We start from the raw sequence: 112,688 nt of genomic DNA, 5'->3' as shown, positions 1-112,688 counted from the left end.
TCCCTTTTCGGGTACCATCTCTCTCGTTCACACAATGCGAGGAGAACGACATGACCGAGACACAGCTCGACTTCTACAAGCGACTCGCCCACGCGCTCGCGCTGCAGTTTGGCAGCGGGTGCGAGGTCGTCGTCCATGACCTCGAGACGACCGACCCCAGCCACTCGATCGTCGCGATTGAGAACGGCCACGTCACCGGCCGCAAGCTCGGCGACGGGCCGAGCCACGTGGTGCTGGAGGCGCTGCATGCCGGCACCGAGCGCCTGGAGGACCGCCTGGCCTACCTCACCAAGACCGCCGACGGCAAGATCCTCAAGTCCTCGACGGTCTTCATCCGCAACGACGCCGGCCGCACCGTGGGCATCTTCGCCGTCAACTACGACATCACGGTCCTGCGCGCCGCCGTCGACGTGATCGGCGGGCTCGTGGGCACCGAGCCGGACGCCCCGCGCGAGCCGGAGCCGATCGTGCGCAGCGTGGCGGACCTGCTGGACGACCTCATCGAGCAGAGCGTCCAGCTCGTGGGCACGCCCGTGGCGCTCATGACCAAGGAGGAGAAGGTCCGCGCGATCCGCTACCTCAACGACACCGGCGCGTTCCTCATCACCAAGAGCGGCCCCAAGGTCTGCAAGTACTTCGGGATCTCCAAGTACACGCTGTACAACTACCTCGGCGAGGCCCGCGCCACGGAGTAGCGACCCCTCCCCCCTCGCGGTTTGGGTTCGTCGTTTTTGTCCGCGCGCGAACACTCCAGGAGAAACCGCAGCTCACAAGCTTGGCGGATTTTCCTGTAGCTTGCGCGCTCAAGAAAGTGAACCCAAACCTCCAAAAGAGGGGTTTAGCGAGCGGCCGCGGGCGCGCTAGTTCACGCCACGGAAACCGCGACCGATGATCTCGGAGCTGCTCACGATCGTGATGAAGGCGCTCGGGTCCTGCGCGCGCACAAAGAGCCGCAGCCGCATGGCCTCACGGCGCGAGAGCACGCTGGTGAGAATCGTCTGGCGCTTGCCGGAGTACGCGCCCCAGCCAAAGGTCACCGTGGCGGTGCGGCCCAGCTTCTTGACGATGAACTCCTCCACGTCGCGCGGATGGTCGCAGATGACCTGGCAGACTTTGCGCTGGCGGATCGACTCGATGAAGCCGTCCACCACGAAGGTCTTGCCGATGAGCGCGAGCACGCAGTAGAGGCCCACGCGCGGCCCGTAGAGTCCGATCGCCGCCACGACCACGGCCACGTCCACGGCAAAGAGCGCCTTGCCGATCTCCAGGTCCGTGCGCTTGCGCAGAATCATGGCCAGGATGTCCGTGCCGCCGGTGGACGCGCCGATGTCAAAGACCAGCGCCGAGCCCACGGCCGGCAGCAGCACCGCAAAGCAGACATCAAGCCAGAGGTCGCCGGTGATGGAGGCCGTCACCGGGAACAGCCACTCAAAGAGCGACGTATAGCCCGAAAGCGCGAAGGACGCGAACGCGCTCCACAGCACCGCCTTGCGCTCCAGAAAGACCAGGCCGAGAAGAACGAGCACGGCGTTCAGGATCCACATGTACGCAGAGACGGGAAGCACTGGCAGTGCCGTGTTGAGCAGGATCGCAAAGCCCGTGGTGCCGCCGAAGGCCAGGTGGTTGGGCGTCTTGAAGAGCACGAGCGCGACCGCCGTAAGGATGAGGCCCACGTTGAGCAGGGCGAAGAACTGCGGGAAGCTGTAGGCCATGCGCCGGCGCGAGAGCTTCTCCGCCCGACGCGCCTCGTCGGGCGTCATCTCCTCCGCGACCGGCTCGACACCCTCCGCGACCTGCCCGTCCTTCTCGCCCACCGCTGGCTCCCCTCGCACGCGACAACGCCCTCGCCCCGGAAGTCTAGCAGCTTGGCAGGGACGCAGCAGCGAAAAGGGCAGGCTATTCGAGGCCGGCGCAATATGCCCGCGCGTCCATGCTGGGAACGGACGAGCCCGCGTAGGCGGACGCGTCGCGCGTGACGATGGCCTGGGCGCCTAAGAGCTCGGCCGTGGCTCGCACGATGCCGTCCTCAAGGTCCGGCTCGTCGGAGGCGAAGGCCGTATCGAGCACCGGAACTGTGAGCTCGGCAACCTCCATGAGCGAGCGGAAGTCATTGAGCCGAGCGCGAACGAGCCCCTCATCGTGATAGTGGCGGCAGAGGATGTAGTAAGCGTCCTTTATGCTCGCCGCAAGAATGACCGGCGTCTTATCCTCCGACGAGAGCAGGGTCTCGAGCAGGTCAACGGCGTCGCGGTGCCGCTCGCGCGTCGCGCTGAGGTAGTCGAGGATGATGTTGGTGTCGAGCACGACCCTAGCCAAAACGCCTCACCCGCTCCTCGTCGAGGAGCTCACGGTCGGAAACCGCAGCATCCCAGGCGGGCTCGCCTGCTGCGTCCCGCTCGATGGACGCCGTGAGCGCATGAAGACGCTCGAGGCGCGCGCGACGATCGGCGGCCTCGGAATCCGCCGGATGGATGACCACCCACGGCCGGTTGTTCTTGAGCACCACAAGGTTGGCCCCAAGCTCGTTGACCCGCGCGGTCAGCTCGCTGAACCGGTTCTTTGCCTCGCGCACCCCCACCGCCTCAAGCTGCGCCATAGCTTCTCCTCTCAACGTAGCCACAGTATACCCAATGTAGCCACAATCAAGAACCATTCAAGAAGGAACGGCCGAGAAGTACGGGCGGGCCGGAGCGAGAGGCCCCCTGAGGTCCGCCGCGAGTTCTTGCCGAGCGCCCTTCTCGGCAAGCTGTCTGAGCGCCGGACCTCAGGGGGCCGCGCCGCGTGCCCCGGGCCCCTACGACTCGAGCCGCTCCGCGAGCATCTTGTTGAAGGCCTTGGGGTTGCCGGAGCCCTTGGCCGCCTTCATGCACTGCCCAACGAGGAACCCGAGCACCTTCTTGTTGCCGTCGCGGTACTGCTGGACCTGGTCGGTGCAGCGCGCGAGCACCTCGTCCACGATGGCGCCGAGCGCGCCCTCGTCGGTGGACTGGCGCATGCCGTGCGCGTCCACGTAGGCGGCCGGGTCCTCGCTGGTGCCATTGACCGCGTCGAGCACCTCGCGCGCCTGGGCGAACGTGATCGCGTCCTCGGCGAGAAGCGCCGAGAGGCTCGCGACCTGCGCCGGCGTGAGGGCGTCGTAGCTGGGGACGAGGTTCACCATGACTTTGGCCACGGTCTCCACGTCCTTCTCGCCCGCCACGGAAAGCGTCTCCTCGAAGAAGGCCGCGACCGCCGGGTCGCCCGCGAGCTGGGCGGCGTCGGCGCGCTTGAGGCCAAAGTCGGACATGTAGCGGTCGCGCTTGGCGTCCGGCAGCTCCGGGATGCGCGCGCGGCAGCGGTCGACGAACTCGTCCGTGAGGTCGAAGGGCGCGAGGTCCGGGTCCGGGAAGAGGCGGTAGTCGTCCGCGGTCTCCTTGACACGCATGACCACGGTGCGGCGCCGCGAGGGCTCCCAGTGGCGCGTCTCCTGGTAGACGATACCGCCCTCCTCGAGCACCTCGGCCTGGCGGCAGATCTCGTACTCGAGCGCGTCGTGCAGGCTCTTGAACGAGTTGATGTTCTTCATCTCGGTCTTGGTGCCAAACTCCGTGGTGCCGCGGCGACGCAGCGAGATGTTGCCGTCGCAGCGCATCGAGCCGCTCTCGAGCGAGCAGTCGGAGATGCCGAGCGTGAGGAACGTCTGGCGCAGCTTCTCCATGAAGAGGCGGGCCTCCTCGGGCGTGCGCAGGTCGGGCTCGGTGACGAGCTCGATCAGCGGCGTGCCGCAGCGGTTGTAGTCGATGAGGGACTCGGTGGCCGCGGTGATGCGGCCCTCCTCGCCGCCCACGTGCACCATCTTGGCGGCGTCCTCCTCCATGTGGATGCGCAGGATGCGGATGGGCGCAACGTAGCCGCCGTCGGCGTCCTTCTCGACCGTGTCAGCCGGGCGCTCCTTGGCGCCGGCGCCGGAGACCTCCAGGTCCAGGTGGCCGTGCATGCAAAACGCCACGGGACCCTGCGTGGTCTGGAAGTTCTTGGCCATGTCCGGGTAGAAGTAGTGCTTCCGGTAGAACATGGAGTGGCGCATGATCTCACAGTTGGTGGCCAGACCCGCCATGACGATCGACTCGATGGCCTTCTCGTTGGGCACGGGCAGCGCACCCGGCATGCCCAGGCAGACGGGGCAGACGTTGGTGTTGGGCTCGTCGTCGTGGGAGAGGCGGCAGTTGCAGAACATCTTGGTCTCGAGCGTGGTGAGCTCGGTGTGAACCTCGAGGCCGATCACGGCCTCCCAGTCCCTCAGGACCTCGGCGAGCTTCTTCATGCGAGCTCACCCCCCTTCCCGGCAAACGAGGGCGCGACGGGGGCCCCGGAGCCACCGGCGGCCGAGTTGGACCGCTCGATCGCGCGCGCAAACGTGAGCAGCGTGGCGTCGGCGAAGGCCGGGCCCTGGAGCTGCGCGGACACGGGCAGGCCGGAGGTGGCGCCCAGGCCCAGCGGCACGGAGACGCCGCCGTTGCCGACGATGTTGTTGGAGATCGTGAACAGGTCCGACGCGTACATCTGCGTGGGGTCACTGAGCTCGCCGAACTTGAACGCCGTGCGCGGCGCGGCCGGCATGAGGATGACGTCGCACTTCTCGTAGGCGCGGGCGTAGTCGGCCGTGATGAGGGTGCGGACCTGCTGCGCCGGGTAGTAGTACCTGTCGTAGGTGCCGCTGGAGAGGAGGTAGGCGCCCAGCATCTGGCGGCGCTTGGCCTCCTCGCCAAAGCCGTGCGCGCGGCTCTTCGAGGTCTGCTCGGCGAGCGTGGCGCAGCCCTGCTCCTGGTAGCCGTAGCGCACGCCGTCGAAGCGCGCGAGGTTGGAGAAGGCCTCGCACGGCGCGATCACGTAGTAGGCCGCGATGGCGGAGGCGATGTTGGGGAGGTCGACCTCCACGAGCTCGGCGCCCTGGTCGGCGAGCGCGCGGCCGGCGGCGTTCACGGCGTCGCGGACCTCGTCGGTGAGGCCGGCGGCCTCCATGAGGGCGGGCACGACGCCCACGCGGCGCCCCTCGATGGGATCGTTCAGGTGGGCGAGAAAATCGACGTCGACCGGCTGGCTCGTGGAGTCCCACGGGTCGCGCCCGCCGCACGTGAGCGCGTTCATGGCCAGGGCCACGTCCTCGACGCTGCGGCCGAAGGGGCCGACCTGGTCGAGCGAGGAGCCAAAGGCCACCACGCCGTAGCGGCTGACCGCGCCGTAGGTGGGCTTCAGGCCCACGACGCCGCAGAGGGAGGCCGGCTGGCGGATGGAGCCGCCGGTGTCGGAGCCCAGGGAGACCGTGACCTCGCCGGAGGCGACGGCCGCCGCCGAGCCGCCCGAGGAGCCGCCCGGGACGCGCCCCGTGTCCCACGGGTTGGCCGTGGGGTGGAAGGCCGAGGACTCGGTGGAGCTGCCAAAGGCGAACTCGTCCATGTTGGTCTTGCCCACGGGGGTGGCGCCGGCGTCGAGCATGCGCTGGACGCAGGTGGCCGTGAACGTGGACTCGTAGTTCTCGAGCATGCGGGAGGCGCAGGTGGTGCGGGTGCCCACGAGGTGCATGTTGTCCTTGAAGGCCACGGGAACGCCGGCGAGCGGACCGAGCTTCTCGCCCGCCGCGCGGGCCCTGTCGGTCGCCTCGGCGGCCGCGAGCGCAAGGTCGGCGGAGACCTGCAGGAACGCCTTGACCTCGCCGTCGCGGGCCTCCACGGCGTCAAGCGCCGCCCGGGCCACCTCGGTCGCGGTGAAGTCGCCGTTTGCGACGCCCGCCGCGATCTCGCGCGCGGAGAGCTGGTCGAAGTTGGCCATCAGCGGTCACCCCCCTGGTCGCCGAGGATGGACGGCACGCGGAAGCTGCGGTCGCGGGACGCGCCGGCGTTCCTGAGCGCCACGTCCACGCTCAGGTGGCGCACCTCGGTGTCCGGCACGTCGTCGGCCATCACGTTGGAGAGGTCGCCGATGGGGTGGAACGTTGGCTCGACGCCCTCGAGGTCGTACTGGCGGATGGGCTCCAGCAGGTCGATCGCGCTGTTCATGTACGCGGTCATCTCGTCGAGCTCCTCGGGCGTGAGCGCGATGCGCGCGTAGTCCGCGATGCCCGCGACGTCTTCTCTGGTAAGGGGCATGGGTCCTCCTATCTTGGCTGCGCCCCATTCTACGACAGGGACAGCGCGGCCGGACGCCGCCGAGACGCGGCCGCAACAATGCGGGACGCGGGCCCGGCGCCCCTCCCGCGGCCCGCTCCCGGGTACGTACGCGCCTCACCCGGGTACGTACACGCCCCTCCCGGGTACGTACGAGGTTTCAGACCTGATGTTCTTCTCGCCACCGCGCCCACCTGCGAATTCTCCAGGGAGGAAGGTGTATCAGACCTCAAATTGCGTACGTACCCGGGAGGGGCGTGTACGTACCCGGAGCAGGCAGCCGCCTCCCGCCCGAACCTTACGAAAGCGCAAGGCAGCAGTAAGTCGCATCGATGGCCCCGAGAGGCGCCAGCCGGGAGAATGGGCCTATCAGAGAGAGGGAGGTCATCATGAAGAAGCTCGTCTTCATCGCCGTCGTGGCCATCGCCGCGCTCGCCGTCATCCTCGACGACGGCCGCCCGCGCCCGCGCATGTACCGTCACCACTAGCGCCCGAGGTGCCCGTGCCCCGTTGCGGAATTGGGAATTATGGCAGCCGAGGGGCGCAGGGCGTTGGCAATTTTGGGGTCATGGCAGAATCTGCCCTGCCATGACCCCAAAAAGCGCAGCGGGGCGAGAAGAACGCCCAGTTGGCATGGCAAGACGGCTGCCACAAGCCCCCATTCGGCAACGCCGCCGCGGCCGGCGGCGCTACTCGGAAGCCGCCCACCGGGCGCGCCGGCGCAGGACGGAGCCAAAGCTCGCGGCGATCACCTGCTGGAAGAGCGTCCCTATGACCACGGGAAACATCACCTCGCCGGGAAAGTACTCCGCCGCGATGACCGCCCCGGCCGAGATGTTGCGCATGCCCACGAGGTAGGTCATCGAGACCTCCTGCTCGTGGGGGCGGCGCAGGAGGTTCGCCGCGAGCAGCCCCAATGCGTAGCCGCACGTCGCGAACACGGCGATGAAGACCATCACGCCGACGAGCTGGGGCGTGAGGTTGCGCACGTAGGGGGCCACACCGGTGGCGTTGCTGAGGATCACCAGCACGAGCGCGATCTTGGCGGCCGGCGCGATCACCGGCGAGAGCTCGCGCGCCGCCCAGCCGCGCGAGGCGTCGTTGAGGAGGGTCCCCGCAAGCGCCGGCAGCGCGATGGAGACCACCATCTCCCCCATCATCCGCGCGGCGTCCACCTCGACCGTCTGCCCGAGGAGCAGGTGCAGCGTGAGCGGAATCGTGACCGGCGCGGCCACCGTGGACACGAGGATCGTGGCGAGCGAGAGCGCCGGGTCCCCGCCGAGCATGTTGGTCCACATGGCGGCGACCACGGCTACGGGCACGCTGTACTCGAGCACGATCCCGCAGACGAGGTTGGGGTCGGAGCCGAAGAGCGCCGTCGCCAGCGCGCAGGCCACGCACGGCATGAGGACGGTGGCCAGAAGGAGCGTCACCACGAGCGGGACCGGGCGGCGCACCGTGCGCGCGAGGTTGCCAAAGGTGTTGGAGAGCGAGCTCTGGAAGGTCATGAACGCAAAGAGCGCCGTCACGGCCGGCTTGAGCACGCACAGCTGATCGGGAAAGAGCACGCCGAGCACCACGCACGTCGGGGAGACAAATGCCATGTGGCTCCCGATGAAGCCACCGAGCCGCTTCCACGTCTCCATGTCGAGAAGGACCTCCCGCCGTCGACCGTCCCGAGCGCCATGGTACTTCTCGCCACGTTGGACGCACGCACGCGTAACGCGGCCGCAAACAGCGCAGGGGCGCATGATCGATACCCCGGGTCGCATACCCCGACAAATTACGTAAAAATCGGCCAATTTTGTCAGGGTATGCGACCTCCGACCCCCGGCATCACGCCATGGGCGGCTCGGCACCGCGGCCTTGCGAGCCTTAAATGCCTCCAAATAAGTAGGAATTGTTACGGCAACGCGTTTTTCTCGCCCCAACCCCTTGCCTTTAATACCCCACTCATTACTATGAATTAGGCGAAAAAGGCGCGGGCCCGCGCGACCCGCGAGGAGAAAGGCGGAACATGTCCACTCAGCTGTTCAACGTGAGCGCCCTCTCTGCGGGCACCGAGGACAAGCCCATCCTGCACGGCGTCGACCTGGCCGTGGGCGCGGGCGAGTGCCACGTCCTCATGGGCCCCAACGGCGCCGGCAAGTCCACGCTCGGCCACGTCATCATGGGCGACCCCGCCTACCGCGTGACCGGGGGCTCCATCACCTTTGACGGTGCGGACGTCACCGAGCTCTCCGCCGACAAGCGCTCGCTCGCCGGCATCTTCCTCTCCTACCAGGCGCCCGTGGAGGTGCCCGGCGTGCCGCTCTACAGCTTCCTGCGCTCCATCTGCCAGATGCGCCCGGAGCTCAAGACCACCGCGCGCAAGTTCCGCGAGCGCGTGGGCGCCATCGCCGACCAGCTGGAGCTCGACCAGGGCTTCCTCATGCGCGAGCTCAACGTAGGCTTCTCCGGTGGCGAGAAGAAGAAGATCGAGATGCTGCAGCTCCTTTTGCTCCAGCCCAAGCTCGCCATCCTCGACGAGACCGACTCCGGGCTTGACGTGGACGCGCTGGGCATCGTCTCCCGCGGCATCCAGGCCTATCGCGAGCAGGTGGGCGGCGCCCTCATCGTGATCACGCACAACACGCGCATCCTCGAGCGGCTTGACGTGGACCGCACGCACGTCATGGTCAAGGGCCGCATGGTGGCCGAGGGGCCGGCGGAGCTCATCGCCGACATCGACGCCCGCGGCTTCGAGCGCTTCGAGCGCGGGGCGGGCCAGGACGAGGCGGCCTGCGTGGACTGCCCGGGCTGTCCCAAGGCGGGTGACGCCCAGTGAGCGAGGAGCGCAAGCGCACCGAGGTCGCAGACGTCGATCGCTCCCTTTACGACTTCACCAAGTCCGAGGAGGGCTACGAGCGCTACGACGACGGTCTGACGCCCGAGATCGTCCGCGCGATCTCCGCCAAGAAGGACGAGCCCGAGTGGATGCTCGAGATGCGCCTGCGCGCGCTCGACCTCTACCACGCGCGCGAGATGGCGCCCAACTGGGGGCCGAGCATCGCGGGGCTGGATCTGGACCACATCTCCACGTACGTCTCGCCCAAGACCAAGCAGGCCAAGAGCTGGGATGACGTGCCCGAGGACATCAAGGACACCTTCGAGCGCCTGGGCATCCCCGAGGCCGAGCGCGAGAGCCTCGCCGGCGTGGGCGCCCAGTACGACTCTGAGATCGTCTACCACAACATGCGCGAGGAGGTGGCCGAGCAGGGCGTCATCTACACCACGATTGAGGACGCCCTCCACGACCCCAAGTGGGAGCCCGTGGTGCATGAGTACTTCGGCACGCTGATTCCGCCCACCGACCACAAGTTCGCGGCGCTGCACTACGCCGTGTGGAGCGGCGGCTCCTTCGTCTACGTCCCCGCCGGCGTGACGCTCCCCTATCCGCTGCAGAGCTACTTCCGCCTCAACGCGGCGGGGGCGGGGCAGTTCGAGCACACGCTCATCATCGTGGAGCCGGGCGCCGACCTGCACTTCATCGAGGGGTGCTCCGCGCCCAAGTACTACGAGGCCAACCTCCACGCGGGTGCTGTAGAACTCTTCGTGAAGGACGGCGCGCGCCTGCGCTACTCCACGATCGAGAACTGGTCCAAGAACATGTACAACCTCAACACCAAGCGCGCCACCATCGGCGCCGACGCCAAGATGGAGTGGGTCTCCGGCAGCTTTGGCAGCCACGTGAGCTACCTCTACCCCACCACCATCATGGCGGGCGACCGCGGCACCTGCGAGTTCACCGGCATCACCTTTGCCGGAGCCACGCAGGACCTCGACACCGGCTGCAAGGTGATCATGAACGGCGCGGACACGACGGCGTCCGTCTCCACGAAGTCCATCTCCAAGGACGGCGGCGTGAACACGTTCCGCAGCTCCGTGGTGATCGGCCGGCACGCCGACCGCGCGCGCTGCAGCGTGAGCTGCCAGAGCCTCATGCTCGACGACATCTCCCGCTCCGACACCATCCCCGCGATGGACGTGCGCAACGCCACCGCGCAGGTGGGCCACGAGGCCACGATTGGCCGCATCTCTGACGACACGGTCCTCTACCTCATGAGCCGCGGCTGCTCCGAGGCCGAGGCGCGCACGCTCGTGGTCAACGGCTTTGCCAACCCCGTCTCCAAGGAGCTTCCGATGGAGTACGCCGTGGAGATGAACAACCTCATCAAGCTCGAGATGGAAGGGGCCATAGGATGATGGCCGAGAAGAACCTGGCGCCCGAGGCCGGCGCCGAGGGCGAGCTCACCCTCGAGCGCGTCAACGTTGCCCCTGCGCAGACGTGGAACCGCCTGCGCACGAACGACATCACGCTCACGGTGCCCGCGCCCGGCCGCAAGGGCGACGTGTACTTCTCGCTGCCGCGCCTCTTCGAGGGCGTGGAGTGCGGGATGGGCCGGGCCGTGACCGACTGGGTGGAGTCCCAGGCGAAGGGCGCGCGCTACGTGGAGGTCGGCCGCGGCGAGAGGCGCGAGGAGCCGATCGTGGTTGCCGTGGGCGCGGGAGAGGTCGCCGACACCGGTGTCATGGTCCGCGCCGGCGCCGAGTGCACCATCGTCGTGGTTGCGGGGGACCTGACAAAGGTGACAGGGTCATCTGTCAGGTCCGGCACGTCCGCTTCGCTCCTGCGCGTGATCGTCGAGGCCGGCGCGCGCGTGCACCTGCACGAGTACGTGAGGGTGGGCTCAGACCAGCAGCACCTCGAGAGCGTGGGCATCTCCGCGGCGCGCGACGCCCGCGTGGACGTGCACCAGTACCTGCTCGGCGGCGGCACCGTCGCGCTGGGCCTCGCCTGCGACCTCGCCGGGGAGCGCGCACGGGTTGACCTTGGCTGCCGCTACCACGCCGGCGGCACGGAGGTCCTGGACATCAACGAGGTCGTGCGCCAGCGCGGCCGCAACACGCGCTCCGAGCTCAGCTATAACGGCGTGCTCGAGGATGCGGCAAAGAAGGGCCTGCGCACCACGATCGACCTCGTCCACGGCGCCAAGGGCGCGCAGGGCAACGAGGCCGAAACCGTGCTCGTGCTGGGCGACGACGTGGTCAACAAGACGCTGCCCACGATCCTTTGCGACGAGGACGACGTCGCGGGCAACCACGGCGCCACCATCGGGTCGGTGAGCCCCGAGCAGCTGGCGTTTCTCGCCAGCCGCGGCCTCTCCCGCGAGGACGCCGAGCGGCTCTTCGTGCAGGCCATCTACGAGGACGCCCTCATGCACGCCCCCTGCCCCGAGGCACGTCTGTTAATTGGGGACAGTCCCCAATTAACAGAAACTTTTGATGAGGTCGAGGAGGCGTGATGGTTGACATTCGTCAGAACCCATACCGCGCGGACTTCCCCCTGCTGGCCGGGCACCCCGAGATCGCGTTTCTCGACAGCGCGGCCACCGCGCAGCGGCCCGCCTGCGTGCTCGACGCCCAGCGCCACTTCTACGAGACCATGAACGCCAACCCGCTGCGCGGCCTGTACAGCCTCTCCGTCGCGGCCACCGCGGCCATCGCGGACGTCCGCGCGCAGGTGGCGGCTCTCATCGGCACGCCTGACGCGCGCGACGTGGTCTTTACCCGCAACACGAGCGAGAGCCTGAACCTCGTGGCCAAGTCCTGGGCGCCGTGCGTCCTGGGCCCTGGCGACGAGGTGGCCATCACCGTCATGGAGCACCACTCCAACCTGATCCCCTGGCAGGAGGCCTGCCGTGCGGCCGGCGCGCGCCTCGTCTACCTCTACCCCGAGAAGGACGGCACGCTCACGGATGCGGAGATTGCCGAGAAGATCGGACCGCGCGCGCGCATCGTGGCTGCCGCGCACGTCTCCAACGTTATGGGCTGCGAGCTGCCCGTCCGCAGGCTCGCAGACGCCGCGCATGCCGTGGGCGCCGTGATGGTCGTCGACGCCGCGCAGTCCGTCCCGCACCTGCGCGTAAACGTGGACGAGCTGGGCGCGGACTTCCTCGCGTTCTCCGGCCACAAGGCGCTGGGGCCGATGGGCGTGGGCGTGCTCTGGGGCCGCCACGAGCTCCTGGAGGCCATGCCGCCCATGCTCACCGGCGGCGAGATGATCGACTCCGTGCGCGAGCAGGACGCCACGTGGGCGCCCGTGCCCGAGAAGTTCGAGGCGGGCACGCAGGACGCCGCCGGCATCTATGCCACCGGCACCGCGCTCTCCTACCTCACCGAGACCGTGGGCCTTGGCACCGTGGCCAAGCGAGAGGCGGCGCTCGTGGCCTACGCCTTCGAGCGCCTGGCGGAGCTCGACTTCGTCGACCTCATCGGCAGCGCGGACCCCGCGCGCCACCACGGCGTCATCAGCTTCAACGTGCGCGGCGTCCACCCGCACGACGTGGCGAGCATCCTCGACGCCTCCGGCGTGTGCATCCGTGCCGGCCACCACTGCGCGCAGCCGCTGCTCGCGTGGCTCGGCGTGGAGAACCTCGCCTGCTGCCGCGCGAGCCTTGCCTTCTACAACGACGCCGCCGACGTGGACCGCCTCGTCGACGGCCTGAGCCAGGTCTGGGGGATCTTCCATGGCAGTGACTGACCTCTACAACGCGGCCTTCATGGACCACGTGTCGCACCCCGACTACAAGTACCAGATGGAGGACGCCGACTGCAGCCACGAGGGCGTGAACCCCTCCTGCGGCGACGAGCTCACGTTCTCCGTGCGCTTTGCTGACGACGGCACCATCGAGGAGGCGGCGTTCACCGGCCACGGCTGCGCCATCTCCCAGGCGAGCGCCGACATCATGAGCGACCTCATGGTGGGCAAGACGCCCGAGAAGGCGCGCGAGCTCTGTGCGCTCTTCATGCGTATGGTCCGCGGCGAGGAGACGGACGAGGCCGCGCTCGAGGCCCTCGAGGACGGCGTGCTCTTGCGCGACATCGCGCACATGCCGGCACGCGTGAAGTGCGCCGAGCTCGCCTGGCGCACGCTCGACGAGATGCTCGAGGCCCGCGCGCACTAGGCCTGTCCCTTTTCTTCAGAACGCTGGGGACGTGTTTTTCAGCGATAAAAAACACGTCCCGAAACTGCCGAAACAGCACGGGGAGGTGACGAGATGGCAGGAATGTTCTCGACCAAGGGGATGTACGCGCTGCGCGCGATGGCGGACCTCGCCTGCCACGAGGGCTGGGTCTCGCTCGGCGACGTCTCGCGTCGGCAGGGCATCTCGCGCAAGTACCTGGAGCAGGTCATCTCGCTCATGCACAAGGCTGGCTACGTCCGCAGCCAGCGCGGCAAGGGCGGCGGCTACCAGCTCACGCGCAAGCCGGAGGACTACACCTTGGGCGAGCTCCTGCGCGCCGCGGAGGGGTCCCTCGCGCCCGTGAGCTGCCTCGACTGCAGGAGCGACGAGCTCTGCCCCCAGCGCGACACCTGCACCACCGTGGGCGTCTGGCGCGACCTCGGCCGCGTGACGTCCTCCTACCTCGACTCAAAGACGCTCGCCGACCTCGTGCGCCCCGACGACGCGGGCCCCTGCACCGCCAAGCCGATCTAGCGGCGCCGCGACGCCCTGCGCCCCACTCCGGCGAGCGTTCCCGGAAAGGCCGACGAGCCCTCCCGCAAGGAGAAGGATAGCGCAGGTGAGAAGGACGAGCGCCTGGTCCGGGTAGAAGGCCGCGAAGTCGCGCCATCGCATGCCCGTGAGAAGCGGCGGCACGCCCAGCAGGTAGACCGGCGCCGCCATGTGCAGCAGCAGGGCCGGGAGCGCCCGGGGCGCCCGCCGGGACCCGCGGCGCCGCCGCAGCGCGCCCCACGCGAGCGGCAGCGCGCAGAGCAGCACGGCCAGCGCGTAGAGCACGTCGTAGCGCACGTGCTCTCCCAGCGGCGGCACCACGTCCGCGGGGTCCGCGCGCCCGCCCACGGCGATGGCCGTCGCTCCGTCCGCCAGCGAGAAGAACGCCTCGTTGCTGCCGAACTCGTCGTTGCCGTCCGCCAGCACCACGACCCCGAGGTCACGCCCGGGGATCGCGCACATGCGCGCCACGTAGTTCTCCACCTGCCCATCGTGCGACATCACGAGCTCCCCGTCATCCCAGGAGTAGGTGGTCCAGCCCATGCCGTAGTAGGTGTCGCCCGCAGGGTCGGGCACGCGCGAGAAGATCATCCGGTGGACGGAGCCCGCCGAGAGCACGCGCGCGCCACCGGGCGCCGCGCATCCGCTGTTGAGATACATCCGCAGGTACGCCGCCATGTCCGAGACGCTCGCGCGGACGTAGCCGGAGGCCGGGCCGCCCCAGGCGTCGTCCCCCTCCCCGTGCTCGAAGCCGTCCGCCACCCACGCGCCAAACCACGAGCGGTGCCCCTCGGCCCGGGGCGCGCGCTCAGGCTCGTCGCCCGCCGAGGCGTCGCCCATCCCCAGCGGCGAGAAGACGCGCTCGCGCAGGTACGTCCCGAGGCCCAGCCCGCTCACGTCCTCCACGATGCGGCCGAGGAGGTCGTAGTTGGCGTTGGCGTACGAGAAGGACCCGGCGCTCTCACCCACGGACGCCCCCGCGAGCGACTCGAAGTACCCAAAGCCGCTCGTCTGGTTGAGCAGGTCGCGAACCGTCACCGAGACGGGGACGCCCGTCTCCGGGGCGTAGGAGCACGCGGGCCCGTCAAGGTCGACGAGCCCCTCCTCGGCGAGCTGCATCACGGCCACGGCCGTCATGGACTTGGAGAGCGAGCCCACCACGAACGTCCGGTCCTCGCTCGTCACGTCCCCCAGGCAGCGCAGGTAGCGCACGCCGTCCGCGTCCACCACGGCAACGGCGACGCCCGGCATCCCGCAGGCGGGGAAGGCCTCGTCGAGAAACGCGTCGAGCCGCGACGCGAGCTCGGCGCCCACGGGCTCGTCGCCCGGCAGCGCAGCGCCCTCGTCGGTGGGATCGAGCTCAGGCTCGGCGATCTGGGCGACCTCCTCCTCGGAGAGGCCCGGGTCGCCAACGTCGTCGGGCCCGGGCAGCAGCGCCTCGTCGGCCCGCGCGACCGCCGGGGTGCCGAGCGCGCACGCCGCCAGGAGCGCGGCGGCCACGGCGCCCGCCGCGAGCAGCCGTCCCCGGCACCTCGCGCGACCATGCCTAGAAGCTGTCATAGATGAACTGCACCGGCCCCGAGAGACCCGAGAACACCACGAACCACGCGATCACCGCCACGAGCGCCACCACGGCGAGAAACGCGCCCGCCGTGAGCAGTCCCGGGCGCGCCTCCAGCCACGCACGGGCCCGCGCCGCGAGGTCCTTCTCCCCCGGCATCACGAGTCGCCTCCCTCCGCGGCGAGCCCCGGCGCGTCGCCAAGGTCCGCACCGCCCAGGAAGTCGTCGTCGCGGCCGCTCACGAAGTCGTAGAACGCGCGCTCGATGCGCACCCAGCCCACCCATCCGGGATGTACCGTGTCGCACAGGAAGTACTTCTCGTACTCGCAGCTCGAGAAGTCCGCATAGGCGGCGCCGGCCTCGTCGCAGATGCCGCGGATGCGCTGGTAGTAGGCCGCGCGCTCCTCGGCGGAGACGTCGGCGAGGTCATACCACGCCCCGTGCACGGGCAGGATGCACACGAGCGGCTCCAGGCCCGCCTCCCGGCAGACCTCGAGCAGGCAGGCAAGATCCGCGTACTCGTCGTCCGCCTCGTGGAAGTTCTCGAAGAGCTCGGGCATGTAGGTGTGGTTCTTCTCCCAGTACGCGTCATAGACGCCGTAGTCGTTGGTGGCGCAGGACGCCGCCCCCTCGGCGCGCGCCGCACCCAGCAGGGCGTCCCAGTCGGGCTCGCCGGTGGGCTCCCCCGCCGCGCGCGCCGGGCTCTTGGAGGGCGCGATGGCCACGATCCCGGGCACCTCCGAGCGCAGGCGCCAGCCGTCCGCGAGCGAGAAGAACCAGTCGTTCACCGCGTCGAGCGGCATGTCCTGCGCGGCGGCCGCGAGCTGGCCCGCGTCCACGCCCAGCTCCTCGCAGCGCCGCCGCACGTAGGCCTTGGTCTTATCGGAGATGCTTGGGTTCTGCACGAAGGCGCGGTAGAGCGAGTAGGAGAACTTGCTCTCGAACTTGTCCTGGTCGCCGTTGCCCTTGAAGAACCACTGCGGCGAGACCACGATCATGACCTTCTTGTTCTTGACGCGGCCCCCATAGGCGCCGGCGGCGATGGCCTGCCAGAGGCTCTGGTCGTAGCCCTGGCCCACGAAGGTCATGTCCACGCCGGTCACGTTCTCCCCGAAGACAGCCTGCGGGCACATGCTCACCTTGTCCTTGGAGATGTAGAACTCCGAGGAGCCCAGGCAGAGGTAGGAGTCGTCCGACATGTTGGCGAGCACGAAGTCCGCGTTCTCCGACTTGCCGTCGGCATAGACGTAGTCGTAGATTCGCGAGGGGTCGGCGGGGCCGTTGCCGGGGAGCAGCACGTCCAGCGCCACGAGCCCCGCCGCGGCCACCACGAGCCCGGCCGCCACCGCAAGGAGCAACCGCACGCCGGGACCCGTCCGGCGACGGGAGCGCCCCGCGGCGGATGCGACCGCGCCGTCCTTCGCGCCGTGGTCCTTCTCGCCACGGTCCTTCCTGCCGCGCATCACGCCACCCGCTTCTCCACCTGCTCGACGATCTTGTTGGGCGTGTTCATCTGCTCGCGCGGCACCGCCGTGGGCGCGATGGACACGCCCAGCTCGTCCTCTATGCCCACGAGCAGCTCGATGGCGCCCATCGAGTCAAGAAGCCCCAGCTCAAAGAGATCATCGTCCAGGTGGTCCCGCACCGCGTCGTCCCCGCAGACGTCCACGAGGAGGTCAAGCACCCTCTCCCGGACGGTCGCATCGCCATCTGCCATGTCAATCAGGCTCCCTTCACGAGATAGGAAATCTGGCCGGAGAAGATCGCAAAGCCCAGCATCACCAGCTGTAGCGTCACGAACCATATGAGGATGCGCATCCAGCGGTCGCGCCGGTGCGCGCGATAGAACTCGGAGCGCTTCTGGAGCCACTCGTTGGCGGCGAGAAGGACCCCGTGGTAGAGGCCGTAGCCCAGGTAGTCGGGCGTGAGTCCGTGCCAGCACCCCATGACGAGCATGTCCGCCACAAACCCCGCCTGCGCCACGCGCACGCGGTCGCGCGCCCAGCCCCAGCCACGCCGCCGCCCGCAGCGCATGAGAGCGCGCGTGAGCCGCATGAAGACGAAGTCCCTGAACCACGTGGAGAGCGTGATGTGCCAGCGATTCCAGAAGTCGATGACGTCGGACGCCAGGAACGGCGCGCGGAAGTTGCGCGGGCAGCGGATGCCCAGGCAGTAGCTCGCGCCCATGGCCATGAGGCTGTAGCCCGCGAAGTCAAAGAAGAGGTAGGCGGCGTAGGCGTAGGCGATGCGCACCTGGTTTGCCAGCTCGGCGAGCCAGGGGCCGTCCCCCCAGGGCTCGAGCACCCACCAGCGCTGCACGACCTGGGCGATCACCAGCTTGTAGACCATGCCGGCGAGCAGCAGCAGGATGCCGCGCGCGAGCATGCCGGCGTACTCGTCGCGCGCGGGGACGCGGTGGGCGTCCGCGAGGAAGCGCCGGCTGCGGTCGATGGGGCCGGAGGTGAACTGCGGGAAGAAGAGCAGGAAGCTCAGGTAGTCGAGAAGGCCCAGCTCGTCGCGCCCGATGAGCCCGTCATGCACCTCGAAGACCACCTGGAGCGCCTTGAACGTCACGTACGAGATGCCCGCGAAGCCCCAGAGCGAGACGCTGCCCGCGGTGAGCTTGTAGACCACGAGCGGCAGCATCGTGAGTCCGGCGGACGCATAGAAGACCCCCTGGTTGTCCGGGCGGCCCGCCAGAACCACCACGCACACGCGCGCGACGGCGAGAAACGAGACGAGCGCCACGGCCTGCGTCCCCGAGCCCAGCAGGCAGGCGAGAAACACGACCGAGGTCACGAGGCCCCAGCGCTGGAGCGAGTGCCCCGTCAGGCCGAGCGCGGCCGCCACCGCCACGGCGGCAGCGAGGAGCACGAAGAACGCAGGGTCGGCAAAGAACTCCACCTCGGGTCACCCGCGGCTCGCGAGCGCGCGGCGGTCGATCTTCTCGTTGGCCGTGAGGGGCATCTCGTCGATCACGCGGATGCGACGGGGGACCATGTAGGAGGGCAGGGTGCGCCCGAGCGCCGCCTTGAGCGCGCGGGAGAGCTCGAAGTCCCCCGGCACCCCGCCGGCCAGCCCGAGCCCGCGGGCAAGCTCGCCGCGGTCCACTACCACGAACGCCGAGAGGCTCGTGACGCGGCCCCGGGCCTCGCGCGGCACCACGGCCGCCTGCTCGATGCCCGCCATCCCCTCGAGGGTCCCCTCGACCTCGGCGAGCTCGATGCGAAAGCCGTTCACCTTCACGAGCGAGTCGAGCCGGCCCTCGCAGTGCAGAACGCCGCGCCCGTCGAGGTGCCCCAGGTCGCCCGTCCGGTAGCCGCGCGCTGGCGTGCCGTCGGCGAGGGTCGTCTCGAAGAAGCACGCGGCCGTCTTCTCGGGGTTGGCGTAGTAGCCCTTGGCCACGGTGTCCCCGCAGATGACGATCTCGCCCGTCTCCCCCGCGGGAAGGCGCGCGCCCGTCTCGTGATCCACGATCCAAAGCTCGGTCCCCGGGCGCGGGCTGCCCACCGGCAGCGGCTCGGGGTCCGCGAGCTCGGCGGCGCCGATCTCCCCGTAGGTCACGGCGACGGTGGACTCCGTGGGCCCGTAGGTGTTCGCGATCACGGCGTCCGGGAAGCGCTCGGCGAGCGCGGCCGCCGTGGTGTGGTGGAGCGTCTCCCCGCAGAACAGGAAAAGGCGCAGGCGTGGCAGCAGCCCCGCGCGGAAGGACGGGTCGGCAAGGCAGAGGTCCGCGAAGGAGGGCGTCGAGACCCACACCTCCAGGCCCGAGGCGGCAAGCCCCGCAAAGAGCCGCGAGAAGTCCATCTCGTCGGCGCCGCCCACCGCGCAGAGGCACCCGCCCGTGGCGAGCGCGCCCACGAGCTCGTACTCGGAGAGGTCGAAGGAGTAGTGCGCCTGGTCGAGAAAGGCGCGGCCCCCGTCGCGGATAACCGGGAAGCCCACGAGCCAGCGCATGAAGGCGGCCACGTTGTCCGCGCTGACCTCGATGCCCTTGGGGCGGCCCGTGGAGCCGGAGGTGAAGATCACGTACTGGGTCTCGTCCCCCGCGACCCAGACCCGCCGGTCGGGCGCCTCGCCCATCGGCTCCCGGAGCAGGCCATCTGCGTCAAGCAGCTCGCAGCCTGCGAGGGCCGAGCGCAGCTCGTCCGGCAGCGCGCAGGTGGAAAGAAGGACGGGCCGCTCTATCTGCCCCGCGATGTCGCGCACGCGCGCGGCGGGGAGGCTCGCGTCCACCGGGACGAAGGCGTGCCCGCTCATGAGGCAGGCGAGAAACGCCGCGACGGTGCGCGCGTCCTTCTCGCCGAGCACGAGCACGGGGCCGCGCCCGCGGGTGTGGCGCATGAGCGCGGAGGCGAGCGCCCCCGCAAGGCCCCAGAGCTCCGCGTAGCTCGTCACCGCGCCGTCCGCCGACCGGAAGGCCGGGGCGCCCGGCGCCGCAAGCGCGTTCTTCCTGACCGCCTCGAGCAGCCCGTTTTCTGCCTCGCCCATGCCTGCCCCCTTCGTCGGCGCGTGTCACGGGGCATGGTAGGCCTGCGGGACGCGCCGGGAGGGACCGCGCGGACATCGGCACAAAGGCGAGAAAAACAATAAAGCCGACTGAAGGGAGCCCGATGCCAAAAAGAGGGCGAAGTGCACCGACTTCTGCGCATTGCTGCCGGAGCTCATGAGCGTCGGCAACTGGGCAAGACTCCTAGCTGCGATAACGTAACAGGCTCACGTTCTTCTCGCATGCGACGTGAAGAAATTCGTGCACTTCCCGCGTTTTATGGCACAGAACGGCGCCCGGCCCCGCGCTGCGGGACCGGGCGCCGACGTTGCCTATGAGGCCAGGCGCGCCTCCTGCTTACGCCCAGCCCTTGCCGTCGGAGCCGAACTGCCGCATGAGCTCCTTGGTGCGGGCGACGATGGCCTCGCGGCCGGGCTTGAGGAGCTTGCGCGGGTCGTAGCCCTTGCCCTGCTGGTCCTTGCCCTCCTCGATGTACTTGCGGGTGGCCTCGGCAAAGACGACCTGGAGGTCGGTGTTGACGTTGATCTTGGAGATGCCGAGGGAGATGGCCTTCTGGATCTGGTCCACGGGGATGCCGGTGCCGCCGTGCAGGACGAGCGGCAGGTCGCCGGTCAGAGCCTTGATCTCACCGAGGCGGTCGAAGGACAGGCCGGCCCAGTTCTCGGGGTAGATGCCGTGGATGTTGCCGATGCCGCAGGCGAGGAAGTCGACGCCCAAGTCGGCGATGGCCTTGCACTGCTCGGGGTCAGCCAGCTCGCCGTTGGAGGCGACGCCGTCCTCGACGCCACCGATGCCGCCGACCTCGGCCTCGACGGAGATGCCCTTGGCGTGGGCGGCCTTGACGACCTCCTCGGTGCGCTTGAGGTTGAGCTCGAAGGTCTCCTCGTGCGAGCCGTCATACATGACGGAGGTGAAGCCGGCCTCGATGCACTTGAAGACGTCCTCATAGGAGCCGTGGTCGAGGTGCATGGCAACCGGGACGGTGATGTTCATGTCCTCGACGAGGTTCTTGACGAGGTCGGCGACGACCTTGTAGCTGGTCTGCCACTTGGCGGCGCCGGAGGTGCACTGGATGATGACGGGGGACTGGAGCTCCTCGGCGGCGGCGAGGATGCCCGAGGCCCACTCGAGGTTGTTGGTGTTGAACGCGCCGACGGCGTAGTGGCCCTTCTCCGCGGCCTGAAGCATGGCAGTAGCGTTGACGAGCATGTTGACCTCCATACGTTGGTGTAACCCGGAAGGACAGTACGGGTAAATCATACCCCGACACGCAGATGAAATCAGTCTCACAAGCACATTTTGGGAGAATGGTTTTTATCATGACAATGGTGACAGGGGCGTCTGTCATGAAAGGGAGGCGGCGCATGGCCGAGAAGGACGAGCGCAGGGCGGGCATCCTGGGGGACTTCTCCCTCTCGCAGATCGTGGCGACGGGCCTTGCCGCGGCCACGTCCTTTGCGCTCTCGGCGCAGATCGGCATCGCGGGCTCGATCATCGGCGCGGTGATCGGCGCCGTGGCCTCGAGCGTGGCGACGCAGGTCTACCGCAACATACTGAACGCCTCCGCGGAGAAGCTCCGCTCGCTCGGCCCCGACCAGACGGCGCGCGGTACGGCCCCGGTGCCGGGCGAGGTGCCGCCGACCGCGGGCGAGACGCGCCTCATGCCCACGCCCGTCCCGGCCGACAGGACGCGCGTCGCCGCGTCCGGCACCCCCATCGCCCCGCCCGAGGTCATCGACGCCGCCCACGAGCGCCAGCGCACGCGCCTGCGCCGACGCGTCGCCGTCATCGCCACGGTCGCGGCCGTCGCCGTCGTGCTGGCATACGCCCTCGTGGTGAGCCTCGCCACCCAGGGGGCGGGCATCGGGCCGTCCCTCTCGCCGGCAGAGCCCGTCGTGGTGGACGAGCGGACGGAGGGCGAGCGGGCGCCGCAGGCGGACGAGGCGCCCTCCGCGGGTGCCGAGGACGAGGGCGCGTCCGAGCAGCCCACCGGGCCCGCGGACTCCCCCGCCGAGGGAGGCTCCGCCACGGGCGCGGACGACCAGGACGCCGACGCGCAGGGCACGGGCGCCGCGCAGCCCGGAACGGGCGCGGACGCGGGCGCCGGGACCGGCTCCGATTCCGGTTCCGGCACGGGCACGGGAGCTGGCGCGCAGGGCGGCACCGGCGACAGCGCGGATGCGGGCGCGGACTCCTCCGGGACGGGCGGCGCGGCAGACGCCGGCGGCTCCACGGGGGCCGCGGACCCGGCTGGCCAGCCGTAGGCGCACGGCCGCGGCACGGCGCGCTGCGGAAACCGGCGTCGTGGCAGCCCCGCGCGAGCGCGCGTTGCCAAAAGAGGGGTTTTGGCAGGCGCGGACTCGAAAATCCTGCGGTTCTTCTCGCCCCCGTTCTTGAATCGGGGGTTGTGGCAGTCCCCAAGCTGCCACAACCCCGCTCCCCGCAACGCGCGCCCGCCCCGCGCTGCCACGGCCCCAGATTCCACAACGCCTCCCTGGCCCGCGCCGCCGGGCTGGTCTAGAATCTTGAGCCGATTGCGTATCTCCGAGGAAGGGAGTTCCATGGACCGTCCGAACGCATGGAAGGAGTACACCGAGGAGCAGCTCGACCAGCTGCACTACCTCTGCGAGGGCTACAAGGCCTTCATCTCCGAGAACAAGACCGAGCGCGAGTGCTGCGCCGCCGCGGTGGCCATGGCCGAGGAGGCCGGCTACGTGAGCCTGGAGAGCCGCATCGAGGAGGGCAGGCGCCTCGTGCCCGGCGACAAGGTCTACGCCGTCAACCGCGACAAGACCCTCATGCTGCTCCAGCTGGGCACCGAGCCCCTCGAGGCGGGCGTGAACATCCTGGGCGCGCACGTCGACTCGCCGCGCCTTGACGTCAAGCAGGACCCCGTGGACGAGAAGAACGAGCTCGCGACGCTCGACACGCACTACTACGGCGGCGTCAAGAAGTACCAGTGGGTGGCCATGCCGCTCGCCATCCACGGCGTGGTGGCCAAGAAGGACGGCACCGTCGTCTCCGTGGTCATTGGCGAGGATGACGACGACCCGGTCTTCTGCATCACCGACCTCCTCCCCCACCTCGCGAGCGAGCAGATGGGCAAGAAGGCCACCGAGGTCATCGAGGGCGAGATGCTCGACGTCCTGGTGGGCAACCGCCCGATCGTCGTCAAGGAGGGCGAGAAGGACGGCGACGCCGAGAAGAGCCCGGTCAAGGCCGGCGTGCTCGGCATCCTGCGCGACCTGCTCGACATCGAGGAGGAGGACCTGCTCTCCGCCGAGCTCGAGGTCGTGCCCGCGGGCGCGGCCCGCGACCTGGGCCTCGACCGCTCGATGATCCTCGGCTACGGCCAGGACGACCGCGTGTGCGCCTACACGAGCCTCGTAGCGCAGCTCGACGCCGAGGCGCCGGCGCGCACCGCCGTCACCCTGCTCGTTGACAAGGAGGAGATCGGCTCGGTGGGCGCCACCGGCATGACGAGCCGCTTCTTCGAGAACACGATGGCCGAGGTGCTCGAGCTCGCCGGCGAGACCGGCCCGCTCGCGCTGCGCCGCTGCCTCGCCGCCTCCAACATGCTCTCGAGCGACGTCTCGGCCGGCTTCGACCCCACGTTCGCGAGCGTCTTCGAGCCGAAGAACAGCTGCTACCTGGGCCACGGCCTCACATTCAACAAGTACACGGGCAGCCGCGGCAAAGCCGGCTCCAACGACGCCGACGCCGAGTACCTGGCCACCATCCGCCGCGTGATGGACGAGGGCGGCGTGCACTTCCAGACCGCCGAGCTCGGCAAGGTTGACGCGGGCGGCGGCGGCACGATCGCCTACATCCTGGCGACCTACGGCATGAGCGTCGTCGACTGCGGCGTGCCGGTGCTCTCGATGCACGCGCCCTGGGAGGCCACGAGCAAGGCCGACGTGTACGAGGCGTATCGCGGCTACCAGGAGTTCCTCAAGCTCGCGTAGCGGACTGACTCGCAGCCACGACGGCCGCCCCTCCGACCTGCACGCAGAACTGCGCTTCGCGGAAGATTCTGCTTAGCAGGTCGGAGGGGCGGCCTCTTGCGTGAGCGGTTGGATGCGACGACACGTGAGGAACTCCTGATGGCCGTCGCTCAGGGCCTCCACCTTCTGGAGGGCGCGGGGAGGGTCACTCGATGGCGAGCGTCACCTGGGTGTTGGGGAGGCCGGTCACGGTGGCGGTGGTGCGGTCGCGGTCCCAGCTGAGGAACGTATCGCTGTTGATCCGGAACTCCCACTCCTTGCCGGCCTCGTCGACGCCACGGAGGTAGTACGTCGCGCCGCTCTCGCCGCTCACGTCCCTCGTCTCGACATCGTGCAGCTCGACGCGCACGGGATCGAAGAGGTACGGAATGTCCAGCAGCGGCTGCCCCACGAAGACGTAGCAGGTACACACCATGAGCGCGATGATGACCGCCCCGAAGATGCGCTCGCCCACGCCCTTGAAGTCGTCGCGCAGCTGCCGCGCCACCGCCACGACGCCAAAGGAGAAGATGGCAAGCCAGCCTGGAACGCCCACGAGCCGATACACCACCGCAATCGGCCCCTCGTCCGTCTTGCCCAAGGTAAAAAGGCCGATGAGCCCCCACACGACGTAGCTGACCACGGCCAGGGGAACAATCACAATCAAGGCAATCGCCAGATAGCGGCGCCGGCGGTCACGGGCGGACTCCACGGGGGACTCGCTCGCCTCCGCCTCCTCCATCGCCGCCTTGAGCCTCGCGTACGTATCGTCCTCGTGCGCTTCCATATACCCCCTCTGCTCTCAGGACAACGTTAGCCTGACGCAAGGGGAAATGTTGGCTTGGCCGGCATCCCTTGCGCAACGCTTACGTCGCGGGCCAGGGCGGCCGGGCAGGACCCTTTGCAGAGATCTCGGATTGCGCATGGCGAGAAGAACGCGTAGCTTGGGATTTTGCGGCCAGGCGGCTGCGTTTCCCGAGCTACGCGTTCGGTAGTTCAACTTCTGTCACGCGCTAACGCGGATGTTGGAAATCCCCGGTTGCGCGTGGAGGCCCGGGGCCGAGGTTCTTCTCGCCCGCCCCTACAGGTCGGCCATCGTCTTGCCGGCGCCAACGAGACCCTCGAAGTCGGCGGTGAAGGCGTCCACCGCGGCGTCGATCGCGGCGTTCTTGACCAGGCCCTCGATCACGGAGGAAGCGGCCGTCACGGCGCCCACGCCGTAGCGGGCGAGCTCGAGAATCTGCTGGGAGTTCTTGAAGCTCGCGGCGAGCACCTCGCAGGGGAGGTCGTTGGCGCGGAAGATGTCGTGGATCTCCATGGCCACGCCCACGCCGTCATAGCCCATGTTGTCGATGCGATTGATGTAGGGCGCGGCGTAGGAGGCGCCGGCCTTGGCGGCGAGGAAGGCCTGCATCGGGGTGTAGATGGCCGTGGCGGTGGTGCGGATGCCCTCGGCGGCGAGCATGCGGATGGCCTTGAAGCCCTCGGGGACGCTCGGGACCTTGGGGAAGGTGTTGGCGCCGAGCTCGGCCACGATGCGCTTGCCGTCGGCGACCATGCCCTCGGCGTCGCGGGCCACGACCTGCGCGTGGAGCTCCATCTCGGGCCCGATGATGTCGCGGATCTCGTGCAGGACCTCGAAGGGCGCGCGCCCGGAGGCGGCGAGGATCGACGGGTTAGTGGTCACGCCGTCGACGGGATAGTACTCGACCAGGTGCTTGATGGCGTTGACGTCGGCGTCGTCGATGATGAGCTTCATGAGGCATTCCTTTCTGGCGAGGGCTTCGTGACAAACTGCCCTGTCACCTTTGTCATGTTACAGGGTCTGCTCGGTGCGGGCGATGATGTCGTCCTGGGTAGCGCGGGAGAGCACGTTGAAGAAGGCGGAGTAGCCGGCCACGCGGACGATGAGGTCCTTGTGGCGCTCGGGGTGCTCCTGCGCGTCGATGAGGGTGGCGCGGTCGACGACGTTGTACTGCACGTGGTAGCCGTGCAGGCGGTCGAAGAAGGCGGAGATGAGCATCTCGAGCTTCTGCTTGTTGCGCTCGGTGGCCAGCGTCGCGGGCGTGACCTTCTGGTTGAGCAGCACGCCGCCGGTGATCTTCTCCGTGGGGAGCTTGGAGACGGACTTGAAGACGGCGGTGGGGCCGTGGGTGTCCGCGTTGTGCGCGGGGCTGCAGCCCTCGGCGAGCGGCTCGTGGGCGTGGCGGCCGTCGGGCGTGGCCATGGTGCCCATGCCCTGGCCGACGTTGGCGCTGATCGAGGAGGTGCCGGCGTAGCGGATGCCGCCGATGGGGCCGCGCCCGTGGCGCGTGTTGGGGTACTTCTTGATCTCGTCGATGTAGGAGTCGTAGGCGTCCACGACGAGCTGGTCCACGGAGTCGTCGTCGTTGCCGTACTTGGGGGCGTCGTTCACGAGCATCTGGCGGATCTTCTCGCCCTGCTCGCCTGCGAAGTCGCTCTCCAGCGCGTCGGCGAGCTCGGCCGGCGTGATGCGGCCCTCGTCAAAGACGAGCTTCTTGATGGCCGCGAGGGAGTCGGCCATGTTGGCGATGCCCACCTGCAGGCCGGAGATGAAGTCGTAGACCGCACCGCCCTCCTTGATGGTCTTGCCGCGGCCGATGCAGTCGTCCGTGAGCGCGGAGCAGAGGATGTCGGGCACGTCGCGCTCGGACGCCTTGTCGATGGCGTTCTCCACGATGACGCTCGCGCGGGTGACCTCGCGCACGGTCTTGTCCCAGGCCTCCATGAGCTCGTCGTAGCTCTTCATGTCACGGAAGTAGCCGTAGCCGTGGGCAAAGCGCTTGCCGGAGGTGACGTCCACGCCGTTGTTCATGGCCACGAGCAGCATGCGCGGGAAGTTCACGTAGCTCATGCCCGTGCAGCGATAGCCCCACTTGCCCGGGACGGCCGTCTCCACGCAGCCGATGGCGGAGTAGTTGTAGGCGTCCTCCTCGGCCACGCCCCAGTTGATGAAGGACGGGATGATGACCTCGTCGTTGTTGAGGGCGGGCATGCCAAAGCCGAGCTTCATGACCTCGACGCACTCGTCGTAGAACTTCTTGTTGAGCCCCGCGTGGTAGCGCACCGTGAGGTTGGGCTGGGTGAGGCGGGTCTGCGCCACGGACTGCAGCACGAGGAAGGAGAGGTCGTTGACGGCGTCCTTCTTGTCCGTGGTCTGACCGCCGATGGTCACGTTCTGATACATGGGGCTGCCGGCGCTCGAGAAGGTGTGCGCCTGGCTGCGTACCTTGTTGACGGAGAGCGTCTTGATCCACAGGCACGTGAGGAGCTCGAGCGCCTCGTCGCGCGTGATGGCGCCGGAGGCGATGTCGGCCTCGTAGTACGGGAACATGTACTGGTCGAAGCGGCCGTAGGAGAGGCTGTGGCCGTTGGACTCGATCTGCAGGATGAGCTGGATGAACCAGACGGACTGCACGGCCTCGCGGAAGGAGCGGGCGGGCTCGTAGGGCACGCGCTCGCAGGTCTCGGCGATCTGGCGCAGCTCGGCGGCGCGCGCCTCGTCCTTCTCGGCGGCCGCCATCTCGCGGGCGAGGGCGGCGTAGCGCCCGGCGAAGCGGCGCACCGCGGCGATCACCACGAGGACGGCCTTGTAGAAGACGTACTTGTCGATGGACTCCGGGTCGGTGAGGTCGAGCGCGGCCTTGAGCGCGCGGACGCGCTCCTCGTAGCCCTTGAGGCCGTCCGAGAGCACGCGGGCGTAGTTCACGGCCAGGTGGGCGTCACCGGCGTTGAGCTTGCCCTCCATGCCGAAGACGCCGGTCTCCATGTAGACCTGGACCTCCTCGGGCAAAAGGGCCTCGCCGCGGGCGCGCAGGTTGTTGTTGTCCCAGAAGGGCGCGAGGTCGCGGAGCTGCTGCTTGGTCTCCTCCGTGATGTAGAAGACGTCGCCGTCGCGCTTCTCGAAGGTGTCGAGCTCGTCGATCACGAACTCCATCGTGTACTCGGGGAAGATCGGGGCGTTCCTGTTCTTGGTGGCCTGGTTGCCCGCGATGAGCGTCTTGTCCTCGATGTAGATCGTCATGTTGTCGAGGATCTTCTCGAGCATGAGGGCGCGCTTCATCACGTTGGGCTGGTTCTGGTGCTCGCGGTAGGCCTCCGTCGCCAGCACGGCGCGCTCGGCGTCGATATAGGGCTTCTCGTCGAGCATCTCCTCGCGGAACGCCTTCATGCGCGGCGTGAGCTCGCCGAAGTGACTCTCGTTTGCCTGGGACATCTGGGACTTCCCTTCTCCTGGGGCGCCTTCTGGCTACAGCATACTTATAGCAGTGGTTCTGAGCGGTGTCAACGTTCGCAATTGAATTTACTTTCGTTCGTAAGTATTCTAGAATGAACTGGACAGGAGGAGAGTCTTAGGGAGGGGCCATGCAGACAGCAACCGTCTTCAACATCCAGAAGTTCAGCCTCGACGACGGGCCGGGCATCCGAACCGTGGTCTTCCTCAAGGGCTGCCCGCTGCGCTGCTACTGGTGCTCCAACCCCGAGAGCCAGGCGCGCGCCCCGCAGCTCGAGTGGAACGAGAAGAACTGCGTGGGGTGCCGGGCGTGCCTCGCGGCGTGCCCGGGGGCGCCGGCCGCGGGCCCGGAGGAGAAGCGCCACGTGGACGTGCGGGCGGTGAGCGCGGACTCGCCCGAGGCGGAGGCCGCCGTCGCCGGCTGCCCGGGACGCGCGCTCACGGTGGCCGGCCGCACGCGCACGGTCGAGGACGTCTTCGAGGAGTGCATGCAGGACGAGCCCTTCTACCTCCAGAGCGGGGGCGGCGTCACGCTCTCGGGAGGCGAGCCCCTCACCTGGCCGGACTTCTGCGTGGAGCTCCTCACGCGCCTGCGCGAGGCGGGCGTGGACACCAACGTGGAGACCACGGCCCACGTTGCCCCCGAGGTCTTCGACCGCGTGACGGCGCTTCTCGACCACGCCTACATCGACATGAAGCACTGGGACGCCACGGCGCACCGCGAGGGCACGGGGGTGGAGAACGACCTCATCCTCACCAACACGAGGCGCGCGATCGAGCGCGGCCTGGACGTGCTCGTGCGCACGCCCGTCATCCCCGGCTTCAACGACTCCACCGAGGACGCCCGCCGCTTTGCCGAGCGCCTGCACGAGATGGGTGCCTCACGCGTGCAGCTCCTCCCCTTCCATAACTTCGGCGAGAGCAAGTACGACCTGCTCGGACGCGACTACCGCCTCCACGGGAAGGTCACGCTGCACCCCGAGGACCTCGAGGAGTTCCGCCAGGCCTACGTGGACGCCGGAATCGATGCGTTCTTCTAGGGGATTCACCCTCCTATCCCCTAGCTCCAAGGCACAGGCCGCATAACCCGACAAATTATCGAGTTTTTCCTCGTTTTTGTCGGGTTATGCGGCCCAGTCTCTTTTACCGTCTGGCCAGGGCTCGTGCGCGGAGCCGCTATAATCTTCGTTCGGAAGCAAATTGCGACATGAAACTTTCATTTCCACATTCGGGAGAACATCATGCCCTCACGAACCAACCGAATCCTCGAGATCCTCACCGAGCGCACGCGCGTGGAGGTCTCGGCGCTCGCCGAGGAGCTCGGCGTCTCGCAGGTCACCATGCGCAAGGACCTCACGGAGCTCGAGCGGCGCCACCTCATCCGCCGCGAGCACGGCTACGCGGTGCTGCGCAGCACGGACAACGTGGAGGGGCGCCTCGCCTATCACTACGAGGAGAAGCGCGCCATCGCCCGACGCGCCGCCAGGCTGGTGCACGACGGCGACACGATCATGGTGGAGAGCGGGAGCTGCTGCGCGCTGCTCGTGGCGCAGCTCGCGGCAGAGGGCCGCGAGGTCACCGTCATCACCAACAGCGCCTTCATCGCGGCGTCCGTGCGTGACGACCCCACGGTGAAGGTCGTGCTCATCGGCGGCATCTACCAGAAGGACTCGCAGGTCATGGTGGGCCCCATGGTGCGCGCATGCGTCGAGGGATTCTACGTGGACCAGCTTTTCGCCGGCACGGACGGCTTCTCGGCGCGAACCGGCTTCACCAACAGCGACCAGATGCGCGCCCAGGCCGTGCGCGACATGGCCGAGCACGCCGAGCGCGTGGTGGTGCTCACGGAGAGCGAGAAGTTCAGCCGCCGCGGGACCGTCCCGCTTGCGCTGGGCGAGAAGGACGTCTGCGTGATTACGGACTCCCGCGTGAGCAACGAGGCGCGCTCCGATCTGGAGCGCGCCGGCGTGGAGCTCGTCTGCGCATAGCGCGGGGCCGTGCCGCCGACTATTCCGTCGCGCCGCCCTCGCCGTCGCGGTTCATCCGCTCGGCATAGGCGTGGGCGCGCTGGAGCTGGTCGTTCAGCACGTCAATGGTCTTGGAGAAGGACTCGTTTGCCTGCTCGCGGAACTTGTCGATGCTGTCGAGCGTGGAGAAGACCGCATCGTAGGCACGTCGCAGGGTCTCGGGAGAGACGCCGCTCGAGACCGCCTGCTGCTGCGTGCGCAGGGAGTTCTCCTGCAGGAGCTTGCTCGTGCGGTCAATCATGGCGTCCGTGGTCTTGTTGACCGCGTCGATCTGGTCGAGCACGAGCTTCTGGTTCTCGAGCGACTGCGCCACGATCACGGCCGTGCGCAGCGCGGTCACCGTGGTGGTCTTGGCGCGCTCGACGCCACGCACGAGCTGGTCGTTGTTCTGCTGGATGATGCCCATCGAGAGGTAGGCCTGGATGGTCACGGCAGCCTGCGTCTGCACGTCCTGGCGACGCTGGCGCACCGCGAACAGGGCGTCTCTCTCGAGCGATGACGCCAGCTCGGCGTTTCCCGCCGCACGCTCCCGGTCGATGCGCGCCACGAGCTCGCCGTCGATGCTCGTGAGCAGCTCGTAGGCGCGCTTGAGGGTGCCCAGGTTGCCCCAGAGGCTGCGGCGCTCCACGTTGAGGGCGGCGTTGTCCTTGCGCAGCAGGTCCTGCCCCTTGCCGAGCGACAGCAGGATGGCGTTGAGCTGCTGCTGGTTGGACTCGTAGCGCTTGAAGTAGCGCTTCACGCGATTGGCGAAGGGCAGGGCCCCCAGCAGGCGCTCGGCGAAGGTATCCTCCCCCGGGGCGAGCTCGTCGACCTCGTTGCGCAGGTCCACGAGGCTCTTGGAGACCTGCTCCTGGGCGCCCCCGCTCTTCGACGTTGCCAGGGACTGCTCGAGAAAGCGGCTCGAGGTGCTGGCCGTCTCCCGGAAGGCGTCGGACCCCACCTCGAAGATCGCGTCGACCTCCTGCTTGAACTCCAGGCTCTGGGGCGGCAGGGCGGCCACCTTGGCAACCCAGGAGCTGGCGTTGCCGCTCAGGCGCAGGAGCTCCTCGGGGCTCGGCGCGGGCACCTGCGCGAGGGCACCCTCGGTCTTGACGGGCTCCGGCGCCGGGGTCACCTCCAGATCGAAGCTGTCGTCGGGCGCGTCGAGAAGGTCGTGTGCCATGATGGCTCCTCTCCAAGTGTCAGATCGTTCCGTCGGCTATGAGAGGTCATCGGGCGGCTCCCCCAAGGAGAGCTCGGGCGACCGATGGCCGAGACGCTGGCGCAGGTAGTCGGAGCCCGTCTCGATCTTCGCGGAGGCCCCGTCGACGATGTTGGTCCGTATGCGGTCGAGCGCGCCGGCGACGTGCGCGCACTGCTCGTCGAGCGCGGTCACGTTCCGCCTGGCGCGCGAGCTCGCCCGACCGCCAAACCCCAGGTAGCGGACGTTGGTCACAAGCTGGTCCCAGGCGCCCGGCAGCCACGTGGTGGCAAGCGAGAGGACGAGGTGGCGGTCCTCCTCCGCCCCGGCCGTGGCAAACTCGGGCAGCTCCACGAGCTCCGCCATGGAGGACACGAGGGCCCGCAGCCGCTCAGACTCCGCCGCGATGCCGCGGGGGCTGTCCGCGGCGCACGCCTCGTCGATGCGGCCCGCCATGCCGCTCACGGCCTCGGCGGACTCCTTGAGCGTGGGGTCGGCCCCGACGAGCGCGTCCAGGTCTATCGCCGCCACGTGGCGAGGCATGTTGAGCGAGGTGAGCAGCAGCCACGAGCCCGCCGACATGAGGGCGCCGACGACCACGAGCGCCACCTGAGCGGCGAGCCCCGAGGCAAGAAGGGCGGAGACGCAGAACACGACGAAGACCGTCGCCGACATCCCGAGCACGAGGCCCCGTTCCCCTGGCATCGAACCTCCCATCCGTGGCGACGTGGCGGGCACCCCCAACCTGTCCCGTTTTCTCTGAGAGAACAAACCCGTCCCCAATTTACAGATAGCCGCATATCTCTTTGAAAGCGGCGGTGAGGTCGCCGCCCGTGGCGTCGAAGGCGCGCCCGCCCGTCAGCTGGGTGAGCTGCTCCATCTCCGCCCTGCTGGCCTCGCCGAAGAGAATCGCGTAGACGGGGATGCCCTGGACCTCGGGCGTGGCCTCGTACCAGGAGGAGAACTCGGCGATGCCCGGGTAGTCGGTGTTCTCCCCGTCCGAGAAGAGCACGACCGACGTCACGTTGTCGTCCGAGCGGCTCTGCGCCGCCAGCTCGAGGGAGTGCTGCAGGGTGCCGTAGATTGCCGTGTTGCCCGCCGTGCGAAGCCCCTCCACGTAGGCGCGCACGTCGGAGAGGTCTCCGTCCGCCGCCACCTCGAGGTCCTTCTCGCTCTTGATCTCCGAGCCAAACTCGACGAAGTGCACCATCTCTCGCGGCTGGAACGTGAGGAGCGAGGTCGTGCCGTCCGCCCCGGTGTCCGTGAGGGAGACGAGCGCGGCCTTGAGCGCGTCGAGGCGCTCGCCCTCCATGGAGCCCGAGGTGTCGATCTGAAAGACCATGTTGGCGGGCTTGCGCACGTCGGAGACCCAGCTGGAGAGCAGGGCGCGCACCGTCTCGAGGCGGTTGGGGAAGGGGATCTCGAAGACCATCCGCGCGTCATCGGGCGTCGTCGCGTCCGTGCGGCGGAGCGTCTCGTCCGCGATGCGCCGCTGGACGTCATCGCGACGCAGGTAGTCCACGAGCGCCCGATACGCCGCCTCGGCGTCCTCCCCGCGGCCGGAGAGCAGCGTGAGCGGGTAGTCCGCGGTTATGACGCCGTCCTGCGGGATCACCTCCACGAGCCCCTCGTCCTGCAGGATGAGCGACTCGTAGTTGAAGATGCCGTCGACGGCGGACGCGTCCTTGTCGTAGGCCTCCATGAGCCAGCCCGACGAGCCGCTCGTGAGCGCCTGCCCCCGGGCAAACCTCGTGAGGTCCGCCGCCACGAGCGAGACGTCGTCGGCTGAGATGGCAACGCCCGTTCCCGAGAGCGCCGTCGCGAGCTCCACCAGCGCGGAGAAGCCGCTGTTGGACGAGACCGGGCTGGACATGCCATAGGAGAACTCGCCCGAGGCGGCAGCGTCCACGACCTCGGCCCAGGTGGGGCTCTCCTCGTCCCAGCCAAGCTCGGCAGCGCGATCTGCCCTCACGCCGAGCACCACCGGCGTCCGCATGATCGAGGTCTCCTGCGAGACGAGCGAGCCCTTCTCGTCAAAGAGGCTCATGTAGGCGTTGGACGGAAACCACGTGGCGTCGTAGTCCCCCTCGCCCGCCATGACCGCCTCCGTGCCGTCGAGCGTTCCCATGTACTCAAGCTCCACCGAGATCCCCAGCTCCGCCTCGGCGTCCTCCAGGATGGGCAGCATGTCCTGGACCTCCGAGCCCGCGAGCACGCGCAGCGTCGTGCCCGAGACGTCGGCCGCGGGCTCGGAGTCGGCGCCCTCGTCGGCGGGCCGTCCCTGGGGCTCGCCCTGCGCGGGCCCGCCGCCCGTGCAGGCGGGCAGGGCGGCCACGCAGCCAAGCGCGCAGCCCAGGGCGAGAAGAACAGCGAGCCAGCGGCGGCGTGTGACGGGTGCGTTCAGCATGGTCCCTCTCCTCCCCGGCGCTAGTACAGCGCCTCGATGGTCTGGAGCATGGCGTCCGCCACCTCGTAGCTGGGAGCCTGGGCGGCGTCGATGAACGTGCCGTCCGCGGCGTATCCGGCGAGCCCGGCCTCCCCCACCTGCTCGGAGAAGACGCCCGAGTTGGAGCCGTTGAGGCGAAACCCGTGCCGGGCGATGACGCGCGCCATGTCAGGGTCGTTGTCCAGCACGTCCTGGACCTGCTGCCCCGCCTCGGAGAAGGCCACGACCACGTGGTCCGAGAAGATGGTGGGCGCGGGGTAGCAGATGCGCATCTCGTCGGTCACGCGCGTGGGCTCGTTCATCTGAGCCTCGAGGTACTGGCTCTCATAGATGAGCGTGAGCGGCTGGTTCATGGGCCCCTTGGAGAGGAAGGACTCCCACGGCCCTGCGGAGGAGGACTGCGAGTAGCCCTGGTCGAGGAAGAGGCGGGCCAGGGAGTCCGTGGCCTGCTGGCGCGCCGCGTCCTCGCTCGTGACCACGGCGTTGCCGTTGAGGACGTAGCTCGCGAGGCTGAGGTACATGAGCGCGGAGTTGGAGGAGCGCACGTCGGTGGTGGTGATCATGACGTTTCTGCTCGAGGGGTAGGCCTCGGAGCCCGCGAGGTCCGTCCAGCGCCTGCCGTTGGCGACGGCGTCGAGGTAGGCGGCCATGTCAAGGTGCCAGACGCCGTCACGCTGCTCGACGAGGCCGTTCTGCTCGAGAACGGAAAGGACCGTCTCGCCGGTGGCGATGGCAAGCGGCGAGTAGAAGGGGCGCGTGGTGGAGAGGACGGCGTCGCCGTGGACGTCCTCGATGTGCGCGGCGGCGATCTCGGAGGAGGGCGAGGCGAAGTCAGACTCCTCGATGCCCGCGCGCTCCGCCATGGCCCAGGAGCCCGACGTCGTGACCTGAACGTCGAGCCCGTGGCGGGCGAAGATCTCCTTGGCCTCGGGGTCGGCGAAGAGCGACTCCTTCTCGGAGCCGATGACGCCGCGGACCACCGTGAGCGACTGCCCGCCGGACGCGTCCCCGGACGCCGTGTCAGGCGCCTGCCCAGGCAACGCCGCGTTGGAGAAGAGCGCGATCCCTATCGCAAGCGCCGCCGCAACCGCGATGAGCGCAACTCCGGCGACGAGGGTCCTGGTCCGTGCTCCCACGAGGCTCCCTTCAGACGTATCGATGCCCTAACGATACGTCCGGGGGAAGGCCTTTTACGGATCGCTCCCCCTCCCCTTGCGCGAGCCTTACACTGCCGTTATTCCCTGCTTACGATGCGCGGGGCCTCTCGACCATCCGTTCTTCTCGCCCACGCGCCCGCAGCATACAATCTGGCCGCCGAGAAGGACCTCGCGTCGGCGGCTACCCCAGAAGCGCCATGACCCGGCGCTTGGCGGCGAGGTACTCGTCGGTGAGCTCGAAGCTCCCGCTGGCCACGCGCTCCACGGGCACGATGCCGGCCACGTGGCTCGGCTCGCCCGCGGCCGGCGCCCCCGCGAGCACGTAGATGCGGCTCGCCATGGAGACGGCCTCGTCCACGTCGTGCGTGATGACGAGCGCGGAGAGCCCCAGCTCGGAGGCCACGTCCACGAACCAGCGCCGCACCTCGGCGCGCGTGAGGGCGTCGAGCGCCGAGAAGGGCTCGTCGAGCAGCGTCACGTCGGCGCCCATGAGGTAGGTGCGCAGGAACGCCGCGCGCTGGCGCATGCCGCCGGAGAGCTCGCTCGGCCACTTGAGCTCGCAGCCCGCGAGGCCGAAGCGCCCAAAGAGCGGCGCGGCCTTCTCGCGCGCGTCGGCCTTCCGCATGCCCGCGAGCATGAGCGGCAGGCACACGTTGTCGATGATGCGGCGGCTCGGCAGCAGGAGGTCCTTCTGCAGCATGTAGCTCACGCGGCCCGGCCGGCCGGTCACGTCCTCGCCATGCAAGAGGACGCGGCCGGCCATAGGCGTGGTCAGGCCGGCGAGGGCGTGCAGGATCGTGGTCTTGCCGCAGCCGGAGCGGCCCACGAGGCAGCAGACCTCGCCGGGCGCCACGGTCACGTCGACGCCGCGCACGACCACGTGCTCGCCGTCCCACGAGAGGGTGAGCCCCTCGGCCGCGAGCGCGGGAGTCGCCTGCGCGCCCGCGGCTGCGGGGGCCACGTTCTTCTCGCCAGCGCCCACGCCTACTCCAGGAAGGAGAGGTCGTAGCCGGCGTTGACGTCGAGCTGGTTGTTCACGAGGTTGTTGTCGTTCAGCCACTGGTAGAAGGCGGCCCAGCGCTCGGGGTCGATGACGCCCCAGGCCTCGGCGTCGGCAACGTACTGGCCGGCGAGGTAGGTCTGGCTCTGATGGACGAGCGCGGAGTCGAGCTCGGGCACCTGCTCGCAGAGGATGTCGGCCGCGGCGTCGGGGTTCTCCACGGCGTACTCGTAGCCTTTCTTGGCCGCGCGCAAAAACGCCTTCACGGCCTCGGGGTTCTCGGCGGCGAAGTCATCGTTGGCGGCGATGACCGGCGTGTAGTAGTCAAAGACCGGGTCCACCGAGATGAAGCTGAAGTAGTTGTACGGGAAGTCCTGGACCACGGCGTTCTGGACGGCCCAGGCCTCATAGACCCACACGGTGTCGAACATGTTGGCGCGCAGGCCGCTGACCTCGTCGTCAACCTCGTACGGCACGAGCTCGACCTTGGACCAGTCGCCGCCGTCGGCCTCCACGCAGTGACGCACGGTGGCCTGCTCGACGGGCATGTCCCACGTGGCGTAGGTGTGGCCCTCCATGGCGGCGGGGTGCGTGACGCCGTCCTCGGCGCGGCTCATGATGCCGGAGGTGTTGTGCTGGATGATCGCGGCCACGGCCGAGTAGGGCATCGGCTGGTCGGAGGCCAGGTTGTTGGCGATGTAGTCCTGGTAGGAGACGCCCATCTGCGCCCCGCCGGCGCCAATCAGGGCGTCCGCGCCGTCCGCGGGCGGCTGGACGATCTCCACCTCGAGGTCCTCCTCGGCGAAGTAGCCCTCGGCGAGCGCCACGTAGATGCCGGTGTGGTTGGTGTTGGGGGTGTAGTCAAGGACGAAGGAGACCTTGGTCTTCTCCCCGCCCTCGCCGCCGTCCGCGGAGCCAGCGGCGACATCCGCGGTGGGGGCCTGCGCGCCGTCACAGGCCGCGAGGGCCGCGGTCGTCGCGGCGGCTCCCGCGGCGGCGACAAACTGGCGGCGGCTGAGGCTCATGGCGAGGTTCTTATCGCTCATTGCTGTTCCTTTCTGCCCGCTTCCAGGGCATGCACGCGCGCTGGGCCAGCTCCACGAGCTTCATGAGGCCGAGCGACAGCGCGGAGATGACGATGATCGAGGCAAACATGCGGTCATACGAGAAGGACTTGCGCACGCGCGTCATGTAGACGCCCAGGCCCACGTTGCCGCCGAGCCACTCGGCGATGACCGCACCGACGATGGCGTAGGTGGCGGAGATCTTGAGTCCGCTGAAGAACTGCTCCGCCGCGGCGGGCAGCTTGGCGTACCAGAAGATCTGCCAGCGCGAGGCGTTCATGGTGCGCATGAGGTCGATGACGTCCGGGTCCACCGAGCGAAAGCCCGAGGCCAGGGACACCGTGATCGGGAAGAACGTCGAGATGATCACGAGCACGACCTTGGGCAGCGCGCCGTAGCCGAGCCACAGCACCAGAAGCGGGGCTATGGCCACGGTGGGGATGGTCTGCGAGATGGTCATGAGCGGCTCGAAGGCCAGGTAGAATCCCTCGAAGCGGTCCATGAGCACCGCAAAGACAAAGCCCAGCGCAACGCCCGCCGCAAGACCGGCCGCGGCCTCGGCGAGCGTGGTCACGCAGTGGCTCGCGAGCAGCGGGGCGTCCTCCACGAGGGACTGGACCACCTGCACCGGCGTGGGCAGCAGGAAGTTGGGGACGAGCCCCACGCCCACGACGGCCTGCCAGACTACGAGCAGCGCCAGGACGGTCAGAAGCGGCGTGAGCACGCGGCGCGCGCAGGTGGGCTCGGGACGGGACGCCATGCTAGGCCGCCGCGTCCGCGGCCTTGGGGGCGAACTCCGGGTCCCCCGGGTGGTACTTGCCCACCTTGTGCTCCGTGGACATGACGTCGCCATTGGGCCGGAAGTTGATCTTGGCGTAGGTCATCATGTGGCGGCAGCCCGCCTTGGCACCCACGAGCTGGCAGTTCTTGAGGATCTCCATGCAGGTCTCGTAGTCGCCCTCGATCGCCGTCTCAAAGGGGCCGACGAAGTAGTCCACCCCCGTCGAGTCGATGTAGGCGATGACGGCGTCCACCGCGTCGCACGTGGCATCATCCGTGGTGGCGTCCATGGGCAGGAACTGAATGGCAACCGAGCAGTTCACGCGCCCTCCCTTCCGGGTGCCCCAGGGCACCCCGTCTCTCGTAGGTGCCTCGGTGCGGGCGCGTCCCCGCTGGTCCCTACGCCGGCATTACCCGGATCAGGTTCCTGGGTCAGGGCCGCCCTCGGACGCGCGTCCGATCTCCTGGGCCCAATCTCAGCCGGCGTGCGCCAGCCCCCCCACTGTCGGTGACAGTGTAGCACGGCGGGCTGACGCGGCCGCAAAGTCCTTCTCGACTGCGGGGCACCGGAGGACGCACCGCAGAAATGCCCCGGCATTGGGTGGCATCTTTGATGCAGGGGCGCCCGATGCCGCGCTGCATCCGGCAAAACCGCAGGTGGCGAGAAGAACGGTGGTCTCGTAGCCACACAAAACCACCCGCCTTTTGGCCAGGGCATCAAACATGCCACCCAACGACGGGGGAAATCTGCCGGAGGAGACCTCCCGCAGAGCGCGCGGGCACCCTCCCACACAAAACCCCGCCTTTCCCGGCAGGGCGCAACCGGCGCTACCATAGGGCAGCAAGCGCGAAGGGAGGGGGACGCATGACCGGACGGACGCACCTCGCCGTGGGCGTCGCCGCGGCGCTGGCGGCCGCAGGGCCGGCGGCGGGGCTCGCGGGCCTGGCGGCAGCGGCAGCTGGCGGGGCCGTCGGTGCCGCGCTGCCGGACCTCGACGTGCGCGACACGGCGCACCCCTGGCGCGAGCGCCTCACGCGCGCCGGGGCGGCGGCGCTGCTCGTGGGCGCGCTCCTGCTGGACGCGACGCACGGCGGGCCCCTCCTGCGCGCCGCGGCGGGGCGAGGGCTCGGGGCGCTCGCGCTCGGGGCAGCGGGGCTCGCCGCCCTTGCCTGCGCGGCGCGGCTCTCGGCGCACCGGTCCTTCTCGCACTCGCTGCTCGCGCTCGCGGGGTTTGCCGCGGCCACGCACCTCGTCTGCCCGCCGCTCGCCCCCTACGTGGCGCTCGGCTTTGCCACGCACCTCGCGCTCGACGCGCTCACCTACCGGGGGCTACGCCTGCTCTGGCCGCTACCCGTCCGGGCGAGCGCCGGCCTCTGCAGGACCGGTGGGGTCGCGGACGCGTGCTGCCTCGCGGGCGCGCTTGCCGTAGCTGCCTACGTCGTTCTTCTCGCCCGGTAGCCCAGTTCTTATCCTCCCCTGGGGGCAACAACCCGCCCCACTCGTCAGAAACGCGGCCTCTCCGCCCGTGTTCCTATACTGCCCGGAGGGCAAGAACGCAGACGGAGAGGCGAGAAGGGCCCGCAAGGCGGCAGTTCCTGTCCTCTCGGAAGAACAAGAACAGGGCACCCACGGGCGAGAAGAACCTGCGGGGCGCGGAGGGCGCCGCGATCGAGACTAACCCTCCGCGCGCACGCCGAGCTCGCGGCAGAGCACCCGCGCCGCGGCGCCGGCCGCGAGCGCGCAGTGGTCCTGGCACTGGGAGACGCGCTCGTCGCCCCACCAGTCCATCCCGCGCGTGAGCACGCGGCAGCACGTGGCGTGACGCGCCGTCCCGTCGCGGAAGGCGTCGTGGAGCTCCGCCGCAAGCGGCTTGGCGCGCTCCTTGGTCCCCACCATGAGGCCGAGAAACGCCACGGCGCCCGCGAGCGCGCCGCAGACGCAGCCCGAGCCGCCGATGCCCGCGCCCATGCCGGCGCCCGCGGCCACCACCGCGCGCGGGAAGTCGGGCTCGAAGGCGTCCCAGAGCGCCGCGATCACAGACTCGCCGCAGTTCATGTGGTCAGGCCCCGGCCGGTTGTTGGCCCGGGCGGCGGCCTCAACCGCCGCGATGCTCACGCTGTCCGTCATGGTCTCCCCCTCCGTCGAAGCTTCGCCAAATTCTAGCAGCGGAACGGCTAGCATAGGGCCGTGCGGGCGGCGCGCCCGCAGACCATGACAGATGACCCGGTCGCCTTTGTCAGAAGAGGGAAGACATGAGGATCTTTGCCTATTCGCTGCGCCCCTACGACGAGCTGCCCTGCCTCGAGGCGCTGAGCCGCGAGCTGGGCTTTGACTACGGCTGGACGGCCGACTACCCCACGCCGGAGAACGCGGGCCTCGCGGCGGGCGCCGACGGCATCACCATCATCACCAACCCCATGCCGCGCGAGCTCCTGGCGGCCTATCGCGAGCTCGGCGTGCGGGGGCTCGCCACGCGCTCCATCGGCTACGAGCACATCGACCTGGCCGCCGCGCGCGAGCTGGGCATCCGCGTGGGGCACGCGTCCTACCCGCCCGAGGGCGTGGCCGACTACGCCATCATGCTGATGCTCATGGCGCTGCGCAAGGTCAAGCTCGTCTGCCGCCACGCCGCCGCGCAGGACTTCACCCTCGAGGGCAAGCTCGGGCGCTCGCTCGCCGGCTGCACCGTGGGCGTGGTGGGGACGGGCGCGATCGGCTCCTGCGTGGTGCGCCAGCTCGCGGGCTTCGGCTGCCGCGTGCTCGCATACGACCCGTTCCCGCGCGCCGAGCTCGCGGACCTTGCCGCCTACGTCACCCTACCCGAGCTCCTGGCCGCCTCCGACGTGGTGACGCTCCACGCGCCGGGGCTGCCCGAGAACCGCCACATGATCGGCGCCGGGGAGCTTGCGCTCATGAAGGCGGACGCCGTGCTCGTGAACGCCGCGCGCGGCAGCCTCGTGGACACGGCGGCACTGCTTGACGCGCTCGAGTCCGGGCAGATAGGCGGGGCGGCGCTCGACACCATCGAGCACGAGGCCGGCCTCTACTACCTCGACCGCAGCCGCGACGTCCTCCCCAACCGGGACCGCGCCGCGCTCATTGCCCTGCCCAACGTCATCGTGACCCCGCACATGGCCTTCTACACCGCCGAGGACGTGGAGGGCATGGTCCGCAGCAACGTGGAGGCGCTCATCGCCTTTGCCGCCGGCGCCGAGACCCCGCACAAGGTTCGCTAGCCGCCCGAGGCCCGCCGGCCTGCCAGAAACACGCACCGATTGGGTGTTCGGCCGCTGTCGCGCTCCCGGAAGGGCCCCCTTTGGCCGGACCTTGACGGCATTGGGTGGCATGCTTGATGCCTGCGGGCGCCCCGTCGCTTGAGTTGAGCCAAAAGCACGCGTTCTTCTCGCCGTTGGGTGACATGCTTGATGCCCAGGACGCCCTTGCATCAAGCATGCCACCCAATCGCAGAAGGTTGCCGCGGCCGCCGGGAGGGGTGGGGCGCCGCGACAGAAAAAGGCCGCGCGGCGAGAAGAACCGCGCGGCCGAGGGGGTTGACGCGTTGCGGAGCCGCTACTCCTCCGGCTCGCCCTCGTCCTTCTCATCCTTCTTGGCGGGGGCGGCCTTGCGGCTGCGCTGCTCGACCTCCTCGGGCGTGAGGACGTCCTCGATGCGCAGGTTGACGCCCGCCACCTCGAGGCCCGTCATGCCCGTGACCTGCTTGACCACGGCGCGCTTGACGTCCTCGAAGACCTGCGGGGCGTAGGCGCCGTACTCGATGAGCACGGAGATGTTCACGCGCACCGCGCTCTCGGGCGTGACCTCGACGGTGACGCCCTTGGTGGAGTCGCTCGCGCCGAAGGCGTCCTGCACGCGGTTGAACCAGCTGCCCTTCATGCCCACGACGCCCGGGACCTCGCGCATGGCGATGGCCACGATCTTCTCGATGACGCCGTTGGAGAAGGTGAGCGAGTCCTCGGAGTCCGTGTCCTCGTCCCCCTCCGTGGCAAGGTCGATGTCCTGGCCCTCCTCGGGGAGCTCGGCGAGGGCGTCCTCCGCGGGCTCGGCGGCCTCCGCCACGACCTCGGCCGCCGCCGGCTCCTCGACGGTCCCGGGCTCCGGCCTCGTGGCCGGCTCGGCTGTCTTCATGCTGCTCGGCTTGCTCATGTCTGCTCCTCCTGCCGGGGCGGCGCGCCGCCCGCATCTGCCACTACGTGATGTAAGCCCCTCGCTACTGGTTGTGTGAGAAGAGGCTGCGGATGAAGTTGACGATCTTGGGGTCCCCGTCGATCGCCTGGCCCACGGACACGCCCACGAGCACGAAGACGGCAATGACCGCCGTGTACCAGATGCCCAGGACGAGAAAGACCACCGCGGCCACAAGCCCCACGACGCCGCCCCAGAAGGCACCCTCGCCGCCCGGGAAGGTGCGGCGCACCCAGGCGCGCACGTGGCCCGCGCCCTCGCGCACGGCCTCGCCGACGTTGACCTCGTCGTCCGCGGGGGCCGAGGCGCCCGCGTCGGGGGCGGCCCGCCGGCCCACGTCCTTCTCGCCTGCGTCCTCGAGCTCCACCTTGAACTCGACCTTGGGCTTGGCGCCCCTCTCGTCTGCCATGGCTCCTACGCCTCCCTCTCGGACTCGCGCGCGGCGCCCATCGACACCGTGATCTCGCTCGTGGAATCGGGCTCGGGCAGCGGCTGGGCGTCATCGGCGGGCGCCTCGGCGACCTCCGCCAAAGACACCGTGACCGACTCGGGCTCCACGAACTCGAGGCTCACGTCCTCGACCTTGTCCCCGCAGACCTTGGCGAGGCCGTGCAGGAGGTCCTCGTGCAGCTCCGCGCCCTTGGCCACCACGTCCACGCTCTCGTGCGGGAGCACGCGCACGTGGACACGCACGTGGCCGCGCGCCTTGGCGTCAACGATGACGCGCGCGGCCGAGCACGTGCCGTCGGCCTCCACGATGTGGGAGGCCTGGGCCGCGATGGCGTCGCGCGTGACGGAGATGACGCCGCCGTCGACGGAGGCCACCTCGATCGTGCGGACCTTGCGGACCACGAGCGCGCGGGCGAGAAGGACCACGAGCCCGAAGGCGCTCACGGAAAGGCACGTCAGGACGGCGATGGAATAGGGCTCCAGGGTGAGCAGCGCCGACGCCTCGGTCGTCCACGGGCCGTACCACGTGAGCGCGAGGGCGGCCAGGACGAAGAGGTCGGCCAACGTGAAGACGACCATGCAGAGGCGCTTGAAACCGTTCATGCGAGACTCCTAACGGGTGCGAGCGTGCGCATGTCCCCTAGGATACCCCTTGCCCCGGACGGATTGCGCCGCGAGGGCGAGACTCCCGCCCTTTCCCACCGCCGCGGGGGCGCACGGCCAGCCGCACGAAGGCGTAGCCGAGAAGGGCCGAGGTCACCGAGCCCAGCAGGATGGCGCACTTCGCGGCCACGGCGTCGGCCGGGTCCGCGAAGGCCAGGCCGGAGATGAGGATGGACATGGTGAAGCCCACCCCGCCGAGGATCCCCACGGCCACGACCTGGCCCCAGCCCATCCCGCGCGGCAGCCGCGCGAAGCCGAGGCGCACGAGCAGCGCGGTCACGAGGATGATGCCCACGGGCTTGCCGACGACGGCGCCGAGGTAGGTGCCGAGCGCGGCCGGGTTGGAGAGGATGGCGCCGAAGTTCTCCCCCACGAGGTGCAGCTCCGCGTTCACGAAGGCGAAGAGCGGCAGCACGAGGAAGTTCACGAAGACGGACACGTAGCGCTCCATGCGCTGCAGGGGCGGCGTCACGTGGTGCATGACGCGCTCCACGCGCCAGGCGCCCTCGGTGAAGTCATGCTGGCCGAGGACGTGGTGCTCGTCGTCATAGGCGTCGTCGAGGTCGTGCGCGCGGCGCGAGAGCCACTCCGAGAGCTCGGGCAGGCGCACGTCCGAGCGGCTCGGCAGCGCGAAGGCGAGGATGACCCCGGCGAGCGTGGCGTGGATGCCCGAGTTGAACATGCACGCCCAGAGCACGAGGCCCACGGCCACGTACGGCGCCGCGGAGTAGACCCGCGCCCGGTTGAGCGCCACGAGGCCCAGGGCGGCCGCGAGCGAGGCGGCGCACCACGCGAGGTCCGGCACCTGCCCGTAGAAGAGCGCGATGACCACGATGGCGAGGATGTCGTCGGCGATGGCGAGCGTCTGGAAGAAGACCTTGGCCTCGGGGGAGATGCGGTCGCCGAGGAGCGACACCACGCCGAGCGCGAAGGCGATGTCGGTGGCGATGGGGACCGCCCAGCCGCCCGCGGTGGGCTGGCCGGCGTTGACGGCGAGGTAGATGAGGGCGGGCGCGGTGACGCCGCCTGCCGCCGCGAGCATGGGCAGGACGGCCTGGCGCGGACGGCGCAGCTGCCCCACCGTGGTCTCGTACTTGAGCTCGATGCCCACGAGCAGGAAGAAGACCGCCATGAGGAAGTCGTTCACGAAGGCCTCGACGGTGAGCGAGACCTCGAGCGGCCCCACCCCCACCTCGAGCGGCAGCGCAAGCAGCCACTCGACGCCCTCGTAGAGCGGGGTGTTGGCGATCACGAGCGCGAGGAGGGCCGCGGCCACCATGACGCCCGCGGCCACGGTGCCGCTGCCGGTCACCGCCGCGAGCGCGCCGCGCCGCTCAAGGCGGCGCACGACGGCAGGCTCGCCGTAGATGCTCCTGGCCATACCTCACGCCCCCCGCTCGCCGATAAGGAGCACCTGCTCCACGGCCACCTTGTCCGCGAGCGCGTCCATGGCCGCCTGGAGCAGCCATGCGAGCCCCGCCTCCGCAGGGCTGCCGTCCGCGTCGAGAAGGACGAGCGCGGGCTCCCGGCGGGCGTCCTCGCCCTCGGGCGAGAAGCGTCGCGCGAGCGCCGCCTCGAGCGCCGCGCACGAGCTGTCGTAGAGCGCCTCGAGGTCGAGCTCGGAGGACCAGATGAGGGCCGCGAGCCGGCTTACCTGCGCGATGGAGAACACGCGCTTGAGAGCGCAGACAAAGAGCAGCGACGCCACGTGCCGGCGGGTGTAGCGCTTCTTGCGCGGCGCGGGGATCACGCCCTGCTTGACGTAGTTGTTTACCATCGAGCCCGTGACGAGGGTCTCCCCCGGCACCTGCATGAACTCGAGCTCCTGCGAGACGAGCGTGAGCAGCTGGTCGAGGTAGAGCTCGATGCGCGGCATCTCGCGGATGCGCGCGATGTGCACGGAGCGCATCCGCTCCGCGAGCGCCTCGAGGTCCTCCTCGCTCGCCTGCACGGGACGGAGCTCACGGTTCTTCTCGCCCATGGCCCTCCTTTGTTTTTCTCGTAAACAGGTAATCTAGTATTCAAAACCATATGAAAGGGATATAGTCTAGCTAGCATCATACCGACCGGCGGGAGCCTCGTCACGCAGCAGGGGGAGAAACCATGAACGAGCAGCGCATTGCCGTCATCACCGACTCCGGGACCGACACGCCGGCGGACTTCTGCGCGGCCCACGACGTGCGCGTGGTGCCCCTGCGCATCAACTACTCGGACGGCTCGAGCTACGAGAACGGCGTCGACATCACCACGGAGGACGTGGTCCGCCGCTTTGCCGAGGAGATCCCCTCGACCTCGCTCCCCTCGCCCATGAAGATCCGCGACACCTTCGAGCAGGCGCGGCGCGACGGCTACGCGGGCGCCGTCGTGGTGACCATCTCCTCGGGGCTCTCCGCCACCAACGAGACCATGAACATGGTCGCGCGCCAGATGGAGGACTTCCCCATCGTGGTGGTGGACACCAAGAGCATCGGCATCGCGGCGGGCCTCGTGGTCATGGAGGCCGTGCGCCAGGTGGAGGCCGGCATGCCGCTCGACAGGATCGGCAGCGTGCTGGGCGCGCTCTCCGAGCGCACGCGCGTGTACTTCTCCGTCCAGAAGCTCGACTTCCTGCGCAAGGGCGGCCGCATCAGCGAGGCCGTCTACCGCGTGGGGTCCGTCCTCAACATCAAGCCCGTCCTGATGTGCGACGAGCGCGAGGGCAAGTACGTCATCGCCAAGAAGGCGCGCGGCTGGCAGCGCGCGCTCGACGCGCAGGTCAGGCTCGTCGTGGAGAACGCGCGGCAGTGGGGCCGCGTGCGCGTGGCCGTGTGCACGTACGACCCCGCGCTGAGAGACGAGCTCGTGGCGCGCGTCCGCGAGCACGTGGGCGCCGTGGCGGAGATCGTGGAGCTTATGAGCTGCGGCATCTCCGCCGACCTGCTCGTCCACACCGGCCCCACCCTCGTGGGCATGGCGGTCCAGGGAATCTAGGCGCGCGCCACCGCGCCACTGACGTCAGGTCTATTTGGCACATTTGGCACACTGCCACCATGCGCAAGCATGGATTTCCGCACATCCCGGCTTACGCGTGCCGAGAAGGACGCGTAAGCCGGGATTTTGTTCATTTTGGACGCGAAATCTCAGGCTACGTATCCGAAGATTTCATCTTGTGCATGCGTAAACCAGGATGTGCGGAAATCCCCGTTTACGCGTGCCGCGCGCGTCTACAGCGCGGCCACCATGTGCTCGACGATTCTGGCGCAGCGCTCCGCGGAGGCGCGCTCGAAGGTGGCGTAGTCCATGGCCTGGCCCTCGGTGCCGGGCTTGTCGGAGATGGCGCGCACCACGACGAAGGGAACCCCGTTGGCCTCGGCCGCCTGGGCGATGGCCGCACCCTCCATCTCGCAGCAGAGCGCCCCGAAGGTGTCCACGATGCGGCGGCGGTCCTCCTCCGCGGAGATGAACTGGTCGCCGGAGGCCACGCGGCCGGGCAGGGCGCGCACCTCGGGCGCCACCGCGGCGGCCGCCCCGAGCGCGGCGTCGCGCAGCGCCGGGTCGGCCACGTACTCGGGACGCTCGCGGCCGGGGACGAGGCCGGGCGCGTAGCCGAGCGCGCCCACGGAAAAGTCGTGCTGCACGCAGTCCGTGGAGACCACGAGGTCGCCGATGTCGAGGCGCGCGGCGTCGAGCGAGCCCGCCACGCCCGTGTTGATGAGGTGCGTGCAGCCAAAGTGATCGGCCAGGACCTGCGCGCAGATGCCGGCGTTCACCTTGCCGATGCCGCACTTGACCACCACCACGCCCTTCTCGCCCAGGCGCCCCGCGCAGAAGTCCGTGCCGGCCACGCGCTCCGAGCGCGCGTCCGCGAGCTCCGCCTTGAGGTGCTCCACCTCGACGTCCATCGCGCCGATGATTCCAATCTTCATTATGTCCCCCTACTCCTGCGGATAGGCGAGATGCGCCTCGTCGATGTTCTCCAACGTGTTCTCCAGGTAGCGGCGCGCCCACCAGCGGGCCTGCGCGAGGTCGGCGTCATGCCAGTTGCCGCACTCCTCCGGGCGCGCGCCGGGGATCTCGCCCGTAAAGTCACGGATGAACTCAAAGGTCTCCCGCACGAGCGGCGCCACCTCGGCGGAGGTGTGCTCGCCAAAGAGGATGAGGTAGAAGCCCGTGCGGCAGCCCATCGGGCCAAAGTAGACCACGCGGTCACGCCAGGCGGGGCTGTTGCGCAGGTAGGTGGCGCCCAGGTGCTCGATGGCGTGGACGGCCGCCGTGTCCATCACGGGCTCGCGGTTGGGCGCGGTGAGGCGCAGGTCAAACGTGGTGACCACGGCGCCGGTGGCGGGATCGGCATCCACGCGACTCACGTAGACGCCCGGCTCGAGCGTGAGGTGGTTGACGGTGAAGCTGGCGATCTTCTCCATGGGACTCCCTGGGGTCGAGGCTCTTCTCGGCAGTTCTTCTCGCCACCAGTGTAGCCGTCTGGGGCTCAGACCCGCGACGCGAAAGCGTCGCCAAGCCCCCGCGGAGCCGATGTGCGGGGGCGAGGCGACGCTTTGGCGAGAAGAACCGTCGCCAATCCCCCGCACGGCCGGCCCGCGGGGGATTGGCGACGCTCCGCCCGAGAACGGCGGGCCGCCCGTCACCGCTCCCGCAAGATTGTCTGGGACAAACTGAGTCCTGCCCCGTGTTATAGGCAGAGCCCCCGAGCGAAAGGAGACGCGATGACCCCGAGGGTGGTGAGAGACGACGCCTTCCTGCGGCAGGCGATGCGCGCGCACGGTGCGAGCGTGCTGCGCCTGGCGATTGCGCAGACCGGGTCGCGCGCGGACGCCGAGGACGTCTACCAGGACGTCTTTGTGGCGCTTGCCTGCTGTGACACCGCCTTTGGCGACGAGGGGCACCTGCGGGCGTGGCTGCTGCGCACGACGCTCAACCGCTGCCGGGACCTCGCGCGCTCGTGGTGGCGCCGGCACGCGCAGTCCTTCGACGCGCTCGGCCTGGAGGTGGCGGACGCCGAGAAGGACGAGGACCCCTGGACCCCCGCCGAGCTCTGGGCGGCCGTCCAGCGCCTGCCCGAGCGCTACCGCGCCGTCATCCACCTGCGCTACGTGGAGCAGATGCCCGCAGACGCCATCGCCGCGGCGTGCGGCATCTCCGAGTCGGCCGTGCGCACGCGCCTCTCGCGCGCCACGCAGAAGCTGCGATTCTACCTGGGAGGTACGTCATGAGCGAGAAGAACCCTGCTGAGAAGCACCTGCACCGCCTCTACGAGGGCGTCCGGCACAGCGAGGAGCTCGACGACGCCGTGATCGCGCGCGTGAAGGCACTCCGGGAGGAGGAGGCCGCGCCGCGAGCCCTCGTCACGCGGCGCGTGGCGCTCGTGGGGGCGGCGGGCTGCGCCGTCGCGGCCGGGCTCGCCCTGGGGCTGCCCGTCCTCCTAGGCCCTGACTCCGGCGGCAACGCCTTCGGGCTTGTCATCGCCCGGGCCGCGGAGGGGGGCGACGCCGTGGCCGTGAGCGCAGGGTCCGACGGGCTCATGCCCTGCGACGGCACGTACGGAAGCTACATCAGGCTCTCCCTCAACCTCAGCGTCACCGGCGGCAGCGTGGAGTCGGTCACGTACCGAGTGACGGACAGCCCCATGGCAACGACCGACCGCCCCTCCATCCACGAGCCGATGACCGAGCACGCCGTCATCTCGCTCTACACGGAGGCACCGGACGACTATGGCGACGAGATGCCCCCGGGAGAGATTCCCGAGACGGTGACCATCGACCCGGCGGCATCGGACGCCCCTCCGTGCCTCGACGTCAACGGCAACGTACCCTACCTCACAGTCAACAACCGCGACGCCTTCTGGGCAAGCGACGAGACCATCCAGCTGCTCGGGGCGTGGCTGGACCTGGAGTCACGGCCGTGGAGCGACACGAGCGAGTACGCCTGGCAGGAGGGCGAGACGGACGAGGAGCACATCGAGCGCGTGGAGCGCCTCACCGAGGAGGCGTGGGCGGAGTACGACGCGCTGCAGCCCCAGATCCAGGCCGCGCGCGAGGCCTACCTCGAGAGCTTCCACGCGCACGCGGCGACGCAGGAGTCCTTCGAGGAATGGCAGCGCTCGCTCTACGTGAGCGGGTTCGTCTGCGCCGCGGACGCGCTCGGCGAGGCCCGGCTCGAGGCCACGGCCACGTTCTCTGACGGCAGCACGCAGACGCGCCGCTACCGCATCTCGTTCGTGGACGGCTGCGAGCAGGTGCTCTCCGAGCGCTTTGACGCGCTGCTCGCCCTGGATGACGACTTCTCCCAGTGCCTCGAGGAGGAGCTCCCCTGGCACCGCTACCCCACCCCCACGGAGGAGGAGATAGCCGCGGACCCGCGCCTCTCCGCACCGATCTTCCAGATCGAGGACGTGACGGGGGCGTAGGGAGGTTCTTCTCGCCCGTTTTTCTCGCCCGCCCTGCGCGGGCCGGAAGCGTCGCCTCACCTCCGCACGGCCACTCCGCGGGGGCAAGGCGACGCTTTGGCGAGAAGAACCGTCGCCAATCCCCCGCACAACCGGTCCGCGGGGGATTGGCGACGCTCCGTCCGGGCAGCGCCGGGGCGCCCTACAGCGCGCTCGCGAGCCAGGGCCGCCCGGAGAGCGCGCGGGCCAGGCGGTCCTGCGCCGCGGAGAAGACCACCTCGGGCCTGACGTGCAGGCGGACCTCGCCCTGCGTGCCGTAGGCGGTGAAGGCCGTGAAGATGACGTCCGTCTCGAAGGCGGGGTCGAGCAGGTCCGCGAGCTCGCGCGCCGCGATCAGGCAGCACTCGTCCGCCACGGCGGAGAGGTCCGCCCCCGGCACCACGGCGATGGGCACGCCGCAGTAGCCCGCAGTCCAGGGCGTGATGCGCGTGAGGGCCGTCTTGGAGAGCACCGAGTTGGGGATGACCTCCACCGCGCCGCCGCGCATCAGCACGGAGGTGCTGCGCCACGTGACGTCGGTCACCTCGCCGGTGACGCCGCCCACCGTGATGTAGTCCCCGGGCTGGACGGCCTTACTCACCATGAGGCTGATGCCGCCGATGATGTTTGAAATCGTGTCCTGCATGCCGAGGGAGACGGCAAGCGAGACAACGCCGAGGGCGGCCACGAAGCCCGCCGGGTCAACGCCAAAGACCGGCTTCAGAACGCCGAGCAGCGCGAGCACCCAGATGAGCGCGCGGGCGATGTTGATGAAGAGCGACGCGCTCGGCAGCTCCGAGGCGTCGAGCAGCCTGTGCATGAGCCGCACCACCACGCGCTCGATCAGTGCCGCAATGACCACCGCGATGACGAGCGTCACGCTCTTGTCCAGCCAGCCGCCCGCGTCGATGCCCAGAAGTTGCTCCATCACGTCCCCTCCCCCTTCTGTTACGAGCTTGATTTATGCGTTCGCATAAATTAACGGCTGGTGACGCAGAGTTTATGCGAACGCATATGTGACGCGAAGGGACTGCCCCTGCCTCACCCCTCGATCTTGACGAGCGGGGCAAAGCCCTTGAGGAGCTTCTTGGTCTTGCCGGTGCGCGTGAACCTGACCTCGATCGTGTCCCCCGAGACGGCAAGGACCGTGCCAGGGCCGAAGGTCTTGTGGGAGACCTTGTCGCCCGCCGAGAAGGACGTGGAGGGCGCAGGGCGCGCCGGTGCCTGCCGTGCGGGCGCCACCTCGGACGCGCGCGGGGCCACGCCCGTGGAGCGCGTGCGCGAGCCGAAGACGTTGCCGCCGTAGACCGAGGAGCCGCGGCCGCTGCCGAAGGTGCCGCGACGGTCCCCGCGCTTCTCCCAGCCCACGCCCGTGAAGCCCGAGGAGCCCACGCCCGTGCGCTCCACGTCGGCGGCGGGAATCTCGTTCAGGAAGCGGCTCGGCGGGTTGGCCTGGGTGGAGCCGTACGTGCGCCGCGTGGCGGCGTACGTGAGGTAGAGCTTCTTGCGGGCGCGCGTGATGGCCACGTATGCCAGGCGGCGCTCCTCCTCCACGGCGGCCGGGTCGCCCTCGTAGGAGGTGTGCGGGAAGATGCCCTCCTCCATGCCGGCGACGAAGACCACGGGGAACTCCAGGCCCTTGGCCGAGTGTATGGTCATCATGGTGATGGCGTGCGTCTGGCCGGCGAGGGAGTCGAGGTCGGAGCGCAGGGCCAGCCACTCGATCAGCGCCGGGAGCTTCTCGGAGGCGACGGGGGGCCTGACGCCCGGGGCGGTGCCCTCGAGCTCAGCGCCCGCTGCGCTCGCTCGCTGCGCGAAGTCGCTCGGGGGCACCGCCCCGGGCGTCAGGCCTGCGGGCGAGAAAACCCCCTCGCCCGCGGGCTGGCCCTGCGCGCCGGCCTCGGCTACGCCGACAGCCGCCGCGCTGGCGGCAGGGCTCGGCTCGAGGGCGCCAGCCGCTCGCAGCTGGGCCAGGGACTCGAGGGTCTCTACCGCGTCGTGCGTCTCGTCGAACTCGGCGGCGACGCCCATGAACTCGCGGATGTTCTCGATGCGGCCGTCCGCCTCCACGGAGTGCTCGGCCTCGAGGGCGCGGATGAGGCCTGAGCGGTCCACGATCGCGTCCACCACGTCGGCGAGCTCGCCCGTGAAGTGCCGGCCCGCCTCGATGACGCCCGTGAACTCCGCCAACGCCGAGCGCACCTTCGCGCCCAGGAGGCCCGTCTCGGCGATCGCCAGCTCGCAGGCCGAGAAGAACGAGATGCCCTCGTCGGCCGCAAGCTCGCGGATCTTGTTGATGGAGGTGGTGCCGATGCCGCGCCTCGGCGTGTTGACCACGCGCAGGGCGGCCACGTCGTCATCCGGGTTCACGACGAGCTTGAGGTAGGCCATGACGTCGCGGACCTCGGCGCGGTCGAAGAAGCGCGTGCCGCCCACGATCTTGTACGGCACGCCCGCGCGCAGGAACATGTCCTCGAGGATGCGCGACTGCGCGTTGGTGCGGTAGAAGACGGCCATGTCGTCGTAGCTCGTGCCGCCGTCGTGGAGCTTCTCGATCTCAGAGCCGATCCATCGGCCCTCGTCACGCTCGTCGGAGGCCTGGAACACGCGGATCTTCTCGCCGTCCCCGGCGTCGGTGAACAGGCGCTTGGGCTTGCGGCGGGCGTTGTTGGCCACCACGGCGTTGGCGGCGTTCAGGATGTGGCCCGTGGAGCGGTAGTTCTGCTCCAGGCGCACCACGTGGGCGTCAGGGTAGTCCTTCTCAAAGTCCAGGATGTTCTGGATGTCCGCGCCACGCCAGGAGTAGATGGACTGGTCGTCGTCGCCCACGACCATGAGGTTTCTGTAGCGCGCGGCCAGGAGGTTGGTGATCGCGTACTGGACGTGGTTGGTGTCCTGGTACTCGTCCACGCTGATCTGGCGGAAGCGGTCCTGGTAGCGCTCGAGCACGGCCGGGTTCTTGGCCAGGAGCTCAAAAGTCTTGACGAGCAGGTCGTCGAAGTCCATCGCGTTGGCCTTGGCGAGGCGGCGGTCCAGCTCGCGGTAGACGCGCGCGGCGGCGCGGTCGGCCGGGTTGGAGGAGCTCGCCATCTCGTCCGGCCCGACCATCGCGTTCTTGGCCGAGGAGATCTTGGCGCGGATCGAGTTCATCGGGAACTGCTTCTGATCGATGTCAAGGTCGGCCATGATGGTCTTGACCAGGCGGCGCGAGTCGTCGTCATCGTAGATGGTGAAGTTGGGGCGGTAGCCCACGAGCTCCGGGTCCTCGCGCAGCATCCGCACGCACATGGCATGGAACGTGCAGACCCACATGCCGCGCGTGCCGCCGGGCAGAAGGGCGTCCAGGCGCTCGCGCATCTCGGCGGCGGCCTTGTTGGTGAACGTGATGGCCAGGACCTGCCAGGGGCGCACGCCCTCGTCCGCAATCATGTGCGCGATGCGCACCGTGAGCACGCGCGTCTTGCCCGAGCCCGCGCCTGCGAGCACGAGCAGCGGGCCGCGCGTGCACTCCACCGCCTCGCGCTGGGCCGGGTTGAGGCCGTCGAGGTCGATGACGGGCGCCGAGGCCGGGATGGGCGTCGGCGAAAAGAGGGTCTGCTGGTTCTGGGTCATGAAGCCCCCACGTTCTTCTCGGTGACTGCGTGCCCTACGAGTGTAGCGGCATGACCGGACGGCAATTGCCGGGATCTGGCTGCCCGACAAATGCTGACAAAGGTGTCAGGGCAGTTTGTCATGAAAAACATGACAAACTGCCCTGACACCTTTGTCAGCATCCGGCAGGTCGGCTACTTGCGCTTCTTGACGTCGCCGAGGATGTCGTCCTTGTCGTAGGTGAGGCTGTAGGCAATCTCGAGGCCGCGCAGCAACTCGCGGGCATCGTGCTCCCCCATCTTGCTCAGCGTGGCGGCAAGGCTCGAGACCCCATCGGAGCTGTCGTCGTTGGCATGGCGGCGGCCCTCGTCGGTGCAGTAGACGAGCACGCGGCGCCGGTCCTCCTTGTCCTGCTCGCGGACCACGTAGCCCTTCTCCTCGAGCGAGTCGATGATGCGGGTCATGCGCGGCCGCGTGTACCCGAGCGTCTTGGCGAGCTCGGAGGGCGTCATCGCCTCGTCCTGGCGCGAGATGTACTCGAGCACCGGGTCCTCGCCCATCGACATGCCGTACGCCGTCCCGATGGAGCCCTTGGCGACCCCCCGGGAGTACATGATGAGCTTCTTTGCAGCGTCCTCGTAATCCATCTGCTTGCAGCGGACCCTTTCATCGAAACGCGGCGCTACGGCCACGCCAAACACGTCCTCTGACTGGTTAATAGTAGCAACTTTCCCCGCGCCCCGCATTTTATTCACCTCTTTCAAATAAGTGAGAAGATTGTCTCGGCGAGGCCGTCGTGATCGTTGTCGAGCGCCGTCACCCGCGACGCGGCGTCGCGCACCTCGGCGGGCGCGTTTGCCATGGCCCAGCTCTCCCCCACCGCGCGCAGCATGTCGATGTCATTGCGGCCGTCGCCGAAGGCGGCCGCGTCCGCGGCGCTCACCCCCAGATGCTGGCAGACGGCCTCGACCCCCTCGGCCTTGCTCACGCGGCCGTCCATCACCTCGCAGAGGATGGGCGACGAGCGCACCACGGCGAGGTTGGGGAACGCCGCGCCCAGCTCGCGCTCCGCCCGCTCCACCGAGGCGGGCTCCCCCACGAGGAGGAACTTGTGGAGGCCGCGCTCCGAGAAGTGCTCCTCGATCGTCCCCTCGACGGACTCCACGCCCACGATGCGCTCCTCGCGCGCCACGCGCGGGTCCGACCGGTCCGACGTCACCCACGTGTGGTAGCCATATGCCATGCAGCAGACGTCCGGCAGGGCGCAGGCCACGTAGTCGCGCACCTCGAGCGCGCAGCCGAGCGCGATGGGCCTGCTCAGGAGCTCCGCCCCGGCGGCATCGAGCACGTAGGCGCCCCCATAGCACACGACGGGCCCCACGTTGCCGAGCTCGCGGCGAATCTGGTCGAGCGCCTCGGGCATGCGCGCGGAGACGAGCACGAGCGGGATTCCGCGCGCCTCAAGCTCCCTCGCCGCCGCGGCCGTCCGAGGGCTCACGCGATGCGACGCGTCGAGCAGCGTCCCGTCAACGTCGCTGAACACGACCGCAGGCAGGCTGCCCCCACGTTCTTCTCGCCCGCCGTCAGCCCTCTTCGTCATGGTGACCACCTTCCGTTCCCCGCACGCTCGCGCGCACGAACATGATTGGGCCCTCGCAGCCGGCCGCGGGCCTGACCTCGTAGGCGCCCACCGAGGCCGGAACGATGAAGGTCTCCGCATGGTGCACCCTCAGGGGCTCGAAGGCGCCCTCGGGGCTCCTGACCAGCGCCTCCGCGCCCGCCACCAGGTTGAGCACGTTGAGCGTCTCCCGCGTGTCCAGAAGTGCCGAGCCGCCGGGCGCCACCGTGTAGCGCCGGCACAGGATGGGCTCTAGCTCATGCAGGCCCGTCACCTCCACGCGGTCCGCGCCGCAGGCCTCGTCGACGTCATGTGCGCGGTTGACGAGGTTCTTCTCCACCCACCCGGTCGTGCGGTCCCAGCGGATGACCTTGCCCCCATGAGCCAGGTGCACCGGGCGGGGACGCCCGTCAAGGCCGAGCCGGCCCCAGTCCCAGAGCTTGAAGGTAAAGAGGTACGGCGTGGCGCTGATCTCCAGTACCATCGTCCCCGCACCCGAGCAGTGGACCGTGCCCGCCGGAATGAGGAAGTGGTCGTGCGGCCGTGCCGGGATGCGGTTGACGTAGCGCTCGGCATCGAAGGGGGCTCCTCCGGCGTTGGCGTCCTCGAGCGCGGCCATCATCTCCCCTGGGTCCACCCCCTCGTGAAGGCCCAGGTAGACACACGCCCCCTCCTCCGCGTCCAGGATGTAGTAGCTCTCGTCCTGCGTGTAGGCCATGCCGAACTCCCGGCGGATGTAGTCCGTCGTGGGGTGGACCTGCAGGCTCAGGTTCTGCCCGCCCATGGTGTCGAGCAGATCAAAGCGAATGGGGAACTCCGCCCCGTAGCGCGCGTAGACGCCCTCGCCAAGAAGGGCGCGCGGGCGCAGGAGCGTGAGGTCCATGGCGGGCAGGCGCACGACGCCGCCGTCCAGCTCAAAGGCGAGCGCGTTCTCCTCCGGCACGCCGTCGAAGGACCAGGCGTAGTTGGGCGCGTCCGCGGGCAGCCCAAACTGCTCGCGCATCCACTGGCCGCCCCAGACGCCCGGGTCGAAGTAGGGCTCGGTCCTGAAGGGACGGCTGGACGCCACGTCGAGGGCAGCTCGGAAGGCCCCCTCGTCCATGGCGCGCGGCAGGTCGCGCTCATCGGTCCCCACCACATAGTCCGCCCGCTCGAGCAGGCGCGCCTTGTGCCGGTCCGCGAGGCGCCACTCCACGAAGTAGCCGCGCTTGACCTTGCGCAGCACGTCCTCATCCCCGTTGTCGCAGCCGTAGTTGGGCATGCCGGCTCGATAGCGTAGCTGAATCTCCCAGCGTGTCACGTCCAGGTAGACGAGCACGTCACCGGGGTGCACGAGCGCCGCCCCGAAGCCGCAGACGAGCACGAGGCCGCTCACGCCCTCGACGCACCAGCGCGCGGCGAGAAGGGCGCGGGCGTCCATGAACTCCTCGAGCTCGCCGAAGCACATGCGACCGAAGACCCGGTCGTCCGTCAGGAAGGGCACCATGCGGCGCGTGAGCTCGGCGGGCTCGGGAAAGAGCGTCCGCGTGTCCACCATCACGTCCGGGTGCAGGCGCCCCATCTGCGAGATGACCTCGTCATCCCAGACGCCGGGATAGGAGTCGCACACCAGGACGCAGCTCCCGCCATTCTGCGCGCGGACCTCCCCCACGCGCGCCGAGAGCTCGGCGAGAAGGGCGTCGTAGCCCACGATCGCCCGGTGCCCGGGCACGCGGATGGTCGGATGCCTGTCGTATGCCATGATCTCCTCCTTGCCGTGGTGCCCTTCGGCCACGCCCGCGTCCGGGCGCCGCATGGGCGCCCAGGCGCGGGCCGGCCGCGGCGCGCGGGCATCAGTCCCGCGCGCCAGCCGGCAGGTCGGGACGCCCCAGAAGGACGCCCCGACCTCGCTACTTCCTCTTGGACCTGCCGAGAAGGACGCCCGCGCCCGCGGTCACGGCGCCGAGCGCCGCGATGCCGCCCACGGCGACCGTGGCGTCACCGGTGTCGGGGACCCTGCCGGAGCCGCCGGACGCCTGGTGGGTGCCGCCCTTGTCCTCGGAGCCCGTGCCGCCAGGCCGCTGGCCCTCATCGCCGCCGGGCCGCTGGTCGCCGCCGGGCAGCTGGTCGCCGCCGGGCAGCTGGTCGTCGCCGGGCTGCTGGTCGTCGTCGCCGGGCTCCTCACCCGTGTCGGCCCGCTCCAGCGCCGCGAAGGCGTCCCGGACGGACTGTGCCGCCGCGGCCATGTCCGCGGAGGTCGCGTTCTTGTCCGCCAGCAGAGCCCGGGCCTCCGCCAGCGCGTCCTGGAGCGCCGCCCACGAGTCGGCGGTGTAGTCGGAGGCGTCGAGCCCCTCGACCTTCTCGCTCACCTCGTCGATGGCGCCCTGGAGGTCCTGGGCGGGTCCCTCGGTCGCCGATCCGCCCACGTAGAAGTTCTCGAAGGTGGTCTGGTCGGAGTCCCACATGCCAATGGCAACGTAGCCCTCGGTATCGGTGTAGTCGGGATCGCCTTCCTGGAGGGTGTAATCAAGGTACTGCTTACCGTTGATCTCGACCTTGATGGTCTTGCCCTCCACCGAGATCTTCACGTGGTAGTTGCCCTCGGGGTCAACCGCAACCGCGTGGTCGTCCTGGTAGAGCGTCTTGTCGCCCTTGAAATCGAACAGGCGGATCTTGCCGTTGCCGTCGAGCTGGATGGCGTAGCAGCCCTGATAGGCGTCCTGCACCTGGCTGCCGAAGATGAGGTTCTCCAGACCGGTCTTATGGTGGATGTCAATCTCGTACGTCAGACCGTCCACCGGGTACTTCTCGCTCGAGAACAGGAAGCTGTTGGCGCCCACGCCGTTCACGTGGAGCACCGAGCCGTCGACGTAGAATGCGCCCGTCGGTCGAGAAACGCCTGCGACGTTGGTCTGGAGCTCGCCCTCGTACACGCTCACCGTAATGTCCCGGCTCACGCTCGGGTCGCTCGCGCTCGCCACGGTGATCGTGGCGGTGCCGCGGGTGTTGCACGTCACGCGCAGCCCGCCCTCGGTCTGCTCGGCAGACGCGACGGAAGGATCGCTCGAGGTGATCGTCAGGTCCTGCGGAGCGGCGGCTGGAGACACCCACGCGCTGATGTCCGCCGTGGTGCCCGCATAGCCCGTCACCGTGTCGCGAGAAAGACCGATGCTCTGGGCAGCGGAGCTCGGGTTACCCGTCTGCTCGTCGCCCCAGATGGTCTCGAGCGGGTACACCGTCGCATCGAGTGTGGCGGTGCCGTTCTCGCTGAACGCCTGCAACCCGTCAGCAAGCGGCGACGGGAAGATCTGATTGGCTCCGGCGGCAACGTAGTCGCCGGTGAAGACCTCGACGCTCATGCGGTCCACGTACACGTGCAGGGTTACGGATCCGTCCTCGTTGTGGTCGACGTTTGCCTGGGAGCGCGGCTGGGCGAACGCATCGTTCAGGATGGAGCCGGACTTGCTGCGGTCGAGCGTGATGGTGTCCGTGGCAAAGTCGTAGGAAACCCGCGTCTTCTGGCCTGCGCCCACGCGCACGTCAAAGCCCACGGTAGGCTGCTCGCCCTTCCCAGGCGTGAACGTAGCCTCGATCTCGTAGGAGGTTCCGTTGAAGTCGATCGGGGTCACCGCATCGTCTCCGCCGAGCTTCAGCCCGTCAACGGTCACCTTGCCGCTCTCGTCGCGCAGGTCATCGAGGCTGTCGACCGGATCCTGCGTGAGCCGGTACGCGCCGTCCGAGTCCTGGGTGAGGCCCAGCTTGACGGGCAGGTTGTAAGTGCCGTTGAAGCGCCAGTTGCCGGTGTTCTGAACGAGCTTGTTGTAGTCCCAGGTGTTCATCCAGTTCATGGCAACAAGCTCCGGACAGTTGACGCTGCCCGACGTGCCGAAGTCGCTGCCCGCGTTGAAGTAGGTCATTGCGGCGTAGGCGTCGCGCCCGAAGTTCATCGTATAGTCGGGCGTACCCTTGTCCTGCACGAAGGCGTACTGGCCGCCCTCGACGTTGGTGGAGCCCACGTTCTCGAACTCGCCGACCTTGTAGCTCGTACCGCCGCGGGAGAGAATCCACTTGACGGTGCCGTCCTCGGCCTTAACAGGGTAGAGATCGGGGCACTCGGTGTACACGTGGTTCTCGGTGCCCGGCTCGTTGAGATAGCTCTCGCCCTTCCAGTGAACGAGATCGTCGGAGGAGTAGAAGCGCACGGGGCCGCCAGCCACGATAAGGAACCACTTGCCGTCGAAGCGGAACACCTTGGGGTCGCGGAAGGCGCCGTCGGCGGGCTCGATGATGTCGTCGGTGCTGTAGTCGAGAAGGACGTCGTCGTACTTCTGGTATGCGCCCATGGTCTTGGTGTCAGGGTCGTAGGTGGCATAGGCGAGCGTCAGGCGCTGCTTGCCGTCCTGCCCCGCCCGTCCGTTGGCCGTGACGATGAAGACCATGCCCTCCTCGCCCTCGGCAAAGATCTCAGGCGCCGTAGTGTGGTCGGCGTACACGCCGCAGCCGGAGAACTGCGCGCCGTACTCGTCCGGGTAGAGGGCGATCGGCTGCTCCTTCCAGTGCACGAGGTCGGTGCTCGTGGCGTAGCCCCAGTGCATGGGACCCCAGTCGGTGTCGGTGTAGGCCTGGTAGTAGAAGTGGTACACGCCGTCCGAGGTCCTCACGAGACCGCACGGGTCATTGCCCCAGCCGTTCTTGACGCTGTAATGGAACTGACTGCGCTGATCCTCGTAGTAATACGTGTCGTCCGGCCCCTCGCAGAAGACGCGCAGCTGGTAGACGGCAACGGCGCCCGTATCGGGATCCTCGACGGTGAGGGTGTACTGGTTGAGGCCCTCGTTGCGCGCATCGGTCCCGCGGTCGGTCACGGGAACACTCACGATCCCGCCCTCAGGCTCGTAAACGTTTCCCGCCTCGTCGGCCACGCTCACGCGCGCATCCGCGTTGGTCGTCTCATACGCGATGTTCACGCTATCGGCCGAGTTCCGCACGTATCCCACGTACACGTAGGCCGTGTCCTGGAACGCAAAGGGCATGTCGACCGCATCGCCCGTGATGTTGAGGCTCGTGAGCTGCGGGGTGTTGCCCTCGGTGAGCGGCGTGGCCGTCACGTTCTGATAGGTTACGGCAGCGTTGAACGAGAGCAGGCCGCAGTACCCCTCGCGCAGGGCGGTGTTCTGGCCATAGTGCGCGTAGACCTCTTCGTTGTTGGCCTCGGTGCCCAGGGTGTAGTCCGCCGTGCTCGCCGTCTTGGTGACGGCGTTGCCCTCGGCGTCCTCGTAGGACACCGAGAGGACCATGTGCTTGCCGATGGTCGTGACGCTCAGGTGGAAGGCGTCGGAGACGCTCGCGCCAAGCTGGATGGGGGACAGCATGTCGTATGCGATGCGCCCCTCGTTGGCGGTCTGCTCGAACTTGAACAGGCGGCACTCGCCCGTCTTGGGGTTGATGTTGGCCACGTAGGACTGCATGGCGCCGAGGTCGCCCTCGTCGCTGTGAAGCACGAGCGACGCGGCGCCGTCCACGTCGGCGCTCTCGAAGGACACGTCCGCTGAGTAGACCATGTCACCAAGGGATGCCGCCTCGTCCTGCCAGCGAACCATGTAGTCGCCACCCGAGGATGCGACCCACAGCCCATCCGCCGTCTTGACCGTCTGGCCGTTGCCGAACGTCGTGTAGTCACCCGAGAGACTGGTCACGAAGCCGTCTCCCTCCTCGGGGACGCCCGGGTCGGGCAGCTCGAGGCCGGCGTCCTCGCTGATGGTCACGTTGGAGAACGTCGCCGCAGATTTGAACGTGAGGAGCCCCACGTGACCGCCCTGCCAGTTCTGGATGGTGGTCGATCCGGAGACCTCGTGGCCCTCTGTATCGGACGCCGTCACCCTGCAGAGGCCCGTCTCGTCGATCTGGACCCTCAGGTGGACCGTGCCCGTCGTGTCAAGGCCCGCGGAATCAACCTGATCATGTGAGAACGTTATCAGGTCCATGCTATCATTCACGCGGAAGAGGCGTGCGCGCTGGTCGGCGCTCTCGTTGTTGAAGTTGAAGCCGTACCACGTGCCGCTTCCCGGCTCCGCCGCGTTTGTCGCCCCCACGACGAGCGCGGCGGATATGCCGTCGGTCACCTGCACGTCGGCCTGGTAGTCCAGGCTTTGGTAGGCCTTTCCGCCCTCGAGCATGGCAAAGTGGTCGCCGTCGCGACGCGAGACGTCCACCGTCCCGTCCTCGCAGGTGACCGTGCCCCCGCTTGCGCTCACGAACTGCGTGAGCGTCGTCAAGTCGGACGCCCCGGCATCCTGCCGCGCAACGATGGGAGCCGGAGACTCCGCCGCAAGGGCGATCGCCGGTGCGCCGGCGCCTAGGGCACAGACCGTCCCCAGAATCACCGCCAACCGTGCGGGCCGCATTGCTGAATCCATGTCAAGCATCTCCTTTCCAGTGTTTCGCCAAATTAGTGGGCCAGGCAACAACCGCCGTGGTTACCTGGCCTTCCCGCTGTTCTTCTCGCCTTTCGCGTTCTTCTCGCCGCCCTTGCCCCTCCCGTGCTCGCGCGCCCACTCGTCGAGGTCCACGCCGGCAGCCGCAAGGATGTTCCTCACGTTCTTCTTGGCGTTGGTCGTCCCCACCTTGAGGACCACCGAGACGAGCGCCCCCACGACGAGAAGGGCAACGCCCAGCACGCCGAAGCCCGTCCCTCCTCCGCCATAGAAGCCCCAGTAGCCGACGATGAAGCCGGCGGCGACGAGCGAGTAGCCGATGCGCAGCCACACGTTCAGGCGCTGGATGGCGTCGGTCTGGAGCCTGGCCTCGCGGATGAGGTCGTCGCGGGTCCAGTTGGAGGTGTCGAGTGCCATGAGGGTTCCTCATCTCTAGAGACGCGCCCGGGCCGCAGGGGAGATTCCGCGGCCCGGGCTTTGAAGGAGGGAAACTATCTTGCGTGCGGTCGCGCGGGCCTTACGCGGCCGTGGCGATCGTGGCGGCACCGAAGAAGCCGCAGCACGCGCCGATGAAGGCGATGGCAAGCAGGATCAGCATCGTGATGATGGGGCTGACCTTCTTCTTGGCCATGAGCCACCAGCAGAAGACCGTGAAGATCAGCGGCAGGAGCTTGGGGTAGATGCCGTCGAGCGTGCCCTGCAGGGTTCCGCCGCCCGGGAGCGTGAGGGCCGTGGTGATGGAGACCCACGTGGCGTCGACCGCGCCGATGACGATCGTGCCGACCATCACGATGGCCTCGCGCAGGGCCTGGGCGTTGGGGCCCACGAGGGCCTCCACGGCGTCGCCGCCGAGCTTGTAGCCCTGGTAGTAGGCGAAGCGCATGCCGAAGTAGGCGAGCAGGTTCCAGACCACGATGTAGAAGATCGGGCCGAGCACGGAGCCGCCCTCGGAGAGGCCCATGGCGATGCCGAGCAGGATCGGGATCAGCGTGCCCACGATCAGGGAGTCGCCGATGCCGGCGAGCGGGCCCATGAGGCCGGCGCGAATGCCGTTGATGGTGTCGTCGTCGACGGGCTGGCCGTTGGCGCGCGCCTCCTCGAGGCCCACGGTGACGCCGACGATCATGGTGCCGATCTGCGGCTCGGTGTTGAAGAACGCGGAGTAGGTCTGGAGGGCCTTGGTCTGGTCGTCCTTGTTGTCGTAGAGGTCCTCGACGATCGGCAGCATGGAGACCAGGTAGCCGAAGGTCTGCATGTGCTCCTGCGAGAAGCACGTGAGGTTGCCGTAGTACCAGTTGCGGAAGGACTTGGCGAGGGCCTTCTTGGAGACCTTGCGGCCGTCCTTGGCGGTGACGGTGTTCTCTGCCATTAGATGTCCTCCTCATCCTCGTCGTCAATGGTGGAGGCGCTGAGCGCACCTGCGGCGCCCACGCGCTCGACCTTCAGGCGCAGCGTGGTGATCTCGTAGTTGATGAGCGCGAAGAAGCAGGCGATCGCGGAGGCGGCGATGAGGTTGCAGCCCATGACCGCGGCGAGCGTGAAGCCGAAGAAGAACGGCAGGAAGTCGGTGGCCTTGGTGATGACCTGCTTGAGCAGGATGGCGATACCGACGCAGGGGAGGAGCGAGCCCACGGCGAACAGGGTCTTCATGGGGATGCCGTCCATGGGCAGGCTCGCCAGCAGGTTGTTCACCGCGTCGCCACCAAAGTAGACGAGCAGGAACGTGGGCAGGAAGGAGCAGATGATGTGGGAGATCCAGGGCAGGACCATGTCAACGAGGTAGAGCTTGTGGGTGTCGCCCTTCTCGAGCCACTTCCAGCCCATGGCCTGCCAGGCCAGGTTGATCGTCGCGGTGCCGTAGAACAGGATGGCGCCGAGGGTGCCGCACGTGGCGCCGAGCGAGGTCGCGAGGGCTGCGGCCTCCGCGCTGCCGGCGTCGAGCCCCTGGGCCTTGACGGCGATGAGGGCGAGCGGGATGCCGATGTAGCAGGCCGCGCGGACGTCGGCCGAGACGGTGCCGCCGGGGGTGACGAGGGCGATGTAGACCACCTGGATGGCCATGCCGACGAGGATGCCGTCGGTGATGTCGCCCAGGATGATGCCGACCACAAGGCCGGCGACGAGCGGGCGGCCGAGCGTGTAGTTGCCGATGGACGTGCCGCCGAGGCCGGGCATCGAGGCCAGGCAGGCGAACAGTCCGAGCAATGCGGCCTGGAACGCGTTGATTACCATACGTACCACCTTTCTAGTGCGTGGGCCCGTAAGGGCTCTTGCAGCCTGTCACCGGGCGCCCTCCCGGGCGGGCGCCCGATGTCGTGCACGAAGCGGGGCTAGTCGGTGTAGCCGAACTGGCCGCGGAACTTGTCCCAGGTGCCCGTCTCCTTGTCGGGGATCAGGCGGAAGTCCACGGTGTAGCCCTTCTTGGAGATGGCCTCCAGGGCGTCGGCCTCCTCCTGGGTGATGGACTGGTTGTTGCCGATCTTGGTGGTGCCGGGGCGGTCGTTGCAGGGGCCCACGATGACGGTCTTGACGTCATCGGGCACAAAGCCGAAGTTCACGAGGATCTCGGCCATGTCCACCGGGTTCTTGGTGATGAGGAAGTAGCGGGTCTTGGAGTCGCGGACGGTCTGGGCCTTCTCCTTGAAGTGCTCCATCGTCCAGACGAAGGTCTTCTTGTCCGGCGCGGCGCTCTTGTAGGCGCTCTTGAGCACCGAGTTGGTGGCCGCGGCGTCGTTGACGGCGATGATGCCGTCGCAGGGGTACTCGACCGCCCAGCGGGTGACGGTCTGGCCGTGGATCATGCGGTCGTCGATGCGGACAAACGAAACTGCCATGTTCTTCTCCTTCTCTCAGGCGGCGGACGTCCCGCCGCGCTTCTTGCTAGAGCTCCTCGTCCTCATCATCATCGTCGAGGTCGAGCTCGACCTCGCGCATGGCCGCCTGGCCCTCGGAGACCGCGGAGGCGCAGAGGGCGGCCGGGTCGTCCGCCTGGAGGTCGAAGGCCGCGGTGAGGGCCATCGGCAGGCTCACGCCGCCGAAGGCGCGCGTCCGGGCGAGAAGCCCGCGGCCGGCGAGCACGTTGAGCGCGTTGGTGAGGGGCGACCCGCCGATGATGTCGCCCATGACGATGACCTCGTCGTCCTCGGCGATGGGGGCGACGACCTTCTCCAGCTCGGAGACGTACTCGTCGGCGCCCTCGCCGTCGCGCAGGCTGCAGCTCAGGATGTCCTCGCGCTTGCCCACCAGCATGTCGAGCACGCTGTGCAGGCCCGGAGCAAACGTCCCGTGGCTGACCAGAAGCAGGTACCTCATGTGTCTTCCTCTCTCTCCTCGGCCGGACGCCCCGGGCCTCCGCCCCCGCCGGCCCCTTCCGTCGAAATTGATTGTCGTTATTAACTATTAAGGTAGCAATCAGATAGGTGTCAGCGGTAACTATTCATCGGTTAACGGTAGCAACTATTGCCGAGCGCAACTATCACCGAGGCCCCCGCCGGCGGATGCCGGCAAATGCTGACAGAGGTGACCGGGGCGTTTGTCATGAAAAACATGACAAACGCCCCGGTCACCTCTGTCAGCATTTGCCGGTGGGCGGCCCCGACGAGCCAAATCGCGTACACTGTCCCGGGCATTCTTGATAGAAGGAGCGTCATCCCATGTCACAGGTCTTGGAACTCGTCCGCCGCGACCCGGTGCTCGCGGCGGCAGCTGTGCTCGCCGTCGCGTCCTGCGCGCTCGTGCCGCCCGACGCCGGCTACCTCGCCTACGTGGACGTCCGGACGCTCGGGCTGCTCTTCTGCCTCATGGCCACGATGGCGGGGCTCTCCCGCGCCGGGGTCTTCCAGGCCGCAGGCCGCGCGCTCGTGGCGCGCCTGCACTCGGGCACGAGCGTCGTGATGGGGCTCGTCCTGCTCCCCTTCCTCGCGAGCATGCTCGTCACCAACGACGTCTCCCTCATCGCCTTCGTGCCGTTTGCCCTGCTCGTCCTGCGCATGCTCGGCATTGCCGACGCCTCGGTCTTCACCGTGGTCATGATGACGGTCGCGGCAAACCTCGGCAGCATGCTCACGCCCATCGGCAACCCGCAGAACCTCTACCTCTACTCCGCCTCCGGAATGGGCGTCGGCGAGTTCGTGGGGCTCATGCTCCCGTACGCGCTGCTCTCCGCCGTGCTGCTCGTGGCCTGCGTCCTCGCCTACGGCGCGCACCGCCGCGGCCTGCCCGTCCGCCGCGGCGACCACGATCTCCCCGCGGCGGACGGGCTCGAGCCGGGCCGCGTGCGCAGGCGCGCCGTCGCCCCCTGGGCGGCGCTCTTCCTGCTGAGCCTGCTCGCCGTCGCGCGCGTGCTCCCCGTGCCGGCGCTTCTCGTCATCGTGGTGGCCGTGGCGCTGGTGGCGGACCGAGGGGCCCTCCTCGAGGTGGACTACGGGCTGCTGCTCACCTTCGTGGCGTTCTTCGTCTTCGTGGGCAACGTCGGGCGCGTGGGCGCGGTGGACAGCCTGCTCTCGTCGCTCGTTTCCGGAAACGAGCTTCTCGCCTCCGTTGCGGCGAGCCAGGTGGTCTCCAACGTACCGGCGGCCCTTTTACTCTCCGGCTTCAGCTCCGCCTGGCCCGCCCTCATCGTGGGGACCAACATCGGGGGCCTGGGCACGCTCATCGCGTCGATGGCGAGCCTCATCTCCTACAAGCAGGTCATCGCCGAGGGGGCGGGCACCGCGGGCGCGTACCTGCTGCGGTTCACGGTCGTGAACGTGGCGTTCCTCGCGGCGCTCGTGGGGCTGGCGGTTCTTCTGGGGTAGACGCCCTCCGGCGCGCGGCATGGTGATGACAAAGGTGTCAGGGTCGTTTGTCATGAAAAATCATGACAAACGACCCTGACACCTTTGTCATCAATGCGCGGCAACGCTACATCCAGCGCCCGAGGAACTCGAGCACGCAGCCCCAGTAGCGCCCCGGGTCGGCAAAGACGGCACAGCAGTGGCCGGCGCCGGGAAAGACCTCCAGCTGGTGTCCGCCGCCCGCCGCGGAGAGCTCGCGGGCCATGTAGGCGGGCACTACGCGGTCGGCCTCGCCATGGATGATCAGGACCGGCACCCGCGTGCGCGCGAGCGCGTCCACCGGCCGCGCGAGCCGGAGGTCATAACCGCCCGGCTCCCTCATGAGCCTCCGGCGCGCCACGTCCACGAGCGGGTGCGCCGCGACCGGGGGCGTGCCGAGCGAGCCCGACTCCACGACGTTTTCCGCCGTGCGCCAGAAGTCCGTGTAGCCGGAGTCCGCCACGCAGGCGCGGACCTGGGGCGGCAGGTCCTTCTCGCCGCAGGCCATGAGGCACGAGGCGGCCCCCATCGAGATGCCGGCGAGCGCCACGCGCGCGCCCTCCCCCGCCCGGGCCACCACCCAGCGGCACCACGCCACGAGGTCGCGGCGGTCGAGCCAGCCGGCGCCCACCCACTCGCCTCCGGACTCGCCGTGCGCGCGCAGGTCCACGAAGAGCAGGTTGAACCCGGCCTCCGCGTAGCGGCGCGCATAGGTGAGGCCGGTGCGCCAGTTGTCGTGGTAGCCATGGACGAAGACGAGCCAGCGCGGCGAGTCCGGGCGGCACGCGAGGGCGTGCCCCACGAGCCGCGTGCCGTCGTCCGAGACGGCCTCCACGCGCTCGAAGCCCCGCGGCTGCGCCTGGAGCCAGCGCCACGTGCGGCTGGCCTCCTCGGCGCGGTCCCACTCGAGTACCTCGCCCTCATGGGCGCTCACGCCCGGGGACATCTCGCGCACGCGCGCGTCTCCCCCGCCGCCCAGGTATGGGCCCAGCTCCTCGTGGCCCGCATCGGGCTGATGGCCCAGGACGGCCGGCAGCAGCCTCGACACGAGCACCGAGGCGGCAAGGCCGCGCACCACGGACATGCCCCGACATCCCGCCATTGCGTCACCCTCCCGTCGCTTTCACGAGTCGCCGCACGGCCCCTGCGGACGACTGCATCCCAACTCGTAGAATCACAAGGTCGCACAACCTGACAAATCTGCGAGAAAACCGGCAATAATGTCGGGTTATGCGGCATCGGGATTCCGCCTACGCGCCCCTCAGCCCCTACAACGCGGCCAGCAGGGCCTCGCAGCCCTCCAGGACGTCACGATACGTGGCGTCAAAGTCCCCGGTGTACCAGGGGTCGGCCACGTCGCCGGGCCGCGAGGTCCAGTCGAGCAGGCGGCTCACCTTGCCGTCCGGGTCCCCGCCGAGAATGCGCGAGAGCCCCCGGGCGTTCTCCGCATCCATATATATGATGTGGTCCCAGCCGGCATACTCGTCGCGGGTCACGCGCCGGGCGCGGTGGCGACCCACGGGCACGCCCTCCGCGCGCAGCTTGGCCACCGTCCCGCGGTGCGGCGGGTTCCCCAGCTCCTCCGAGCTCGTCGCGGCGGAGTCAACGAGAAACTCGCCCTCTCGCCCGGCGCGCCGGACGAGCTCCTCCATCACGAACTGCGCCATCGTCGAGCGGCAGATGTTGCCGTGGCAGACGAAGAGTATGCGGGTCATGGCCCCTCCAGCCCCGTCACTTGAAGTGCTTGCCGCTCTTTGCCGAGGGCGGCTTCAGGCGCTGGCCGCCCGGGCCGGGAGTGATGGTGCGCCGCTCGCCCACCGCGATGGTGAACTGCTCGTGCCGGCGGCGCCTCCTGCCCGCCGCGGCCGAGACAAGCCCGATCACCACGAAGACCGCCACGACGACGCCCGCCACGATGCCCATGTGGACGGGGTCCGACGTCACCCACCAGAGGGCATAGTCCACGAGCGAGAGCTCCATCGCGCTCGCCGCGGAGACGCCCACCGTGCCGAGGGCGCGGCCGTCGAGCGAGATGGCGGCCTCCCCGAGGGCGTCCCCCTCCTCGATGGGCGCCTGGAACGCCCCCTCCCAGGAGGGCTCCACCGTGAGGTCCGCGATCGTCGTCCCGCGGGGGAACGTCGTGACGATCGCATCGTCCGAGCGCGCGTCGACCACGTCGCCGTCGGAGGAGAGCGTCACCTCGGCGGAGGCGACCACGTCCCCGACGGACACGACCTCGCCCGTCTCCCACGCGCCGAAGCCCCACGCGAGCAGCGAGCGCATGTCGTAGTAGTTGGGCGTCACGCCGTCGGCGTCCTCCTCGTCCGAGCCGCCGAGCACCACGCCCACGAGGTTCATGCCGTCCCTCTGCGCGGCTACGATGAGGCACTTGCCGGCGTCATAGGTAAATCCGGTCTTGCCCGCCACGATCTCGTCGCCCATGTAGACGGGGCTCTCGGGGTCGAGCAGTAGGTCCGTGGTCGTGATCGTGCGCGCGGGGTTGTCCCCCGTGGCGGGCATCTGCCACGTGGAGCTTCCCGCGATCTCCTGGAACGCGGGGTAGGCCAGCGCCGCCTCGAAGATGGTCACGAGGTCGCGCGCCGTGGTGTAGTGGTTCTCCTCGGCAAGGCCGCACGGGTCGGAGAAGTGCGTCGAGGTGCACCCCAGCTCGGCGGCGCGCTCGTTCATCATCCCCACGAAGGTCTGCCAGTCGCCGCCCACCGCGCGGGCGAGCACGTAGGCCGCGTCGTTGCCGGAGGGCAGGAGCAGCCCGGCCAAGAGGTCGCGCACCGTGAGCACGTCCCCGGCCTTGAGCCCCGCCGTCGTGCTCTCGACGGTCACGTGCTCGAAGTCGCCCTCCTCGACCGTCACCACGTCGTCGAGGCCCATGTTCTCGAGGACGAGAAGCGCGGTGAGGATCTTGGTGATCGAGGCCGGGGTGCGCTGCTCGTCCGCCCCCTGCTCAAAGAGCACGTAGCCCGTGTCGCGGTCCACGAGCAGGGCAACCGGGGACGAGAGCGCGGGCGGCTCGTCGGCGGCGTAGGCCGGCGCGTCGGCCGCCGGGGCCTCGGCCGCGGCCCCCGTCGACGGGGCCTCCGCGGACGTGGCCGCGGGCTCGGCGCCGTCCTGCGCCCAGGCGGCGCGCGGCACGCCCGCCACGCCGACGGCCAATGCGAACGCGAGCGCCAGCGCGGGCGCGAGCGTCCTTCTCGCCATGCGGTCCTCCCTCATGCGCCCCCCTATCCCACGAGCGCGAACCAGGCGATCACGGCCGCGCCGAGCACGATGCGATACCAGCCGAAGGGTTTGAAGTCGTGCCGGCGCACGAAGCCCATGAGGAAGCGGATAACCGCGATGGAGACCACGAAGGCCACGGCGCAGCCCACGCCGAGCACGGCCGCCTCCGTGCCGGAGAACATGTTGCCGGCGAGGAAGTACTTCACGAGGCGCAGCGCGCTCGCGCCGAACATCACCGGGATGGCGAGGTAGAACGTGAACTCCGCGACCGCGGTGCGCGAGCAGCCGAGCAGAAGGCCGCCGATGATCGTGGAGCCGGAGCGCGAGGTGCCAGGCACGATGGAGAGCACCTGGAAGAGGCCAATGCCCATGGCGGTCTTCCAGTCGATGTCGTCCACGGTCTGGACGCGAGCCTCGGCGTCCGCGAGGGCCGAGGCGCCGGCGCCTTCGGGGAGCTCCGGCGCGGCGAAGTGCCTGCCGGCGCGCGGGCCCTGCGCGGCGAGCTCGGCGGCGCGGCGCTCGCGCACGGTCTCGATCACGATGAACGCGACGCCGTAGACGATGAGCGCCGCGGCGATCACGAAGGGGCTCCCCAGGTTGGCCTCCATCCAGTCGTCGATGGGAATGCCGATGACGGCCGCCGGCAGGCAGGCCACGATCGTCTTGGCCCAGAGCCCCCAGGTGGCGCGGCGCTCGAGGGCGTCCTTCTTCCGGGAGAACGGGTTCAGCTTCCCAAAGAAGACCACACAGACCGCGAGGATGGCGCCCAGCTGGATGACCACGAGGAACATGTTCCAGAAGTCCTCCGAGACGTCCAGCGTGAGGAACTGGTTGAGCAGCAGCATGTGGCCGGTCGAGGAGATGGGCAGCCACTCGGTCACGCCCTCCACGAAGCCAAAGACCGCCGCCTTGACGAGCTCGATAAGATCCACGGTTTAACCTTCCCTCTGATTCGGACCGGCCCTATTTTCGCCCGCGGGCGCCCGGCGGGGCCGCGCAACGCGGCCGCCACCGAAAAACTACGCCGTTTGGCGAGAAGAACCGCGCGCTGGCAGAACATCGGGCATAAGAGAGGCAACCCGCAGCGAAGAGTCCGCGGAAGAGGAAAGGAGCCACCATGGCCGACACCGCAGCCCAAACCTATGAAGACCTCGGCTACGACAGGATCTTCGTCTCCCTGGACGGCTCCGACCAGCAGGACAAGGTGCTCGACCGCGCCATCCTGCTCGCGGCGAACGACAACGCGGAGCTCTACATCGGCCACGTCATCGACTCGACGGCCCTCGAGGCGGCCGGCACCTTCCCCGTGGACATCGTGCCCTCGCTCGAGAAGGAGTTCCGCGCCTCCATCGAGGCCAAGGTGCGCGCCGCCGAGGCCAACCCCAGCATCAAGAAGGTCGAGGTCATCGTCCGCTCCGGCAGGATCCGCGAGACGATCAAGGACGAGATGCTCGACGTCATCAACCCCGACCTCGTGATCTGTGGCGCGCGCGGCCTCTCCTCGATCAAGTACGCCATCCTCGGCTCCATCTCCACCTTCCTCACGCGCAACACCGAGTGCGACACCCTCGTCATCAAGTAGCCAGGCCCCTGACGCCGCGCCTCCCTCGCCCCGCAGGCCCCCGAACTGCGGGGCGAGCCATGTCGCGCCCAAATCCTGACAAACGCCCCGGTCACCTTTGTCAGGTCGTCTCTGTCAGGATGCGCGGGCCAAACCCTCAAGCAAGTGATGAAGGTTCGGTGATATGTGTCAGCGCACCGTAAAATAGGAGCGTTTTGTACTGTGAAGCCCGCCACGCGGGACCCTAGTGAGGGGGTTTTCTGCCCTTGTCGCCCGAGTCGCACACCCAACGCCACGCCCGCACCGCCCTCGTCGTCGGCGCGCTGACCGCCGCCCTCGTCGCCCCGCTCGCCACGTGGCCCGCCACCGCCCGCGCCGACGCGGCCACCGAGCTCCAGGGCGTCCAGCAGCAGATTCAGGAGGGCAACCAGGCCTACGAGGACGCCACGGCGCGCGTGGAGGAGCTCCAGGGCCAGATTGGCGACAACGAGGCCCGCATCGCGGAGCTCGAGGCCACGCTGCCCGCGCAGCAGGAGCGCGCCGAGCAGTCCCTGCGCTCCCTCTACAAGATGCAGCAGGGCTCCGGCAGCCTGATCGACCTGCTCCTCTCCGCCGACGACTTCTACGAGCTGCTCTCCACCATCCAGTACCTCGACGTCATCCAGTCGAGCAACAGCGAGGCGATCGCCGAGCTCGAGGCCTCCATGGAGGAGCTCGAGCAGGCGCGCTTCTCGCTCAACTCCCAGATGGAGGAGGCCGAGCAGGAGCAGCAGCGCGCCGAGGAGGCGCTCGAGCAGGCCAACGCCGCCCGCGCCGAGCTCGAGGCGCAGATCGCCGCGCAGGCCGCCGCCGAGGAGGCCGAGCGCCGCGCCGCGATCGAGGCCGCCCAGCGCGCCGCGGAGGAGGCCGCCGCCCGCGCCGCCGAGCAGGCGCAGGCCGAGGCAGAGGCTCAGCAGGAGCAGCAGGACGTGACCTTCACCACCGAGTCTGGGACCGAGGCGCCCGTCGAGGTGCCCTCCTCCCCCGACCCGGGCAACGTCGACTGGAGCAGCGACAAGCAGGCCTTCGTCGCCGAGTGGTCCGCCCGCATCGACGCCTATCTCGCGGGGTCCCCGCTCGCCGGCCAGGGCACCACGTTCGCCGAGGCCGCCTGGGAGTTCGGCGTGGACCCGCGCCTCTCCCCCGCCATCTCCATGATCGAGAGCACCCAGGGCCGCTACTGCTTCCTGCCCCACAACGCCTGGGGCTGGGGCAGCTCGAGCTGGGACAGCTGGGAGGAGGCCATCTGGGATCACGTGGAGGGCCTCGCCATCGGCTACGGCGGCCAGCTCACCTACGCCGGCGCCCAGAAGTACTGCCCGCCCAACGCCGACTTCTGGTACGCGGGCGTCCTCGCCAACATGGAGCGGATCTAGCGGTCCGCCGCAGCGACCCGCCCGTCCTTCTCGCCATACGCGGAGCGGCTCAGCATGCCCCCCGCGCACGGAACCCGCCCTTCGGGCCTGGAATCTGTGCGCGGGGGCATGCTCGTGACGGAGGGCACAGGCAACGCCGGTGGCGCTACGCCGTGAGGTACACCATCGCGATGATGAGGCCAAAGCCCACGATCTCCGCGGGCGAGAAGGACGTGCCCAGCCACGCGACCGTGGCCAGCGTCGCCGTGACCGGCTCGATGGTCCCGAGCAGGCTCGCGCGCATGGAGCCGGCGTCCTTCACGCCCTGCAGGTAGAGCGCATAGGCGCCAAAGGTCCCCACCACGACGCAGCCCACGAGCACCGCCACCGCGAGCGCGTCGAGCTGCGGCATGTGCTCCCAGGGCCGATACGCCACGGAGAGGATGACCCCGGAGGCGAGAAACGCGAGGCCGTTGACCGTGAAGTTGCCCCAGCGCGCCATCGGGCGCGCCGGCAGGATGGACAGGCACGCCGCCGCGGCGGCGCAGGCAAGCCCCCAGAAGAGCCCCTCGGGCGGCAGGCTCAGCGAGCCGGGGTTGCCGCCCGTGGCCACGAGATAGGTCCCCACGAGGGCGAGCGCCACGCCGAGCGCCTCGCGGCGGCGGGGGCGGCGGCGCGTGCTCGCGCACACGAACGCGAGCACGAGCACCATGCCCAGGCTCTGCATGATCGTGGCGGTGGCGGAGTTGGTCCAGTCGATGGCCTCGAGGTAGGCCACCTGCGAGAAGAGGATGGCCCCCAGGCTCACGCCCAGGATGGCGGCGAGGTCGCGCGGGTGGCGCCACACGCCCGCGAGCTGCTCGCGCCCGCGGGAGGTGGCGGCCGCGGCCGCGAGGAAGAGCCAGCACGCCGCGAGCTCGCGCACGCAGACGAGCCAGAGCGGGTCGATGGCGTAGGCGTCCATGAGCCACTTGGAGACGGTGCCGTTGAGGCCCCAGAAGGTCCCTCCCACGAGCGTCGCCACGATGCCCCGGCGCACGCGCCGGCGGCGCTCGAGGTCCCTCTCTGACAGCTGGTTCTTCTCGGCCACGCGCCCTCCCCTGCTCAAAACGGCCCGCGATAGCCTACCATCTTCCGGTCCCGCCCCGCGCATCAAATCCGGTCGTCTCGCGCCGGCGCCTTCCGGGCCCCGCCCCGGGGCAGAACCGTCGCCGGACCCCCGCAGGGCACCCGTGCGGGGCCCCGGCGACGCTCCCGCCGAGAAAAGCGTCGCCAGGCCCCCGCAGGATCGCCGCGCGGGGCCCTGGCGACGGTCTCCGCGGCACCCGCCGGGCGGCGTCCTGCGCTATGCTCAGCTGTGAGAAAGCGACAAGGGAGGAACCCATGAGCGAGAAGGACTTTCACGCCGCAGACCCCGCGCTCGGCGTCGGCACCCACCACGCGGGCTTCACCGTCACCGGCGTGGAGGCGCTGCCGGAGATCTCCGGCCAGGCCTACCTCATGCGCCACGACGCCACCGGCGCCCGCGCGCTCTGGCTCGCCTGCGCGGACGTGAACCGCGCCTTTGCCATCGGCTTCAGGACGCCGCCGGCGGACGACACGGGCGTCTTCCACATCATCGAGCACTCGGTGCTCTGCGGGTCGGAGCGCTACCCGGTGAAGGAGCCCTTCGTCAACCTGCTCAAGACGAGCATGCAGACCTTCCTCAACGCCATGACCTTCCCCGACAAGACGGTCTACCCCGTGGCCTCAACCAACGTGGCCGACCTCGAGAACCTCATGGGCGTCTACCTGGACGCGGTGCTGCACCCGGCCATCTACCGGCGTCCGCGCATCTTCGAGCAGGAGGGCTGGCACCTCGAGGCGGCAGACGACGGCACGCTCAGCTACAACGGCGTGGTCTTCAACGAGATGAAGGGCGCGCTCTCCGATCCCGACGATGCCCTCTACCAGGCCATCGGCCGCTCGCTCTTCCCCGACACGTGCTACGGGCGCGAGTCCGGCGGCAACCCGCGCGCCATCCCCTCGCTCACCTACGAGGCCTTCCTCGACGCCCACGCGCGCCACTACGCGCTGCCCAACAGCTACACGGTGCTCTACGGCGACCTCGACATAGACCGCGAGCTCGCCTTCATCGACGAGCGCTTCCGCGAGGCCGAGGGCCGGGGCGCCGGCGCGCCCAACCCACTCGAGCTCCAGCGCCCGGTGCACGCCGAGCGCACAACCCTCGAGATGGCGACCGCCCCCTCCAACTCCTCGGTCGGGCTCGCCTACGTCGTGGGCACCGCGGCGGAGCGCACGCGCGTGCTTGCCGCGGACATCCTGCTCGACGCGCTCTGCGGCTCCAACGAGGCGCCGCTCAAGCGGCGGGTGCTCGACGCCGGGCTCGCCGACGACTTCTCCGCCATCCTCGTGGACGGCGTGCTCCAGCCGCACGCCCTCCTCATCCTGCGGGGCCTGCGCGAGGGCGCGGGCGAGAGGTTCCGCGCGCTCGTGGAGGAGACGTGCGCCGAGCTCGCGGAGGGCGGCATCCCGCGCGACAAGCTCGAGGCCTCGCTCGCCCAGGCGGAGTTCAACCTGCGCGAGGGCGACTTCGGGGGCTACCCCGACGGCGTGGCCCTCTCCGTAGCCGCGCTCTCCGGCTGGCTCTACGACGACGGTCGCGCCCTCGACTACCTGCGCTACGAGGACGCGCTCGCCGAGCTCAAGCGCGGGCTCGACGAGGGCTACTTCGAGCGGCTCCTGCGCGAGCTCGTCTGCGAGAGCGCGCACTCCGCCGAGGTCGAGCTCGTCCCCGTGGAGGAGGGCGACGACGCGGAGGAGGCCGCGGAGCTCGCGCGCCTGCGCGCGCAGATGGGCGAGAAGGACCTGGAGGCCGTTCGCGCGGAGGTCGCGGCACTGCGCGCCGAGCAGGAGGCGCCGGACGCGCCCGAGGCGCTCGCCACGCTCCCGCAGCTCACGCCCGCCGACATCGAGCCGCCCGAGCCCGAGCCCGCCCCGCTCGAGGTGGAGGCGCCCCTGCCCTGCGTGGCCCACGAGCTGGACACCCACGGCATCGACTACGTCTATCACTACTTTGACCTGCGCCGCCTCCCCCTGGAGGAGCTCTCCTGGGCGGGCGTGCTCACCGACCTCCTGGGCCGGCTCGACACGGCGCGCCACACGGCCTCCGACCTCGACACCCTCGTGGAGACGAACCTCGGGAGCCTCGACTTCTTCTGCGAGACCGCCACGCGCGACGACGACCTCGCCTTTGCCGCCCCGCGCCTCGTGGTGGGCGCCTCGGCGCTCTCCGAGAAGGCGGGGGCGCTCGCCACGCTCCCCTCGGAGGTCTGGGGCGAGACGAGCTTCGAGGACCTCGGGCGCATCCGCGACATCCTCACGCAGCGCAAGGTGGCCCTCGAGCAGTACTTCGTGAGCTCGGGGCACGCCGCGGCGAGCCAGCGCGCCAACACGTACTTCTCGGCGGCCGCCGTGGCGTCGAGCCGGATGGGCGGGCTGGACTACTACCTCTTCCTGCGCGACCTCCTCGCCCGCTGGGACGAGCTCTCGCCCGAGCTGCCGGGGCGCCTCTCGGCGCTGGCGGCGCGCGTCTTCACCGCCGACGAGGTGACCGTGAGCTTCACGGGCCCGGCCGCCGACCGCGCGCGCTTCTGGGAGGCGGGCGGGACGCTCGGCCTCACGCGGGCGGGCGACGTGGCGCATGCCCTTGAGATTCCCGCCCCCGAGCCGAGAAACGAGGGCTTCGTCATCCCCTCGCCCGTGTGCTACGTGGCGCGGGTGGCCGGCCGCTCCGCCGCCGACGCCGGCACGCCGGGTCAGTGGGCCGTCGCCGCGCGCGCCCTCTCCTACGACTACCTCTGGAACGAGGTCCGCGTGAAGGGCGGCGCCTACGGCTGCGGGTTCAAGCGCTCGACGGAGGGCCTCACGCTCTTCTGGTCGTTCCGCGACCCGTCCGTGGACGCCACGCTCTCCCGCTACGACGCGGCGGCCGCGTGGCTCGCCGGCTGGGAGCCCACGCCCGAGGAGATGGACGGCTACGTGGTGGCCACCGTCGCCGCGCACGACGCCCCGGTGAAGCCGCGCCAGCTCGCGCGGCGCCAGGACGTGGCGCGCTTCGACGGCCGGCCGGCCGGCTGGCGCGACGAGGTGCGCGCGCAGGAGCTCTCCGCCACGGCCGAGGACATCCGCTCGCTTGCCGCCGCCCTCGCGGACGAGGGCGCGCCGCGCGGCGTGTGCGTCTTCGGCGGGCGCGAGGCCCTCGAGGCGAGCGGGCTCGACCTCCAGATCACCGAGCTCGTGAGCGAGTGACCCCCGTGCTGCGGAGGGACGGCCCCCTCGCCTCGCTCCTCGCGACCGCGGGCCTGCTCGCGCTCGCCACGCTCGTGGGCGCGGCGCTGCGCGCGGCGGGCCTCCAGGAGGCCGCGGTCGTGGTCGTCTACGTGCTCGCCGTCATCGGCGTGGCGCTCGCCACGCCGGGCGGGCCGTGGTGCCTCGTCGCCTCCGCGCTGGCCGTCCTCGCCTTCAACTTCTTCTTCGCCGCGCCCACGCTCTCCCTCGCGGCGCTCGACCCCGCCATGCCAGGGACCTTCGTCGTGATGTTCGCCGTGGCGCTCGTGGCGGGGCACCTCGCCGCGCGCCTGCGCCTCCAGGCGCGAGCGGCCGAGGCGGCCCGCGAGCGCACGCAGGCGCTGCTGGACCTCTCCCAGCGCCTCCAGGACTGCACCACGCAGGCGGACGTCATCGCCGCCATGGCCGCCACCGCCGCCGGGACGCTCGGCCGCTCGCTCGCCTGGTACCCGGCCGGTGGCGGGCGGGCGCTCGGCGAGCCCGCGTTCTTCTCGGCAGACGGCTCGTCGGTCGTGGAGGAGGGCACGGTCGCGCTGCGCGCGCTCGCGAACGGCGCCCCCGCCGGGTCCGGGACGCGGGCCTTTGGCTCGGCCGCCGGGCTCTACCGGCCCGTCGGCCCCGCGGGACGCCCGCACGGCGTGGCGGGGGTCATCCCCGCCGCCGGCCTCTCCGCGGAGGAGCGGGACCTCTGGGGCTCCGTCTGCGGGCTCGTGGCCCTTGCGCTCGACCGCGTGGACGCCCTCGAGCAGCGCGAGGAGGAGGCGGTGCGCGCCCGCGACCAGAAGACCCGCGCCGACCTGCTGCGCTCCATCTCGCACGACCTGCGCACGCCGCTCACCTCGATTGCGGGCACCGCGGACGTCCTTTTGGAGGCGGGAGACGCGCTCGACGGCGCGGCGCGCGGGCGCCTGCTCGCCGCGATCCGGGACGACGCCCGCTGGCTGCGCGGCACCGTGGAGAACCTCCTCACGGTCACGCGCCTCGAGGAGGGAGGGGTGAGCCCGCTCGCGGACGTGGAGCTCGTGGACGACCTCGTCGAGGAGGCCCTGCGGCACGCCGTGGCCGACCCCGCGCACCCCGTGCGCTTTGAGCCGCCGGCCGCCCCCCTGCTCGTGCGCGCCGACCCGTCGCTCGTGGTGCAGGCGCTCGTGAACCTGGTCAACAACGCCGTGGCGCACACGCCGGCCGGGTGCGCCGTCACGGTCTTCGCCGCGCGCTCGGGCGCGAGCGTCGAGCTCTGCGTGGCGGACGACGGACCGGGCATCCCGGATTCCGAGAAGGACCTCATCTTCGAGGCCTTCCACAGCGGGTCGGGCACGCTGCCCGACGGCACCCGCAGCGTGGGTCTTGGCCTCTCCGTCTGCCGCGCCGTTGCGCGGGCCCACGGGGGCGGCATCTGCGTCCGCGACCGCACGCCCCACGGCTCCGTCTTTGTCCTCTCCCTTCCCGCCGAGGAGGTTCCCGATGTCTGACGCCTCGCACGGACCCGCGCTCGTCCTCGTCGTGGAGGACGACCCCGCGATCGCAAACCTCGTCCGCACCGCGCTCGAGTCGCGCGGGGCCCAGGTGGCCGTGGCCGGGACGGCCGCGGAGGCCATCTCGCGCGCGGCCGAGCTCTCCCCCCGGGTCATCCTGCTTGACCTGGGCCTGCCGGACGCGGACGGTATCGAGGTCGTCCGGCGGGTGCGCACCTGGTCCCAGAGCCTCCCGATCATCGTGGTCTCCGCGCGCGCGGAGGACGCCGACAAGATCGGCGCGCTCGACGCCGGCGCGGACGACTACCTCGTGAAGCCCTTCTCGGTGGGGGAGCTTCTCGCCCGCGTGCGGGTGGCGCTGCGCCGCGCGAGCCACGGGCCCGGAGCGCCCGGGTCGTCCACCTTCGAGGACGGCGCGCTCGTGATCGACTACGCGGCCGGGATCGCCCGCGTGCTCGGGGAGGAGCTTCGCCTCACGCCCATGGAATACCGGCTGCTCGTCCTGCTCTCCCAAAACGCCGACAAGGTCCTCACCCACCAGTACCTGCTCGAGCGCGCCTGGGGCGAGGGGCAGGTGGGGGACCTCGCGTCGCTTCGCGTGCTCATGGCGTCCCTGCGCAAGAAGCTCGCCCGCGCCGGGGCGGACGGCCTCATCCAGACCCACGTGGGCGTGGGCTACCGCCTGCTCCGGCAGGCCTGACAAAGGCGACCTGACAAAGGTGACCGGGTCAACTGTCATGAACCCTTCATGACAGTTGACCCGGTCGCCCCTGTCAGGCCGCCCACCTGCGGCGTTAATGCGGTCTTTATACCATTTCACCCCTTCTTAACAGGGTCTTTATGCCCATAGCGTGACATTTTGACCACATGCCCGCCCGTCGCGGACGGCCGGCTCGCGCTGACCTACCCTAGCCGCGTACGACAGCAGCGAGTAGGGAGGGCGCGATGATGGCCACCGGTCAGACGCAGCCCGTCGCCGTGCAGAGGCTCACGGCGGACAGGGTCTTCTCGGCGCTGGGGACCTCTGCGGCGGGGCTCACGCAGGCCGACGCCGAGGCCCGTCAGGCAAAACAGGGCAAGAACCTCATCCAGACCGAGAGGAAGAAGTCCCCGGTCCTGGCATTTCTCTCCAACTTCACCCACCTCATGGCGTGCCTGCTGTGGGCGGCCGGGATCATCGCCTTCGTGGCGGGGCTGCCGGAGCTGGGCGTGGCGGTGTGGATGGTGAACCTCATCAACGGGTGCTTCAGCTTCTGGCAGGAGTACCGCGCCGGAAAGGCGACGGACGCCCTCAAGAAGATGCTCCCCTCCTACGCCACCGTCATCCGCGACGGCCAGGAGCAGAAGATCTTGGCCGAGAACCTCGTGCCCGGCGACGTGATGGTGCTCGCGGAGGGCGACAAGATCTCCGCCGACGCCCGCGTGGTGCGCGCGAGCGACCTGCAGGTCAACCAGTCCACGCTCACCGGCGAGTCCAACCCCGTGCGCAAGACGGCGGACGCCGTGCTCGAGGAGGACCTCACGCAGGCGGAGACGCCCAACCTCGTGTTCGCGGGGACCTCGGTCTCGGAGGGCAACGGGCGCGTCGTGGTCACGCGCATCGGAATGGACACGGAGTTCGGCAAGATAGCGCACCTCACGCAGAACATGGAGGAGGCCGAGAGCCCGCTGCAGCTGCAGCTCAACCGCACGACCAAGCAGATCACGGTCTTCGCGGCCTGCATGGGCGTGGGCTTCTTCGCCCTTGACCAGCTCTTCGTGGGGAGCGAGTTCGCAGCGGCCTTCATCTTCTCCCTCGGCATGGTCGTGGCCTTCATCCCCGAGGGGCTCCTGCCCACGGTGACGCTCTCGCTCGCCATGGCCGTCCAGCGCATGAGCAAGAGAAACGCCCTCGTGAAGAAGCTCAACTCCGTGGAGACGCTCGGGTCGTGCTCGGTCATCTGCACGGACAAGACGGGCACGCTCACGCAGAACGAGATGACGGTGAACCACCTCTGGACCGTGACGGCCGAGTACGAGGTCACGGGCGTGGGCTACGGGCCCGAGGGCGAGGTGCGCGTGGCGGGCCACCGCATGCAGGCCGCCTATGACGACGACCTGCGCCTGCTCGTAGCCGGCGGGGCGCTCTGCTCCAACGCGCGCCTGCTCCCGCCCGAGGAGGAGGGCGGGCGCTACACCGTGCTCGGGGACCCCACCGAGGCCTGCCTGCTCGTGGCCGCCCAGAAGGCGGGCGTGGACCCCGCCGAGCAGGAGCGGGCGTGGCCGCGCGTGCGCGAGCTGCCCTTCGAGAGCCGCCGCAAGCGCATGACGACGGTGCACCAGCTGCCGGAGGAGCTCGACGGCGCGCGTCGCGTGGCCTTCGTCAAGGGCGCCCCGAACGAGATCTTGCGCCTCTCGACCCGCTGCCGTGCCTACGAGCAGACCGTCCCCATGACCGACGAGCTGCGCGAGAAGATCGCGGCGGCCAACGACTCCTACGCCGCCGACGGCCTGCGCGTCCTTGCCGTGGCCTACCGCCCGCTGCGCGCCGAGGACGAGACGCTGCCGCGCTCCGTGAGCGCCTACGAGCCGGACAACGTCGAGCGCGACCTCGTCTTCGTGGGGCTCGCGGTCATGCAGGACCCGCCGCGCCCCGAGGTCGCCGACGCCGTGGAGCAGTGCCGGCGCGCCGGCATCCGCGTCATCATGATCACCGGCGACTACGGCCTCACCGCCGTCTCCATCGCGCGCAAGATCGGCATCGTGCGCGGCGAGCGCCCGCGGGTCCTCTCGGGCGTGGAGCTCGAGCGCATCAGCGACGACGAGCTCAAGGAGGCCCTCTCCGGCGAGGTGGTCTTCGCCCGCATGGCGCCCGAGCAGAAGCTGCGCGTGGTCGAGAACCTCCAGCAGATGGGGGAGATCGTGGCCGTCACGGGAGACGGCGTGAACGACTCCCCCGCCCTCAAGAAGGCCGACATCGGCGTGGCCATGGGCGTCACGGGCACCGACGTGGCCAAGGAGGCCGCCGACATGGTCCTCACCGACGACAACTTCGCCTCGATCGTCCACGCCATCGAGGAGGGCCGCGCGGTCTACGCCAACATCCGCAAGTTCATGCTCTACATCCTGAACTCCAACATGCCCGAGGCCGTGCCCTCGGCCGTCTACCTGCTCTCCGGGGGCGCGGTGCCGCTGCCGCTCACCACGATGCAGATCCTCACCATCGACCTCGGCACAGACATGCTGCCGGCCCTGGGCCTGGGGTGCGAGGCGCCGGAGGCAGACGTCATGGACCGCCCGCCGCGCGACCCCAAGGAGCCCCTGCTCACAGGCAAGCTCATGCGCAAGGCCTTCCTCTGGTACGGGCTCATGGGCGGCGTGGTCTCCATGGCGGCCTACCTCTTCGCGCAGCTGGAGGCCGGGTGGGTCCCGGGACTCGAGATGTTCGGCGTGGCCGCCGACCTCGACCCCGTCTACGTGCGCGCCACGACCATGTGCCTCGCGGCGATCGTGTTCGCCCAGATCGGCCAGGTCCTGAACTGCCGCACCGAGACCGCCTCGGTCTTCTCGCGAGGGCTCTTCTCCAACCGCCACATCAACGTCGGCATCGTCTTCGAGGTCTGCCTTATCGTGTTCATAACGCTCTTCCCGCCCTTCCAGGCGGTGTTCCACACGAGCCCGCTCGGGGTCTGGGACTACGCGTTCCTCTGCTGCCTGCCGCCGATCGTGCTCGCGGTCGAGGAGGCTCGGAAGGCCCTGTTCCGTCACGTCAAGCGGCGCCGCGAGGGCGCCGAGGGGAGGTAGTGCCATGAACGTCATCGTAGTGGGCGCGGGCCACATGGGACGCGGGCTCGCGGAGCGCCTGAGCCGCCAGGGGCACGACGTCACCGTCATAGACCGCGACGCCGAGGAGCTCGACGAGCTCGACGAGGGCTTTGCCGGCAGGCGCGTGGTCGGCGTGGGGTTTGACCGGGAGGTCCTCGCCGAGGCGGGGGTGGAGCGCGCGAGCGCCGTCATCGCCTGCACCTCCTCCGACGAGGCCAACATCGTCATCGCGCGCATCGCCCGCGGGACCTACCGCGTGCCGCGCGTGATCGCCCGGCTCTACGACATCAGCAAGGCCGAGACGTATCGCCGCCTGGGCATCCAGACCATCTCCACCACCGACTGGGGCATCCGCCACGCCTGCGAGCTCATCACCTACCAGGAGATGGACACGGTGCTGGAGATCGGGTCGGGGGACGTCCAGCTCGTGCGCAGCGACGTCCCGGCCCTTCTCGAGGGGCGTCCCGTGCGCGAGGTCACGGCCATCGGCGAGGTCGAGGTCGTGGCGGTCTCGCGCAACAACGAGACCTTCATCCCCACCCTGGGGACCGTCCTGGAGCACGGGGACGTCATCTACGCGGCCGTGGCGTCGAGCGCCTCGGCGAAGTTCCGCTACATGCTCGGCACGAGCGCGTAAGGAGGGGCCATGGACATCATCATCGTTGGCGGCGGGAAGACCGGCACCCATCTCGCGGCGCTGCTCACCGAGGACGGCTACCGCATCCGCGTCATCGAGTCCCGCAAGGGGCTCGTGCCCCGCCTGCGCGACCAGTTCGGCGAGCACGACGTCATCCTCGGTAACGGCGCCGACCCGCTCACCCTCGAGCGCGCCGGCATCCTCCACGCGGACGTCGTGGTGGCGGCGACGGGCTCCGACGAGGTCAACCTCGTGGTCTCCACCCTCGCCAAGATGGAGTACAACGTGAGCCGCGTGGTGGCGCGCGTGAACGACCCGGCCAACGCCTGGATGTTCAACGAGTCCATGGGCGTCGATGTGGGCATCAACCAGGCGGACATCCTCGCGCGCTCCGTGCAGGAGGGGCTCGACCTGAGAGACGTCTTCACGATTCTGCGCCTTGGCAAGGACGGCCACGCCGTCGTGCGCGTGGAGGTGCGGCCCGGCTCGCGCGTCGTGGGCGAGGCGCTGCGCGACGTCGAGCTGCCCGGCCAGACCATCCTCGTGGCCATCGACCGCGAGGGCGACATCATCGTCCCCAAGGGGGACACCCGCTTCGCCGCGGGCGACAAGATCATCGCCTTCACCAACGCCGAGGGCCGCTCGCGCCTCCATCGCGCCTTCGCCTAGGCAGGGGTGCCGGGAGGGGCAGCCCCCTCATCAGCCCCGCCCCAACCTTGCGAAAGCGTAAGGCGCGAGCGACCTTGCGCGATGGCGCCCCGTCGGCCGGCGCCGGACAATGGTCCCAACAAGCCGGGGAAAGGGGTCCATGATGGTCCAGCAGCTCTACGTCCTTCTCGCCACGCTCGCCACCCTGCTCGTGCTGGGGCCCATCGCGCTCTGGCCCATCATCCAGGAGCGCCTGGACGGAGCCAAGTAGCGGGGCCCAGGTCGCATAACCCGACATTCTTGGCTGAATCTCGCCGAATTTGTCGGGTTATGCGACCCTGGCGGCACGGTCCTCTAGACGAGCAGGTCCTCCAGCCGCAGCTTGGGTACGCAGTGGGTGCCGTCGGGCTCGCGCCAGTAGGAGAGGCCGTGCTCGGTGTCGGGCCCCTCGAGCGAGACGTGCTCGCCGCGGCCGCCCACCGCGAGCACGAGGGCGGGCACGAGGCCGTCCGGCAGGGAGAGCTCCTCGGCGAGGCCCGCGTCGAAGCTGCGGATCATGCAGCAGCCAAGGCCCCGCGCACAGGCGGCGAGCGCCATCGTCTGGGCGGCGATGCCGACGTCGATGAGGCGGACGGGGTTGTCCGCGAGCTGGGTGGGCAGGCAGACGACCACGTAGCCGTGCGGACGCTCCCCCGGGGCGGGCCCGTCCCAGTCCCGGTAGAGCGCCGCCCAGCGCAGGTGGCCGAAGACCGCGTCGCAGGCCTCGCGCTCCCCCACCACGCGGAAGCGCAGCACCTGCATGTTGTTGCCGCACGGGGCGAGCCGCGCCGCGTCGACGAGCCCCTCGAGCACCATCCGCCCCACCCGCCGGTCGCTGAAGCGCCGGTAGGTCCGCGACGCCGCCACGAGGTCCCTGAACTCCATCCCGTTCATCGCACCCTCCCCTCTGCAAATTGGGGACAGTCCCCAATTTGCAGAAAACATTTATGTGAATTGGGGACTGTCCCCAATTTGCAGAACGCGCCCCTCCTCAGATGAGGCCCAGGCGGACGCAGGCGTTCCAGATGCCGTCCGCGTCCACGTGGTCGGTCACGTACGTCGCCGCGGCCCTGGCCTCGGGGTTGCCGTTGCCCATGGCCACGGACGTCCCCACGACGCGGAACATGTCCACGTCGTTGCCGCCGTCGCCAAAGGCCACGCACTCCTCGGGCGCGAGCCCCAGCTCCTCCATCACGATCCTCACGCCCGCGTCCTTGCCGCCGGAGTCCGGCATGATATCCGCAAAGACGTCCGACCAGCGCGTGGCCTTGCAGTGGCGCGCCTGGTCGAGAAGGACGCGCTCCTCGCCGGGGCCGACGAAGAGGTTCAGCTGGTAGACGTCGTTCCTGAGCGCCTGCTCGACGTCGCCCGCCTCGTAGTGGTTGTGCGTGAGCTCGGTCATCTCCCGCAGGCGGTCGTCCTCGGCGTGCGCGTACATGCGGCCGCGCTCCATGAAGAGGCAGTTGTAGAGGCCGGCCTGCGTCTGGCGCACCGCCGTCGCCACGTCGCGCGGGTCGAGCGGGTTGGAGTGCACCGTGCGCCCGCCCACCTCGACGAGCTGCCCGTTGAAGGTCACGAACGCCCTGAAGTCGGCGAGGTCGACCTTGTCGAGCAGGTAGTGCGTGCGCCCCGTGGCCAGGATCGGCATGACGCCGGCCTCCGCGAGCCGACGGATCGCCTCGCGCGTGGAGGCGGGCTCGGCGTCCCGCGAGAGGCTGAGCATCGTGCCGTCCACGTCGAAGAAGGCGGCGCGAATCGGCGCCGGCGTGGCCCAGGAGCCGGGCGCGGCGGGCACGGGGCCCGGGCCCTTCTCGCCCACGCGCGTCACAGCCCCGCCGCGGCGATGGCGGCCACAGCCTCGCGGAGCTCGTCGGGCGGCATCACGAGCGCCATGCGAACGTAGCCCTCGCCCGAGGGGCCAAAGCTCGCGCCCGGTGTCACGATCACGCCAGAGCACTCCATGAGCTCGAGCGCAAAGGCCACGGAGTCGGTCCTGCCGCCCGGGATGCGCGCCCACACGAACATCGAGCCGTGCGCGTTGGGGCGCTCCCAGCCGATGGCCTCGAGACCGTCGCAGAGGGCGTCGCGGCGCTCCTGGTAGAGCAGGCGCTGACGCTCGACGGAGTCGCGCGGGCCCGTGAGCGCCGCGATGGCGGCGTCCTGCTCGGGGTAGAACATGCCAAAGTCCACCTGGCCGCGGAGCTTGCGCGCGGCGGCCACCACGTCGGGGCGGCCCACGAGGAAGGACAGGCGCGCACCCGTCACGTTGAAGGACTTGGAGAGCGAGAGAAACTCCACGCCCACCTCGGCCGCGCCGGGGTACGAGAGGAACGAGCCGCCTGGCTCGCCGTCGAAGACGATGTCGGAGTACGCGTTGTCGTGAATCACGATGAGGTCGTGCGCGCGGGCGAAGGCGATCGCCTCCTCGTAGACCTCCGGCGTGCCCACCGAGCCCACGGGGTTGGCGGGAAGCGAGAGGATCAGGTACTTGGCGGCGTCGGCGACCTCCGCCGGGATCTCGGCGAGGCACGGCAGGAAGTCGTGCTCGGCGGTGAGCGGGTAGTAGGCGGGGCGGGCGCCGGCGAGCAGCGTGGCATTCTGGAAGACGGGGTAGCACGGGTCGGGCACGAGGCCCACCTCGCCCGGGTCGGCGAGCGCGGCGCAGACGTAGCCCAGGCCCTCCTGCGTGCCGCGGCAGCTCATGACCATGTCGGGCGTCACGCCGCCCACGCCGAAGCGGCTCTCGTAGTAGGAGCAGGCGGCGGCGAGCAGCTCGTCCTTGTCGTGAAGCGAGTACTTCCAGTTGGCGGGGTCCGCCGCGCTCTCGCGCAGCGCCTCGACCACGTGGGCCGGGGGCTCGAAGTCGGGGGTGCCCACGGAGAGATCGTACACGCGCCGGCCCTCCGCCTCGAGCGCGCGCCGCCGCGCGTTGAGCGCCGCGAACACCTCGTCGCCAAACAGGTCAAGTCGCCTGGAGAAATTCATGTGGCCCCCTCTCGTGCCGTCCTGACAAAGGTGACAGGGTCGTTTGTCAGGTGGCCGCCAGGCGTCGCCGCCGAGCGCCGGCCCGACGAAACCTGACAAACGACCCTGTCACCTTTGTCAGAAGACTTTACCCCTTGGCCGGCATGCGCCGCTCGCCGCCCCGCTCACAGAAACATCAATGTCAATTTGAGCCAATGCTTTTTCCCGACGCGTTTTTCCTACCTGCGCGGATACGGCTTATCGACAGCATTTCGACTGGTTATCAACAATATCTTGTGTTTTTGTTAATGTCCAACCACCACCAGTTGTGCCATAGTAGACCGTGCTCAGATTGCAGACATGCGCGCCGAGCAGGGCGCGCCCTTACGAAGAAGCGAGAGGAACGGCCATGAAGATCATCAAGCGCAACGGCTCGGAGGTCACCTTCGATATCTCAAAGATCGAGAGCGCCATCCGTGCCGCCAACGGCGAGGTGCCCGAGGGCGAGCGCCTCACTGAGCGCGAGATCAAGTTCGCCTCCCTCAACGTCACCGACGAGTGCATGGAGGCCGGCCACACCGTGACCGTCGAGGAGGTCCAGGATCTCGTCGAGGACCAGCTCATGGGCCTGCACCACTTCGAGGTGGCCCGCAAGTACATCATCTACCGCTACGTGCAGAACCAGAAGCGCCACAAGAACACGACCGACGACAAGATCCTCGCGCTCATCGAGTGCAACAACGAGGAGGTCAAGCAGGAGAACTCCAACAAGAACCCCACGGTCGTCTCCGTCCAGCGTGACTACATGGCCGGCGAGGTCTCCAAGGACCTCACCATGCGCGAGCTGCTCCCCGCCGACATCGTGGAGGCCCACAACGAGGGCATCATCCACTTCCACGACTCCGACTACTTCGCGCAGCACATGCACAACTGCGACCTCATCAACCTCGAGGACATGCTGCAGAACGGCACGGTGATCTCCGGCACGCTCATCGAGCGCCCGCACAGCTTCTCCACCGCCTGCAACATCGCCACGCAGATCATCGCCCAGGTGGCCTCCTGCCAGTACGGCGGCCAGTCCATCTCGCTCACGCACCTGGCGCCCTTCGTCGACGTCTCGCGCAAGAAGATCCGCCGCCAGGTGGAGGCCGAGATGGCCGCCATCGGCGTGGACCCGGGCGAGGAGAAGGTCTCCGAGATCGTGGAGGGGCGCCTGCGCGAGGAGGTCGCCCGCGGCGTGCAGACCATCCAGTACCAGGTCGTCACCCTCATGACCACCAACGGCCAGGCGCCGTTCATCACGGTCTTCATGTACCTCAACGAGGCCAAGAACGAGCAGGAGAAGGCCGACCTGGCCCTCTGCATCGAGGAGATGCTGCGCCAGCGCTACCAGGGCGTCAAGAACGAGGAGGGCGTCTGGATCACCCCCGCCTTCCCCAAGCTCATCTACGTGCTCGAGGAGGACAACGTCCGCGAGGGCACCCCGTACTTCTACCTCACCAAGCTCGCGGCCAAGTGCACGGCCAAGCGCATGGTGCCGGACTACATCTCCGAGAAGAAGATGAAGGAGTACAAGCTGTCGGCGGGCGAGACCGAGGGCAACGGCGACTGCTACACCTGCATGGGCTGCCGCTCCTTCCTCACGCCGGACCGCTCGGGCAACGGCTACGACAACGTGGCCAACGCCGGCAACTACGAGCCGGGCAAGCCCAAGTACTACGGCCGCTTCAACCAGGGCGTCGTGACGATCAACCTCGTGGACGTGGCGCTCTCGGCCAAGGGCAACATGGACGAGTTCTGGAGGATCTTCGACGAGCGCCTGGAGCTCTGCCACCGCGGCCTGCGCTGCCGTCACGAGCGCCTGCTCGGCACCACCTCTGACGCCGCGCCGATCCTCTGGCAGTACGGCGCCCTCGCGCGCCTCAAGAAGGGCGAGACGATCGACAAGCTCCTCTACGGCGGCTACTCCACCATCAGCCTCGGCTACGCCGGCCTCTACGAGTGCGTCAAGGCCATGACCGGCCACAGCCACACGGACCGCGAGGCCACGCCGTTCGCGCTCGCCGTCATGCAGCACATGAACGACAAGTGCGCCGAGTGGAAGGCCGCCGAGAACATCGACTACTCGCTCTACGGCACGCCGATCGAGTCCACCACGTACAAGTTCGCCAAGTGCCTGCAGCGCCGCTTTGGCATCATCCCGGGCATCACGGACAAGGGCTACATCACCAACAGCTACCACGTCCACGTGACCGAGCCGATCGACGCCTTCACCAAGCTACGCTTTGAGTCCGAGTTCCAGCGCCTCTCCCCCGGCGGCGCCATCTCCTACGTGGAGGTCCCGGACATGCAGGACAACCTCGAGGCCGTGATCTCGGTCATGCAGTACATCTACGACCACATCATGTACGCCGAGCTCAACACCAAGAGCGACTACTGCCAGGTGTGCGGCTACGACGGCGAGATCCAGATCGTGGAGGACGACGGCAAGCTCGTCTGGGAGTGCCCGCACTGCCACAACCGCGACCAGTCCAAGATGAACGTGGCGAGAAGGACGTGCGGCTACATCGGCACCCAGTTCTGGAACCAGGGCCGCACCGAGGAGATCAAGGACCGCGTGCTGCACCTGTAGGACTTCCGCGGACCCTGGGAAAAGGTCCGGCGCTCAGACAGCTTCGCCGCGCTACGCGCGGCTGCAGAACTCGCGGCGGACCTTTTCCCAGGGTCCGCCGCGAGTCTTTCTGTGCGGCACGCGGGCGTGCCTCATCTGCGGCCCTCACGGTTCTTCTCGGTGATTGAGCGGCTCCCCAAGAGCGGGCCTGCCTGTCGGCGCGCCTCAAGCGCAGACCGGCTTGAGTCGGATGTTCGCGCGCGCAATCAACCTGCTCGACCTCGTCTACCGATACGGCCGAGAGAGTGATACGGTCTATCTCCACGGCCTCATCAACCAGAGGATGGCGCGACGGGCGCCGGCCGGGCGGCCCTTTGTCAACGTCCTCGTCAATGGGAGCGAGAATGAACTACGCCAACATCAAGTACTGTGACATCGCCAACGGCGTGGGGGTGCGAACGACGCTCTTCGTCTCAGGCTGCCGCCTGCACTGCCCCAACTGCTTCAACGAGGAGGCGTGGGACTTCGACGCCGGCGAGCCGTTCACCAACGAGGTCGCCGAGAAAATCATGAGCTCGCTTGACACGCCCTATATTGACGGCCTCACCATCCTCGGCGGCGAGCCCATGGAGCCGGAGAACCAGGTCGGGCTCGTAGGCTTTCTCGAGGCGGTGCGCGAGCGCTTCGGTGACACCAAGAGCATCTGGCTCTTCTCCGGCCACACCTGGGAGCAGCTGGCGCCGGGCGGCGCGTGGAACCTGGGCGAGGTGACCGACCGCCTGCTCGACACGCTCGACGTGCTCGTGGACGGGCCCTTCGTACAGGATAAGCACGACATTACGCTCCGCTTCCGCGGCTCGTCCAACCAGCGGCTCATCGACGTGCCCGCCACGCTCGAGGCGCCTGGGGACGAGGTCGTGTGGTGGCACGATGACCCGGTCTTCTCGACGCACGCGATGGAGTAGCGGCGCGGTCGGCATGGGCATGGGGGATGTGCCCGGGCTGTGAAGCCGGTTGCCCGGGCGACCGGCATGCGGCATACTGGCCGCAGCAGAGCGGGCACGCGCCCCGACCCGAGGGAGGTGGTTTCCATGTGTGACAGTTGCGGCCATAGACGTACGACGCAACAGCCCATGGGAGAGACGCCTGCCGGTCGGGACGACGGGCGCCGCCGCGCATAGCGCACGCTCACAGAGCACTCCCTCGGGCCGCCGGAGCGCGGCCCGTCTCATGTCCCGGGATTGCGAGGTGAGCCATGCTGCTGGCCACCCTCCTCGCGCGCGCCCTCGCGCGCCCCTCTCGCCCCGCCGCGACCGCGTCCCCGGCGGGGGTCGACTGGCTGCGGCACGCGGCCGAGATCTCGCCGTCCCAGCTCCTCGACGAGCTGGGGGCCCACGAGGAAGGCCTCTCCGAGGAAGAGGTCACATCCATGCGCGCCTTCTGGGGCGAGAACCGCCTCGCGCGCGCGGAGCGGCCCTCGCTCGCGCGACGAGCGCTCGCCGCGTTCGCGGACCCCTTCGTGGGCATCCTCGTGCTCATCGCCGCAGTCTCCGTGCTCACGGACTGGGTCTTCGCCCGCCCCGGCGCCCGCGACCTCACCACGCCCGCGATCATCGCGGTGATGGTGCTCGTCTCCGGGGCGCTCCGCTTCGTCCAGGGGGAGCGCAGCGACAACGCGGCCGCGGCGCTCTCCAAGATGGTCGAGACCACCTGCGACGTCCGCCGTGCCGACGTGGGGCGCGTCGAGGTGCCGGTCAACGAGGTCGTGGTGGGCGACGTCGTCCACCTCTCCTCCGGAGACCTCGTCCCGGCCGACCTGCGGCTCATCTCCTCGCGTGACCTCTTCGTGAGCCAGTCCGCGCTCACGGGGGAGTCCGAGAGCGTCGAGAAGCGCCGCGAGCTCGGAGCGGCCGCGCCCGAGGGTGCTGCCGTGACCGACCTCGACGACCTCGTGTTCATGGGCAGCAGCGTAATCTCGGGCAGCGCCGTGGGGGTCGTGGTCGCCACGGGCGCGGCCACGCTCCTCGGCGAGACCGCCTCCGGGCTCCCCTCGGGCGGGGGGTGCCGCGCGACGGCGTCCGAAGAGGGGGTCGCCCGGACGAGCCGCCTGCTCGTGGCCCTCATGCTCGTCATGGTCCCGACGGTCGTGCTCGTGTCGGGCCTCACCAAGGGCAACTGGCTCGACGCCCTGCTCTTCTCGCTCTCCGTCGCCGTGGGCCTCACGCCGGAGATGCTCCCCGTGATCGTGACGTGCTGCCTGGGCAAGGGCGCGGTCGACCTGTCGCGCGACAGGGTCATCGTGAAGCGGCTCGACGCCATCTCTGACCTCGGCGCGATCGACGTGCTCTGCTGCGACAAGACCGGGACGCTCACCGAGGACCGCGTTGCCCTCGAGCTCCACCTCGACGTGCTCGGCCGCGAGGACGCGGAGGTGCTGCGCGCGGCGTTCGTGAACAGCTTCTTCGGGACCGGAATGAAGAACCTCGTGGACTCGGCCATCCTGCGCCGTGCGCTCGAGGTCGACCCGACCGTCGAGGAGCTCTGCGACCGCTACGACCTCGTCGATGAGCTGCCCTTTGACTTCGAGCGCAGGAGGCTCAGCGTCGTGGTGGGCGACGGGTCGGGCTCGACGCTCATGATCTGCAAGGGGGCGCTGGAGGAGATGCTCAGCATCTGCTCGCATGCCGAGGTCGACGGCGAGGAGGTCCCGCTCACCCGCGAGATTGCCGCGGGCGTCGCGGAACGGGCGACCGAGCTCGCCGAGCGGGGCATGCGCGTGCTCGGGGTGGCGCTGCGCCGCGAGCCCGCCGGGGTCGAGCGGCTCACGACCGCCGACGAGCGCGATATGACGCTCGTGGGGTGCCTCGCGTTTCTCGACCCGCCCAAGGCGGGCGCGGCCGACGCGGTGGAGGCGCTCAGGGCGCACGGCGTCGAGACCAAGGTGCTCACCGGGGACTCCGCGCGCGTCGCCGCCCACGTGTGCCGCTCCATCGGCATCCCCGCCGACTCGGTCATCGAGGGCGCGGAGCTCGAGGGCCTCGACGACGCCGAGCTTTCCCGCCGCGCGCGTCAGGCCTCGGTCTTTGCCAAGCTCTCCCCCTCCCAGAAGGCGCGCGTGGTGGCGGCGCTCAGGGGTGACGGCCACGTCGTGGGCTTCATGGGGGACGGCGTGAACGACGCGGCCGCCATGGGGGCGTCCGACTGCGGGATCTCGGTGGACTCCGCCGTGGACGTGGCGCGCGAGGCCGCGGACCTCATCCTCCTGGAGAAGGACCTCATGGTCCTCGAGCGCGGAATCGTCTGCGGGCGGCGCACGCTCGCCAACATGACGAAGTACGTGAAGATGACCGTGAGCTCCAACTTCGGCAACATCTTCTCCGTGCTCGCCGCCGCCACGCTGCTGCCCTTCCTCCCCATGAGCGCGGTGCAGCTGCTCCTGCTCAACCTCGTCTATGACGTCACCTGCACGGCACTGCCCTGGGACGGGGTGGACGACGAGCTGGTTCGCGCGCCGCGACGCTGGGACGAGGTCTCCGTGCGGCGCTTCATGGTCGCGATGGGCCCCGTGAGCTCCCTCTTCGACCTCATCACCTTCGCGGCCCTCTTCTTCGTGGTGTGCCCCGGCGTCACCGGCGCCCCGTGGGCGGAGCTCGACGGGGCGGGCAGGGCCCTCTTCGTGGCAACGTTCCAGGCCGGCTGGCTCGTCGAGAGCATGTGGACGCAGACGCTTGCCGTCCACCTCGTCCGCACGCAGCGCGTGCCGTTCGTGGAGAGCCGCGCGGCGACGCGGCTCACCGCGCTCGGAGCCGTCGGGGTCGCGCTCGTCACGGCGCTGCCGTTCACCCCGCTCGGGACCGCGCTCGACCTCGCCCCGCTGCCCCCGACGTACTTCGTCCTGCTCGGGGTGGTCGTCGCGCTCTACGCGGCCGCGCTCCTTCTCGCCCGCCGGCTCTTCGTCCGGCGCGGTGGGACGCTCCTGTAGGTGCCCGTCGTATTCCCATAGGTTCCCGTCGTATGATGGGTGGTCGAGAGGAGGCCCCATGACCGTGCTTGACACGAGCATGCCCCACATCCCCGTGCTGATGACGCTCGGCGCGCACGAGCCCGTGGGTGACGTCGCGCTGCCCGAGGGCTATCGCCTCGCCGCCTGGGAGCCGCGCTTCCGCGAGCCGTGGGCGCGGCTGCACGTCCTTCTCGGCCAGCTGCCCACGTACGAGGAGGGGCTCGCGTACTTCGAGCGCACCTACGAGTCCGACCCCGCCGCCCTCGGGCGCCAGATGATCCTCGCGGTCGATGCGTCTGGCGCCCTCGCCGGGACGAGCTCGCTCTGGCGCGGCGACCACTTCGGCGAGCCACGCCTGCGTGTGCACTGGGTCGGGGTGGACCCCGCCCATCAGCGCCGCGGCCTCGCCCGCGCGCTGATGCTCCGGACGATCGCCCTCTACGACGAGCTTGTCCCCTCGGGTGAGCCGCCCCTCTACCTCACCACGCAGACGGAGAGCTGGGTTGCCTGCGGCATGTACCGCAAGCTGGGGTTTGTTCCCTATCGTGGCCCCATGCCCCCGAGCTTTGCCGCCGATCCGGAGACGTTTTGTGACAAAAACGACGAGGCCTGGCGCCTCATCGACGACAGGCTGCGAAATAGCGCCCGCTTGCCGCGCTAGCGCGACCGCCCACGAACTTCTCCCCTCGCCCTGACGGCCGGACGAGACCTGTGACCTCGCCCTGCAGCAACGCGTCAGCAGGCGGGAAGACAACTTTCCCGCCAAAGTTGGTAGGCTCCTTCGCACCCGACCGAAGGAGGTTCCCATGCGCAGGCAGCAGACCGTAGGAGACGTCCTCCTCGAGGCACGCGCCCCCTACTCCCACATGGACGAGGACGACTCGAGGCTCTTCTACTCCACGATGAACGCGCTTCTCGTCTACGCCAACAGCCGGCTGCACGTCGTCAGCCCCAAGAGGCTCAGGGCTCGGCCCGGAGACCCGTGCATGCTCTACGAGAACGGCGGGCGGGTATCCGAGGAGCTCTGGAAGCATCGTGCGCTCGTTGACGACTTCGTGCGGGAGAACCCCTTCGGGCTCAGCGAGCGACAGCTCGAGGTGACGCGGCCCTGGCGCCACGCGCTGCGCGACATGTTCACCGTCGTGGACGCGGACGCTGACCGCGCCATCTACATGAACCAGGACCGCCTCTTCGTGGTGGGGGCCTCGCAGGACCCGGCCGACTCCCACGTGCACCACATCCCCTCGCTCATGCTCCTCACGCTCGTGCCCTTCGGGGGCGGCATCGTGACGAGCGGCATCACGCTGCACCTCTCGCCCAGGCCGCATCCCTGGGCGGTGCCGCTCATCGCCCGCCAGGCGGCCGAGCTTGCCGTGCGCCCGCTCGTCTCCACGGCAAGTGACCTGCTCCTCTATACCTCCGGCGTCTCCGACGACGAGAACCGCGTCACGCCGCGCTTCCAGGGGGAGGTCGACGAGGCCTTTGCGACGGGGGCCATCGCGTAGGGAGGCAACGATGCGCAGAGGGGGAAAGCGGCACACGGCAACTCATCTCAGATTGATACAATCTGAGATGAGCGCATGGCCAGTAGAGCACGTCGGGGTACACGACCGCGTCCACGAGCGTCATCCCGAGATTCTGGCCGAGGATGTCTGCAGCGCCTGGAAGAACGCCTTTCTCTCCAGACCTCGAACTGACGACGGAACGGTTCGCCAAGTCGCAATAGGGCAAGACGGAAGGGGGCGTCTCCTCGAGATGGTCGCCCAGCGCATCGGACCCTCAACCTGGCTCGTCTATCACGCCATAACGCCGCCGAGCGATAAGATGCTCAAAGAGCTGCGAGCACTTTGGAGGGAGAAGTAGGACATGTCGCTGACGGACGAGGAGATTTACGAGCTGACCGGGCTGACGAGCGAGGACTTTGACCGCATGGCCCGACCCTTCGAGGACGGCTCGTGGATCGATGACGACGGCAACCCCATCCACTTTGACGGCCCCATCGAGTACGGGCCGCCGCGCCTCTACCTGGAGGACCGGGCCATGTGGACCTTTGACATCCCCGGCCCCCACATCGCGGCGGTGGACCGAGCGATCAAGCGCCTCGGCATCACCAAGTCCGAGTTCATGCAGAGCGCCGTCCGCCGCGAGCTCGAGCGCGTGGGCGAGAAGATCGAGGATCCCGAGGGCACGGACCGCGTGAAGGCGTAGACGCGGAGTCGCGGCGTGTGGAGGCGACCCCCACACGCCGCGACCCCTCAGAAGGACGCTACCGAAGCCCCGCCTCGGCGGAGAAGAGCTCGGCCACGCGCTCGCCCGCCTCCTCGGGCGTGACGAAGCGCTCGCCCAGGCACGCCGGCGCGCCGTAGCGCCCATGGAAGTCCGAGCCGCCGGTGACGAAGAGGCCGAACTCCCCCGCCACGCCGAGCGCACGCTCCTCGTCCTTCTCGTCATGGTCCGGATGGAAGGCCTCGATGCCCTGCAGCCCCTCGCCCACGAGCTCCGCCACGGCGGACCACGAGTCCATCTGCCCGGGGTGCGCGAGCACCGCCACGCCGCCCTGCTCCCGGATGGCGCGCACGACGTCGGTGGCCGCCGGGTACGCGATGTCGCGCGCGGCGACGCCGCCGCCCTTGAAGAGGCTGCGGTAGAGGGCCTGATAGTCGCGGTCGGTGTACGCCTGCCCGCAGAGAGCCTCCATGACGTGCTGCTTGTAGACGGCCGTGCTTCTCCCCGCCACGCGCGCGACGCGGCCGAGGTCGAGCTCACGCCAGCCGGAGCGGGCGATCGCCCACGCCTGCCAGAGCGAGTTGGCGGTCCGGGCGGCGAGCGTCTCGGCGACGATGCGCTCGAGCGGGCCCGAGCCGTCCTCCGTGGCCTCCAGCCCGTAGCCCAGCACGTGCACCTTGCGTCCCGTCCCCGGGTTCCACGCCGAGACCTCGACGCCGGCGAGGACGGGCAGGCCGAACGCCCGCGCGGTCTCTCGCACCTCGGAGAGCTGCGAGAGGCTGTCGTGGTCGGTCACGGCAAGGCCCGCGAGCCCGGCCTCCCACGCCTCGCGCACGAGCTCCGCCACGCCCTTTGACCCGTCCGAGAAGGCCGAGTGCGCGTGCAGGTCATACGACCCCACCACGTCACGGTGAGCCGACCTGCCGCGTGCCGCCGCCATCATCATCGAAGGCCCCCTTCGTCCGGGGACATGCTCAGGCGCACGTGCGTCCGCCGCATGCCCATCCTCTCGTAGAACCGGTGCGCCTCCGCGCGGTGAAGCTTGGAGGTCACCTCAAGAACCTCGCAATCGCGCTCGACGGCAAGCCGGCGAGCGGCCTCGAACAGCTGCGCCCCCAGCCCCTCGCCCCGCCGTCCCGACGCGACGACGAGCTCCATGACCTCGGCCGCCGGACGGGCATGGTGCAGCTGGTCCTCGATGCGCAGGTTGAGCATCCCCAGGACCTCATCGCCCTCTTCGCAGACGAGGCACGCGTGGCGCCCGTCCTCGAGCTGCGCCGCAAGGCGACGGGAGAAGGCCTCCGGGTCGAGCTCCGCGCCCTCCATGTCGCTCACGAGCGCGCAGAGCGCCGACGCGTCCTCGGCCGTTGCCCGCCTCACCACGACGCCGTCCTTCTCGCCTACGGGCATACGAATCCCCCCGCCTGCATGTTGTACTCCCGGTCGCAGACGCCCTCCATGAACTCGAGGTCGTGGAAGATGCCGAGCATCGTGGTGCCCCCGGCCTTGAGCTGCTCGATGAGGTCGCGCACCTTGACCTTGCTCGCGTTGTCAAGGCTTGCCGTGGGCTCGTCAAGCAGGAGCAGGCGCGGGCGGCGCACCATGGCGCGGGCGATGTTGAGCCTGAGCTTCTCGCCGCCCGAGAACGTGTTGGGGTAGAGGTCCCAGAGCGGGCGGGGGAAGTCGAAGTGCTCGAGCATGCGCTCGGTCTCCGACTCCACGTCCCGCTCGTCGGCGAAGGCCTCCGCGGCGCTTGCCGCCACGATCTGGCGCGCCGTGGTGCGCGGCACCACGTCGAGGAACTGGGAGACGTAGCCGATCTCGTAGTTGCGCAGGTAGATCATGCGGCGCTCGTCGATCGTGGCGAGGTCCACCAGGCCGAAGGCCTCGGAGTCGTACAGGATCGAGCCCGCCTCGGGGAGGTTGGTGCGGTACAGGCACTTGAGAATCGTCGACTTCCCGGAGCCCGAGCGCCCCGTGATGCCCACGAACTCCCCGGGCTCGACGACGAGCGAGACGCCCTCGCAGCCGCGCACCCGGCGGCTGGCGGCATGGAGCGTGAAGCCCTTGGAGAGGCCGTGGATCTCGAGCATCGGCGTCATGCGCGCACCCCCTCGTCGTCGAGCGTCTCGGCGAGCGTCGCGGCGTCCACGGCAAAGCGCGCCGACACGCTCGGCAGCGCCGGGTACCACATGCGGGAGACCACGCGACCGTCCACGAGCGTCGCCGTGATGACCGGGTAGGAGCGCTGACCCTCCTCGACCTCGCGCACCACCAGGACGTCCGCCTTCTTGCCCTCCTCGAGGCTGCCGAGCTCGCCGTCAATCCCCACGGCGCGCGCCGGGTTGATCGTCAGCATGGCGAAGGCCCGCTCGAGCGGCAGCTTGAAGTCGTGGTGCAGGACGAAGACGCTCTGGAGCATCGCCGTGGGGTAGTAGTCCGAGCACAGGCAGCTCGCCACGCCGGCGCGCACGGCGTCGCGCGCCGAGAGGTTGCCCGAGTGGCTCTTGCCCAGCAGGATGTTGGGCGTGCCCATAACGGTGTACATCCCCCGCTCGCAGGCCGCCGCGGCCACCTCCTGGGAGATGGGGAACTCGGAGATCGTGCAGCCGAGCTCGCGCATGAGGTCGAGCTTTTCCACCGAGTCGTCGTCATGGCTCGCGAGGGCGATCCCGTGCTCGCGCGCGACTCCGGCCAGGTGGCGGAGCTGCTCGAAGGCGAGCTTGGGCGTGGCCTGGAACTCGGCCGCGAGCTCGGCGGCCTCCCGCTCGCTGAGCGTGCGCCCCCTGAAGGAGCGGCGCCAGACCTCAAGGTCGCGGTACTGCCCCTGCCCGGGCGTGTGGTCCATGAAGGAGAGCTCGTCGATCTCCCCGGCGCGCAGGTGGCGCTCGATGGCGTCCACGAGGCCGATGTTGTCGATCTCAAGCCGCAGGTGCAGGCGGTGGCGGATGAGGTGGGCGTTTCTGCCCTCGGTCGCCTTGGCGGCGGCCACGAGCGCCATGAGCCGCTCCGTGTTGTCCCACTGGCGCACCGGCTTGACGTCCATCTTGTCGTTGCCGTATGCCGAGAGCGAGTGGAACATCGTGGTCACGCCATGGGCGAGCAGCTCGCGCTCCGCCTCGAAGAGCGCCGTGGGGAAGTCCATGAGGACGGTCGGGCGCGGCGAGATGACCGTCTCGATGTAGTCCGAGTGGATGTCCACGAGGCCGGGCACGACGTAGCCGCCATGCGCGTCGATGACCCCGAAGCCCTCCGCCTCGGCGTCGAGCGCGCCCTGGCGCTGAATGGCGTCGATGCGGTCGCCGCGCACCACGAGCTCGTAGCCAAAGAGCAGCCGGTCGGGCTGGACGATGATGCCGTTCCTGATGACGTACAAGAGATCCTCCAATTCTGCTAGCCCCACGGGCTCAGGGCCGGGCCTCCCAGGCACCCCAGATCGCCCCGACGAGGGCGGGGCAGGGCGGGCGCCGGGGAGGCGGGCCCACCGTTACAACAGCGAGTAGACGAGCTCCTGGGTGTAGGCGTGCTGCGGGTCCTGCATGATCTGGTCGGTGAGGCCGCTCTCGATGACCCGACCGTCGAGCATCACGATCGTGCGGTCCGCGAGCAGGCGGATGACGCCCAGGTCGTGGCTCACCACGACCATCGAGACGCCGAGGTCGCGCCGGAGCGACAAGATCAGGTCGAGCACGCGCGCCTGGACCGAGAGGTCAAGGCCCGTGGTGACCTCGTCCAGGAAAAGCACCGGCGGCTCGTTGGAGAGCGCCTTGGCGATCTGCACGCGCTGCTGCATGCCGCCCGAGAAGTCGCGCGGGGCGTCCTGGGCGCGCCGCAGCGGGATCCGCACGCGCTCGAGCAGCTCCTCGCCGCGCGCGACCATGCGCTCGACGCTGCGGCAGCCGGCCGCTATCTGCTTCTCGGCGATGTTGGAGAGCGCCGAGAAGGACATGCGCAGGCCCAGGTAGGGATTCTGGTAGACCATGCCGAAGATGCGGTCGCGGATGAAGCGCTTCTGCTGGCGGGAGATCTCGAAGCAGTTGGCGGCGCCGCCGTCATAGGGGGCGACGCGCATGTCGCCCTCGGTCGGGTCCTGGTCGAAGTAGAGGCACTGCATGAGCGTGGACTTGCCGGAGCCGGACTCGCCCACGATGCCCAGGATCTCGCCGGGATGCACCTCGAGCGAGACGTCGCGCACGGCGTGCACGGTCCCGCAGACCGGGCAGATGTTGCGCTCGAGCTCGGCCCCCGGGGCGAGGCAGTGCGCGCAGCCCGGGCCAAAGCGGCGGGACAGGTGGCGCACGGCCAGGACCGGCGCCTCGTCGACGAACTCATGGCGCGCGGTGGCGGGGAGAAGAACGCTCTTCTCGCCTTCGCCGTTCTTCTCGGCCATCAGGCATCGCCTCCCCTCTCGGCCGCGGCGCGCGCGGCGGCGCGCTGGGCGCAGAAGTCGGTGTCGGAGCACTGCCAGGCGGGCTCGCCCGTCGCAGGGTCCACGGTCTGGGTGAGGTAGACGCCCGTGGCGCCGCAGACGCAGCAGCGCGCCCCCTCGAAGTCCTCGGTCACGAACGGGTGGTCGTCAAAGGCGAGCGACTCCACGCGGGTGTGCGGCGGCACGGCGTAGATCTTCTTCTCGCGGCCGGCGCCGAGCAGCGTGAGGTTCTCGGAGTCGTTGAGCTTGGCGTTGTCGTAGCGCGGGATGGGGCTCGGCGCCATGACGTAGCGCCCGTTCACCATCACGGGGTGGTCCGCGCCCGTCGTGGTGGTGCCGTAGCGCACCACCTGCTCGAAGAGCTCGAGATAGGCGCCCGTGTACTCGGCCTCGGCGTGGAGGCGGCGCGTGACGGTCTCGCGCGGCTCGTAGGTGCGCAGCGGCTCCGGGGTGGGAACCTGCAGCACGAGCAGCTGGTCGCGGGTGAGCGGGCGCTCGGGGATGCGGTGGCGGCTCTGGATGAGCGTGGCCTCCCCCGTGTGCGTGGTGGTTGCCACGCCCGTGGTCTCGCGCACGAGGCGGCGGATGGAGACCGCGTTCACGCTCGCGTCAGAGCCCTGGTCGATGACCTTAAGCACGTCGTCGGGTCCGATGCAGGAGAGCGTGAGCTGCAGGCCGCCCGTGCCCCAGCCGCGTCCGATGGGCATCTCGCGGCTGGCAAAGGGCACCTGGTAGCCCGGGATGGCCACGGCCTTGAGCGCCGCCCGGCGAATCTCGCGCTTGGAGCCCTCGTCGAGGAAGGCGAAGTTGTAGTTCCTACGCATCGGACTCGCCCCCCTTCTCGGCCATGGAGCGGATCGCCGAGTCGAGCTTGCTCTGGAAGGTGACGTAGTGGGGCAGCTTGAGGTGGCTGATGAAGCCGGTGGCCTCCACGCCGTCGATGTGGTAGAGGACGAACTCCTGGTCCTGGGTGGGAAAGCGCACGTCGTCCGCGCGCAGGCTGTGGTCGAGCACGCTCATGGCGATGGCCTTGGACTCGTCTGCGCCCATCACCAGGCCATAGCCCACGTCGAGCGCGGAGCGGTGCTGGCCGCGCTCGTCCACCTCGTCGCAGACGATGAGGCTCTCCACCTCCGTGGCGGGAATGGAGCCCAGGTAGTAGGCGTCGTCCTTCTCGCCAGCGCCCCCCGGGGCGTCGATGGTCACCGCGAGGTCGCCGCGGCGGAGCTCCCCCACCGTGGGGTGCGAGAGGCCAAAGCCGCGGATGGCCGCGTAGCCGATGGCCACCACCGCCTGCGTGAGGCCGCGGGAGAGCGCCTGGAGGACCGCGCTTCTCGGCGCGGGGAAGGAGAGGGGCGTCTTGGTGACGTCGATTGGCTCGGCGTCGTCGACCGGCCAGGAGCGCACCATGTCGAGCGAGCGGAGGTAGTCCAGGACGCGCGGCATGTGCGCGAGCGTCTCGGCGTCGTCGGCCGCGCGGGAGGGGTCCGCCTCGTCGGCGAGGTTCTCGCCGATCTGGCGAAGGCGCTCGCGCACGTCGGCGGGCGTCTCGTCTGCAAGGTCGAAGTCGATGAGGCGGTGCGAGTAGTCACGCGTGGCGCCGAGCACCTGGCCGCCCGCGACGTCCTTGAACGCGGCGGAGATCCTGCGGTCGACGCGCATCTTCGAGGTGTCGATCACGCGCGAGACGTAGAGCCGCTCGAGCGTGGAGCGCCACGCGCGCATGAGGAAGACGGCCTCCTCAACCGATCCGCGCGCCTGCTTGACGGCCACGGCCGCCTCGTCGGGGGCCCAGAGCGACCCCTCGGACTGCACCTGCTCGACGAGCTCGGGCAGCGCGTCGCGAATGAGCGCGCAGGACACGGCCCCGCCCTCGAGGCGTCGCTCCTCAAGCAGGTCGAGCGAGGCGGCGATCGCCTGCTCGCCGCCGCTCACGGCAACGTATCCCATCAGGCCACCTCCTCTATCCGCGTCGTGCGCGGGATGGCGACCACGTGCCCCGCCCGACTGACGAGCACGAGGTCGATCCCGCAGGGAAACTCGTCCGCGCGGCCGGCGCGGGCAAGAAGGACGTCCGCCCGGTCGCACTCCACGACCGCGCTCTCCTTGATGCCCGGGCCCGTGAGGCGCCAGCGGCTCGTGGGGACGTCCCCCGAGACGGACCCCACGCGCGCGCGGTCGCGCCCCGTGCCCACGAGGGCGGAGCACTCCACCAGGCAGGTCGCCCCGAGGTGCGGGTCGAGCAGGGTGCCGGGCGTGAGCGCCGCGATGGCGCGCGCGGCCCCGTCGGCGCGGACGGCCTCGGGCAGCAGCACGTAGGGGGCCTCGTCGAGCGGGGCGAGAAGCGCGTGGGTGCGCCGAGAGGTCACGCGGGCCGGCAGGGCGCCCTCGCCCGCGCACCCCGCGACCGCGAACGTGGTGGCGGCGTCGAGCAGGACGTCGGCCACCTCGACCGTCGAGGGGTAGAGCCCCGCCTCGGCGGCGTCGGCCGCGCACGGCCCGTCCGCCCGCGGAAGCTCCACGGCCTCCCCGGGGCGCGCCGTCGCGTCAAGCAGGGCGCGGAAGGCCGCCTGGAGGGCAAAGGCGCGCCGATCGAGGACCGAGTCGCGCTCGAAGACGTCGTCGCGCGTCATTTGACCACCGCCTGCACGCTCATGTCCTGGCCGCCCATCTCGTCGAAGCTCACGCGCGAGACGCACGTGCGGGCCGCGGCGCGGGCACGCCCGTCGGCAACCCGGCGCTCCGCGGCGAGGATGCCGCGCTCGAGCTCCGCGACCACGTCGGCGCACAGGTCCGCGCCCGAGAGCGCGGCGTCCACCACCGCGAGGTCGTGCGCGAGGGCGGCGTCCCCGCCGAGGACGGCGCCGAGCCCCTCCACGTCGCCGATCCTCACGCGGCACTCGGTCATGAGCGCCTCGCCGAGGTAGAACCGCGAGTTTCTCGCCGTCTCGCGAACCTGGCACATGACGAGGCCCTGTCGCGCGGGGACGACCTCGCGGACCTCGGACGCGCGCTCCACGAGCTCCGCGAGCCCGCGTGCCACCGAGGGGTCGCTCTCCACGAGCGCCTCGGTCCTTCTCCGTCTTGAAATCATGCGTTCCTTTCTGCAAATTGGGGACGTGTTTTTTTCTTTCAGAGGTTTTGGGGCAGGCCTCGGCCGGGGGTGCGGGCGCGGGACAGGCCTGTCCCAATTAAGCTGCAGGAAATAACCCGTCCCCTTTTTCCTGCTAGTCGTTGAGGATGTAGCGGCGGCGCAGGCGCACCGAGACGAACTCGAGCACGAAGGCCGCGATGAGGCACACGTAGACGATCACGCCCACCTCGTGGAGGTTGTAGTAGCGGCTGCCCGCCTGGTAGAGCTGAAAGCCGATCCCGCCCGCGCCGGCGAAGGCGCCCACGGCCACCGCGTTGGTGAAGTTGATCTCCAGGCGGATGAACGTCCAGGAGATGATCTTGGTGATGGTGGCCGGCACGATCGCCTGGAAGACCACCTGCCAGAAGCTCGCGCCCGAGGCGCGCAGGGCCTCGATCACGCCCGCGTCAATCTCCTCGAACGACTCGGAGTAGCTCTTGGTGAGATAGGCGATCGAGTGGAACGAGATGCCGAGCACCGCCGCCTCGGAGCCCAGGCCGATGGCCACGGTGAAGACGAGGACCCAGAGGATCGTGGGAATGGAGCGGATGATCGCCACGACGGCCTTGACCGCGTTGGAGACCGCGGGGCTCGAGAGGTTCTCCGAGGCGGCGAGCGCCAGGAAGAACGACACGATGCCCGAGATGACCGTGGTGATGGCCGTGATGGCCAGCGTGATGACGGCGCTCTCGAGCACCGTCTCCCACGTGAAGTGGCCGGCGCCGTAGGGCGGGTCGAGGGCGGGCTGGGCCATCATGGCCCAGAAGTCCGAGAGGGCCTGGCGGGTGGCCTGCGCGAGGTCCACGGTGCCGTATCCCATGCGCAGGAACGTCACCACGGTGAGCGCGGCAAGCACGGCCAGGGTCAGCTGCACGGACGCGTTGCGGTTGGAGGACGAGGTGAGGCGGATCTTGCCGCGCACGTCGCGCTCGACGGTCGCCGCCGCGCCCTCGGTGAGGCGCACGCTCTCCATCAGATCATCGACCTCCTCGCCTTGTTGGACACGGCCTCGATCACGAGGACGAAGACGATCGTCACGATGATCACGAGGCCCGCGGTGTCATAGCGAAACGACGTGTAGTACAGGTTGAAGACAAAGCCGATGCCCGTGCCCGTGAGAAGTCCGATGAGCGTGGCCGAGCGGATGTTGGTCTCCACCATGTAGAGCATCCAGCTCATGAGGTCCGCCACCGCGAGCGGGATGCCCGCCTGGAACACGACCTGCCAGTACGAGGCGCCCGTCGCGCGCAGCGCCTCGATGGGGCCGCCCGGAATCTCGTCGAAGGTGTCCAGGAAGAAGCGCGTCAGCTGCCCGAAGGTGGTGAGGAACAGGGCGAGAAACCCGGTGAACTCGTTCTGCTTGAACGAGAGGAGGAGCAGAAGCGCCCACGCGATCATCGGGATGTTGCGAAAGACGCTCGCGATCGCCCGGATGACGGCGCGCACCGGAGCGCACTCCACGCCGACCGAGGAGGATCCGAGCACCGAGAGCACGATGCCCGCAACGGCCGCGACCATCGTCGCCGCCACGCTGTCGAGCGCCGTCGAGACGGTCTGCTCGATGATGATCGAGAAGTACTGGAACGACTCGGCCGTGGGGATGAAGTTCTGGAGCATCCAGACGAAGGCGGCCGGAATCGAGGTGATGGCGTAGGCGAGGCTGAAGTTGCAGATCATCGAGCAGCCCTGGAACACCAGCACGGCCGCGACGACGATCGCGATCGCGCGCAGCTGCTTGCGCCGGAACCACGCGAGGTCGACCGAGGGGCGCGAGGCGGCCGCGACACCCGCGCTCATCGGGCCTCCCCCATCGCGGGCGCGGCGGGGGCGACGACCCGCCCGTCCTTCTCGGCCCCGACCGTCACGTCGACCATGGCCTCGGCGTCCCCCTCGTAGATGCCGCGGATGACGTCGGGGGTGCACTCCGCCGGGGAGCCGTCGAAGACCTTCTCGCCGGCGCGCAGCCCCACGATGCGGTCGGAGAACTCAAGGGCAAAGTCAACCTGGTGGAGGTTCACGATGCAGGTGATGCCGCGGGAGCGGGAAAGCCGGCGCAGCTGCTCCATGACCATGCGCGAGCTCTTGGGGTCGAGGCTCGCGATCGGCTCGTCGCAGAGCATGATCTTGGGGTCCTGCATGAGGGCGCGCGCGATGCCGACGCGCTGCTTCTGCCCGCCGGAGAGCTGGTCGGCGCGACGATACGCAAACTCTCCCAGGCCCACCTCGTCGAGGAGCTCGAAGGCGTGGATCTTCTCCTCCTCCGTATAGAGGCCGAGGCTTCCCGCGAGCACGTTTTTGTACCCCAGGCGACCGTGCAGCACGTTCTGAATCGCGGTGAGACGATAGACCAGGTTGTAGTTCTGGAAGATCATCGCTATCTGACGATGCACCGGGCGGAGCTGCCCCCGCGAGAGGTGCGTGATGTCCTGGCCGCAGAAGACGACGGTGCCGTCGGTGGGCTCGATGAGGCGGTTGATGCAGCGCAGAAACGTGGACTTGCCGGCGCCGGAGGGCCCGATGACGGTGATGAGCTCGCCGGGCTCCGCCGTGAAGTCGACGTCCGTGAGCGCGCGCTGCCCCTCGTCGCCGCGGCGCGTCTGATACGCCTTGCCAAGACCGGTCACGGCAAGCAGCTGGGTGGTGTCCATGACGCTCCTTTCCTTTTTCGTGCGGGCGCGGCGCCCGACGCCAAGCGCCGGACGCCGCCTGGAGGGGCCCGGCGGGAAGGGTGCCGGGCAGCAGGGTGGTCTAGGCGAGCTCGCGGATGGGGTCGTACCACTCATCGTCGACCGCGATGAAGCCGGCGGTGTCGCCCTTGCTCCAGATGGCGCCGGTGCCCTCGGCGTCCTCGGGGGCGAAGAGCTGCTCGTTGTTGGCGACGTCGGCGGAGGTCATGCCCGCGAGGATCTTGTCCTTGAGGTCCTCGGGCAGCACGTCGGCGTTGTAGACGATGGGGCCGTTGAGGACGGGGGTGGACTGGATGATGCCGAACTCCTTGCCCTGGACGCGGTCGAAGGGCTGGGCCGCGCCCTCGGCCACGCCGTAGACGGCGCCGGGCTGGTTCACGGCGTCGCGCTCGCCCTCGGGGACGGCGAGGTACATGTCGACGTCGATGTCATCGAAGGCGGCCACGTCGGCGTCGCCCTGGAGCAGGTTCACGCAGGAGCCCGGGTGGGAGTTGCCAAAGAGGACCTGGCTGAAGAAGCCGGGCTGGGCAAGCTCGTCGGTGGAGGTCACCTCGTCAGGGAACTCGGCCATGATGGCGTTGCAGGGCACCTTGAAGCCGGAGGTGGAGGTCTGCGTGACGAAGCTCATGCGCTTGCCCTTGATGTTCTTGATGGAGTAGCCGGTGGCGGAGGAGGAGTCCTCGTACTCGGACAGCTGGTCGGCGGGCACGGCGATGCGGCTGTAGTACTTGGCGCCGTCGAGGGTGCCCTCGGTGTCGGCCGTGGTGAAGAGGGAGTGGACGTTGGGGTTCTTCTCCTGGGCCTGGATGTAGCCCTCGGCGCCGAGGTTGGCCATCTGGGCCTTGCCGGAGGCGATGGCCTCGATGGCGACGTTGTAGTCGGTGGTGGTCATGAGCTCCACCTCGACGCCCGCGTACTCGGAGAGGACGCGGCCAAACTCCTCGCGGCCCGCGTCGAACTCGGCGGCGGACTCGTTGGGCAGCCACACCATGGTGATCTTGTCGAGCGAGGCGGCGTCGGCGCCGGCAGCGTCATCGGTGCTCGTGGCGGCGCCGCCCTTGCCGGCGTCGGTGCCGCCGCAGCCGGTGAGGCCGAGACCGAGGCCAAGGGCGGTGACGCCCAGGGCGCCGAGGAACGAACGACGGGACATCGGGGTCTTGTTGAGGCTCATCGCGATGACTCTCCCTTCGGGGCACGCGCCCCTTCACGTGTTGTCCTGTCCGCATCGCGGACTCCGGGGGAGATGGTACGAATCGCCCGGCCGTCGATTCCGCGCGCTCGGGGGAGCCTTACCGACCACTGACCAAGCCTTACGAAAGTCCGCGCGGGGGCCGGCCGGTCCCCGCGCGGATGCTGACGCTCTCGATACGAAATGCTGACGCGCCTTACCAAAAGCTTGCCGGCACGAGGGCTGGATGCAGAACGCGGCGACAAGTCCACGCGCGGGCAAGCGAGCAGATAGGCGAGTTAGTTGAGTTGGTGAGTGACAGCTTCCGACCGGATAGGGCATCCAGAAGGGCCCCGTCTGTTCGAAAGCAGTCACTCGCCCACCTGCCCACCCATCCACCCATGTTTGGGATACCGCCAATCTCTAGAGGTCAGCCCTCTTGGCTGGGCACGCCTAAGCGGAGAAGACGTGACACTCCAGGCGCCCGAAGGCCTCCTGCACGCGGGAGAGCGGCAGTGCCAGGTTCATGCGGATGTGGCAGGGGCCGTTGAAGGCACGCCCGTCCTGCCAGTAGACGCCCACGCGCCAGCCGGCGCGCAGGAGCTCGTCGATGTCCCGCCCGCTCTTCTCGCACCATCGCGTGCAGTCGAGGAAGAGCATGTAGGTGCCCTGCGGCCGGAAGACGTCAACGCCGGGGAGGCTATGCTCGATGAAGTCGCACGCCCAGTCCACGTTGCCGGCGATCACCTGGTTGAGCTCGTCGGCCCACGCGCGGCCCTCGGGGCCATAGGCGCCGATGAGCGCATGCTGAGAGAGCACGTTCATCGAGTTGTAGTGGGGCTTGGCGCCCTTGGACTCAACGCGGTCGCGCAGGTAGTCGCTGTAGATGACGTGATAGCTGCCGATGAGCCCCGCGAGGTTGAAGGTCTTGCTCGGAGCGTAGAGCGCAATCGTGCGCTCGCGCGCGTCGTCGGAGACGGACTGCGTGGGGACGTGGGTGTACCCCGGGCGCACGATGTCCGACCAGATCTCGTCGGAGACGACCACGCAGTCGTGGGCACGGAAGAGCTCCATCGCCCGCTCGACCTCCCAGCGCTCCCACACGCGCCCGCAGGGGTTGTGCGGCGAGCAGAAGATGGCCACGTGGATGTGCCCCTCGGCAAGGCGGCGCTCCATGTCCTCGAAGTCCATGCGCCAGACGCCGTCCGCGTCCCGAACGAGCGGCGAGTGCACGATCTTGAAGCCGTTGTCCTCGAGCGCGTGCGTGAAGCCCACGTAGGTGGGGCTGTGCACGAGTACCGGATCCCCCGGCGCCGCAAAGGCCGTGAGCGCCGAGACCACGCCGCCGAGCACCCCGTTCTCGTAGCCGATGTGGCGCGGCTCGAGGTCGCCCATGCCCTTGCGGTCGCGGTGCCAGTCGATGATGGCCTGGTAGTAGGCATCGCTCGGACGGAAGTAGCCAAAGGTTGAGTACTGGAGCCGCTCCTCGATGGCACGCGTGATAGAGGGCGCCACGGGGAAGTTCATGTCCGCGACCCACATGGGGATGGGGTCGAAGCCCTCGTCAGGCGCGGGATATCCCGAGCCCGGAGCGCCGATGGCGTCGAGCGCGAGCGCGTCATGCCCGGCACGGTCGAGGATGGTCGTAAAGTCATAGGTCATGGGGGTCCCTTCGCCGCGGTTTTCCTCTGCTAGGATACTCGCAACGAAGGACGCCCGGGATTGGAGGGGCCCATGAGAATCGAGCACGTCGCGCTCTACGTCAACGACCTCGAGGGGACGCGGGACTTCTTCGTCCGCTTCTTCGGCGCCGTCGCCGGCAACGGATATCACAACCCGAGAACGGGCTTTCGCTCCTACTTCCTCACCCTCGACGACGGGGCGCGCCTCGAGGTCATGACCAAGCCGGGAATGACGGATGCGAGCAAGGACCTCGCGCGCACCGGCTGGGCGCACCTCGCCTTCTCGGTAGGCTCCGAGTCCGAGGTCGACCGCCTCACCGCCGAGCTCGCCGCAGCGGGATATGAGGTCGTGAGCGGACCGCGCACCACGGGCGACGGCTACTACGAGTCCTGCATCCTCGGTCCCGAGGGCAGCCAGGTGGAGATCACGGTCTAGCACCACCGCCTGGCAAAATCTGACATAGGACTCCGCGCAATCACCGGGATGGTGCGAAGGCAGCTCGGTGCGCTGCGCAATCACCGGGATGGTGCGAAGCGTTTTTGGCATCCAAAGCCGCTCTGGAGTCACACGGGCAAATCGCCATCTGGGCTTTTGTTGACTCGCTGCCTGCGAAACCCGCAGATGCGCTTCGCACCATCCCGGTGATTGCGCAAAACCCTCGACCGTTTTCGCACCATCCCGGTGATTGCGCGCTCAGCCGCCGCCGAAACGACAGGACGTGCTTATGCGCGTCTCAACAGAACCGGAATGGATCTCAAGCTAGATGCCCTATTGAGTAAAAATACTCATTGCGCTGAGCATTTTTACTCAATAGGGCACCAAAGGCTATCGGAATGGACCCCTCCCAACGGCAGCCCAGCCGGATAGCCGCAACGGCGAGAGGCCGAGAAGGTCCGCCGCGAGTTCTTGCCGCGCCCTTCGCGGCAAGCTGTCTGAGAGCCGGACCTTCTCGGCCTCCCGCCAACCCTGAGCTTCTAGCCCAGGGCCTCCACGATCTTGTCACCCATCGCTGCGGTGCCGAGCACCTTGTCCTCGGGCGTGTTCTCGTCGGCGATGTCCCCGGTACGCCAGCCCTCGTCGAGCACACGCGTGACCGCGGCAGCCAGCTCGTCGGCGGCGTCGTCCATGCCAAAGCTGTAGCGCAGCATGAGCTCCACGGAGAGAATCTGCGCGATCGGGTTGGCGATGCCCTGACCGGCGATGTCCGGCGCGGAGCCGTGGCTCGGCTCGTAGAGGGCCGTGCCGTCGCCCAGGCTCGCAGAGGCGAGCATGCCGAGCGAGCCCGTGAGCATGGAGGCCTCGTCGGAGAGGATGTCGCCGAAGGTGTTCTCGGTCACGAGCACGTCGAACTGCGCCGGGTTGGCGATGAGCTGCATCGCGGCGTTGTCCACGTACATGTCCTCGAGCGTGACATCGGGGTACTCGGCCGCGATGTTGTGGGCCACCTCGCGCCACATGCGGGAGGTGTCGAGCACGTTGGCCTTGTCCACGGAGTGCACCACGCCCCGGCGGCGGCGCGCCGCGTCGAAGGCCCAGCGCACCACGCGGTCGACCTCGTACTCGGAGTACTCCAGGATGTCGCGCGCGTACTCGCCGCGCCCGCCGCCAACGCCGGCGCCCTCGACGCCCATCATGCGCTCGTGGCCGCCAAAGTAGAGGCCGCCCGTGAGCTCGCGCACGATGATCAGGTCAACGCCCGTGAGCACCTCGCGCTTGAGCGTGGAGGCGTCGATCAGCGCGTCGAACATGCGCACCGGACGCAGGTTGAGGTAGAGGCCCAGCTCCTTGCGGATGGCGAGAAGCCCCTGCTCCGGCCGCACGGCCCCCACGCGCGTGTCGGTCCACTTGGGGCCGCCCACCGCGGCGAGAAGGACGGCGTCGGCGGCGCGCGCCGCCTCGAGCGTCTCGGGCGGCAGCGCCGAGACGGGCCCGCCCGCGGCCTCGGTGGCGTCGATCGCCGCGCCGCCGATCAGGTGGTCCTCGCAGATAAACTCGACGTCGTGCTTCTTGCCCAGCGCCGCGAGGACCTTCTTGCCCTCGGCGATGATCTCGGGCCCGATGCCGTCACCCGGCAGGGTGCAGACGTGGTAGGTCGCGCTTGCCATGACTAGTTACCGCCCTTCTCGGCCATCACGCGCTTGGTGCGCGCGACGAGCCCGCCGTCGTTGATGATCTCCTGAATGAACGGCGGGAACGGCTGCGCATGGAAGACGGCGCCCGTGGTCTCGTCGGTGATGGTGCCGGTGTCCGCGTCCACGGAGACCACGTCGCCGTCAGAGATGGCGTCCACGGCCTCCGGGCACTCGAGGATGGGCAGGCCCATGTTGATGGAGTTGCGGTAGAAGATGCGCGCGAAGCTCTTGGCGATGACGCAGGACACGCCGGCCGCCTTGATGGCCACGGGGGCGTGCTCGCGGCTGGAGCCGCAGCCGAAGTTCTCCTCGGCCACGACGATGTCGCCGGGCTTCACGCGGCCGACGAACGTGGGGTCGAGGTCCTCGAGGCAGTGCGCGGCAAGCTCCGCGGGATCCGACGTGTTGAGGTAGCGCGCCGGAATAATGACGTCGGTGTCGATGTCTCGTCCGTACCTAAAGACAGTTCCCTTGAACTGCATGGTCGTTCCTTTCTGTAAGGTGCCCGAGCGGTGGCGTCTGCCTCCGTGCTCAAACAGCTTCGCGTTGCGAAGAACTGCGCCGGAGGCAGACGCCACCGCTCCAGCGCCGCTGCAAGTACAAAACAGGCGGTAAGAGGAGCTGCCTTGCGGACCGCGCCATCGCGGAACCTCCACCGCCTGAATAGAAGCGCGAGGTGGCCGAGCTTGTCGCCGCGCACAGTTCTGCAGGCGCGCCCTTTGCGCCGAAGCTGTTTGAGCACGGCGACAAGCTCGGCCACCCAGAGACGCTACAGGTCCGAGGGCAGGGCGATGTGGCCCGCGACAGCCGAGGCGGCCGCGACGGCGGGACTCGCCAGGTAGACCTCGGAGGTCGGGTCGCCCATGCGGCCGACGAAGTTGCGGTTGGTGGTGGACACGCAGCGCTCCCCCGCCGCAAGGATGCCCATGTAGCCGCCCAGGCACGGGCCGCACGTGGGCGTGGACACCACGCAGTGCGCGTTGATGAAGATGTCCATCAGGCCCTCGTGCACGCACTCGAGCCAGACGCCCTGCGTCGCGGGAATCACGATGCAGCGGACGCCCTCGGCGACGGTGCGCCCGCAGAGGACGTCGGCCGCGGCGCGCATGTCCTCGATGCGGCCGTTGGTGCAGGAGCCAATGACCACCTGGTCGATCTTGATGTCACGACTCTCGGCCACCGGGTGCGTGTTGGAGGGCAGGTGCGGCCAGGCCACAGTGGGCACCACGTCCGCGGCGTCGATCTTGATGACCTGCTTGTAGGCGGCGTTGGGATCGGGGTGGTACTCGACGATCGGGCGCTGCGAGCGGCGGCTCACGTACTCGCGGCACTTGTCGTCCACCTCGAAGAGGCCCGCCTTGCCGCCGGCCTCGATGGCCATGTTGGCGATGGTGAGGCGGCCCTCCACGGAGAGCGCCTCGATCGTGGATCCCGCGAACTCCATCGCGCAGTAGAGCGCGCCGTCCACGCCGATCTTGCCGATGACGTGCAGGATGATGTCCTTGGCCGAGGCGCCCGCGGGCAGCTCGCCCTCGACCTCGATGCGGATGGTCTCGGGCACCTTGAACCAGGCGCGACCGGTGGCCATGCCCACGCCGGCGTCCGTGGAGCCCACGCCGGTGGAGAAGGCGCCGATGCCGCCGTAGGTGCAGGTGTGGGAGTCCGCGCCGATCACCAGGTCGCCGGGCACCACGATGCCGCGCTCGGGCAGAAGCGCGTGCTCGATGCCCATGCAGCCCTGCTCGTAGTAGTGCGTGATCTGGTACTCGTGGGCAAAGTCGCGCGTGACCTTGGTCTGCTCGGCGCTCTTGATGTCCTTGTTGGGGGCATAGTGGTCGGGCACGAGGCAGATCTTGTCCTTGTCAAAGACGCCGGCGCCGATCTCGCGCACCGTCTTGATGGCGATGGGCGCCGTGATGTCGTTGGCGAGGACGAGGTCGAGGTCGCACTCGACGAGCTGCCCGGGAACGACCTCCTCGAGCCCCGCGTGCGCCGCGAGTATCTTCTCCGCCATGGTCTGGGGACGCGCCATGTCTCTCCTCCTTAGTCGGGGCGTCAAATTGACGGGCTCCCTAGGTCAAACGTACTCTCGAGCCTTCCGGTTAGAGGCCTGCGAGGGGCGCGTGAGCACCATCCCGTCGCAGGAACGATATCGCAGGCCCCGACGGCGCGAGGTTCTTCTCGTCCAGCGACTTTTGCGCGCAGCGCAATGAGCTGGCGAGAAGAACCTCGCGCCGCCAGGACCGTCCGACTACTTCCCTTCCTTCGAGCGCGCCGTCTGGATCATGCGGTTGATGGCGTTCACGTACGCCTTCGCGCTCGAGACGATGATGTCGTTGTCCGCGCCGCGGCCGGTGTAGACCTTGCCGTCCTCGGCCGTGATGCGCACCGTGACCTCGCCGATGGCGTCGATGCCGCGGGTGATGGCCTTGACGGAGAACTCCGCGAGGTCGCCGTGGACCGCCACGACCTTGTCGATGGCCTGGTAGGCCGCATCGACGGGGCCGGCGCCGGTGGCGGCGACCACGTGCGCCACGCCCAGCTCGTCGGTGATGGTGGCCGTGGCCGTGGGGATGAGCGGGTCGCCGCAGGAGACCTGCAGCGCGTCGAGCGTGTAGACGGCCGCGACGTCGCGCTGGCGCTCCTGGACCATGGACTCGAGGTCCTC

At 69.2% G+C, this 112,688-nt stretch carries 103 protein-coding genes (1 of these 103 running past the window's edge); 33 read left to right on the top strand and 70 right to left on the bottom strand.

Going from position 1 to position 112,688, the window contains the following annotated elements; genetic code table 11:
- Positions 1-50 precede the first annotated feature (50 nt).
- The gene (locus tag H6A23_RS02590) at positions 51-695 is read left to right on the top strand and encodes a helix-turn-helix transcriptional regulator (protein WP_204830637.1); all 645 of its coding nucleotides are present in this window, start codon (positions 51-53) and stop codon (positions 693-695) included.
- Positions 696-860: 165 nt separating this feature from the next.
- Here H6A23_RS02590 and H6A23_RS02585 read toward each other — a convergent pair whose 3' ends face one another.
- The 7 genes from H6A23_RS02585 to H6A23_RS02555 all read right to left on the bottom strand — a co-directional run bounded on the left by H6A23_RS02585 (position 861) and on the right by H6A23_RS02555 (position 7,789).
- Entirely contained in the window at positions 861-1,814 is a 954-nt protein-coding gene (locus tag H6A23_RS02585) for a YitT family protein (RefSeq protein ID WP_353652996.1), read from the bottom strand.
- 82 nt (positions 1,815-1,896) lie between these two features.
- Positions 1,897-2,316 carry a PIN domain-containing protein gene (locus tag H6A23_RS02580; protein ID WP_204830636.1) on the bottom strand — a complete coding sequence of 140 codons (420 nt, stop codon included), beginning with the start codon at positions 2,314-2,316 and terminating at the stop codon, positions 1,897-1,899.
- On the bottom strand, positions 2,309-2,596 hold the full coding sequence (locus H6A23_RS02575; protein WP_204830635.1) for a type II toxin-antitoxin system Phd/YefM family antitoxin: 288 nt from the start codon (positions 2,594-2,596) through the stop codon (positions 2,309-2,311). The genes H6A23_RS02580 and H6A23_RS02575 overlap by 8 nt, the downstream gene beginning before the upstream one ends.
- 198 nt (positions 2,597-2,794) lie before the next feature.
- Positions 2,795-4,303, bottom strand: coding sequence for an Asp-tRNA(Asn)/Glu-tRNA(Gln) amidotransferase subunit GatB (gatB, locus tag H6A23_RS02570; protein ID WP_204830634.1), 1,509 nt, complete (start codon positions 4,301-4,303; stop codon positions 2,795-2,797).
- Complete coding sequence (gatA, locus tag H6A23_RS02565; protein WP_204830633.1) at positions 4,300-5,808, bottom strand: Asp-tRNA(Asn)/Glu-tRNA(Gln) amidotransferase subunit GatA; 1,509 nt, start codon at positions 5,806-5,808, stop codon at positions 4,300-4,302. Before gatA ends, gatB begins: the two co-directional genes overlap by 4 nt.
- On the bottom strand, positions 5,808-6,125 hold the full coding sequence (gene gatC, locus H6A23_RS02560; protein WP_087225939.1) for an Asp-tRNA(Asn)/Glu-tRNA(Gln) amidotransferase subunit GatC: 318 nt from the start codon (positions 6,123-6,125) through the stop codon (positions 5,808-5,810). Before gatC ends, gatA begins: the two co-directional genes overlap by 1 nt.
- A gap of 707 nt (positions 6,126-6,832) precedes the next feature.
- Complete coding sequence (locus H6A23_RS02555; protein WP_204830632.1) at positions 6,833-7,789, bottom strand: bile acid:sodium symporter family protein; 957 nt, start codon at positions 7,787-7,789, stop codon at positions 6,833-6,835.
- Between the two features lie 371 nt (positions 7,790-8,160).
- Here H6A23_RS02555 and sufC point away from each other — a divergent pair, with 371 nt between their 5' ends.
- The 6 genes from sufC (at position 8,161) to H6A23_RS02525 (ending at position 13,684) form a co-directional block, all read left to right on the top strand.
- The gene (sufC, locus tag H6A23_RS02550; RefSeq protein ID WP_204830631.1) at positions 8,161-8,970 is read left to right on the top strand and encodes a Fe-S cluster assembly ATPase SufC; all 810 of its coding nucleotides are present in this window, start codon (positions 8,161-8,163) and stop codon (positions 8,968-8,970) included.
- Positions 8,967-10,388, top strand: a complete 1,422-nt coding sequence (gene sufB / locus H6A23_RS02545) for a Fe-S cluster assembly protein SufB (protein WP_204830630.1) — start codon at positions 8,967-8,969, stop codon at positions 10,386-10,388. The genes sufC and sufB overlap by 4 nt, the downstream gene beginning before the upstream one ends.
- Complete coding sequence (locus tag H6A23_RS02540) at positions 10,388-11,488, top strand: SufB/SufD family protein (protein ID WP_204830629.1); 1,101 nt, start codon at positions 10,388-10,390, stop codon at positions 11,486-11,488. Before sufB ends, H6A23_RS02540 begins: the two co-directional genes overlap by 1 nt.
- On the top strand, positions 11,488-12,726 hold the full coding sequence (locus H6A23_RS02535; RefSeq protein ID WP_204830628.1) for an aminotransferase class V-fold PLP-dependent enzyme: 1,239 nt from the start codon (positions 11,488-11,490) through the stop codon (positions 12,724-12,726). The genes H6A23_RS02540 and H6A23_RS02535 overlap by 1 nt, the downstream gene beginning before the upstream one ends.
- Entirely contained in the window at positions 12,713-13,150 is a 438-nt protein-coding gene (sufU, locus tag H6A23_RS02530; protein WP_204830627.1) for a Fe-S cluster assembly sulfur transfer protein SufU, read from the top strand. The genes H6A23_RS02535 and sufU overlap by 14 nt, the downstream gene beginning before the upstream one ends.
- A gap of 93 nt (positions 13,151-13,243) precedes the next feature.
- Positions 13,244-13,684 carry an RrF2 family transcriptional regulator gene (locus H6A23_RS02525; protein ID WP_075280775.1) on the top strand — a complete coding sequence of 147 codons (441 nt, stop codon included), beginning with the start codon at positions 13,244-13,246 and terminating at the stop codon, positions 13,682-13,684.
- Here H6A23_RS02525 and H6A23_RS02520 read toward each other — a convergent pair.
- The 7 genes from H6A23_RS02520 to fba form a co-directional block, all read right to left on the bottom strand.
- A complete protein-coding gene (locus H6A23_RS02520; RefSeq protein WP_204830626.1) occupies positions 13,619-15,262 on the bottom strand; it encodes a serine hydrolase domain-containing protein in 1,644 nt (547 codons plus the stop codon). The two genes, H6A23_RS02525 and H6A23_RS02520, sit on opposite strands and share 66 nt — an antisense overlap.
- The gene (locus H6A23_RS02515; RefSeq protein ID WP_204830625.1) at positions 15,249-15,422 is read right to left on the bottom strand and encodes a hypothetical protein; all 174 of its coding nucleotides are present in this window, start codon (positions 15,420-15,422) and stop codon (positions 15,249-15,251) included. Before H6A23_RS02515 ends, H6A23_RS02520 begins: the two co-directional genes overlap by 14 nt.
- Positions 15,422-16,726 carry a D-alanyl-lipoteichoic acid biosynthesis protein DltD gene (gene dltD, locus H6A23_RS02510; protein WP_204830624.1) on the bottom strand — a complete coding sequence of 435 codons (1,305 nt, stop codon included), beginning with the start codon at positions 16,724-16,726 and terminating at the stop codon, positions 15,422-15,424. The genes H6A23_RS02515 and dltD overlap by 1 nt, the downstream gene beginning before the upstream one ends.
- Entirely contained in the window at positions 16,726-16,980 is a 255-nt protein-coding gene (gene dltC / locus H6A23_RS02505; RefSeq protein ID WP_075280777.1) for a D-alanine--poly(phosphoribitol) ligase subunit DltC, read from the bottom strand. Before dltC ends, dltD begins: the two co-directional genes overlap by 1 nt.
- A gap of 5 nt (positions 16,981-16,985) precedes the next feature.
- On the bottom strand, positions 16,986-18,167 hold the full coding sequence (gene dltB / locus H6A23_RS02500) for a D-alanyl-lipoteichoic acid biosynthesis protein DltB (RefSeq protein WP_204830623.1): 1,182 nt from the start codon (positions 18,165-18,167) through the stop codon (positions 16,986-16,988).
- Between the two features lie 6 nt (positions 18,168-18,173).
- On the bottom strand, positions 18,174-19,754 hold the full coding sequence (locus H6A23_RS02495; RefSeq protein WP_204830621.1) for an amino acid adenylation domain-containing protein: 1,581 nt from the start codon (positions 19,752-19,754) through the stop codon (positions 18,174-18,176).
- Between the two features lie 355 nt (positions 19,755-20,109).
- Positions 20,110-20,982 (bottom strand): class II fructose-1,6-bisphosphate aldolase, encoded by an 873-nt coding sequence (gene fba / locus H6A23_RS02490; protein ID WP_204830620.1) that lies wholly within the window; start codon positions 20,980-20,982, stop codon positions 20,110-20,112.
- 155 nt (positions 20,983-21,137) lie between these two features.
- On the opposite strand from fba, the gene H6A23_RS02485 reads away from it, so the two are divergent.
- Both H6A23_RS02485 and H6A23_RS02480 read left to right on the top strand, forming a co-directional pair.
- Positions 21,138-22,037: a hypothetical protein gene (locus H6A23_RS02485; protein WP_204830619.1), complete on the top strand. Its 900-nt coding sequence runs from the start codon at positions 21,138-21,140 to the stop codon at positions 22,035-22,037.
- 297 nt (positions 22,038-22,334) lie between these two features.
- A complete protein-coding gene (locus H6A23_RS02480) occupies positions 22,335-23,738 on the top strand; it encodes an aminopeptidase (RefSeq protein WP_204830618.1) in 1,404 nt (467 codons plus the stop codon).
- 184 nt (positions 23,739-23,922) lie between these two features.
- Here H6A23_RS02480 and H6A23_RS02475 read toward each other — a convergent pair whose 3' ends face one another.
- The 3 genes from H6A23_RS02475 to H6A23_RS02465 form a co-directional block, all read right to left on the bottom strand.
- Positions 23,923-24,543, bottom strand: a complete 621-nt coding sequence (locus H6A23_RS02475) for a hypothetical protein (RefSeq protein ID WP_204830617.1) — start codon at positions 24,541-24,543, stop codon at positions 23,923-23,925.
- A gap of 294 nt (positions 24,544-24,837) precedes the next feature.
- Positions 24,838-25,515, bottom strand: a complete 678-nt coding sequence (locus H6A23_RS02470) for a transaldolase family protein (RefSeq protein ID WP_204830615.1) — start codon at positions 25,513-25,515, stop codon at positions 24,838-24,840.
- Positions 25,516-25,572: 57 nt separating this feature from the next.
- Positions 25,573-27,993: a glycyl radical protein gene (locus H6A23_RS02465; RefSeq protein ID WP_204830614.1), complete on the bottom strand. Its 2,421-nt coding sequence runs from the start codon at positions 27,991-27,993 to the stop codon at positions 25,573-25,575.
- Between the two features lie 149 nt (positions 27,994-28,142).
- On the opposite strand from H6A23_RS02465, the gene H6A23_RS02460 reads away from it, so the two are divergent.
- Both H6A23_RS02460 and H6A23_RS02455 read left to right on the top strand, forming a co-directional pair.
- Complete coding sequence (locus H6A23_RS02460) at positions 28,143-29,051, top strand: glycyl-radical enzyme activating protein (RefSeq protein WP_204830612.1); 909 nt, start codon at positions 28,143-28,145, stop codon at positions 29,049-29,051.
- Between the two features lie 201 nt (positions 29,052-29,252).
- On the top strand, positions 29,253-29,999 hold the full coding sequence (locus H6A23_RS02455; protein WP_204830610.1) for a DeoR/GlpR family DNA-binding transcription regulator: 747 nt from the start codon (positions 29,253-29,255) through the stop codon (positions 29,997-29,999).
- Between the two features lie 19 nt (positions 30,000-30,018).
- Here H6A23_RS02455 and H6A23_RS02450 read toward each other — a convergent pair whose 3' ends face one another.
- The 8 genes from H6A23_RS02450 to H6A23_RS02415 form a co-directional block, all read right to left on the bottom strand.
- Positions 30,019-31,200, bottom strand: a complete 1,182-nt coding sequence (locus H6A23_RS02450; protein ID WP_204830609.1) for a toxic anion resistance protein — start codon at positions 31,198-31,200, stop codon at positions 30,019-30,021.
- Positions 31,201-31,236: 36 nt separating this feature from the next.
- Entirely contained in the window at positions 31,237-31,923 is a 687-nt protein-coding gene (locus H6A23_RS02445) for a hypothetical protein (RefSeq protein WP_204830608.1), read from the bottom strand.
- 79 nt (positions 31,924-32,002) lie between these two features.
- The gene (locus H6A23_RS02440; RefSeq protein WP_204830607.1) at positions 32,003-33,625 is read right to left on the bottom strand and encodes a vWA domain-containing protein; all 1,623 of its coding nucleotides are present in this window, start codon (positions 33,623-33,625) and stop codon (positions 32,003-32,005) included.
- 20 nt (positions 33,626-33,645) lie between these two features.
- Positions 33,646-34,800: a hypothetical protein gene (locus H6A23_RS02435; protein WP_204830606.1), complete on the bottom strand. Its 1,155-nt coding sequence runs from the start codon at positions 34,798-34,800 to the stop codon at positions 33,646-33,648.
- A gap of 202 nt (positions 34,801-35,002) precedes the next feature.
- The gene (locus H6A23_RS02430) at positions 35,003-35,803 is read right to left on the bottom strand and encodes an ABC transporter ATP-binding protein (RefSeq protein ID WP_204830605.1); all 801 of its coding nucleotides are present in this window, start codon (positions 35,801-35,803) and stop codon (positions 35,003-35,005) included.
- Between the two features lie 2 nt (positions 35,804-35,805).
- On the bottom strand, positions 35,806-36,867 hold the full coding sequence (locus H6A23_RS02425) for an ABC transporter substrate-binding protein (protein ID WP_204830604.1): 1,062 nt from the start codon (positions 36,865-36,867) through the stop codon (positions 35,806-35,808).
- Positions 36,857-37,645 carry an ABC transporter permease gene (locus H6A23_RS02420; RefSeq protein ID WP_204830603.1) on the bottom strand — a complete coding sequence of 263 codons (789 nt, stop codon included), beginning with the start codon at positions 37,643-37,645 and terminating at the stop codon, positions 36,857-36,859. The genes H6A23_RS02425 and H6A23_RS02420 overlap by 11 nt, the downstream gene beginning before the upstream one ends.
- 1 nt (position 37,646) lies before the next feature.
- Positions 37,647-37,988 carry a thiamine-binding protein gene (locus tag H6A23_RS02415; protein ID WP_204830602.1) on the bottom strand — a complete coding sequence of 114 codons (342 nt, stop codon included), beginning with the start codon at positions 37,986-37,988 and terminating at the stop codon, positions 37,647-37,649.
- A 542-nt stretch (positions 37,989-38,530) separates the two neighbouring features.
- Between H6A23_RS02415 and H6A23_RS02410 the strand changes: the two genes are divergently transcribed.
- On the top strand, positions 38,531-39,124 hold the full coding sequence (locus H6A23_RS02410; RefSeq protein WP_204830601.1) for a metal-dependent hydrolase: 594 nt from the start codon (positions 38,531-38,533) through the stop codon (positions 39,122-39,124).
- A gap of 216 nt (positions 39,125-39,340) precedes the next feature.
- Here the strand turns inward: H6A23_RS02410 and H6A23_RS02405 are convergent, their stop codons facing one another.
- Positions 39,341-39,793, bottom strand: a complete 453-nt coding sequence (locus H6A23_RS02405) for a C-GCAxxG-C-C family (seleno)protein (RefSeq protein WP_204830600.1) — start codon at positions 39,791-39,793, stop codon at positions 39,341-39,343.
- 125 nt (positions 39,794-39,918) lie between these two features.
- Here H6A23_RS02405 and H6A23_RS02400 point away from each other — a divergent pair, with 125 nt between their 5' ends.
- Positions 39,919-40,902: a D-isomer specific 2-hydroxyacid dehydrogenase family protein gene (locus H6A23_RS02400; protein ID WP_204830599.1), complete on the top strand. Its 984-nt coding sequence runs from the start codon at positions 39,919-39,921 to the stop codon at positions 40,900-40,902.
- Positions 40,903-41,236: 334 nt separating this feature from the next.
- Here H6A23_RS02400 and H6A23_RS02395 read toward each other — a convergent pair whose 3' ends face one another.
- The 5 genes from H6A23_RS02395 to H6A23_RS02375 form a co-directional block, all read right to left on the bottom strand.
- Entirely contained in the window at positions 41,237-41,830 is a 594-nt protein-coding gene (locus tag H6A23_RS02395; protein WP_286165751.1) for an Asp23/Gls24 family envelope stress response protein, read from the bottom strand.
- A 64-nt stretch (positions 41,831-41,894) separates the two neighbouring features.
- Positions 41,895-42,278 (bottom strand): DUF2273 domain-containing protein, encoded by a 384-nt coding sequence (locus tag H6A23_RS02390; protein WP_204830598.1) that lies wholly within the window; start codon positions 42,276-42,278, stop codon positions 41,895-41,897.
- Between the two features lie 5 nt (positions 42,279-42,283).
- Complete coding sequence (amaP, locus tag H6A23_RS02385; protein WP_204830597.1) at positions 42,284-42,922, bottom strand: alkaline shock response membrane anchor protein AmaP; 639 nt, start codon at positions 42,920-42,922, stop codon at positions 42,284-42,286.
- A 37-nt stretch (positions 42,923-42,959) separates the two neighbouring features.
- The gene (nhaA, locus tag H6A23_RS02380) at positions 42,960-44,363 is read right to left on the bottom strand and encodes a Na+/H+ antiporter NhaA (RefSeq protein ID WP_204830596.1); all 1,404 of its coding nucleotides are present in this window, start codon (positions 44,361-44,363) and stop codon (positions 42,960-42,962) included.
- 3 nt (positions 44,364-44,366) lie between these two features.
- Positions 44,367-44,963 carry a DUF1836 domain-containing protein gene (locus H6A23_RS02375; RefSeq protein WP_204830595.1) on the bottom strand — a complete coding sequence of 199 codons (597 nt, stop codon included), beginning with the start codon at positions 44,961-44,963 and terminating at the stop codon, positions 44,367-44,369.
- Between the two features lie 122 nt (positions 44,964-45,085).
- On the opposite strand from H6A23_RS02375, the gene H6A23_RS02370 reads away from it, so the two are divergent.
- A complete protein-coding gene (locus tag H6A23_RS02370) occupies positions 45,086-45,952 on the top strand; it encodes a DegV family protein (protein ID WP_204830594.1) in 867 nt (288 codons plus the stop codon).
- A gap of 233 nt (positions 45,953-46,185) precedes the next feature.
- Here H6A23_RS02370 and H6A23_RS02365 read toward each other — a convergent pair whose 3' ends face one another.
- Together H6A23_RS02365 and H6A23_RS02360 are read right to left on the bottom strand one after the other, a co-directional pair.
- On the bottom strand, positions 46,186-46,887 hold the full coding sequence (locus H6A23_RS02365) for a 5'-methylthioadenosine/adenosylhomocysteine nucleosidase (RefSeq protein WP_204830593.1): 702 nt from the start codon (positions 46,885-46,887) through the stop codon (positions 46,186-46,188).
- A gap of 9 nt (positions 46,888-46,896) precedes the next feature.
- Positions 46,897-47,385, bottom strand: a complete 489-nt coding sequence (locus tag H6A23_RS02360) for an S-ribosylhomocysteine lyase (protein ID WP_075278748.1) — start codon at positions 47,383-47,385, stop codon at positions 46,897-46,899.
- Positions 47,386-47,685: 300 nt separating this feature from the next.
- On the opposite strand from H6A23_RS02360, the gene H6A23_RS02355 reads away from it, so the two are divergent.
- Together H6A23_RS02355 and H6A23_RS02350 are read left to right on the top strand one after the other, a co-directional pair.
- The gene (locus tag H6A23_RS02355; protein ID WP_204830592.1) at positions 47,686-48,192 is read left to right on the top strand and encodes an RNA polymerase sigma factor; all 507 of its coding nucleotides are present in this window, start codon (positions 47,686-47,688) and stop codon (positions 48,190-48,192) included.
- Entirely contained in the window at positions 48,189-49,385 is a 1,197-nt protein-coding gene (locus H6A23_RS02350; protein ID WP_204830591.1) for a hypothetical protein, read from the top strand. Before H6A23_RS02355 ends, H6A23_RS02350 begins: the two co-directional genes overlap by 4 nt.
- Positions 49,386-49,566: 181 nt before the next feature.
- Here H6A23_RS02350 and H6A23_RS02345 read toward each other — a convergent pair whose 3' ends face one another.
- The 11 genes from H6A23_RS02345 to H6A23_RS02295 all read right to left on the bottom strand — a co-directional run bounded on the left by H6A23_RS02345 (position 49,567) and on the right by H6A23_RS02295 (position 64,337).
- On the bottom strand, positions 49,567-50,331 hold the full coding sequence (locus tag H6A23_RS02345) for a mechanosensitive ion channel family protein (protein WP_075278751.1): 765 nt from the start codon (positions 50,329-50,331) through the stop codon (positions 49,567-49,569).
- A 113-nt stretch (positions 50,332-50,444) separates the two neighbouring features.
- Positions 50,445-53,015 (bottom strand): ATP-dependent helicase, encoded by a 2,571-nt coding sequence (locus H6A23_RS02340; RefSeq protein ID WP_204830590.1) that lies wholly within the window; start codon positions 53,013-53,015, stop codon positions 50,445-50,447.
- Between the two features lie 173 nt (positions 53,016-53,188).
- A complete protein-coding gene (locus H6A23_RS02335; RefSeq protein WP_204830589.1) occupies positions 53,189-53,641 on the bottom strand; it encodes a MarR family winged helix-turn-helix transcriptional regulator in 453 nt (150 codons plus the stop codon).
- Between the two features lie 113 nt (positions 53,642-53,754).
- Complete coding sequence (locus H6A23_RS02330) at positions 53,755-54,594, bottom strand: Cof-type HAD-IIB family hydrolase (RefSeq protein WP_204830588.1); 840 nt, start codon at positions 54,592-54,594, stop codon at positions 53,755-53,757.
- The gene (locus H6A23_RS02325) at positions 54,578-56,353 is read right to left on the bottom strand and encodes a class I mannose-6-phosphate isomerase (RefSeq protein WP_204830587.1); all 1,776 of its coding nucleotides are present in this window, start codon (positions 56,351-56,353) and stop codon (positions 54,578-54,580) included. Before H6A23_RS02325 ends, H6A23_RS02330 begins: the two co-directional genes overlap by 17 nt.
- A gap of 148 nt (positions 56,354-56,501) precedes the next feature.
- Positions 56,502-60,866: a GH32 C-terminal domain-containing protein gene (locus tag H6A23_RS02320; protein WP_204830586.1), complete on the bottom strand. Its 4,365-nt coding sequence runs from the start codon at positions 60,864-60,866 to the stop codon at positions 56,502-56,504.
- Between the two features lie 201 nt (positions 60,867-61,067).
- The gene (locus tag H6A23_RS02315) at positions 61,068-61,442 is read right to left on the bottom strand and encodes a hypothetical protein (protein WP_204830585.1); all 375 of its coding nucleotides are present in this window, start codon (positions 61,440-61,442) and stop codon (positions 61,068-61,070) included.
- Between the two features lie 100 nt (positions 61,443-61,542).
- Positions 61,543-62,394 carry a PTS system mannose/fructose/sorbose family transporter subunit IID gene (locus H6A23_RS02310; protein ID WP_075278758.1) on the bottom strand — a complete coding sequence of 284 codons (852 nt, stop codon included), beginning with the start codon at positions 62,392-62,394 and terminating at the stop codon, positions 61,543-61,545.
- A complete protein-coding gene (locus tag H6A23_RS02305) occupies positions 62,394-63,257 on the bottom strand; it encodes a PTS mannose/fructose/sorbose/N-acetylgalactosamine transporter subunit IIC (RefSeq protein WP_075278759.1) in 864 nt (287 codons plus the stop codon). Before H6A23_RS02305 ends, H6A23_RS02310 begins: the two co-directional genes overlap by 1 nt.
- Before the next feature lie 98 nt (positions 63,258-63,355).
- Entirely contained in the window at positions 63,356-63,859 is a 504-nt protein-coding gene (locus H6A23_RS02300; RefSeq protein WP_075278760.1) for a PTS system mannose/fructose/N-acetylgalactosamine-transporter subunit IIB, read from the bottom strand.
- A gap of 46 nt (positions 63,860-63,905) precedes the next feature.
- Positions 63,906-64,337, bottom strand: coding sequence for a PTS sugar transporter subunit IIA (locus H6A23_RS02295; protein ID WP_075278761.1), 432 nt, complete (start codon positions 64,335-64,337; stop codon positions 63,906-63,908).
- Between the two features lie 341 nt (positions 64,338-64,678).
- Here H6A23_RS02295 and H6A23_RS02290 point away from each other — a divergent pair, with 341 nt between their 5' ends.
- Positions 64,679-65,821: an SLC13 family permease gene (locus tag H6A23_RS02290; RefSeq protein WP_204830584.1), complete on the top strand. Its 1,143-nt coding sequence runs from the start codon at positions 64,679-64,681 to the stop codon at positions 65,819-65,821.
- Between the two features lie 106 nt (positions 65,822-65,927).
- On the opposite strand, the gene H6A23_RS02285 is transcribed toward H6A23_RS02290, so the two are convergent.
- The 4 genes from H6A23_RS02285 to H6A23_RS02270 all read right to left on the bottom strand — a co-directional run bounded on the left by H6A23_RS02285 (position 65,928) and on the right by H6A23_RS02270 (position 70,008).
- Positions 65,928-66,941: an alpha/beta hydrolase gene (locus H6A23_RS02285; protein WP_204830583.1), complete on the bottom strand. Its 1,014-nt coding sequence runs from the start codon at positions 66,939-66,941 to the stop codon at positions 65,928-65,930.
- A gap of 166 nt (positions 66,942-67,107) precedes the next feature.
- On the bottom strand, positions 67,108-67,554 hold the full coding sequence (locus tag H6A23_RS02280) for a low molecular weight protein-tyrosine-phosphatase (protein ID WP_204830582.1): 447 nt from the start codon (positions 67,552-67,554) through the stop codon (positions 67,108-67,110).
- Between the two features lie 16 nt (positions 67,555-67,570).
- Positions 67,571-69,070, bottom strand: coding sequence for a D-alanyl-D-alanine carboxypeptidase family protein (locus H6A23_RS02275; protein ID WP_204830581.1), 1,500 nt, complete (start codon positions 69,068-69,070; stop codon positions 67,571-67,573).
- 8 nt (positions 69,071-69,078) lie between these two features.
- Entirely contained in the window at positions 69,079-70,008 is a 930-nt protein-coding gene (locus H6A23_RS02270; protein WP_204830580.1) for an undecaprenyl-diphosphate phosphatase, read from the bottom strand.
- Positions 70,009-70,193: 185 nt separating this feature from the next.
- Here H6A23_RS02270 and H6A23_RS02265 point away from each other — a divergent pair, with 185 nt between their 5' ends.
- Together H6A23_RS02265 and H6A23_RS02260 are read left to right on the top strand one after the other, a co-directional pair.
- Positions 70,194-70,658, top strand: coding sequence for a universal stress protein (locus H6A23_RS02265; protein WP_204830579.1), 465 nt, complete (start codon positions 70,194-70,196; stop codon positions 70,656-70,658).
- A 245-nt stretch (positions 70,659-70,903) separates the two neighbouring features.
- Positions 70,904-72,052: a coiled-coil domain-containing protein gene (locus tag H6A23_RS02260; protein ID WP_286165750.1), complete on the top strand. Its 1,149-nt coding sequence runs from the start codon at positions 70,904-70,906 to the stop codon at positions 72,050-72,052.
- Between the two features lie 145 nt (positions 72,053-72,197).
- Here the strand turns inward: H6A23_RS02260 and H6A23_RS02255 are convergent, their stop codons facing one another.
- Positions 72,198-73,121, bottom strand: coding sequence for a DMT family transporter (locus H6A23_RS02255; RefSeq protein WP_353652995.1), 924 nt, complete (start codon positions 73,119-73,121; stop codon positions 72,198-72,200).
- Positions 73,122-73,414: 293 nt separating this feature from the next.
- Between H6A23_RS02255 and H6A23_RS02250 the strand changes: the two genes are divergently transcribed.
- The 6 genes from H6A23_RS02250 (at position 73,415) to H6A23_RS02225 (ending at position 82,966) form a co-directional block, all read left to right on the top strand.
- The gene (locus tag H6A23_RS02250) at positions 73,415-76,342 is read left to right on the top strand and encodes an insulinase family protein (RefSeq protein ID WP_204830577.1); all 2,928 of its coding nucleotides are present in this window, start codon (positions 73,415-73,417) and stop codon (positions 76,340-76,342) included.
- Between the two features lie 5 nt (positions 76,343-76,347).
- Complete coding sequence (locus H6A23_RS02245; protein ID WP_204830576.1) at positions 76,348-77,853, top strand: sensor histidine kinase; 1,506 nt, start codon at positions 76,348-76,350, stop codon at positions 77,851-77,853.
- On the top strand, positions 77,846-78,556 hold the full coding sequence (locus tag H6A23_RS02240) for a response regulator transcription factor (RefSeq protein WP_204830575.1): 711 nt from the start codon (positions 77,846-77,848) through the stop codon (positions 78,554-78,556). Before H6A23_RS02245 ends, H6A23_RS02240 begins: the two co-directional genes overlap by 8 nt.
- Before the next feature lie 245 nt (positions 78,557-78,801).
- Complete coding sequence (locus tag H6A23_RS02235) at positions 78,802-81,639, top strand: cation-translocating P-type ATPase (protein ID WP_204830574.1); 2,838 nt, start codon at positions 78,802-78,804, stop codon at positions 81,637-81,639.
- 4 nt (positions 81,640-81,643) lie between these two features.
- A complete protein-coding gene (locus tag H6A23_RS02230; protein WP_204830573.1) occupies positions 81,644-82,297 on the top strand; it encodes a potassium channel family protein in 654 nt (217 codons plus the stop codon).
- A gap of 9 nt (positions 82,298-82,306) precedes the next feature.
- Positions 82,307-82,966 carry a potassium channel family protein gene (locus H6A23_RS02225; protein ID WP_204830572.1) on the top strand — a complete coding sequence of 220 codons (660 nt, stop codon included), beginning with the start codon at positions 82,307-82,309 and terminating at the stop codon, positions 82,964-82,966.
- Positions 82,967-83,299: 333 nt separating this feature from the next.
- Here H6A23_RS02225 and H6A23_RS02220 read toward each other — a convergent pair whose 3' ends face one another.
- From H6A23_RS02220 to H6A23_RS02210, 3 genes are all read right to left on the bottom strand, one after another.
- The gene (locus H6A23_RS02220; protein ID WP_204830571.1) at positions 83,300-83,878 is read right to left on the bottom strand and encodes a nitroreductase family protein; all 579 of its coding nucleotides are present in this window, start codon (positions 83,876-83,878) and stop codon (positions 83,300-83,302) included.
- A gap of 97 nt (positions 83,879-83,975) precedes the next feature.
- A complete protein-coding gene (locus tag H6A23_RS02215; RefSeq protein ID WP_353652994.1) occupies positions 83,976-84,803 on the bottom strand; it encodes a Cof-type HAD-IIB family hydrolase in 828 nt (275 codons plus the stop codon).
- A gap of 5 nt (positions 84,804-84,808) precedes the next feature.
- The gene (locus H6A23_RS02210; RefSeq protein WP_204830570.1) at positions 84,809-85,969 is read right to left on the bottom strand and encodes a pyridoxal phosphate-dependent aminotransferase; all 1,161 of its coding nucleotides are present in this window, start codon (positions 85,967-85,969) and stop codon (positions 84,809-84,811) included.
- 388 nt (positions 85,970-86,357) lie between these two features.
- Between H6A23_RS02210 and nrdD the strand changes: the two genes are divergently transcribed.
- The 7 genes from nrdD to H6A23_RS02175 all read left to right on the top strand — a co-directional run bounded on the left by nrdD (position 86,358) and on the right by H6A23_RS02175 (position 94,770).
- Positions 86,358-88,580 carry an anaerobic ribonucleoside-triphosphate reductase gene (gene nrdD, locus H6A23_RS02205; protein ID WP_204830569.1) on the top strand — a complete coding sequence of 741 codons (2,223 nt, stop codon included), beginning with the start codon at positions 86,358-86,360 and terminating at the stop codon, positions 88,578-88,580.
- A 383-nt stretch (positions 88,581-88,963) separates the two neighbouring features.
- Positions 88,964-89,524: an anaerobic ribonucleoside-triphosphate reductase activating protein gene (gene nrdG, locus H6A23_RS02200; protein ID WP_204830568.1), complete on the top strand. Its 561-nt coding sequence runs from the start codon at positions 88,964-88,966 to the stop codon at positions 89,522-89,524.
- 290 nt (positions 89,525-89,814) lie between these two features.
- Positions 89,815-92,541: a magnesium-translocating P-type ATPase gene (mgtA, locus tag H6A23_RS02195; RefSeq protein WP_204830567.1), complete on the top strand. Its 2,727-nt coding sequence runs from the start codon at positions 89,815-89,817 to the stop codon at positions 92,539-92,541.
- Positions 92,542-92,599: 58 nt separating this feature from the next.
- A complete protein-coding gene (locus H6A23_RS02190; RefSeq protein WP_204830566.1) occupies positions 92,600-93,223 on the top strand; it encodes a GNAT family N-acetyltransferase in 624 nt (207 codons plus the stop codon).
- A gap of 145 nt (positions 93,224-93,368) precedes the next feature.
- The gene (locus H6A23_RS02185) at positions 93,369-94,067 is read left to right on the top strand and encodes a hypothetical protein (RefSeq protein WP_204830565.1); all 699 of its coding nucleotides are present in this window, start codon (positions 93,369-93,371) and stop codon (positions 94,065-94,067) included.
- A gap of 10 nt (positions 94,068-94,077) precedes the next feature.
- The gene (locus tag H6A23_RS02180; protein ID WP_204830564.1) at positions 94,078-94,425 is read left to right on the top strand and encodes a hypothetical protein; all 348 of its coding nucleotides are present in this window, start codon (positions 94,078-94,080) and stop codon (positions 94,423-94,425) included.
- Positions 94,426-94,428: 3 nt separating this feature from the next.
- Positions 94,429-94,770 carry a hypothetical protein gene (locus tag H6A23_RS02175; protein ID WP_204830563.1) on the top strand — a complete coding sequence of 114 codons (342 nt, stop codon included), beginning with the start codon at positions 94,429-94,431 and terminating at the stop codon, positions 94,768-94,770.
- 58 nt (positions 94,771-94,828) lie between these two features.
- Here the strand turns inward: H6A23_RS02175 and H6A23_RS02170 are convergent, their stop codons facing one another.
- From H6A23_RS02170 to H6A23_RS02105, 14 genes are all read right to left on the bottom strand, one after another.
- Positions 94,829-95,734, bottom strand: coding sequence for a PHP domain-containing protein (locus tag H6A23_RS02170; RefSeq protein WP_204830562.1), 906 nt, complete (start codon positions 95,732-95,734; stop codon positions 94,829-94,831).
- On the bottom strand, positions 95,731-96,198 hold the full coding sequence (locus tag H6A23_RS02165) for a GNAT family N-acetyltransferase (RefSeq protein ID WP_204830561.1): 468 nt from the start codon (positions 96,196-96,198) through the stop codon (positions 95,731-95,733). Before H6A23_RS02165 ends, H6A23_RS02170 begins: the two co-directional genes overlap by 4 nt.
- On the bottom strand, positions 96,189-96,890 hold the full coding sequence (locus H6A23_RS02160) for a phosphonate C-P lyase system protein PhnL (RefSeq protein WP_204830560.1): 702 nt from the start codon (positions 96,888-96,890) through the stop codon (positions 96,189-96,191). The genes H6A23_RS02165 and H6A23_RS02160 overlap by 10 nt, the downstream gene beginning before the upstream one ends.
- Positions 96,887-98,164, bottom strand: coding sequence for an alpha-D-ribose 1-methylphosphonate 5-triphosphate diphosphatase (locus tag H6A23_RS02155; RefSeq protein WP_204830559.1), 1,278 nt, complete (start codon positions 98,162-98,164; stop codon positions 96,887-96,889). Before H6A23_RS02155 ends, H6A23_RS02160 begins: the two co-directional genes overlap by 4 nt.
- Positions 98,165-98,275: 111 nt before the next feature.
- Positions 98,276-99,178: an ATP-binding cassette domain-containing protein gene (locus H6A23_RS02150; RefSeq protein WP_204830558.1), complete on the bottom strand. Its 903-nt coding sequence runs from the start codon at positions 99,176-99,178 to the stop codon at positions 98,276-98,278.
- Positions 99,178-100,041: an alpha-D-ribose 1-methylphosphonate 5-phosphate C-P-lyase PhnJ gene (locus H6A23_RS02145; protein ID WP_204830557.1), complete on the bottom strand. Its 864-nt coding sequence runs from the start codon at positions 100,039-100,041 to the stop codon at positions 99,178-99,180. The genes H6A23_RS02150 and H6A23_RS02145 overlap by 1 nt, the downstream gene beginning before the upstream one ends.
- Positions 100,034-101,167 (bottom strand): carbon-phosphorus lyase complex subunit PhnI, encoded by a 1,134-nt coding sequence (locus tag H6A23_RS02140; protein ID WP_204830556.1) that lies wholly within the window; start codon positions 101,165-101,167, stop codon positions 100,034-100,036. The genes H6A23_RS02145 and H6A23_RS02140 overlap by 8 nt, the downstream gene beginning before the upstream one ends.
- Positions 101,167-101,850, bottom strand: a complete 684-nt coding sequence (gene phnH / locus H6A23_RS02135; RefSeq protein WP_204830555.1) for a phosphonate C-P lyase system protein PhnH — start codon at positions 101,848-101,850, stop codon at positions 101,167-101,169. The genes H6A23_RS02140 and phnH overlap by 1 nt, the downstream gene beginning before the upstream one ends.
- On the bottom strand, positions 101,847-102,311 hold the full coding sequence (locus tag H6A23_RS02130; protein ID WP_204830554.1) for a phosphonate C-P lyase system protein PhnG: 465 nt from the start codon (positions 102,309-102,311) through the stop codon (positions 101,847-101,849). The genes phnH and H6A23_RS02130 overlap by 4 nt, the downstream gene beginning before the upstream one ends.
- 133 nt (positions 102,312-102,444) lie before the next feature.
- Positions 102,445-103,323 carry a PhnE/PtxC family ABC transporter permease gene (locus tag H6A23_RS02125; RefSeq protein ID WP_204830553.1) on the bottom strand — a complete coding sequence of 293 codons (879 nt, stop codon included), beginning with the start codon at positions 103,321-103,323 and terminating at the stop codon, positions 102,445-102,447.
- Positions 103,323-104,147: a PhnE/PtxC family ABC transporter permease gene (locus H6A23_RS02120; protein WP_204830552.1), complete on the bottom strand. Its 825-nt coding sequence runs from the start codon at positions 104,145-104,147 to the stop codon at positions 103,323-103,325. Before H6A23_RS02120 ends, H6A23_RS02125 begins: the two co-directional genes overlap by 1 nt.
- On the bottom strand, positions 104,144-104,998 hold the full coding sequence (phnC, locus tag H6A23_RS02115; RefSeq protein WP_204830551.1) for a phosphonate ABC transporter ATP-binding protein: 855 nt from the start codon (positions 104,996-104,998) through the stop codon (positions 104,144-104,146). Before phnC ends, H6A23_RS02120 begins: the two co-directional genes overlap by 4 nt.
- 100 nt (positions 104,999-105,098) lie before the next feature.
- The gene (locus H6A23_RS02110; RefSeq protein WP_204830550.1) at positions 105,099-106,208 is read right to left on the bottom strand and encodes a phosphate/phosphite/phosphonate ABC transporter substrate-binding protein; all 1,110 of its coding nucleotides are present in this window, start codon (positions 106,206-106,208) and stop codon (positions 105,099-105,101) included.
- 450 nt (positions 106,209-106,658) lie between these two features.
- Positions 106,659-107,867 (bottom strand): MalY/PatB family protein, encoded by a 1,209-nt coding sequence (locus tag H6A23_RS02105; RefSeq protein WP_204830549.1) that lies wholly within the window; start codon positions 107,865-107,867, stop codon positions 106,659-106,661.
- A 72-nt stretch (positions 107,868-107,939) separates the two neighbouring features.
- Between H6A23_RS02105 and H6A23_RS02100 the strand changes: the two genes are divergently transcribed.
- Positions 107,940-108,323 carry a VOC family protein gene (locus H6A23_RS02100; protein WP_204830548.1) on the top strand — a complete coding sequence of 128 codons (384 nt, stop codon included), beginning with the start codon at positions 107,940-107,942 and terminating at the stop codon, positions 108,321-108,323.
- A gap of 539 nt (positions 108,324-108,862) precedes the next feature.
- On the opposite strand, the gene leuB is transcribed toward H6A23_RS02100, so the two are convergent.
- The 4 genes from leuB to H6A23_RS02080 form a co-directional block, all read right to left on the bottom strand.
- A complete protein-coding gene (gene leuB, locus H6A23_RS02095; RefSeq protein ID WP_204830547.1) occupies positions 108,863-109,993 on the bottom strand; it encodes a 3-isopropylmalate dehydrogenase in 1,131 nt (376 codons plus the stop codon).
- Positions 109,994-109,995: 2 nt separating this feature from the next.
- On the bottom strand, positions 109,996-110,502 hold the full coding sequence (locus H6A23_RS02090; protein WP_204830546.1) for a 3-isopropylmalate dehydratase small subunit: 507 nt from the start codon (positions 110,500-110,502) through the stop codon (positions 109,996-109,998).
- 287 nt (positions 110,503-110,789) lie between these two features.
- On the bottom strand, positions 110,790-112,052 hold the full coding sequence (leuC, locus tag H6A23_RS02085) for a 3-isopropylmalate dehydratase large subunit (protein WP_204830545.1): 1,263 nt from the start codon (positions 112,050-112,052) through the stop codon (positions 110,790-110,792).
- 219 nt (positions 112,053-112,271) lie between these two features.
- A protein-coding gene (locus H6A23_RS02080) for a 2-isopropylmalate synthase (protein ID WP_204830544.1) crosses the window boundary here: on the bottom strand, positions 112,272-112,688 show its 3' end. Its footprint extends 1,119 nt past the window's final position; only the last 417 of its 1,536 coding nucleotides appear in the window; the start codon falls outside the window, past its right edge — the gene reads right to left on this strand; it ends in the stop codon at positions 112,272-112,274.

This window comes from Olsenella uli (assembly GCF_016900775.1).
Taxonomy (GTDB): domain Bacteria; phylum Actinomycetota; class Coriobacteriia; order Coriobacteriales; family Atopobiaceae; genus Thermophilibacter; species Thermophilibacter uli_A.
The sequence above is the reverse complement of the archived record's forward strand: the minus strand, read 5'-3'. Positions and strand labels throughout refer to the sequence as shown.

Bases quoted from the DNA above. Each gene is read 5' to 3' on its own strand.
- H6A23_RS02250 (WP_204830577.1), top strand. From the start codon at position 73,415: ATGAGCGAGAAGGACTTTCACGCCGCAGACCCCGCGCTCGGCGTCGGC.
- H6A23_RS02330 (WP_204830588.1), bottom strand. From the start codon at position 54,594: ATGACGAAGAGGGCTGACGGCGGGCGAGAAGAACGTGGGGGCAGCCTG.
- H6A23_RS02520 (WP_204830626.1), bottom strand. From the start codon at position 15,262: ATGACAGCTTCTAGGCATGGTCGCGCGAGGTGCCGGGGACGGCTGCTC.
- H6A23_RS02390 (WP_204830598.1), bottom strand. From the start codon at position 42,278: ATGGCAGACGAGAGGGGCGCCAAGCCCAAGGTCGAGTTCAAGGTGGAG.
- H6A23_RS02290 (WP_204830584.1), top strand. From the start codon at position 64,679: ATGTCACAGGTCTTGGAACTCGTCCGCCGCGACCCGGTGCTCGCGGCG.
- H6A23_RS02345 (WP_075278751.1), bottom strand. From the start codon at position 50,331: ATGGAGCAACTTCTGGGCATCGACGCGGGCGGCTGGCTGGACAAGAGC.
- H6A23_RS02515 (WP_204830625.1), bottom strand. From the start codon at position 15,422: ATGCCGGGGGAGAAGGACCTCGCGGCGCGGGCCCGTGCGTGGCTGGAG.
- phnC (WP_204830551.1), bottom strand. From the start codon at position 104,998: ATGGACACCACCCAGCTGCTTGCCGTGACCGGTCTTGGCAAGGCGTAT.
- H6A23_RS02280 (WP_204830582.1), bottom strand. From the start codon at position 67,554: ATGACCCGCATACTCTTCGTCTGCCACGGCAACATCTGCCGCTCGACG.
- H6A23_RS02420 (WP_204830603.1), bottom strand. From the start codon at position 37,645: ATGGCGTCCCGTCCCGAGCCCACCTGCGCGCGCCGCGTGCTCACGCCG.
- H6A23_RS02225 (WP_204830572.1), top strand. From the start codon at position 82,307: ATGGACATCATCATCGTTGGCGGCGGGAAGACCGGCACCCATCTCGCG.
- H6A23_RS02355 (WP_204830592.1), top strand. From the start codon at position 47,686: ATGACCCCGAGGGTGGTGAGAGACGACGCCTTCCTGCGGCAGGCGATG.
- H6A23_RS02425 (WP_204830604.1), bottom strand. From the start codon at position 36,867: ATGAGCGATAAGAACCTCGCCATGAGCCTCAGCCGCCGCCAGTTTGTC.
- H6A23_RS02360 (WP_075278748.1), bottom strand. From the start codon at position 47,385: ATGGAGAAGATCGCCAGCTTCACCGTCAACCACCTCACGCTCGAGCCG.
- H6A23_RS02590 (WP_204830637.1), top strand. From the start codon at position 51: ATGACCGAGACACAGCTCGACTTCTACAAGCGACTCGCCCACGCGCTC.
- fba (WP_204830620.1), bottom strand. From the start codon at position 20,982: ATGCTCGTCAACGCTACTGCCATGCTTCAGGCCGCGGAGAAGGGCCAC.
- leuB (WP_204830547.1), bottom strand. From the start codon at position 109,993: ATGGCAAGCGCGACCTACCACGTCTGCACCCTGCCGGGTGACGGCATC.
- H6A23_RS02495 (WP_204830621.1), bottom strand. From the start codon at position 19,754: ATGGGCGAGGCAGAAAACGGGCTGCTCGAGGCGGTCAGGAAGAACGCG.
- H6A23_RS02475 (WP_204830617.1), bottom strand. From the start codon at position 24,543: ATGGAAGCGCACGAGGACGATACGTACGCGAGGCTCAAGGCGGCGATG.
- sufC (WP_204830631.1), top strand. From the start codon at position 8,161: ATGTCCACTCAGCTGTTCAACGTGAGCGCCCTCTCTGCGGGCACCGAG.
- H6A23_RS02180 (WP_204830564.1), top strand. From the start codon at position 94,078: ATGCGCAGAGGGGGAAAGCGGCACACGGCAACTCATCTCAGATTGATA.
- H6A23_RS02465 (WP_204830614.1), bottom strand. From the start codon at position 27,993: ATGTCCCAGGCAAACGAGAGTCACTTCGGCGAGCTCACGCCGCGCATG.
- H6A23_RS02350 (WP_204830591.1), top strand. From the start codon at position 48,189: ATGAGCGAGAAGAACCCTGCTGAGAAGCACCTGCACCGCCTCTACGAG.
- H6A23_RS02400 (WP_204830599.1), top strand. From the start codon at position 39,919: ATGAGGATCTTTGCCTATTCGCTGCGCCCCTACGACGAGCTGCCCTGC.
- H6A23_RS02460 (WP_204830612.1), top strand. From the start codon at position 28,143: ATGCAGACAGCAACCGTCTTCAACATCCAGAAGTTCAGCCTCGACGAC.
- H6A23_RS02185 (WP_204830565.1), top strand. From the start codon at position 93,369: ATGCGCAGGCAGCAGACCGTAGGAGACGTCCTCCTCGAGGCACGCGCC.
- H6A23_RS02395 (WP_286165751.1), bottom strand. From the start codon at position 41,830: ATGAGCAAGCCGAGCAGCATGAAGACAGCCGAGCCGGCCACGAGGCCG.
- H6A23_RS02375 (WP_204830595.1), bottom strand. From the start codon at position 44,963: ATGGGCGAGAAGAACCGTGAGCTCCGTCCCGTGCAGGCGAGCGAGGAG.
- amaP (WP_204830597.1), bottom strand. From the start codon at position 42,922: ATGAACGGTTTCAAGCGCCTCTGCATGGTCGTCTTCACGTTGGCCGAC.
- gatC (WP_087225939.1), bottom strand. From the start codon at position 6,125: ATGCCCCTTACCAGAGAAGACGTCGCGGGCATCGCGGACTACGCGCGC.
- H6A23_RS02535 (WP_204830628.1), top strand. From the start codon at position 11,488: ATGGTTGACATTCGTCAGAACCCATACCGCGCGGACTTCCCCCTGCTG.
- H6A23_RS02150 (WP_204830558.1), bottom strand. From the start codon at position 99,178: ATGGCCGAGAAGAACGGCGAAGGCGAGAAGAGCGTTCTTCTCCCCGCC.
- H6A23_RS02575 (WP_204830635.1), bottom strand. From the start codon at position 2,596: ATGGCGCAGCTTGAGGCGGTGGGGGTGCGCGAGGCAAAGAACCGGTTC.
- H6A23_RS02120 (WP_204830552.1), bottom strand. From the start codon at position 104,147: ATGAGCGCGGGTGTCGCGGCCGCCTCGCGCCCCTCGGTCGACCTCGCG.
- sufU (WP_204830627.1), top strand. From the start codon at position 12,713: ATGGCAGTGACTGACCTCTACAACGCGGCCTTCATGGACCACGTGTCG.
- H6A23_RS02305 (WP_075278759.1), bottom strand. From the start codon at position 63,257: ATGGTAATCAACGCGTTCCAGGCCGCATTGCTCGGACTGTTCGCCTGC.
- H6A23_RS02210 (WP_204830570.1), bottom strand. From the start codon at position 85,969: ATGAATTTCTCCAGGCGACTTGACCTGTTTGGCGACGAGGTGTTCGCG.
- H6A23_RS02365 (WP_204830593.1), bottom strand. From the start codon at position 46,887: ATGAAGATTGGAATCATCGGCGCGATGGACGTCGAGGTGGAGCACCTC.
- H6A23_RS02230 (WP_204830573.1), top strand. From the start codon at position 81,644: ATGAACGTCATCGTAGTGGGCGCGGGCCACATGGGACGCGGGCTCGCG.
- H6A23_RS02480 (WP_204830618.1), top strand. From the start codon at position 22,335: ATGGACCGTCCGAACGCATGGAAGGAGTACACCGAGGAGCAGCTCGAC.
- H6A23_RS02310 (WP_075278758.1), bottom strand. From the start codon at position 62,394: ATGGCAGAGAACACCGTCACCGCCAAGGACGGCCGCAAGGTCTCCAAG.
- H6A23_RS02410 (WP_204830601.1), top strand. From the start codon at position 38,531: ATGACCGGACGGACGCACCTCGCCGTGGGCGTCGCCGCGGCGCTGGCG.
- H6A23_RS02165 (WP_204830561.1), bottom strand. From the start codon at position 96,198: ATGCCCGTAGGCGAGAAGGACGGCGTCGTGGTGAGGCGGGCAACGGCC.
- H6A23_RS02300 (WP_075278760.1), bottom strand. From the start codon at position 63,859: ATGGCAGTTTCGTTTGTCCGCATCGACGACCGCATGATCCACGGCCAG.
- nrdG (WP_204830568.1), top strand. From the start codon at position 88,964: ATGAACTACGCCAACATCAAGTACTGTGACATCGCCAACGGCGTGGGG.
- H6A23_RS02455 (WP_204830610.1), top strand. From the start codon at position 29,253: ATGCCCTCACGAACCAACCGAATCCTCGAGATCCTCACCGAGCGCACG.
- H6A23_RS02470 (WP_204830615.1), bottom strand. From the start codon at position 25,515: ATGAAGCTCATCATCGACGACGCCGACGTCAACGCCATCAAGCACCTG.
- H6A23_RS02110 (WP_204830550.1), bottom strand. From the start codon at position 106,208: ATGAGCCTCAACAAGACCCCGATGTCCCGTCGTTCGTTCCTCGGCGCC.
- H6A23_RS02285 (WP_204830583.1), bottom strand. From the start codon at position 66,941: ATGGCGGGATGTCGGGGCATGTCCGTGGTGCGCGGCCTTGCCGCCTCG.
- H6A23_RS02340 (WP_204830590.1), bottom strand. From the start codon at position 53,015: ATGACCCAGAACCAGCAGACCCTCTTTTCGCCGACGCCCATCCCGGCC.
- H6A23_RS02100 (WP_204830548.1), top strand. From the start codon at position 107,940: ATGAGAATCGAGCACGTCGCGCTCTACGTCAACGACCTCGAGGGGACG.
- gatB (WP_204830634.1), bottom strand. From the start codon at position 4,303: ATGAAGAAGCTCGCCGAGGTCCTGAGGGACTGGGAGGCCGTGATCGGC.
- H6A23_RS02540 (WP_204830629.1), top strand. From the start codon at position 10,388: ATGGCCGAGAAGAACCTGGCGCCCGAGGCCGGCGCCGAGGGCGAGCTC.
- H6A23_RS02525 (WP_075280775.1), top strand. From the start codon at position 13,244: ATGGCAGGAATGTTCTCGACCAAGGGGATGTACGCGCTGCGCGCGATG.
- H6A23_RS02440 (WP_204830607.1), bottom strand. From the start codon at position 33,625: ATGCTGAACGCACCCGTCACACGCCGCCGCTGGCTCGCTGTTCTTCTC.
- H6A23_RS02275 (WP_204830581.1), bottom strand. From the start codon at position 69,070: ATGAGGGAGGACCGCATGGCGAGAAGGACGCTCGCGCCCGCGCTGGCG.
- H6A23_RS02235 (WP_204830574.1), top strand. From the start codon at position 78,802: ATGATGGCCACCGGTCAGACGCAGCCCGTCGCCGTGCAGAGGCTCACG.
- H6A23_RS02485 (WP_204830619.1), top strand. From the start codon at position 21,138: ATGGCCGAGAAGGACGAGCGCAGGGCGGGCATCCTGGGGGACTTCTCC.
- H6A23_RS02125 (WP_204830553.1), bottom strand. From the start codon at position 103,323: ATGGAGAGCGTGCGCCTCACCGAGGGCGCGGCGGCGACCGTCGAGCGC.
- phnH (WP_204830555.1), bottom strand. From the start codon at position 101,850: ATGACGCGCGACGACGTCTTCGAGCGCGACTCGGTCCTCGATCGGCGC.
- H6A23_RS02450 (WP_204830609.1), bottom strand. From the start codon at position 31,200: ATGGCACACGACCTTCTCGACGCGCCCGACGACAGCTTCGATCTGGAG.
- H6A23_RS02160 (WP_204830560.1), bottom strand. From the start codon at position 96,890: ATGACGCCGATGCTCGAGATCCACGGCCTCTCCAAGGGCTTCACGCTC.
- H6A23_RS02130 (WP_204830554.1), bottom strand. From the start codon at position 102,311: ATGATTTCAAGACGGAGAAGGACCGAGGCGCTCGTGGAGAGCGACCCC.
- H6A23_RS02090 (WP_204830546.1), bottom strand. From the start codon at position 110,502: ATGCAGTTCAAGGGAACTGTCTTTAGGTACGGACGAGACATCGACACC.
- H6A23_RS02220 (WP_204830571.1), bottom strand. From the start codon at position 83,878: ATGAACGGGATGGAGTTCAGGGACCTCGTGGCGGCGTCGCGGACCTAC.
- H6A23_RS02315 (WP_204830585.1), bottom strand. From the start codon at position 61,442: ATGGCACTCGACACCTCCAACTGGACCCGCGACGACCTCATCCGCGAG.
- H6A23_RS02405 (WP_204830600.1), bottom strand. From the start codon at position 39,793: ATGACGGACAGCGTGAGCATCGCGGCGGTTGAGGCCGCCGCCCGGGCC.
- leuC (WP_204830545.1), bottom strand. From the start codon at position 112,052: ATGGCGCGTCCCCAGACCATGGCGGAGAAGATACTCGCGGCGCACGCG.
- H6A23_RS02335 (WP_204830589.1), bottom strand. From the start codon at position 53,641: ATGGATTACGAGGACGCTGCAAAGAAGCTCATCATGTACTCCCGGGGG.
- H6A23_RS02265 (WP_204830579.1), top strand. From the start codon at position 70,194: ATGGCCGACACCGCAGCCCAAACCTATGAAGACCTCGGCTACGACAGG.
- H6A23_RS02190 (WP_204830566.1), top strand. From the start codon at position 92,600: ATGACCGTGCTTGACACGAGCATGCCCCACATCCCCGTGCTGATGACG.
- H6A23_RS02555 (WP_204830632.1), bottom strand. From the start codon at position 7,789: ATGGAGACGTGGAAGCGGCTCGGTGGCTTCATCGGGAGCCACATGGCA.
- gatA (WP_204830633.1), bottom strand. From the start codon at position 5,808: ATGGCCAACTTCGACCAGCTCTCCGCGCGCGAGATCGCGGCGGGCGTC.
- H6A23_RS02170 (WP_204830562.1), bottom strand. From the start codon at position 95,734: ATGATGATGGCGGCGGCACGCGGCAGGTCGGCTCACCGTGACGTGGTG.
- H6A23_RS02370 (WP_204830594.1), top strand. From the start codon at position 45,086: ATGAACGAGCAGCGCATTGCCGTCATCACCGACTCCGGGACCGACACG.
- H6A23_RS02105 (WP_204830549.1), bottom strand. From the start codon at position 107,867: ATGACCTATGACTTTACGACCATCCTCGACCGTGCCGGGCATGACGCG.
- nhaA (WP_204830596.1), bottom strand. From the start codon at position 44,363: ATGGCCAGGAGCATCTACGGCGAGCCTGCCGTCGTGCGCCGCCTTGAG.
- dltD (WP_204830624.1), bottom strand. From the start codon at position 16,726: ATGCGCGGCAGGAAGGACCGTGGCGAGAAGGACCACGGCGCGAAGGAC.
- H6A23_RS02445 (WP_204830608.1), bottom strand. From the start codon at position 31,923: ATGCCAGGGGAACGGGGCCTCGTGCTCGGGATGTCGGCGACGGTCTTC.
- mgtA (WP_204830567.1), top strand. From the start codon at position 89,815: ATGCTGCTGGCCACCCTCCTCGCGCGCGCCCTCGCGCGCCCCTCTCGC.
- nrdD (WP_204830569.1), top strand. From the start codon at position 86,358: ATGAAGATCATCAAGCGCAACGGCTCGGAGGTCACCTTCGATATCTCA.
- H6A23_RS02240 (WP_204830575.1), top strand. From the start codon at position 77,846: ATGTCTGACGCCTCGCACGGACCCGCGCTCGTCCTCGTCGTGGAGGAC.
- H6A23_RS02295 (WP_075278761.1), bottom strand. From the start codon at position 64,337: ATGAGGTACCTGCTTCTGGTCAGCCACGGGACGTTTGCTCCGGGCCTG.
- H6A23_RS02325 (WP_204830587.1), bottom strand. From the start codon at position 56,353: ATGGCATACGACAGGCATCCGACCATCCGCGTGCCCGGGCACCGGGCG.
- H6A23_RS02140 (WP_204830556.1), bottom strand. From the start codon at position 101,167: ATGGGATACGTTGCCGTGAGCGGCGGCGAGCAGGCGATCGCCGCCTCG.
- H6A23_RS02145 (WP_204830557.1), bottom strand. From the start codon at position 100,041: ATGCGTAGGAACTACAACTTCGCCTTCCTCGACGAGGGCTCCAAGCGC.
- H6A23_RS02175 (WP_204830563.1), top strand. From the start codon at position 94,429: ATGTCGCTGACGGACGAGGAGATTTACGAGCTGACCGGGCTGACGAGC.
- dltC (WP_075280777.1), bottom strand. From the start codon at position 16,980: ATGGCAGATGGCGATGCGACCGTCCGGGAGAGGGTGCTTGACCTCCTC.